The sequence below is a fragment of the Galbibacter sp. PAP.153 genome (genome assembly GCF_037029175.1).
Taxonomy (GTDB): domain Bacteria; phylum Bacteroidota; class Bacteroidia; order Flavobacteriales; family Flavobacteriaceae; genus Galbibacter; species Galbibacter pacificus.
This window is the reverse complement of record NZ_JAZEUN010000019.1, coordinates 1-94,660: the sequence shown is the minus strand read 5'-3', so window position 1 is coordinate 94,660 and position 94,660 is coordinate 1. Positions and strand designations below refer to the sequence as shown.

At 37.9% G+C, this 94,660-nt stretch carries 78 protein-coding genes, 1 tRNA gene and 1 pseudogene; 45 read left to right on the top strand and 35 right to left on the bottom strand.

What is annotated here, in order from left to right:
- The first annotated feature begins 154 nt into the window (after positions 1–154).
- On the top strand, positions 155–1,912 hold the full coding sequence (locus UXI14_RS13155; protein ID WP_335966528.1) for an aromatic amino acid hydroxylase: 1,758 nt from the start codon (positions 155–157) through the stop codon (positions 1,910–1,912).
- Positions 1,913–2,076: 164 nt separating this feature from the next.
- A complete protein-coding gene (locus UXI14_RS13150) occupies positions 2,077–3,759 on the top strand; it encodes a hypothetical protein (RefSeq protein WP_335966527.1) in 1,683 nt (560 codons plus the stop codon).
- 71 nt (positions 3,760–3,830) lie between these two features.
- Here the strand turns inward: UXI14_RS13150 and UXI14_RS13145 are convergent, their stop codons facing one another.
- Genes UXI14_RS13145 through alaS form a run of 3 tightly spaced genes read right to left on the bottom strand, consistent with a single transcriptional unit; the run spans position 3,831 to position 8,076 of the window.
- The gene (locus UXI14_RS13145; protein ID WP_277901339.1) at positions 3,831–4,448 is read right to left on the bottom strand and encodes a DUF4230 domain-containing protein; all 618 of its coding nucleotides are present in this window, start codon (positions 4,446–4,448) and stop codon (positions 3,831–3,833) included.
- 4 nt (positions 4,449–4,452) lie between these two features.
- On the bottom strand, positions 4,453–5,400 hold the full coding sequence (locus UXI14_RS13140) for a GSCFA domain-containing protein (RefSeq protein ID WP_335966526.1): 948 nt from the start codon (positions 5,398–5,400) through the stop codon (positions 4,453–4,455).
- Positions 5,401–5,460: 60 nt separating this feature from the next.
- Complete coding sequence (gene alaS / locus UXI14_RS13135) at positions 5,461–8,076, bottom strand: alanine--tRNA ligase (protein ID WP_335966529.1); 2,616 nt, start codon at positions 8,074–8,076, stop codon at positions 5,461–5,463.
- A 118-nt stretch (positions 8,077–8,194) separates the two neighbouring features.
- Between alaS and UXI14_RS13130 the strand changes: the two genes are divergently transcribed.
- From UXI14_RS13130 to UXI14_RS13110, 5 genes are all read left to right on the top strand, one after another.
- Complete coding sequence (locus tag UXI14_RS13130; protein ID WP_277901337.1) at positions 8,195–9,172, top strand: M23 family metallopeptidase; 978 nt, start codon at positions 8,195–8,197, stop codon at positions 9,170–9,172.
- Positions 9,172–9,501, top strand: coding sequence for a MerR family transcriptional regulator (locus tag UXI14_RS13125; protein ID WP_277901336.1), 330 nt, complete (start codon positions 9,172–9,174; stop codon positions 9,499–9,501). Before UXI14_RS13130 ends, UXI14_RS13125 begins: the two co-directional genes overlap by 1 nt.
- A gap of 105 nt (positions 9,502–9,606) precedes the next feature.
- A complete protein-coding gene (locus UXI14_RS13120; protein WP_277901335.1) occupies positions 9,607–10,215 on the top strand; it encodes a LemA family protein in 609 nt (202 codons plus the stop codon).
- 69 nt (positions 10,216–10,284) lie between these two features.
- Entirely contained in the window at positions 10,285–10,728 is a 444-nt protein-coding gene (locus UXI14_RS13115; protein WP_277901334.1) for a TPM domain-containing protein, read from the top strand.
- Entirely contained in the window at positions 10,685–11,527 is an 843-nt protein-coding gene (locus UXI14_RS13110) for a TPM domain-containing protein (RefSeq protein WP_335966525.1), read from the top strand. The genes UXI14_RS13115 and UXI14_RS13110 overlap by 44 nt, the downstream gene beginning before the upstream one ends.
- 84 nt (positions 11,528–11,611) lie before the next feature.
- Here UXI14_RS13110 and UXI14_RS13105 read toward each other — a convergent pair whose 3' ends face one another.
- The 5 genes from UXI14_RS13105 to UXI14_RS13085 form a co-directional block, all read right to left on the bottom strand.
- A complete protein-coding gene (locus UXI14_RS13105) occupies positions 11,612–14,371 on the bottom strand; it encodes an outer membrane beta-barrel protein (RefSeq protein WP_335966523.1) in 2,760 nt (919 codons plus the stop codon).
- 84 nt (positions 14,372–14,455) lie between these two features.
- Positions 14,456–15,760 carry a ribosome biogenesis GTPase Der gene (gene der, locus UXI14_RS13100; protein ID WP_335966522.1) on the bottom strand — a complete coding sequence of 435 codons (1,305 nt, stop codon included), beginning with the start codon at positions 15,758–15,760 and terminating at the stop codon, positions 14,456–14,458.
- A 186-nt stretch (positions 15,761–15,946) separates the two neighbouring features.
- Positions 15,947–17,470, bottom strand: coding sequence for a choice-of-anchor I family protein (locus UXI14_RS13095; RefSeq protein WP_335966521.1), 1,524 nt, complete (start codon positions 17,468–17,470; stop codon positions 15,947–15,949).
- Positions 17,471–17,573: 103 nt separating this feature from the next.
- Positions 17,574–18,461 (bottom strand): GTPase Era, encoded by an 888-nt coding sequence (gene era / locus UXI14_RS13090; protein ID WP_335966520.1) that lies wholly within the window; start codon positions 18,459–18,461, stop codon positions 17,574–17,576.
- Positions 18,448–19,815: an alanine/glycine:cation symporter family protein gene (locus UXI14_RS13085; RefSeq protein ID WP_335966519.1), complete on the bottom strand. Its 1,368-nt coding sequence runs from the start codon at positions 19,813–19,815 to the stop codon at positions 18,448–18,450. Before UXI14_RS13085 ends, era begins: the two co-directional genes overlap by 14 nt.
- 126 nt (positions 19,816–19,941) lie before the next feature.
- Here UXI14_RS13085 and UXI14_RS13080 point away from each other — a divergent pair.
- Positions 19,942–20,014, top strand: a tRNA-Met gene (locus UXI14_RS13080).
- 191 nt (positions 20,015–20,205) lie between these two features.
- Here the strand turns inward: UXI14_RS13080 and UXI14_RS13075 are convergent.
- Positions 20,206–21,072 (bottom strand): MerR family transcriptional regulator, encoded by an 867-nt coding sequence (locus UXI14_RS13075; protein ID WP_335966518.1) that lies wholly within the window; start codon positions 21,070–21,072, stop codon positions 20,206–20,208.
- A 167-nt stretch (positions 21,073–21,239) separates the two neighbouring features.
- Here UXI14_RS13075 and UXI14_RS13070 point away from each other — a divergent pair, with 167 nt between their 5' ends.
- From UXI14_RS13070 to UXI14_RS13060, 3 genes are all read left to right on the top strand, one after another.
- On the top strand, positions 21,240–22,736 hold the full coding sequence (locus UXI14_RS13070) for a fasciclin domain-containing protein (RefSeq protein WP_335966517.1): 1,497 nt from the start codon (positions 21,240–21,242) through the stop codon (positions 22,734–22,736).
- A gap of 237 nt (positions 22,737–22,973) precedes the next feature.
- Entirely contained in the window at positions 22,974–23,813 is an 840-nt protein-coding gene (locus UXI14_RS13065; protein WP_335966516.1) for a phytoene/squalene synthase family protein, read from the top strand.
- Between the two features lie 70 nt (positions 23,814–23,883).
- Positions 23,884–24,252, top strand: coding sequence for a hypothetical protein (locus tag UXI14_RS13060; RefSeq protein ID WP_335966515.1), 369 nt, complete (start codon positions 23,884–23,886; stop codon positions 24,250–24,252).
- Positions 24,253–24,732: 480 nt separating this feature from the next.
- Here UXI14_RS13060 and UXI14_RS13055 read toward each other — a convergent pair whose 3' ends face one another.
- From UXI14_RS13055 to UXI14_RS13035, 5 genes are all read right to left on the bottom strand, one after another.
- Positions 24,733–25,173: a DinB family protein gene (locus UXI14_RS13055; protein WP_335966514.1), complete on the bottom strand. Its 441-nt coding sequence runs from the start codon at positions 25,171–25,173 to the stop codon at positions 24,733–24,735.
- Between the two features lie 339 nt (positions 25,174–25,512).
- A complete protein-coding gene (locus UXI14_RS13050) occupies positions 25,513–26,724 on the bottom strand; it encodes a TCR/Tet family MFS transporter (protein WP_335966513.1) in 1,212 nt (403 codons plus the stop codon).
- Positions 26,725–26,744: 20 nt separating this feature from the next.
- On the bottom strand, positions 26,745–27,305 hold the full coding sequence (locus UXI14_RS13045) for a hypothetical protein (RefSeq protein WP_335966512.1): 561 nt from the start codon (positions 27,303–27,305) through the stop codon (positions 26,745–26,747).
- 31 nt (positions 27,306–27,336) lie between these two features.
- Complete coding sequence (locus UXI14_RS13040; RefSeq protein ID WP_335966511.1) at positions 27,337–27,840, bottom strand: transposase; 504 nt, start codon at positions 27,838–27,840, stop codon at positions 27,337–27,339.
- A 4-nt stretch (positions 27,841–27,844) separates the two neighbouring features.
- Positions 27,845–28,291 carry a MarR family transcriptional regulator gene (locus UXI14_RS13035; RefSeq protein WP_277901314.1) on the bottom strand — a complete coding sequence of 149 codons (447 nt, stop codon included), beginning with the start codon at positions 28,289–28,291 and terminating at the stop codon, positions 27,845–27,847.
- Positions 28,292–28,664: 373 nt separating this feature from the next.
- Between UXI14_RS13035 and UXI14_RS13030 the strand changes: the two genes are divergently transcribed.
- From UXI14_RS13030 to UXI14_RS13010, 5 genes are all read left to right on the top strand, one after another.
- Positions 28,665–29,231 (top strand): Crp/Fnr family transcriptional regulator, encoded by a 567-nt coding sequence (locus UXI14_RS13030; protein WP_335966510.1) that lies wholly within the window; start codon positions 28,665–28,667, stop codon positions 29,229–29,231.
- Between the two features lie 92 nt (positions 29,232–29,323).
- A complete protein-coding gene (locus tag UXI14_RS13025) occupies positions 29,324–30,322 on the top strand; it encodes an aldo/keto reductase (protein WP_335966509.1) in 999 nt (332 codons plus the stop codon).
- 178 nt (positions 30,323–30,500) lie between these two features.
- Complete coding sequence (locus tag UXI14_RS13020; protein ID WP_335966508.1) at positions 30,501–32,078, top strand: family 43 glycosylhydrolase; 1,578 nt, start codon at positions 30,501–30,503, stop codon at positions 32,076–32,078.
- Positions 32,079–32,177: 99 nt separating this feature from the next.
- Positions 32,178–32,642 carry an RNA methyltransferase gene (locus UXI14_RS13015; protein WP_335966507.1) on the top strand — a complete coding sequence of 155 codons (465 nt, stop codon included), beginning with the start codon at positions 32,178–32,180 and terminating at the stop codon, positions 32,640–32,642.
- 2 nt (positions 32,643–32,644) lie between these two features.
- Positions 32,645–32,893, top strand: coding sequence for a hypothetical protein (locus tag UXI14_RS13010; protein WP_277901309.1), 249 nt, complete (start codon positions 32,645–32,647; stop codon positions 32,891–32,893).
- Here UXI14_RS13010 and UXI14_RS13005 read toward each other — a convergent pair.
- Positions 32,890–33,489: a TetR family transcriptional regulator gene (locus tag UXI14_RS13005; RefSeq protein WP_335966506.1), complete on the bottom strand. Its 600-nt coding sequence runs from the start codon at positions 33,487–33,489 to the stop codon at positions 32,890–32,892. The genes UXI14_RS13010 and UXI14_RS13005 overlap by 4 nt on opposite strands.
- A 165-nt stretch (positions 33,490–33,654) precedes the next feature.
- Between UXI14_RS13005 and UXI14_RS13000 the strand changes: the two genes are divergently transcribed.
- The 5 genes from UXI14_RS13000 to UXI14_RS12980 all read left to right on the top strand — a co-directional run bounded on the left by UXI14_RS13000 (position 33,655) and on the right by UXI14_RS12980 (position 42,199).
- The gene (locus UXI14_RS13000) at positions 33,655–34,890 is read left to right on the top strand and encodes an alkaline phosphatase family protein (RefSeq protein WP_335966505.1); all 1,236 of its coding nucleotides are present in this window, start codon (positions 33,655–33,657) and stop codon (positions 34,888–34,890) included.
- A gap of 20 nt (positions 34,891–34,910) precedes the next feature.
- Positions 34,911–38,015, top strand: a complete 3,105-nt coding sequence (locus tag UXI14_RS12995; protein WP_335966504.1) for a SusC/RagA family TonB-linked outer membrane protein — start codon at positions 34,911–34,913, stop codon at positions 38,013–38,015.
- A 5-nt stretch (positions 38,016–38,020) separates the two neighbouring features.
- Positions 38,021–39,472: a SusD/RagB family nutrient-binding outer membrane lipoprotein gene (locus UXI14_RS12990; protein ID WP_335966503.1), complete on the top strand. Its 1,452-nt coding sequence runs from the start codon at positions 38,021–38,023 to the stop codon at positions 39,470–39,472.
- Positions 39,473–39,612: 140 nt separating this feature from the next.
- Positions 39,613–40,578 (top strand): helix-turn-helix domain-containing protein, encoded by a 966-nt coding sequence (locus UXI14_RS12985; protein WP_335966502.1) that lies wholly within the window; start codon positions 39,613–39,615, stop codon positions 40,576–40,578.
- A 271-nt stretch (positions 40,579–40,849) separates the two neighbouring features.
- Positions 40,850–42,199, top strand: a complete 1,350-nt coding sequence (locus UXI14_RS12980; RefSeq protein WP_335966501.1) for a Gfo/Idh/MocA family oxidoreductase — start codon at positions 40,850–40,852, stop codon at positions 42,197–42,199.
- On the opposite strand, the gene UXI14_RS12975 is transcribed toward UXI14_RS12980, so the two are convergent.
- Positions 42,200–42,898 carry a TIGR03915 family putative DNA repair protein gene (locus tag UXI14_RS12975; RefSeq protein WP_335966500.1) on the bottom strand — a complete coding sequence of 233 codons (699 nt, stop codon included), beginning with the start codon at positions 42,896–42,898 and terminating at the stop codon, positions 42,200–42,202.
- 226 nt (positions 42,899–43,124) lie between these two features.
- On the opposite strand from UXI14_RS12975, the gene UXI14_RS12970 reads away from it, so the two are divergent.
- A complete protein-coding gene (locus UXI14_RS12970; protein WP_335966499.1) occupies positions 43,125–43,892 on the top strand; it encodes a LexA family transcriptional regulator in 768 nt (255 codons plus the stop codon).
- Positions 43,893–44,021: 129 nt separating this feature from the next.
- Here the strand turns inward: UXI14_RS12970 and UXI14_RS12965 are convergent, their stop codons facing one another.
- Together UXI14_RS12965 and UXI14_RS12960 are read right to left on the bottom strand one after the other, a co-directional pair.
- Positions 44,022–44,201, bottom strand: coding sequence for a CPXCG motif-containing cysteine-rich protein (locus UXI14_RS12965; protein WP_335966498.1), 180 nt, complete (start codon positions 44,199–44,201; stop codon positions 44,022–44,024).
- 277 nt (positions 44,202–44,478) lie between these two features.
- Positions 44,479–46,392 carry an ABC-F family ATP-binding cassette domain-containing protein gene (locus UXI14_RS12960; protein WP_335966497.1) on the bottom strand — a complete coding sequence of 638 codons (1,914 nt, stop codon included), beginning with the start codon at positions 46,390–46,392 and terminating at the stop codon, positions 44,479–44,481.
- A 64-nt stretch (positions 46,393–46,456) separates the two neighbouring features.
- Here UXI14_RS12960 and UXI14_RS12955 point away from each other — a divergent pair, with 64 nt between their 5' ends.
- Entirely contained in the window at positions 46,457–46,858 is a 402-nt protein-coding gene (locus tag UXI14_RS12955) for a DUF983 domain-containing protein (RefSeq protein ID WP_335966496.1), read from the top strand.
- 51 nt (positions 46,859–46,909) lie between these two features.
- On the opposite strand, the gene UXI14_RS12950 is transcribed toward UXI14_RS12955, so the two are convergent.
- From UXI14_RS12950 to UXI14_RS12915, 8 genes are all read right to left on the bottom strand, one after another.
- Complete coding sequence (locus UXI14_RS12950) at positions 46,910–47,962, bottom strand: FAD-dependent oxidoreductase (RefSeq protein ID WP_335966495.1); 1,053 nt, start codon at positions 47,960–47,962, stop codon at positions 46,910–46,912.
- 91 nt (positions 47,963–48,053) lie between these two features.
- Positions 48,054–48,944: a gliding motility protein GldN gene (gene gldN / locus UXI14_RS12945; protein ID WP_335966494.1), complete on the bottom strand. Its 891-nt coding sequence runs from the start codon at positions 48,942–48,944 to the stop codon at positions 48,054–48,056.
- Positions 48,945–48,959: 15 nt separating this feature from the next.
- Positions 48,960–50,561 carry a gliding motility protein GldM gene (gene gldM, locus UXI14_RS12940; protein WP_277901295.1) on the bottom strand — a complete coding sequence of 534 codons (1,602 nt, stop codon included), beginning with the start codon at positions 50,559–50,561 and terminating at the stop codon, positions 48,960–48,962.
- A gap of 46 nt (positions 50,562–50,607) precedes the next feature.
- Entirely contained in the window at positions 50,608–51,264 is a 657-nt protein-coding gene (gene gldL / locus UXI14_RS12935; RefSeq protein WP_277901294.1) for a gliding motility protein GldL, read from the bottom strand.
- A 51-nt stretch (positions 51,265–51,315) separates the two neighbouring features.
- Positions 51,316–52,671, bottom strand: coding sequence for a gliding motility lipoprotein GldK (gene gldK, locus UXI14_RS12930; protein ID WP_277901293.1), 1,356 nt, complete (start codon positions 52,669–52,671; stop codon positions 51,316–51,318).
- Between the two features lie 147 nt (positions 52,672–52,818).
- Positions 52,819–53,976 carry a formimidoylglutamase gene (locus tag UXI14_RS12925; protein WP_277901292.1) on the bottom strand — a complete coding sequence of 386 codons (1,158 nt, stop codon included), beginning with the start codon at positions 53,974–53,976 and terminating at the stop codon, positions 52,819–52,821.
- Positions 53,977–53,981: 5 nt separating this feature from the next.
- Positions 53,982–56,471: a type I DNA topoisomerase gene (topA, locus tag UXI14_RS12920; RefSeq protein WP_335966493.1), complete on the bottom strand. Its 2,490-nt coding sequence runs from the start codon at positions 56,469–56,471 to the stop codon at positions 53,982–53,984.
- 172 nt (positions 56,472–56,643) lie between these two features.
- A complete protein-coding gene (locus UXI14_RS12915; protein ID WP_335966492.1) occupies positions 56,644–57,414 on the bottom strand; it encodes a hypothetical protein in 771 nt (256 codons plus the stop codon).
- A gap of 194 nt (positions 57,415–57,608) precedes the next feature.
- On the opposite strand from UXI14_RS12915, the gene miaB reads away from it, so the two are divergent.
- The 8 genes and pseudogenes from miaB to UXI14_RS12875 all read left to right on the top strand — a co-directional run bounded on the left by miaB (position 57,609) and on the right by UXI14_RS12875 (position 65,445).
- Entirely contained in the window at positions 57,609–59,054 is a 1,446-nt protein-coding gene (miaB, locus tag UXI14_RS12910) for a tRNA (N6-isopentenyl adenosine(37)-C2)-methylthiotransferase MiaB (protein ID WP_335966491.1), read from the top strand.
- Positions 59,055–59,084: 30 nt separating this feature from the next.
- The gene (locus tag UXI14_RS12905; protein ID WP_335966490.1) at positions 59,085–60,353 is read left to right on the top strand and encodes a sigma-54 dependent transcriptional regulator; all 1,269 of its coding nucleotides are present in this window, start codon (positions 59,085–59,087) and stop codon (positions 60,351–60,353) included.
- 75 nt (positions 60,354–60,428) lie between these two features.
- Positions 60,429–60,920 (top strand): LptE family protein, encoded by a 492-nt coding sequence (locus UXI14_RS12900; protein WP_277901287.1) that lies wholly within the window; start codon positions 60,429–60,431, stop codon positions 60,918–60,920.
- A 3-nt stretch (positions 60,921–60,923) separates the two neighbouring features.
- The gene (locus tag UXI14_RS12895; protein WP_335966489.1) at positions 60,924–61,808 is read left to right on the top strand and encodes a hypothetical protein; all 885 of its coding nucleotides are present in this window, start codon (positions 60,924–60,926) and stop codon (positions 61,806–61,808) included.
- Positions 61,809–61,815: 7 nt separating this feature from the next.
- On the top strand, positions 61,816–62,181 hold the full coding sequence (gene secG, locus UXI14_RS12890; protein ID WP_335966488.1) for a preprotein translocase subunit SecG: 366 nt from the start codon (positions 61,816–61,818) through the stop codon (positions 62,179–62,181).
- Positions 62,182–62,419: 238 nt separating this feature from the next.
- Positions 62,420–62,698 (top strand): co-chaperone GroES, encoded by a 279-nt coding sequence (locus UXI14_RS12885; protein WP_277901284.1) that lies wholly within the window; start codon positions 62,420–62,422, stop codon positions 62,696–62,698.
- 95 nt (positions 62,699–62,793) lie between these two features.
- Positions 62,794–64,425: a chaperonin GroEL gene (groL, locus tag UXI14_RS12880; RefSeq protein ID WP_335966487.1), complete on the top strand. Its 1,632-nt coding sequence runs from the start codon at positions 62,794–62,796 to the stop codon at positions 64,423–64,425.
- A 145-nt stretch (positions 64,426–64,570) separates the two neighbouring features.
- Positions 64,571–65,445: pseudogene (locus UXI14_RS12875) on the top strand (pirin family protein).
- A gap of 74 nt (positions 65,446–65,519) precedes the next feature.
- On the opposite strand, the gene UXI14_RS12870 reads toward UXI14_RS12875, so the two are convergent.
- A complete protein-coding gene (locus UXI14_RS12870) occupies positions 65,520–65,741 on the bottom strand; it encodes a hypothetical protein (RefSeq protein WP_335966486.1) in 222 nt (73 codons plus the stop codon).
- Positions 65,742–65,991: 250 nt separating this feature from the next.
- On the opposite strand from UXI14_RS12870, the gene UXI14_RS12865 reads away from it, so the two are divergent.
- From UXI14_RS12865 to rodA, 6 genes are all read left to right on the top strand, one after another.
- The gene (locus tag UXI14_RS12865; protein WP_335966485.1) at positions 65,992–66,447 is read left to right on the top strand and encodes a GAF domain-containing protein; all 456 of its coding nucleotides are present in this window, start codon (positions 65,992–65,994) and stop codon (positions 66,445–66,447) included.
- Positions 66,448–66,548: 101 nt separating this feature from the next.
- Positions 66,549–68,081 (top strand): bifunctional phosphoribosylaminoimidazolecarboxamide formyltransferase/IMP cyclohydrolase, encoded by a 1,533-nt coding sequence (gene purH / locus UXI14_RS12860; RefSeq protein ID WP_335966484.1) that lies wholly within the window; start codon positions 66,549–66,551, stop codon positions 68,079–68,081.
- 132 nt (positions 68,082–68,213) lie between these two features.
- Complete coding sequence (locus UXI14_RS12855) at positions 68,214–69,242, top strand: rod shape-determining protein (protein ID WP_277901279.1); 1,029 nt, start codon at positions 68,214–68,216, stop codon at positions 69,240–69,242.
- 9 nt (positions 69,243–69,251) lie between these two features.
- Positions 69,252–70,073: a rod shape-determining protein MreC gene (mreC, locus tag UXI14_RS12850; RefSeq protein WP_335966483.1), complete on the top strand. Its 822-nt coding sequence runs from the start codon at positions 69,252–69,254 to the stop codon at positions 70,071–70,073.
- A 498-nt stretch (positions 70,074–70,571) separates the two neighbouring features.
- Positions 70,572–72,506 carry a penicillin-binding protein 2 gene (gene mrdA, locus UXI14_RS12845; protein WP_335966482.1) on the top strand — a complete coding sequence of 645 codons (1,935 nt, stop codon included), beginning with the start codon at positions 70,572–70,574 and terminating at the stop codon, positions 72,504–72,506.
- The gene (gene rodA, locus UXI14_RS12840; protein ID WP_335966480.1) at positions 72,507–73,784 is read left to right on the top strand and encodes a rod shape-determining protein RodA; all 1,278 of its coding nucleotides are present in this window, start codon (positions 72,507–72,509) and stop codon (positions 73,782–73,784) included.
- A 66-nt stretch (positions 73,785–73,850) separates the two neighbouring features.
- Here rodA and UXI14_RS12835 read toward each other — a convergent pair whose 3' ends face one another.
- Positions 73,851–74,942 carry a DinB family protein gene (locus UXI14_RS12835; protein ID WP_335966479.1) on the bottom strand — a complete coding sequence of 364 codons (1,092 nt, stop codon included), beginning with the start codon at positions 74,940–74,942 and terminating at the stop codon, positions 73,851–73,853.
- Positions 74,943–75,176: 234 nt separating this feature from the next.
- Positions 75,177–77,375, bottom strand: coding sequence for a carboxy terminal-processing peptidase (locus tag UXI14_RS12830; RefSeq protein WP_335966478.1), 2,199 nt, complete (start codon positions 77,373–77,375; stop codon positions 75,177–75,179).
- 302 nt (positions 77,376–77,677) lie between these two features.
- Between UXI14_RS12830 and surE the strand changes: the two genes are divergently transcribed.
- The 5 genes from surE to UXI14_RS12805 are packed head-to-tail and all read left to right on the top strand — an operon-like array spanning position 77,678 to position 82,448.
- Positions 77,678–78,457, top strand: coding sequence for a 5'/3'-nucleotidase SurE (surE, locus tag UXI14_RS12825; protein WP_335966477.1), 780 nt, complete (start codon positions 77,678–77,680; stop codon positions 78,455–78,457).
- A complete protein-coding gene (locus UXI14_RS12820) occupies positions 78,450–78,731 on the top strand; it encodes a hypothetical protein (RefSeq protein WP_277901272.1) in 282 nt (93 codons plus the stop codon). The genes surE and UXI14_RS12820 overlap by 8 nt, the downstream gene beginning before the upstream one ends.
- Positions 78,732–78,749: 18 nt before the next feature.
- Positions 78,750–79,862, top strand: a complete 1,113-nt coding sequence (gene lpxB, locus UXI14_RS12815; protein ID WP_335966476.1) for a lipid-A-disaccharide synthase — start codon at positions 78,750–78,752, stop codon at positions 79,860–79,862.
- 24 nt (positions 79,863–79,886) lie between these two features.
- Entirely contained in the window at positions 79,887–80,405 is a 519-nt protein-coding gene (locus UXI14_RS12810; RefSeq protein ID WP_335966475.1) for a C40 family peptidase, read from the top strand.
- A gap of 33 nt (positions 80,406–80,438) precedes the next feature.
- Complete coding sequence (locus UXI14_RS12805; RefSeq protein ID WP_335966474.1) at positions 80,439–82,448, top strand: ComEC/Rec2 family competence protein; 2,010 nt, start codon at positions 80,439–80,441, stop codon at positions 82,446–82,448.
- Between the two features lie 20 nt (positions 82,449–82,468).
- Here UXI14_RS12805 and UXI14_RS12800 read toward each other — a convergent pair whose 3' ends face one another.
- The 3 genes from UXI14_RS12800 to UXI14_RS12790 all read right to left on the bottom strand — a co-directional run bounded on the left by UXI14_RS12800 (position 82,469) and on the right by UXI14_RS12790 (position 87,753).
- Positions 82,469–84,049, bottom strand: coding sequence for a peptide MFS transporter (locus tag UXI14_RS12800; protein WP_335966473.1), 1,581 nt, complete (start codon positions 84,047–84,049; stop codon positions 82,469–82,471).
- Positions 84,050–84,128: 79 nt separating this feature from the next.
- Positions 84,129–85,520, bottom strand: a complete 1,392-nt coding sequence (locus tag UXI14_RS12795; RefSeq protein ID WP_335966472.1) for a peptide MFS transporter — start codon at positions 85,518–85,520, stop codon at positions 84,129–84,131.
- A gap of 25 nt (positions 85,521–85,545) precedes the next feature.
- Positions 85,546–87,753 (bottom strand): S9 family peptidase, encoded by a 2,208-nt coding sequence (locus tag UXI14_RS12790; protein WP_335966471.1) that lies wholly within the window; start codon positions 87,751–87,753, stop codon positions 85,546–85,548.
- A gap of 216 nt (positions 87,754–87,969) precedes the next feature.
- Here UXI14_RS12790 and UXI14_RS12785 point away from each other — a divergent pair, with 216 nt between their 5' ends.
- Positions 87,970–89,310 (top strand): hydroxymethylglutaryl-CoA reductase, degradative, encoded by a 1,341-nt coding sequence (locus tag UXI14_RS12785; RefSeq protein ID WP_335966470.1) that lies wholly within the window; start codon positions 87,970–87,972, stop codon positions 89,308–89,310.
- Positions 89,288–90,226 carry a GYDIA family GHMP kinase gene (locus UXI14_RS12780; protein ID WP_335966469.1) on the top strand — a complete coding sequence of 313 codons (939 nt, stop codon included), beginning with the start codon at positions 89,288–89,290 and terminating at the stop codon, positions 90,224–90,226. The genes UXI14_RS12785 and UXI14_RS12780 overlap by 23 nt, the downstream gene beginning before the upstream one ends.
- 157 nt (positions 90,227–90,383) lie before the next feature.
- On the opposite strand, the gene UXI14_RS12775 is transcribed toward UXI14_RS12780, so the two are convergent.
- The 3 genes from UXI14_RS12775 to UXI14_RS12765 all read right to left on the bottom strand — a co-directional run bounded on the left by UXI14_RS12775 (position 90,384) and on the right by UXI14_RS12765 (position 94,140).
- Positions 90,384–92,489: a peptidylprolyl isomerase gene (locus UXI14_RS12775; protein WP_335966468.1), complete on the bottom strand. Its 2,106-nt coding sequence runs from the start codon at positions 92,487–92,489 to the stop codon at positions 90,384–90,386.
- A gap of 175 nt (positions 92,490–92,664) precedes the next feature.
- A complete protein-coding gene (locus UXI14_RS12770) occupies positions 92,665–93,939 on the bottom strand; it encodes a hemolysin family protein (RefSeq protein WP_335966467.1) in 1,275 nt (424 codons plus the stop codon).
- Positions 93,940–94,140 (bottom strand): hypothetical protein, encoded by a 201-nt coding sequence (locus UXI14_RS12765; RefSeq protein ID WP_277901260.1) that lies wholly within the window; start codon positions 94,138–94,140, stop codon positions 93,940–93,942.
- Between the two features lie 187 nt (positions 94,141–94,327).
- Here UXI14_RS12765 and UXI14_RS12760 point away from each other — a divergent pair, with 187 nt between their 5' ends.
- On the top strand, positions 94,328–94,570 hold the full coding sequence (locus UXI14_RS12760) for a hypothetical protein (RefSeq protein WP_335966466.1): 243 nt from the start codon (positions 94,328–94,330) through the stop codon (positions 94,568–94,570).
- Positions 94,571–94,660: the final 90 nt, after the last annotated feature.

Below are 94,660 nucleotides of genomic sequence, written 5' to 3'. Positions count from 1 at the left end.
GCTCCGCCATAATACAAGGATGGATACTTTTTAGAGATGTGTCCAGACGGTAGCATTTTTATGCGGCTTTTTTTATTGAAGCCCATTTTATAAGATTTTAAGAAAACGTTTTCGTTAGGTTTTGTAACTTTAATTCCTCAAAACACTAAAAAATATGGACACCGGATACAAAAGCAACCCATTACTGGACAGGCTTCCCAAACATTTAAAGCAATTTATAAAACCTCAAAACTACAATGATTATACCCCCATTAACCAAGCAGTATGGAGGTATGTCATGCGAAAAAATGTAGATTACCTGAGCAAGGTTGCACATACTTCATATACCGAAGGGCTTAAAAAAACCGGGATTTCCATCAACCATATCCCCAGTATGTACGGCATGAACCGGATTTTAAAAGATATTGGCTGGGCTGCTGTTGCCGTAGACGGCTTTATCCCGCCAAATGCCTTTATGGAATTTCAAGCATACAACGTTTTGGTAATTGCTTCGGATATACGCCAGCTGGAAAATATTGAATACACTCCGGCTCCCGATATAATTCATGAAGGCGCGGGCCATGCTCCCATTATTGCCAATCCCGAATATGCCGAATATTTAAGGCGTTTTGGCGAAATTGGCTGCAAGGCCATTTCCAGCGCCAAGGATTACGAAATGTATGAAGCCATCCGCCATTTATCAATCATCAAAGAAGCCGATGACACCCCGGAGGCCAAAATAAGGGCAGCCGAAAAGAAAGTTGACAATCTCCAACAAAACATGGGCACACCAAGCGAGATGTCCCTGATTAGAAACCTTCATTGGTGGACCGTTGAATACGGCCTTATTGGAACACCAGAAAACCCAAAAATATACGGAGCCGGCTTGTTATCTTCTATTGGAGAAAGCAAATGGTGCATGACTAATGAGGTAAAAAAAATACCGTATACGCTTGAGGCTGCTTATCAGGATTTCGACATTACAAAACCGCAACCACAATTATTTGTTACCCCCGATTTTGCACACCTCAGTTTAATTTTAGAAGAATTTGCCAATACAATGTCATTGCGCAAAGGAAGCTTGAAAGGACTTGAAAAGCTTATTGCTTCGCAAGCATTGGGAACCATTGAACTTAGTACCGGAATTCAAGTATCGGGCGTATTTACAGAAACCATCGAGAATGATGGAAAACCAATTTATTTTCAAACAAAAGGAAACACGGCGCTTTCGTACAGGGACAAAGAATTGGTTGGCCACAGCATAAAAGAGCACCGTGAAGGGTTTGGGAGCCCCATAGGCAAACTAAAAGGCATCAATCTAGCTATTGAGGATATGAGTCCCCGCGACTTAAAAGCCTACCATATTTACGAAGGCCACGAAGTTTTATTGGAATTTGAAGGCGATATAACCGTCAATGGAACCATTATTACCGGAACCCGGAATTTAATGGGCAAAATAATTTTAATCAGCATCGATCAATGTACCGTTAAGCACAAAGACACTATTTTGTTTCAACCAGAATGGGGAATTTATCATCTTGCCGTTGGCAAAGAAGTTATTTCGGCATACAGTGGCCCTGCCGATGTAAATAGCTTTGACCTTATTACCCATGTTCCAACCGAAAACACCATCAAATCTAAAAAAAGCGAACGCACCCAAAAGCTCGAACTTCTGTACAATCAGGTACGGGAATATAGGGAAGGAAAAAACAGGACCATTTCCAGACATAAAGTTTTTGAGGAAATACAAACCTATTATCCCGAAGACTGGCTACTTTCCGTTGAGTTATACGAACTTGCCAAGACCAATGGCGACAGTGATTTTGCCGAAGAAATTATAGCCCACCTTGAAACCGTAAAGCAGCATAAGCCCAAGGTTGGACACTTAATAGACGATGGAATTTCTTTAATAAATGAAGCATTGGTAAGTTAAACAAGACATCTTTACAATGAGCAAAATAGGCTTTGTTGGAGATTACTCCGTTTAAATCAACACTATAAAATAATTTTAAACATATAACAAACAGGGTTTCGCTTCGTTTTGGTATATACTAATGAAAGTTTTTATATTTTTATCCGAAATCAATTATAGTTACATTGAAAAAATATCTGCTTATCTTAGGTTTTATCGCTGCCATTTCTGCATGTAAAAATGATGATGCCAATTCTAAAAATGCATTATCCAAGGCCGACAGCTTAAAACTTCGGCAAAATGCCATTAAAAAAATATCAGACGAAGACCTTATAAAAAAACTGCTTCGCTCCAAAAACAATCAACTTACTACCGAAGACACCGTTTTCTATAAAGCCATGATTAAAAGGCCTAAAGATTCGGCTTTTATTGCAATGAATTTATATGGAAAAACCAAACGGAACGGTAGATTGCAAGAGTTTAAGCAAACAGCTATTATTAAAGACCAAGAAACAATAACTTCGCGTATTCAGGGAAGTGTTTTTAGAATTGACAAATTAAAAGACAATCAATACAAAATCTATACGCACGAACCCGAAATAGGCGATTTTAGTGCCTATGATGTAAATTTTAACGCAACCCCCGTTTCCATAAAAAAAACCACGCGCACCGCCAATTTTTATTTTGACCTACTGCCCCAAAAGCGTTTTGAATACAGCATAAAAAACCCAGCTAAATTCTTCAATATAAGAAAGGACAAAATTGTCAAGGGAGATTCCCTGCTCGACACCCTTGCACGGGGATCTAAAATATACCGTGGGAATGGCTTGCTCAACCTTAACGATGCCGCCGCCCTGAACACCTATTATTTTGTAAACGATTCTACTATTTTAGAGAAGCTCATCATTAAGGATACTTCCAGGATTATTACAAATATTACCTTGAGTGGTGTTCAAACACAGAAAAAAGCAAAAAAATATTATAGCAGCGCCTTTAAAAACGATTCTGTATATAGGCAAATCGAAACCTCCCTTGAATTATCAAAAAATTCCAGACATGTTGTTGCCTATACTACAGATTCTATTGTAAAAACATATAGGTATACCAAAGATTTCAGGTTCAACATACAGGCAATAGATTCTTTCAAGCTGGAAAAAACATATCCGCAGTATTATCCAGAATTGATAGACAGCACTTTTTTGGTACAAAGCAAACCGTTTTTAATCAACGGCCTCATGGCAGCTTGGCAATATTCGGTGCGCTATACCCGAAAAACCAATGCAAATCCTACCAATGTTGAAGTTTCTATATCCAAGAGGGAATTAATAAATACAAAAGATACAACCTTTGTTTTTGAAGCCCCCCTATCTCCTATTAAAAAAGCGGTAAATATTGGCAATGTATCCGAGCAGGATTTCGACCCCGGGGATTTCGACATTAATTTTGACGGATATACCGATTTGAGCTTCCCCGAAGGTTACGATTTAAACCGCAACGCTACGTATGATGTATACCTATACGACCCGCTCAAGAAAAGTTTTATAAAAAATCCCGCTTTTACAGGACCTTCAATGGCGCCACATATATTAATAGACAAAGACCATAAAGCCGCTATATACACTGCCCAAACAGGGAATAACAATTACAGCGTAAGGATTGTAACAATTGGAGAAAATGGGACCATTAAAATGAAAGAAACGTATTGGAGTAATAACACCAATGGCTCCTATACCATCCATTACCAAAAAACGCAAAACAACGCTGTTGTAGAGAAAAAAGAGAATGTTGCCAAAAACCAACAATGGAGCCAAAACAATTTTAAAAACGAATTTTTAAATTGGGTAAAAGACCAAATTGGCAAGGGCTAAAACCTTAATGCAATATATAATATAAGACCTTCCCTGCAAAAAAGAAAATAAGCATCAATATTACAATCTTTTTAATTAAAATTTAGGGTTTCCAATGTATTTCCATCAGTAATGGTCTGCTTATTGTATACAAGTTTCCATCCCAAGGAATTAGTAAGCACATAAAAGCGGGACAACTCGCTAATTAATCGGTTTTCGGCATTTTCCTTCAAACCGGATTCGTTTATTTTTTTTGAAACCGCCTGATTTACCTGCGCTTTTATCTTGTTAAAATCGTTGGCATTAAAAGGATTTAAATAATCGCTGGAAATGTCGTAATATTTCAGGTCGGGCGAAATTTTAATCTCAGGTTCGGGAATTCCTGTTATATACAGTGTTTTGTTGGCTTCATCAACATCAAAGGTTATTTTGCTTAAATCGTAAGCTATGGTTACATCGGCATTTACAACTACCAAGGCTTTTTTTTCGGTGGTCAATAAGTTGGCAAATATTTTTTCTGACTGCTTGTAATTAAAAACCTGCGAAAAATGCCCTTCGGTAACGACCAATTTCCTTACATTTTTTATTTCCTGCTGAATCAATGCCGTACTCTCCCTTAAATATTCCGAGCGCTCATCGTACCGTTTATACAGTTGATAAACCCATAGAATTAAAAGTGTGATGATAATGCCAAAAAGGACCTTTCGCATATTATTAAAATTGAATGTGAGGATATGTACTTGAAAGGTACACAATTTTCTGCTGAAGTTTTAATTGAAACTTCTTATATTCTTCACTTTCCCGGTTAAAAGGTCGGTGTCGCAACCCATTTTGCACTTTTTCCACCTCTTTCATTATAGGCAAACTTTCATGGTCAATCCAAACATCCTGAAACTTTTTCCAAATGTATTTTACGGCTGTTTCATTTGGATGAAGCATATCTTCTGCATAAAAACGGTAATCTCGGAGCTCGTCCATCATAATTTCATAGGTAGGGAAATAATGCAACCTTTTTTCACCAGTTATTATTTGGTGTACGGCTGCTATTAAATGTGCTTTGCTCAACTGGTTCTCTACAAATCCATCTTTAATGTGGCGTACCGGCGATACCGTGAAAATGATTTCAATCTCCGGGTTTAACGATAGCAAAAGTGATGTTGTCCGTTTTAATGAGAGACTAAGCGCATTTACTTCCATTAACTCCTTCTGAAAACATTTTTGAGGAACTTTATGGCAATTGGCAACAATTTTTCCTTGCTCCATATGGCGATAGCCCCAGGCCGTCCCCAAGGTGATTACAACATGCGATGCTTTCTGCAAGAAAGCCTTCAAAGCTTCCAAAGAAGTGTTCAAGCTATCTAGAAAGGCTTCTTTTGAGCTATTTCCCATCTCGGAATGTACCTCAAAGCATTGCCAACGTTCATTTAAATAAAAAATGTCATCAACGGTAAAAAATCTCTCCTTTACCACACGGTCCAGCAAGTGCTCCATAGCCACTGGATGAAATATAATCCCAAAAGGATTTACAAGGTTTTGAAACTTAAAATATTGAAGTTTTTCCCCTATATTCTCCACAAAACACGAACCCATTAAAAATACTTTAGAATTGTAATCTATGGTATTTTCTGCTACTTTTAAGGGTATTTGTGTTTGTAGTTTCATCTATCTTCCTTCAAATTAAAACATTTAATAAACCGGCCTGAAACTTTTCAAAAAGTATTCTTATAAAATATAATCTTTAGCCTTTTTTAATGCTTCGGGAATACCTTCTGGATTTCTCCCACCTGCTGTAGCAAAAAATGGCTGTCCGCCGCCGCCGCCTTGAATTAGTTTGCCCAATTCCCTTACAATTTGACCCGCATTTAGGTTTTTTTCTTTCACCATTTCTTTGGAAACGTAACAGGTAAGCATGACTTTACCATCGTTTTCAGAAGCAAAAAGCAAGTACAGATTATTATATTCATTGCCCATTTCAAAGGCAAGGTCTTTTATGCTTCCTTGATCTAATGCAACTTTTGTGGCCAAGAACTTAACCCCGTTAACATCTTCAAGCGTTGCTTTCAATTCGGTCTTAAGTCCTTTTGCTTTATCCTTTAAAAGCTGTTCCACTTGTTTTTTCAAGGCTATATTTTCGTCCTGAAGTGCCGTTATGGCATTTACGGGATCTCTAGCATTGCTTTTAAGCACTGCCTTTACTTGATTATAGGCATCTGTTTGGTTGGCAAAATACTCTTTGGCAGCATCAAAAGTAATGGCTTCTATACGCCTTACCCCTGCGGCAACGGCACTTTCTCCAGTAATGATAAAATGCCATATGTCTCCTGTATTTTTTACATGTGTTCCCCCGCACAGTTCTATGCTTTCACCAAATTTAACGGTACGCACCAAATCGCCGTATTTTTCACCAAACAACGCCATCGCTCCTTGGTTGACCGCCTCTTGAAATGGTGTCGCCCTATTTTCCTGTAATGGCAATTGTTCCCGGATACGGGCATTTACAAAATCTTCAACCTGTGTTAATTCTTCTGCGGTAACCTTACTGAAATGAGAGAAGTCAAAACGCAAATACCCGCTGTGCACCATACTCCCTTTTTGCTCAACATGGGAACCTAAAACACTACGCAATGCCTGATGCAATAAATGCGTTGCCGTATGGTTTGCTGCGGTACGGTTGCGCTGTTTGGTATCTACAACCGCCTTAAAAGTATCGTTTAGGTTTTTGGGAAGATTTTTGGATAAATGGATTATCAGGTTGTTCTCCTTTTTGGTGTCTATAATGTAAACAACATCTCCGTTGGGAGATTCTAAATAGCCTTTATCTCCAACCTGTCCACCGCCTTCGGCATAAAAAGGGGTGATGTTGAATACCAATTGATACATTTCCCCTTCTTTTTTACTAGCTACTTTACGGTAACGTGTTAAGCGTACTTGGGTTTCCAAAGTATCGTACCCCACAAATTCTTCAATTGGATCGTCTATCAAGACTTCCCAGTCTCCGGTTTCGACTTTTGTAGCGGCCCTGGAACGGTTTTTCTGTTTTTCTAATTCTTCCAAAAACCCTTCTTCGTCCAGCCCATACCCTTTTTCCTCAAGGATCAATGCCGTTAAGTCTATCGGGAAACCATAGGTATCGTACAACTCAAAAGCTTTGGCCCCCGAAATAATTTTTCCGTCATTTGTGCTTATAATATTGTCAAGCAGCACCAAGCCTTGGGCCAAGGTCCTTAAAAAAGAGTTTTCTTCTTCTTTTATAACGTTGACGATAATATTTTTTTCTTTTTTCAATTCGGGGAAAAATTCGTGCATTTGCTTGATAAGCGTATCGACCAATTTATAGATAAAAGGTTCTTTTTGGTTTAAGAACGTAAATCCGTAGCGGATTGCGCGTCGCAAAATCCTTCGGATTACGTACCCAGCCCCGGTATTGCTGGGCAATTGCCCGTCGGCAATGGCAAAAGATACCGCCCTAACATGATCGGCTATTACCCGAATGGCAATATTTATTTCTTCCTCTTTATTGTATTTAGCATTGGTAATGGTTTCTATTTCCCTGATAAGCGGTGTAAAAACATCTGTGTCGTAATTACTTTTTTTATCCTGAAGCACCATGCACAAGCGTTCAAACCCCATTCCCGTATCAACATGCTGGGCCGGTAATTTTTCAAGCGAACCATCTGCTTTGCGGTTAAACTCCATAAAAACCAGGTTCCATATTTCTACAACCTGCGGATGGTCTTGATTTACCAAATCTTTTCCAGGGGTTTTGGCTTTTTCTTCTTCCGACCGGATGTCTACATGAATTTCAGACGAAGGTCCGCATGGGCCTTGATCGCCCATTTCCCAAAAATTATCATTTTTGTTTCCAAGGATAATACGGTCTTCCGGTACAATGGCCTTCCAAAGATCGTAAGCTTCCTGATCTACGGGAAGCCCTTCGGCATCGGCACCTTCAAAAACAGTTACGTAAAGAATGTCTTTATCTATTTTATATATTTTGGTCAATAATTCCCAAGCCCAGGCAATAGCGTCTTTTTTAAAGTAATCGCCAAAACTCCAGTTTCCGAGCATCTCGAACATGGTATGGTGATAGGTGTCCTTGCCCACTTCTTCCAAATCGTTATGCTTGCCGCTTACGCGCAAACATTTTTGAGTATCGGTAACACGGTTGTTTTTTGGGGTTTTATTGCCAAGGAAGAATTCTTTAAACTGATTCATCCCCGCATTGGTAAACATTAGTGTGGGATCGTCTTTTATTACCATTGGTGCAGATGGCACAATGGCATGTCCTTTATCATTAAAAAAATCTAAAAACTGCTTCCTTATCTCTCTGGATTTCATCATAAAATCTTAACTTTTTCTAAAAATCACACTCACTGAAAAAACAATTTATATATTTGCTCGTTACGCAGTTTAGAGTGTATAACATTCTACTGGCAAAAATAGAACTTTTAAACTAATGGCGAAGGTAAAATATTATTACGATTCTGAAACATTATCCTATAGGAGGATTGAACCAAAAAAGGGTAAAAGGGTCATTAATATTAGCTTATTTGTATTAGCTGCTTTTTTATTCGGAGGAATTTGTTTGTTGATCCTCTTGAACACCAATTTAATCAATACCCCAAAAGAACTTTCGCAGGCCCGGGAATTAAAAAATTATGAATTTCAATTTGAGTTGTTGAATAAAAAAATGACACAAATGGAAGATGTCCTGGCAAATATAGAAGACCGCGACAATAATATTTACCGTCTTTATTTTGAAGCCAGCCCGATTCCCAAAGAACAACGTACTGCTGGGTTTGGCGGTGTAAACCGTTACAAGAGCCTGGAAGGGTTTAACAACTCCGAACTTATTGTAGATGTTACAAAGAAACTCGAGATACTTCAAAAACGGTTGGTAATCCAATCTAAATCTTTAGATGAAATTACAGAACTGGCAAAGGAGAAAGAAAAATTACTGGCCGCAATCCCGGCCATCCAGCCCGTAAGCAATGAAGACCTTACCAGAATGGCCTCTGGTTACGGGTGGCGCTCCGACCCATTTACAAAAGTGCGAAAAATGCATTATGGAATGGATTTTACCGCCCCTCGGGGAACCCCAATATACGCAACCGGAGACGGCGTGGTAATCCGTGCCGACAACAAGTCGTCCGGATTTGGGGAGCACATCAGGATCGATCATGGTTTTGGGTACATGAGCCTCTATGCCCACCTGAGCAAATACAATGTTAGAAAAGGACAAAAAGTAAAACGTGGGGACCTCATTGGATTTGTGGGCAGTACCGGAAGGTCGCAAGCACCACATTGCCATTATGAAGTATGGAAGGACGGCAACAGAATAAATCCTATTAATTTCTATTACGGATCGTTATCTGCTGAAGAATACGAAGCGTTGCTACATGCTGCATCACAAGAAAACCAATCACTTGACTAATGCATATAAACCTTCCCGAAAAATTATATTACAGCATTGGCGAGGTTGCCAAGGCCTTTGACGTAAACACCTCCCTGATTCGTTTTTGGGACAAAGAATTTGACGTTCTAAAACCCAAGAAAAATGCAAAGGGAAATAGAAAGTTTACCCAAGAAGATGTAAAAAACCTCGGACTTATTTATCATCTTGTAAAAGAACGCGGCTTTACGTTAGACGGTGCAAAACTTCACTTAAAAGAACAAAAACAAAAAACCCTCTCCAATTATGAGATAATTCGTAAATTGGAAGGAGTCAAGGCAGAACTCGCAAAAATTAAAGATCAGTTATAAATTTATTTCTATATCTCATTTTTATTGCTGAATTTTGACTCAAAATTTTAAAAGGGTCAACAAGCCTTTCAACTTAAAAATTAACTAATTAAAAAATTACAACAAATGAAAAAATGGATTATTGGTTTAATTGTGCTGGCCATTATTGCCTTTGGAATATACAATTGGGCCGTTGGTTTTAATAACGAAGCTATACGACTTAATGAGAACGTTTCTGAAGCATGGGGAAATGTTCAAACATCTTACCAGCGTAGAAACGACCTTATTGGCAATTTGGTAAACACCGTAAAAGGTGCCGCCGATTTTGAAAGAAATACACTTACCGATGTTATCGAGGCCCGTGCCAAAGCTACTTCGGTAAACATCAACCCAGAAAATATAACGCCCGAACAATTGGAGCAGTTCAATCAAGTTCAAGGTGGGTTGAGCAGTGCCTTGAGCCGTTTATTGGTAACAGTAGAACGCTATCCAGAGCTAAAGGCAAACCAGAACTTTTTAAAATTACAAGACGAGCTTACAAGTACGGAAAACTCAATCCAAACGGCAAGGGTCCGCTATAACGAAGCCATAAAACCATACAACAACCATGTAAAAACATTTCCGAATTCTATCCTGGCCGGTTGGTTCGGGTTTGAAGGAAAACCATATTTCGATGCCGAAGCAGGCGCCGAAAAACCAGTGGACGTTCAATTTGACTTTAACGACGAAAAATAAAAAACACAAAAGGTGCTTGCATATATCAAGCACCTTTTTAATTTACAGATACAACCTAAAATTACTGGCATGGCACCATCTAAAATAGAAGCCTTTTTAACCGCCGATGAAGAGCAGGAAATAGTAGAAGCTATTCGCCAAGCTGAAAAAGAAACCTCCGGTGAAATCCGGGTGCATATAGAAAAATCCAGTAACACAGCGCCCCTTAAACGGGCCGCGGAAGTTTTTCATTTGCTTAAAATGGACAATACCAAAGACGAAAACGGAGTCTTGATTTACGTTGCCATTAAAGACAAAAATTTTGCCATTTATGGCGACAAAGGAATTGACAAGGCAGTCCCCGACGATTTCTGGAACAGTACCAAAGACATTATTCAAGGGCACTTTAAGAACAAACGGTTTAAAGAGGGACTTGTAGAAGGCATTCTAAAAGCCGGAAAAGAACTGCAAGAACACTTTCCTTGGCAACATGACGACATTAACGAACTTCCAGACCAAATTTCCAAAAGCTAATATGTTGATATTAAAAAAAACTTTTACCCTATTTTTATTTTTCTTCGGATGTATTTTTACCTCATCGGTATATGCACAATTCGATATTCCGGAAAAACCAGCCGAAGAAACGAGTGTTTATGATTATGCAAATATTTTAGCTGCTTCGCAAAAAACAGCTTTAGAACAAAAGCTGATTAATTATGCAGACACTACCAGTACGCAAATTGTAATTGCAACCGTTCCCACCATTAATGGCGAAAACATTGGCATGCTTGCACCAAAATGGGCGCACAAATGGGGCGTTGGCCAGGCTAAAGAAGACAACGGTGTATTTATACTTTTAGCCGAACAAGAACGTAAAATATGGATTTCGCCGGGTTATGGGCTGGAACAAAAGCTTACGGCCGGTATAAACGGGGAAATTATACGAAATATAATTATTCCAGAATTTAAAAAAGGTGATTATTATGCCGGTCTGGACAAAGGTACCGATGCCATAATAGACCTGTTTAACGGGACTTATAAAGGTACGCCGCAAAAGCGAAAGGGGAACTCTTCTAATGGTGGTGGTAAGCTTTTCTTAATATTTATTGTTTTTATCATTATTGCTATTATCCTTTCCCGAGGCCGTGGTGGTCGCGGTGGTGGAAATCGCGGAAGACGCGGCGGGGGAATAGATTTATTGGACATGATTATTCTAAGCAATCTTGGCCGTGGTGGCGGAGGTTCATCTGGCGGCGGTTTCGGTGGTGGTGGCTTTGGCGGTGGTTTCGGTGGCGGAGGCTTTAGTGGCGGAGGCGCCGGTGGTAGTTGGTAGTTGGTAGTTGATAATTGATAATTGATAATTTAAAAAATAAGAAACATAGCCCGGAAACAATAACTCCGGGCTTTTCTATTTTATTTACATTCTATAAAAACGTCTGTTACCTTGTGGTTTTTTACCCCCAAACTTGTCGAACTTAAAGCTAAAACTCAACATAAAGTACTGTGTTAACACTGTACTTTGATAATCCTGGATATAATCGGCTCCGGTAGACCTACTTGTATTGTTGTTTTGGTTCAACAGGTCGTATGCCAATACTTTAACGGTTGCTTTCTTCTTTAGCAATTGGACCCCCAAACTCATGTTCCAAAAGAGAACGTCCTTATTAAAATCAGAAGACACATTTCCATTATATGTATAACTTATATCATTTCCCCATACAATATTTTCGGGCCAATAAGTAGTGGTTCGTAACGAAGCTCTATGCGACACAAACTTCACATCTTCAAAAGCATTGGTATTGTACTGCGTATTATTAAATGTAATACTATAGCCGGGCTCTATCTCGAACATCTCCCTAAAATTTAAGGTCGTGCTAATTCTTGGCGTAACGCTAAAACGCTTGGAAATAAGTTTCGTCCCATTGTTAAAACTAACATCGTTGTTGTAATTAAGGTTGGGGTGAAAATTTATTTTAGCATTGAACGTACTGTCTTTTTTAATCTGTTTTGAATATCCAAAGCCCAAATAGGCATTATAATTACCGCTTATATTGGTAAAAGTTGTTGTCCGCAAAAGGTTTTCATCGGTAGTGGTAACGCTTACCACCTTATCGTCTTCTATTTCCCCGCCCCCGTATACAAAAAGGCCCGTATGCTCTCTAAAATTATAATTGTTGTAATTTAAATTAAGTGAATGTGTGGTAGCTAGGTTTAGGTCTGGATTTCCTTGAATAATATTTAACGGATTGTTTATATTGGGAACCGGTTGCAATTGCCCAACCGAAGGCACCCGTAAGTTGGACCGGTAATTAACCCTTAAGCGCTTGTTCTGACTGAATTTATAACTAGAAGAAGCATTAAACATCAAGTTTTTGTAATCTTTGGTAAACGAGCCTTCTTGCAAATAATCCTGATTTTCCAAATTGGTAAAAACATATTCGCCATTTACCCTCCAGCGCCATTTTTCACCGTCCCGGCGAATGCCAAAAGAAGGCTGTTGTTGGATCTCGTTAAATTTATAATCGGTACTCAATACGTCGTTGAAGCTATCGTAATCTGCGGTTGCTTCATTAAAATCGTATACCGAACTTTCATTTTCATAATTATTGTTGTTCAGTTGATACTCAAAGTCCAGAAAGAACTTATTTCCCAACGGTTGTCTGTATGCGGCTTCAAATTCGTATGTATCAGTTTTATTGTCTGTAAATGTCATTTGGTTTACCGATTCTTCTGAAGGGTCGTCACCAAATATTTCCCGATTCGATTGAAAATTAGTCTCGGCATCGTTTTTAAAATTATAGTTTGAAAACGAGAGCCTAAAAAATTTCCCAACGGTATCAAGTTTTTTATAAACATCGATACGGTTGGTAAAACTGCGCTGCAAACCATCGTCTATGGTTTGTTTGGTATTGGAGTTGGTAAGTTCCCCTTCGTTATTGGTAGATGTAGTTTCACTGGTATCCAATGAATTGGTCCTGTTTACGTTTAAAATGGGTTCAATGGAAATCCTTAAGGTTTCATCTATATCAAATTCCAGGCTTGCAGCTCCCCTGTTTGAATTGGTTGAACCTTCAAAACGGGATTCGCTATTGGTAAAAAAACTTCCTTCGGGCAAAATATTTTCCCTAGCGGTTTTTTGGTCGTTGTAGGAATCGCTATATGCAAAAAAGTAATTGGCACTTAATTCGTAGGCATCTTTCTCGGCATTTGCATAACTTGCACCAACGGTAGAAGATGTAGTAATTCCGCGACCGTAATTATTAATAAGGCCATTATCGTTTGCAAAAGAATATCCTCCACGGGTATTACCTACCATATCGTAAATCTCATCAAAAGAGAACCCTGCATTATTAATGTTGTTTGAGCTCGCAATAAAGCTCACCCTTTCCTTGTCGTTAAAATAATTTAAAAGGCCGTTTACCTGATATCGCTCATCCGTGCCATATCCAGCCGCCAATCTCCCCAGATACCCCTTGTTTTTATCTTTTTTTATGGTGAGGTTAATAGTTTTGGTCTCTCCATCGCCATCATCTCCGGTAAATTCTTGTGTTTTTGTTTTAGAATCGGATATTTGAATTTTATCGATTATCTCTTTAGGAAGACTTTTTGTAGCCACTTTTGGATCTGAACTGAAAAACACTTGACCGTTTACCAAAACCTTGTTTACTTCTTTACCGTTAACGGTAATTTTACCATCGGTATCTATCTCCACACCGGGAAGCTTTTTTAACACGTCTTCCACATTGGCATCGGGGCGGGTTTTAAAAGAATCTGCATTGAACTCCAAAGTATCTTTTTTAACAGTTATGGGAACACGTTCTCCCACAACGCTTACCCCTTCCAGTTCTTCTGCCAATAAATTTAATGGAATCTCGCCCAATGCGATATGTTGCTTATCAAGCTGAATTATTTTTTTTACCGGTTGATAACCATTATAGGTAATAAAAAGGTTTACTGCTTTATCTGATGATTTTAGGTCCAAGACAAAAATACCTTTCTGGTCGGAAATTGTATACGAGACCATGGTGCTATCTTTAATGCTTTCGGCATATACGGTAGAAGCCTCCATGGGTTCTTTGGTAGTTGCATCAATTACCCTTCCGGTTATTTGAAATTCCTGCGAAAAGCAAATTCCGCTAAACATTAAAGTTAAAACGAGTAGTAGTTTTGGTCTCATTGGTAATAGTTTGCCCGAAAATAGGGCAAAACATTTTACGAATAAGAGTATTTATTACGTTTTAATATTATTTTAACAGCCAGCTTACTTTTTTCTAAAATATATCTGAATGGGAACCCCGTTAAAATTAAAATTGCTTCGCAATTTGTTCTCTATAAACCTTCTGTAAGGATCTTTTACATATTGCGGAAGGTTTGCAAAGAAGGCAAATTGTGGGGTCGGGGTTGGCAATTGGGTACAAAATTTAATTTTAATATATTTTCCCTTAACAGCTGGTGGCGGTGTATGCTCTATTATAGGAAGCATAACATCGTTTAGTTTTGAAGTACTGATGCGTTTTGTTTTATTGGCATACACATCTACAGCGGTTTCTATGGCTTTAAAAATCCGTTGCTTTGTCAATGCTGAAATAAAAATAACGGGAACATCTGTAAAAGGTTCAATTTGCTTTTTTATGTATGCTTCAAACTGTTTTACGGTATTGGTTTCTTTTTCGACCAGGTCCCATTTATTCACCAAAATTACAATCCCTTTTTTGTTACGTTCGGCCAACCAAAAGATATTTAAATCCTGGCCTTCAAATCCACGTGTGGCATCGAGGACCAACAAACATACATCGCTGTGCTCTATGGCCCGTACAGAACGCATTACTGTATAAAACTCAAGATCCTCTTTAACTTTTGCTTTTCTCCTGATTCCAGCGGTATCCACAAGGTTAAATTCAAATCCAAATCGGTTGTATTTCGTGTCTACACTATCGCGAGTAGTTCCGGCTATGTCGGTAACAATGTAGCGTTCTTCGCCTAAAAGCGCATTTATAAACGACGATTTTCCGGCGTTTGGCCTTCCTACTACTGCAAATCTTGGCAATTCTGTATCTTCCTGCTCAACTTCCTCAGGAAGGCTTTCCACCACGGCATCCAACAATTCGCCTGTTCCGCTTCCGTTTATACTGGAAATTGTGTAATAATCTCCGAGCCCTAAAGAATAGAACTCCACCGCATCGGCTTCACGCAATGCATTATCAACCTTATTTACGGTTAAAAAAATGGGCTTTTCTACTTGGCGTAGCAATTGTGCCACTTCCTCGTCCATACCGGTTACTCCAGTTGCAACATCGACCACAAAAATAATGGCATCGGCTTCATCAATGGCCAATTCTACCTGTTTGTCTATTTCTTTTTCAAAAATATCGTCGCTACCAACAACATATCCTCCCGTGTCTATAAGTGAAAATTCACGGCCATTCCAATCGGATTTTCCATAATGGCGGTCACGTGTAACACCACTTGTTTCGTCTACAATGGCATCCCTTCTTTTAATCATACGGTTAAAAAGAGTTGACTTCCCAACATTTGGCCGTCCAACAATGGCAACAATTGCACTCATACTTAATTTTTTATGGCGCAAAGGTAATTCTATTTTTTAGTTTTTATGCAATGTTAAAAATGTCTTTAAACTATATTTTTTAAGCCAACTTATTTTTGGTAGCTGTATTTATCCATTTTACTGAAATAAAAAAAGGCTGCCTAAATAAAATCAGAACAGCCTTTTTACGGAATTAAAACTAAACTTTTATTTATTTTCGTAGATGCTAATTGTACCACTATCTTCATGAGTAACTATTAACAGCTCCTTTTCTGTGGGGCTATCGCTGGCGGCTATGGCGAGTACGCCTTCGGGGGCCATATCTCCTGCCCGTTCGAGTATTTGTATAAACGCTGGGGCGGTTGGATTGGTAATATCGTAAACCATTACCTGGCTGTTTCTTTCCAAGCCCACAAACAGGACCGCCCTTTCTCCAACTTTTAATATCTCAACAGCTTCGGGCTCTGCCCCTTTATCGTCGCTCCTTCCATCTACTTCGCCTTCATCTGCATTAAAACTTCCCGGCGTAAATTCCAGCACTTTTTGAGATATGTCGCTACCACTATCGTACACAAGACTACCGTTTTCTGACCAAATTGAAAAGGACCGGGCACCATAAGCATATAATTTATCATAATCGCCATCCATGTCTGTGTCTCCCATTGTGCTCGTTATTTTTAGGCGTCCCAGGTTTTCTTTGGCCTGAAGCACTTCGGCATCGGGAAAAGCGGTCGGGTCTAATGTAATGTCCTCTACCCTTTCCTCTTCAGAAAAAGCATCATAATCTCTGGCATCGCCTTCGTTGGCGGTGATTATATACGAAACACCATCCACATTTATATATTCAATGGCATCTGGATGGTAAATTCCAAGCACCGGCCAGTTTCTCAGTTCGGTCATGTCGTCTTTATCGCTTGCATCCAGCATGTTTTCTGCCAAAGAATGGTCTTTAAAACCTAATGGATATATGGCTTCAATTTCTTTTGAAGCAAGGTTTACTTTTGCAATCCCGTTATTTTCCTGAAGCGTTACCCATGCTGTTTTGGAATCATCTGAAATGGCCACATATTCTGGCTCCACATCTTGTGCCAAGCTTGCATTTGGACCAAAAACCCTGAATCCGTTTTCTTTTAAAGTAGTTTCCTGAGCTTCAAAAGCATCGAAAGTTAATGTGGAAACCGCTCCAGATGCAACTTCTATAATGCTTATACTCCCTTTGGGATCGTTTAAATAATCACTGCTCGGCTCGCCTTCATTGGCAGTTACCATATATTTTCCGTCAGGGGAAAAGATAACCATATCCGGAAGCGCACCTACGGTATAATTGTTTTGAAGCGCCTGAGATGCTGCATTGTATACCATAACGCTTCCGTTGGACTGCTTATTGGAGGCTTCAACGGCAACGGCAAGCAGACCATTTTTTACCGAAACACTATTGGGTGTTCCCACGGCACTAACATCTATAGTACCCAATTGTGATGGTGTTGACGGGTTTGACAGATCGAATACCATAACCTCGTTATTATCTGGGTTTACGGTAAACAATTTATTGGTTTCTGCATCAAAAGCTGAAATTTCAGTGGTCCCGCCTGCATTAATTGTTGTTACATAGGCAAAATTTACATCTGTGGATGGCGGAATCTCCTCTCCTCCATTATTGTCGTCGTCTGATGTACACGCGGCAAATACAATAGCCATTGAGACAAAAGCAACCCTGTTTTTTAGTTTCATTTGGTTAGTTTTATGTTTTCCCAAAGAAACCGTTCTCTTTTAAAGTGAGTGTTATTATAGGTGCAAGATTATGTTATCAATACGTTGTGAAGTAAATAAATTGTTATTTCTGGTTATATCCGAAACGCCGTAGCTGATTTTGATCGGAACGCCAGTTTTTATTTACCTTTACATAAATTTCGATATGAACTTGTTTACCGAAGAATTTTTCCAGGTCGGCCCTTGACTGGATGCCTACCCTTTTTAATGCACCTCCTTTATGGCCAATGATGATGCCTTTTTGTGTATCCCGCTCTACCATGATTACCGAACGGATACGGATAATTTTTTCGTCTTCCAGAAACTCTTCGGTTTCAACTTCGACTGCATAGGGAATCTCTTTTTTATAGTTCAGCAAAATTTTCTCACGAATGGTCTCGTTTACAAAAAATCTTTCCGGCTTGTCGGTTAACTGATCCTTTGGATAAAAAGGCTGAGATTCTGGCAGCAGCTCCAATATACGGTTAAAAACGGTACCTATATTAAAGTTTTGCAAGGCAGAAATAGGATAGATCTCGGCATTTGGAACTTTTTCTTTCCATTGCTTCACCTGTTCTTCCAATATCTCCTGGGAAGATATATCTATTTTGTTTAGCAGAAGCAACACGGGGATTTTAGCATGGGTTATTTTTTTAAAGAAAGCTTCATCTTTTAGGTCCTTTTCTCCTATTTCGACCATATAAACAAGTACATCTGCATCTTCAAAAGCCGATTTTACAAAATCCATCATGGATTGTTGCAGTTCATAAGCGGGTTTAATAATCCCGGGGGTATCCGAAAAAACAATTTGAAAATCATCACCATTAACTATTCCGAAGATACGGTGTCTGGTAGTTTGTGCTTTGGAGGTAATTATGGAAAGTTTTTCACCTACAAAGGCATTCATCAATGTTGATTTTCCAACGTTTGGATTACCAATAATATTTACAAAACCTGCTTTATGACCCTTCATTTTTTAACTTTTTTACATAGCCTTTTAACGATGCGTTTACCTTGGGGGACAGATAAATAACGGCAATCATGTTTGGAATACACATTAAAGCATAGGCCAAATCGATTAAATTAATAACAACCCCAACAGAAGTAATTGCTGCAAAGGTAATGGTAGCTATGTAATAAACGTTAAAAAACTTTCCAATTTTTACATTGGTCAAAAAAGTCAAGCACTTTGTACCATAATAAGAATATGTAAATAAAGTGGACATTGCAAAGGCGGCCACGATAAGCATTAACAGAATATCTCCATATCCATACAAGGATTTTTCAAAGGCCAACAAGGTCATAGCTATACCATTGTTTTCTACTTCCAGGTAAGCACCGCTAATAATTATAGTCAAGGCTGTTAAGGTACAAACTACTATGGTATCTATAAAAGGCCCCAACATGGCAACCAGCCCTTCCTGAACGGGCTCGTTTGTTTTGGATTCCCCATGGTACATAGGTGCACTCCCCAAACCGGATTCATTAGAAAAAACGGCCCTTCTCACCCCAAGAATAACCAACCCCCAAAAACCTCCTTTTATTGCTGTTTCAAAATTAAACGCTTCTTGAAAAATTAATTTAAACGAAGGAAATATGGCACCGGCATTAGTAGCCATTATAAATATAACCGCGATAAAATAAAGGGCGACCATAAAGGGTACAATGGCGGTTGCAACGCGGGCAATTTTTTTTAAGCCGCCAAAAATAACCAATGATGTGAGTAAAGAAAGTGTAAGCCCCAGAATAAGCTTCCAGTTAAAATCGCCTAATGGAGCAATGTTAATATCGGGATTTACCACACTCATAAAAGTTTGCGTAAACTGGTTTACCGTAAACACCCCTAAAAACCCAATAAGCCCTGCAATAGAGAAGAAAACAGCCAATGATTTACCGGTTTTACCAATTCCTTTGGTCATATAATGCATGGGCCCCGACTCAATAGCGCCTTTATTGTCTATGGTTCTATACATAACTGCCAAACTACATGAATAAAATTTGATTACCATCCCCACAATAGCGGTGAGCCACATCCAAAAAACAACTCCCGGACCACCTTGATAAATAGCTATTGCCACTCCCGATATATTACCAAGCCCTACCGTGGCGGCTACGGCCGACGATAATGCCTGTAAATGACTTATTTGCCCGGGATCTTCTGGGTCGTCGTGTTTTCCCCTCACCACTTGAATGGCATGGCCAAACATTCTATAAGGTTTAAATCGGGAGTAAAGCAATAAAAATATACCGCCTCCAATCACAAAAATAAGCATTGCCCATTCGGCATACGGAATAAGGGATTTGATAACATCATTAATTTTGTCCATAAAAACTAAAGTAAATAAATCATTGGATTGGCGAAAGAAAAAAAGGAAAAAGAAAATTATTTTAAATAAAATAGGTATAACCCTTGCAGATGTATAAAAGTGTTGTATATTTGCACTCGCAAACATCGCGGGATAGAGCAGTAGGTAGCTCGTCGGGCTCATAACCCGAAGGTCACTGGTTCGAGTCCAGTTCCCGCTACTAGAGAAGAGAAGTCGGCATTATCGCCGACTTTTTCTTTTTCAACCTTCTTCGAATCCCTTTTCCATTGTTGAGATAGACTCAAATAATTTATGGATTATGGATTCCCAATAAGTCTTTGGGATTCATACCAACCCTCTCCATAAAGCTATTTATAATTAAATAAAAATGGTGTTTTAGTTTATACTTTCTCAAGAAAAATTCATTAAAAAATCAATGAATTCTTTTGGGCTGGTTAAATAGGTGGCCCTGCCTTGTATATTTTCAATCCCCGGTATTATCCCGGCCAACAATAATGGTTTTTGATGCCCTTTCAGTAATTCATCAATTTTAGAATTAATAACTTCTTGGTTAATTGAAACAAACATTGTGAAGTATAGATCGGCATTGGTAATTTTATCAATTTTTTTAATATTCTCCGTAGGAACACTTTGTCCTAAATAATAAGTTTTCCAACCTAATTTCCGTGCTATAAAATTAGACAAAAGTAATCCTATCTCATGGTTTTCACCCTCAGGTAAGAATAAAACAATACTTAACGAATTTTCTTTTGGAGGAGGCAGGTAATCTGTTGCAGAAAAAATTTTTTGTCTAATTAAATTTGACATAAAATGCTCTTGTGCAGGCATAGCCCTGTTATTGCCCCATAGAACACCTACCTGCTGCAAAAAGGGATAAAGCAAATCCGTGATTGTTGTCAAAATCCCTTTTCTTAGTATTTCTTTATCAATAATTGCGTGGAAAGAGGCCTCATCCATGCTGAGCATAGTCAGGGTCAACGAATTCACTTCATCTTCATAAGATGCATCAATCAATATGCTTTTTATGGTATCGTGTATTTCATTATCAGACATTTTATCTATCTGTGAAATCCTATAACCATTTCGGGAAAGGATACTTATATTCAAAAGTTTTTTTAACTGACTATCAGAGTAATAACGAATATTAGTATTTGTTCTTTCAGGTTTAATAAAATGATATCGAGCCTCCCACTTGCGTAGTGTATGTGCCTTTATTCCTGTTAACGAAACAATCTGTGCTATTGTGTATTTCCCCATACTTAACGTATTAGACCTCAAAGCTAATTAAAAAATGATTTATAATCCATCCATCTTCACCACAAACACTACATTTTACATATGTCTATATTTTTATTAAAAATATTAGACTAATATATATATTTTATTATATTTGTCTAACATTAAACCAAAAAAATATAGACATTATGAAAAACTTGGCTAAGTATACCTTGATTTTATTCGGGGTTGTTGCATTTATGTATTCCTGCAGCGATGACGATGATTCTACCACACCTCCTACGGAAGAAGACCTTAACATTGTTGAAACTGCCCAATCAACTTCTAGTCTAAGTAGCTTGGTTGCCGCATTGACCAAAGCTGATGAGAATGAAGATTCCGATTTAATAGGCACCTTGAGCAGTGAAGGAAGCTTTACGGTTTTTGCTCCGACCAATGAGGCCTTTCAAAATCTTTTAGATGGGCTGGACGGTTATAATACCTTAGATGATTTTAATACTCAAGAAAAAAGAGTATTACTAAAATTAATTTTACAATACCATGTAATTGCGGGAACCAAAGCCATGTCGGGCGATCTTTTGGATGGGCAAGAATTGGAAACCGTTCAAGGTGAAGGTTTAACGGTTTCGATAGATGGCGGCGTGCATTTGAAGGACGCAACCGATACCGAGGCCATGGTCGTTCAAGCAGATGTTATGGCTAGTAATGGTATCGTTCATGTAATCGACAAAGTTTTGCTGCCACAAGTGGTCATTGATGCCATTAATAAGCAAAACTTAGTTGAAATTGTTGCTCAAACAGAAGACTTGTCCATATTAGAAGCCGCAGTAATTAAAGCAAATTTGGGAGATGTGCTTTCAGGAGAAGGTCCGTTTACCGTTTTCGCCCCGACCAATGATGCCTTTGCCGATTTGCTGGACATGATGGGTGAAGACTACAATAGTTTGGATGATTTTGATACCGAAGAGGAAATAGCTCTTTTAAAAAATATCCTTCTCTATCATGTAATTACGGCAGAGGTGATGGCCTCCGATTTATCTGAGGGCATGGTAGAGACCGCTTTAACCGATAATTCAATTGACCTTATAGCCTCTGAAAACACGTTTGTCTTAGGAGATGCCACTGGTATAAATGCAAATATTACAGCTGTAGATATTGATGCTTCTAATGGAGTTGCCCATATAATAGATAAAGTACTATTGCCACAAGAGGCTACGGATTTTTTAGCAGGAAATAATGCGATGAACATTGTTGAACTAGCTCAAGAGACCTCCAGCTTAAGCATGTTGGTAAATGCTCTTGTTCAAGCAGACGCAGGATTTGTGGAGTTACTTCAAGGCGAAGGCCCTTTTACGGTTTTTGCCCCAACTAACGATGCCTTTCAAGCATTGCTTAATAGTCTTGGCGATGAATACAATAGTATAGACGACTTTGATACCGCAGAAGAAAAAGAACTTTTGGCAGATATTTTAAAATATCACGTCGTAATAGGTACAGCAGCAAACTCTTCAAGTTTGAGCGACGGACAAACAATTGAAACAGCCCAAGGTGGAAATGTTACTGTAATAATCGACGGCAACGTATCCATAAAAGATGCTCAAAATAATTTAGCCCTGGTTTCTACGGCAGATGTTGAGGGAAGTAACGGAATTGTACATATTATCGATAAGGTTTTAATGAAATAAAGTTGTGGTTTTTATTAATTGATGCTTGGAAAAAACTGACATAAACCTTAATGTATAATTATGTCAGTTTTTTAGTTCAAAAAAAATAAACGCAGCGGATATACCCAATTTTCAACCCTTATTTTTTATACTTCATGCAACCAATTCACGCACAAAGACTAATCTATGCCAAACTTAGCCGAATTATTATCTATCATATCTAAAAATAAGCATTCTCATTAAAATGCATGCCATGTTATGAAAATTTTGTTCGACCAGTCCAGTTTAAAGTGCAGTAAAGTAATAACAAGTTGCTATAGCACCTCTTTTTCTTTGGGAATACGACTATTCGCTACATCCATAAGACCCGCTATTTATTCTATATATGGATTTGTTAGATATGCAGATGAAATTGTAGATTCATTTCATAATTATAATCAGGAAGAACTTTTTTATGAATTTGTAGAGGATTATGAAAAATCAATAAATAGAAAAATTAGTCTAAATCCTATCCTTAATTCTTTTCAAAGAGTTGTACATCAATATAAATTACATCCATATGTAAAAGATTTTATAAAAAGCATGGAAAGGGACTTGTATATAACAGATTACAAAACCAAAGAGGCATATCAAGAATATATATATGGTTCTGCAGATGTAGTAGGCCTGATGTGCTTGCGTGTTTTTGTAAAAAACAATGAACAAAAATTCAATAGATTACAAATCTCTGCCAGGCATTTAGGCGCAGCTTTTCAAAAAATTAATTTTTTAAGGGATTTTAAACAGGACACCGAAGAGTTGGGCAGGATATATTTTCCTGAATTATACAATGGCAAGGATTTTAACTGTAGAATAAAAAGCGAGATTATAAAAGACATCGAAAAAGACTTTGACATTGCTCTTGATGGAATTAAGCGACTACCCATAGAAAGTAAATTTGGCGTATACATAGCTTATAAATATTACTTTAACCTCTTAGCAAAGCTAAAACGAACCAGTTCAGATAAAATCAAAAACAAAAGGATACGGATTTCCAATCCTGAAAAGTTATTTATTTTAACCAAATCCTATATAAAGTATAAGCTATATGTTATCTAAGATTTGGATCATATTTATATTCTGTGGCCTGCCATTAATCAATAACTGTACGTGCAAGGACATGTATATCGTGAGGAAACTATTCCATGAGATTACTAGCGAAGACCATTTGAATACTTATTTTACCCATACTGAGAAAATCAAATGTATCCATAAAACACCATATACGGCAGCAGCCACGATGATGAAAGCCAAATATTTTTTTTGGCCTTTTAAAAAGCTTTCTTACTTCAATAAAGGAAAAAAATCATTAGAGGATTATATCAATAAATATCCAAATGATATAGAGGCTCGATATGTAAGATATCTAATACAGAAGAATGTTCCGGCGTTCTTAAAATATGATAATAAAATGGTTGACAGCCTATTTATTATTAAGAATGTTGATATAATGCAAATAGAAGAATCCTACAAAAAAATTATTTTACAAAATTTATAATTCATTGGCATGGCATCAAAACAAATTATTTAAAAAGCAGAATATAAAAAATTTGATTAATACTTTGATTTCCATTTATTGATATAAAGCAATCAATAAGGCGTTGAATGATAATATTATCCAGTAATCTATCTTAAGCTATCTCACGGAGTGACATACGGGGCAACTTTGAACTTATAAAATTATTGACATCCTACAGAGCAATTTCTTCAATTTAAAAAAGGTCATACAACAGCAAAAGTCTTTTTAATCATAGATTTTACAATGTTTTTGACTTGTATGGGCTTGGCCCTTAATAAACCCAGAAATAGAATTTTAAAGCATCTATATTGAAGTTTTAAGGCGTTTAGCAAAAGTCATGATGAAGAATGTCGTATAAATTTGTGAGTCATTTCTCGCTGTTTTAAATAATATTTAAAAGCATTCCCTACATTTTTATAGATATCATCTAACATAGATATATTATATGCTGTCTGTTTATCACTTATAAAGAATGTAGTCTGTAACCAATGGCTCAATTCCGTGCAGCTTAAACTCTGTAGCAATTTGTCCTCTGTGATAGGTCGAATGGTTAATAACGTGAAAACAAATGTTCTGAATACTGTTGTTGAACACTTGACCTTTTGTGTTTGTGTAACTTAAATTGTCATTCAAATCAAATTTGTCAAGTATTTGCATGGTTTGTTCGTAGTTTATCTTGTCTATGTTCTTCAAATCTTTCGTGTCATGAAGTTCCCAAACACCAAAGGTCGGTTGTTCAGGATTAATTCTATTGTTCCAAATTTGATGAGCATTCAAAAGATGATTAAACAGCTTCACTGCTTTTTCAGATGTTTTATCTGGCTTATCTATAAAAATATCTGACAACCCTTGGTTGAAATGATGACTATATTCAAATAACTCCTTAAAAAACTGTTTCATTATGTATGTCTTTTGTTCATTATGTATGGTGTGTATCTAACAAGTGGAGTAACACCTTAAGAAGCTATTTGTATAACCTTTGCTTTATTAAAAGCTTCTTTCAAAATTAAACTAGCATTATCCTTAGCTTCTTTTTCCGGTCTTTGGTTAAATCGGTAAAATACTCATGATTGCTTACGAATTGTAGGGTTTGAGCATTAAAGGTGTTGTGGAAACAATTAGAACATATAATCAATTTATATCCTTTATATAACCTGAATTCTTGGTATGAAGGTATCGATTTATTCATAGTTTTAAAAATTCCTACTTCCGTTTTGACCAAACATTATTTCTTTTATTTTATATAGATCTATACTTTTTTATCATTATTAAAAGACTTATTACCGTTAGTCCGACAGCAATCAAATAGGGAGCTCCTGGAAAATAAAGTCCTGAACTTTTATCTTTGGTAAAGAAAGTAAAAGCCATTGTTAATAAAGGCGGTGCAATAATTGTTGATAAACCGAGAAGGCTACTTAAACTCCCCTGTAATTCACCTTGTTCGTTTTTAGCTACATTTGATGTAATAATACTTTGAAAGCCTGTTCTTTGAACGCTACCGATTACATAAATCATCATAGCTGGAAATAGTAACCACTCTACTGCGGAAAAAGCAATTAGTAAAAGTCCACAAATAGAAGATAGCAGTCCAAAGATTGTCATTTTGGCATCTCCAAACTTTTTGGCCAATAACCTTACCAGCCAAGATTGAACAACAATTGAAAGCACTCCTAAAAACGCTAATGAATAACCAATTAATCGTGTGTCCCAATCAAATTTTTCAATAGTAAAATACGCCCATACACTCGGCATACTATGTCCTGAAATTGCAACAAAGAACATTGCAACAATCAATGTTATGACCGCTGGGAATTTACTCAAGTGCTTGAATGCCCCATATGGGTTGGCTCTTTTAACTTCAAATTTTCTTCGGTCCTTTTTCTCCAATGTTTCTGGAAACATAAAATAACCGAAAATAAAATTTCCAAAACTTAAAGTAGCAGCTGCGATAAATGGGATATGCGTTCCAAATTGACCAAGAAGCCCCCCGATTACGGGACCAATTATCAACCCTGAACTATATGCAGCATTGATATAGCCAAAATTTTCGGTTCTATTTTCATCATCGCTAATATCGGCAATGCAAGCAGAAGCTACAGAATAACTAGCCCCTGCTATTCCAGCTATAAACCTACCAATAAAAAGCCAAATAATATGCTGAGCAAATGCAAGGAACAAACAATCAATAGCGAAGCCCAATAAAGAAATTAGTAATACAATCCGCCTTCCATGCCGATCACTCAAATTGCCTAAAACCGGTGCAAAAACAAACTGCATCAACGCATAGGCAAACGTTAGCCATCCTCCATAGGTGGCTGCACTGCTAACATCTGTATTTATTAAATCTTGTATGAGTTGTGGTAAAACCGGATAGATAATCCCTAATCCTGCGGTGTCCATTGCTGTTACAATTAAAACAAATAGTATGGTTGATTTGTGCGATCGTGACATTTTAACTATGCGGCTTTTTTCTAATTGTGTTGAGGAGAAATTTTTTTGTAGTTCCTATATACCCTAATTGCAAAAATCAAAAAGACCAAAAAGGTAAATAGGGGTATATAATAGATTTTGCCGACAGGAACAGTTAGTGCCATTATTACCGCTCCTACAGATATTAAGATGGCAGAAACAAAATAGCCCATTTCGTCATAGAACCATGCATATGGAAAAAGATTAGCCCCAATCATTACCGCATAAGCCATTATGAAATATTGTGGGCTTTTCAATAAGATAAAGATCAGAATTGGAAAATAGATCATTTGGGCAAAGTGCAACCAAGGCCCCAAAGATTGCAAAGGATTTTTCTTTACGTTCCATTTCGTTTTCAATATTTTTGATATCCCAATGGCTAACGGTGTAAGTGCGGCACCCCATATAAATGAATAGATACCCTTTTGAAAGGCCTTAAAATCCAAAGACCATATGATGAAAAATCCGAACCATATAATACCTGCCGATATGATAAAGTCAATTCCATTTTTATTGGCAAGTTGATATTCCCTTTTCAGTTTTTTAAATTGAGTCTTTTCCATATTTTCAAGCATTAAACAAGGAGCAATTTTTTCAATTGTTTTTTATGTTTAATAATTTTAAGAACAAGGGAATCATTCCTATTGATAAGGCTACAAAAATAGCCACACGGATGTAGTTTAAACTTTGCCACATATTGGCCCGTTTTACCATGTCTGCTGTTGGACTTAGGCCTTCGGCCACTTTTTGAAACTCAATAATATTAGTTGCAAAGTAAGAAAGTGTCCAAGCCCTTACAGCAAAATGTATGGCAAAAAGTATCAACAACCCATTTCTAATTGGAATTAATTTCCAGCAAAAAACAATAGCCAGTATAAAAGTGAGCTCGTGCAAGGAATGAAGAATTATCCAAAAAACCTTTAAACTTGCGCCATTTTTATTGGTCAACAGAGCAAATGTATCTGGTGGGTCGGCCGTCCATTTAGGTACTAAAACTGCTGTTTCAAAAATTTGAGCCCCGTTCATTAAAAAATAGAACAATGTAGTAATGAGCATCCAAAGCTCAGCTCTTGACAAGTAACTTTCAGTAATATTCATTATTTCACTTTTTTAAATCCATGGTTACGGTTTTCATTATTTCAGTTGCCGATAGAAAGTATCTTATTATGGCATTAATTTCTTCATCAGAAAATGTATCGATCAATTCTTGGGTTCTTCTTTGTAAATCTGAAAAAATGGGCTGAAGAAGTCCCATTATTTTAGTGACGTTCGGAACAATTAAAACTTTTCTACGATCATTTTTATCCGCTTTCCGTCGTACAAGTTTCTTTTTCTCAAGCCTGTCTATGAGTCCCGTTACCGAACCTGTTGTCAATCCTGTTATTTCGGCTATCTTTCCAGCAGTCATCTCTTCATATTCAATTATTAGTCCGAGATATTTATGGTCTGTTCCAGAAAGGCCCACTTTTCGTGCAATGGCCTCATGCATTAATATTGAAGTGTCGGAATAGGCACGACTAATTTGGCTGAAGTTCTTAGTTGTCTCCATATTTTTTTAGTTTGATAACAAAATATCTTATTATCTAAATATCTTTGTAACAAAGATAAATAAAAATAGACTTTTAGACCAAATAATTTTAAATAGAGGTTCGAATTTGATAAAAGTTACTTTTTTTGTTGATTAATCTCGAAAAACCTCATTATAAAATGAATATGAAAAATCATTATTCATAAAAGAATATCTGCTGGTCAATTTTTTCAAATCATACATAAAATGATTGTTTTAAACATTTTATCAAGGATACAAAAGCAAAAACCTCTCTATTTAGAAAGTTTTTTTTGTTTACATGGGTCATAAAAATTCTTCACGCAAAAGCCATTAAATATAGGCCTGTGTTTCAAAAATCATTTATATTTAGTAAATGAAGCAGCAACTTAAACAACATATAGAAAAAACGATTGCATTATCTGATAGAGAATTTGACTTTGTCTTTTCGCATTTTGACCAAAAATCTTTTTTGAAACATCAATTTATTATTCAAGAAGGCAATTATGCACATAATGACTATTTCATTTTAAAAGGACTGGTAAAGTCCTCGCACATTGGCGAAGAAGGAAAAGAACATATTTTACAATTTGGAACAGAAAGCTCATGGGTCTCAGATCCCCAAGCCTACCATACCCATGCCAAGGCAACGCTTAATATACAGTGCCTGGAAGATACCCAAACATACTTCATCAGCTTTCAGGAGAAAGAAAAATTATGTGCCGATTTAACCAAAATGGAAAAATTCTTCAGCAAAAAAACAAGTCTTGAACAAATTACCTTGCAGAGAAGGATCTTATGCTTAATAAGTAATAATGCACAAAATCGCTATGAGGATTTTTTAAGGCAATATCCAAATTTGATACAACGTATCCCCAAAACCATGATTGCATCATACTTGGGCGTTTCCAGAGAGACATTAAGCAGGCTATCCCATGCATAATGTGATAATTATCACATTTTATTTGTGACATTTGTCCTTTAATCAATCCATGCTTTGTCGGAATTTTGATTAAACAAAAAAAGACAAAGAAAATGGAATACAGAAATTTAGGGAAATCGGGGTTAAAAGTCCCCATACTCAGTTTAGGAACAGGAACATTTGGTGGCACCAATGAGTTCTTTCAACGGTGGGGAGAAACCGATGTCAAGGAAGCAACAAGGCTAATCGATATTTCACTTGAAAGGGGTGTTAATTTTTTTGACACCGCTAATGTTTATTCCCTTGGCGATTCCGAAACCATATTAGGAGAAGCCATTAAAGGAAAAAGGGACCAGGTTTTAATAGCTACAAAAAGTTCTTTTCAAATGGGGGAAGGCCCTAACGAAAAGGGTTCGTCGCGTTACCATATCATTAAAGCACTGGACGACAGTTTAAAAAGATTGAACACAGATTATATAGATGTCTATTTTATGCATGGCTTTGATTCGTCCACACCCATTGAAGAAACACTATATACCTTGGACAAAATGGTTTCCAGTGGCAAGGTGAGGTATATAGGTGCTTCAAATTTTGCTGCATGGCAGTTAATGAAGTCGCTCTCGGTATCAGAAAAAAACAACCTGGAAAAATATGTAATCTATCAGGGATATTATTCATTGATAGGCCGTGATTACGAACAGGAAATAATGCCCCTTATAAAAGATCAAGGACTGGGAACAATGGTCTGGAGCCCATTGGGCTGGGGAAGGTTAACCGGAAAAATAAAAAGGAACAGCCCACTTCCAGAAGGAAGAGTAAAATCGGGTGGTTTGGTAGGCGCCCCACCTGTATTAAACGAGCATCTCTACAATGTCCTTGACGTGCTCGAAGAGATTGCTTCGGAAACCGAAAAAAGCATCCCTCAAGTTGCAATTAATTGGTTGCTTCAAAATCCCACGGTCAATAATGTAATTATAGGTGCGAGAAATGAAAAACAATTAATCTCAAACCTAGATTCGGTTGGCTGGAACTTAAATAAAAACCAAATGGAAAGGTTAAATAATGTTAGCTTTCAAGAACCTATTTATCCGCATTGGGTTGGAGAAAGGTAACTATTTATACATACTGCCCTCCCTGATTTGGAATAGCCGGAGATTACAACCTTCATAAAAAAACCTTTCGTTTTGAAAGGTTTTTTTATATGAAACTTAAAGAATACTACAATGAAAAATAAAAGTAAAAAAGACATTAATTATTTGTTATATTTAGGCCGTAAAACATTGACCAAGCATGAAGAAAACAGCTTTTTTAGTAACACTGCTTATTGTATCGACCTTTATGGGTTGTAAGCAAAAAAGTAGGTCACAAACCGAAATTCCCGCAAAAAACATATCTTTATATGCCAATCCGGTAATCCCTGGGGATTTTGCAGACCCGTCTGTAATTAGGGTCGCCAATACATATTATGCAATCGGGACATCCTCAGAATGGGCTCCACATTTTCCAATATTTACGTCCAAAGACCTTGTAAACTGGACGCAAACAACCTATGCTTTCGAGAAAACGCCCAAATGGGCTTCGTCTTCATTTTGGGCGCCAGAATTATTCTATTATAACAATACATTTTATTTGTATTATGTTGCCAGAAGAAAAAGCGATGGCGTTTCTTACATTGGTGTGGCTACTACAAAAAACATTGAAAATGGCTTTAAAGACCATGGCGTTTTAATTGAATACGGCAGCGAAGCCATCGATCCGTTTGTAATGGAAGACAACGGCAATTTATATATAAGCTGGAAAGCATATGGGCTCGATGAACGACCAATAGAATTATTAGCCGCCAAGCTTTCCAATGACGGACTAAAACTGGTTGGCGACCCATTCACTATATTAAAGGACGGTAATTTACGGGGAATAGAAGGTCAATATATGGTTAAAAAAGATGGTTTTTACTATTTATTTTATTCTGAAGGAGCTTGTTGTGGCAGCAAATGCGATTACGATGTGCGGATAGCAAGGTCGAAAACACTTCAGGGCCCATATGAAAAATATACCAAAAACCCCATTTTAACCGCCAACAATACATGGAAGTGCCCCGGCCATGGAACCATGGTTAAAACTACAGAAGGAAAATGGGTATATATGTACCATGCCTATAGCCAGAAAAGTGACATCTATACCGGAAGGCAAGGCTTGATAGACGAAATTGTTTGGGACGAAAAAACCGGGTGGCCCATACCAAAAAGTAATGTAGCCCCTTCTAAACAAAATGAATCGCCATACAATTCCGTTCAAAATATTGCTTCAGGATTTCACGACGATTTTAATAATAATGAACTGAATAAGTCTTGGCAATGGGATTTTAGAAACGCTGTGCCTAATGTTACCATAGACAATGGCAAACTTTTGCTATCTGGACAGACCAAAGAAACAAATCTTGCAGGAACCGCACTGACCGTTCGCCCTTTTTATGGAAATTACACCATTGAAGCCGGTATCTCCAATAAAAACGAAAGCCTAAAAGGACTAACCGTGTATGGCGATGCCAACCAATGTCTTGGTCTTGGCGTTGTTGATAACAATATTATTGCTTGGCAGGTAAAAAACAATGAACGGAAAGTCTTATCAACCGTTTCTATTGAAGGTTACAAAATGCTTCAACTTAAAATTTCCATGAAAAATAATGAATGTCACTTTTATTGGAAGGATGAAGGCAACTGGAAACCCATAAAACTTGAAGGTGAATCAACCATAAACGGAGCCTTTCTTCCACAATGGGACAGGAGCCCCCGCCCTGGACTCATTCAATACGGAAAGTCCGAAAAACCTGCCATGTTTGATTATTTCAAGATAGCTTACAATCCATAGCATTTTACCAAAATGGAAAAGTGCAAATTTCTTTTTTTTGAGTATCATTGTTAAAACGCCTAATTTTATGCCCATCTGAAAAAATGTTAATCTATCTTCATGGTTGTAGACAACTTAGAACAAGGCTATTTTGGTATTGGAATCCTAAATGGAAAAACACCTGCAAATCTAGGCGTATTGTGGAGGTCTGCACAAAATATGGGTGCAAGTTTTATCTTTACAATTGGCAACCGTTATCATAAACAAGCAAGCGACACCCACAAAGCAGTAGGCGCCATGCCTTATTTTCATTACGACACTTTTGAAGATTTTTATAGGCACTTGCCAAAGAGTGCATTATTAATTGGAGTTGAACTTAACGAAAATGCCAAACCACTCGAAACCTTTCAACATCCCCGGAGGGCTGTCTATTTATTAGGAGCGGAAGATCATGGCTTGAGCAATGAAGCAATTGAAAAATCGCATATTTTAGTTCAATTCAAGTCTACCTATAGCTTGAACGTGGCAGTTGCAGGTAGTATTGTTATGTATGACCGCTCAATGAAAGGAACCGTTATTTATTAAAAATGAACATTGAACTTTACACTATTATAGGCTGGGTAGGCGCCATTATATTCATTATTGCATACTTGTTATTGGTCATGAAAAAAATATCGGCCAGAAAAAAAACGTATCATATCTTAAATGCCATTGGAGCCATTTGCCTGATAGCAAATGCCTATTATTTATCAGATTTTCCCAATGTTTTAGTGAATGTAGTCTGGGCAGCAATTGCAATCTACGCATCAACAAAAAGCCTGTCATCTAAAGGCTAGCCTGTTTTTAATAATTGCATGGCATACGATACATATAACTGTACTTGCTTTTTATATGCGGTTTCTTCTTCTTTAAATAATCCCAAATAATAATATCCTCCGTCAATTAAGGCAAAAATAATTTCGGTAGCTTCCTCGATATCGGTATTTGCTATGACATTATTTTCACGTGCTTCGTATAATTTCGATCTTAAAACCTCATGCAATGATTCTAAGTACCGCTTAAAACTTATTTTAAAATCGCTTTTTCTATAAACCAAAGCATAGCAACTGTAAAAAACCCCATCGTCAAAATACCGATTCCATTTTCTTGAAAAGAGACTTTCAATAAAGCTAATCAACCGTTCTTCTGAATTGATTTCCCCAAACTCTTTGGAGCTAACAATATTCAAATGCCGTTCTAGTATATATTCATTCAACCCTATTAATAAATCGTCTCGCGTTTTAAAATAGTGCATGACCAAACCATTGCTTATACCCATTTCATCGGCAACCTTGGCAATTGAAGCATTTTCCAAACCTATTTTTTTGGCCACCTTATAAAAAGATTTGATAATCTCCTTACGTCTTTTATCTGTCAAATTTTTTCTTCCCACTCGCACTGTTTTAAACAAATATAACACTTTGATTTGTTTATAGATAACAGAATACGTTTAACAATAATTAAACATTATCATAATATTTTTTTAAATTGAACATTCATTCAATTTATTTTTTAATAAAATACATTTAACCCAATTAAAAACTTAAACCAAGTCAAGATGAAAATCAAACAATTACCACTCTCGGTTCTCACCTTTTTAGTATTAATCAATACTGTTCTTGCTCAAGAAAAAAAGGTTGTTTTTATTATTGTAGACGGCATTGCCTTCAACATGCTACAAAAGGCTAATACCCCCAATCTGGACAATATCTCTAATCAAGGCAGTTTTACTGAAGCATATGTTGGCGGCCTTGAGGGCACCTATTCCGAAACGCCAACCATTTCGGCTGTAGGGTACAACAGCTTACTTACCGGTACTTGGGTAAATAAGCATAATGTATATGGAAATGGCATAAAAAACCCAAATTATAACTATCCAACTATTTTTAGACTGTTTGAAAATCAATTTCCAGATAAACAAACTGCTATATTTTCAACTTGGTTGGACAACAGAACCAAACTTATTGGCGACAGCCTTCCGCAAACAAATTACATAAAACTGGATTATGCCTATGACGGATTTGAATTAGACACCATTGCTTATCCACATGACGATGCACGGAAATATATTAAGGATATCGATAAAAAAGTAGCTCATGAAGCCGCAAGGTATATTAAAGAGAAAGGGCCCGACCTATCGTGGGTTTATTTGGAATTTTCAGATGATATGGGTCATAAATATGGAGACAGCCCTCAATTGTACAATGCCATTGAATTTGAAGACAAACTTATTGGTTCCATCTGGAACTCGATTAAAGAACGCGAGGCCAGCCATGATGAAGAATGGATGTTACTTGTTACAACCGACCACGGAAGAACCGCCAAAGACGGTAAGCACCATGGAGGGCAAACAGACAGGGAAAGAAGCACATGGATTGTTACCAACATAAAAAACACCAATCAATATTTTAATAATGAAACGCCCGGGATAGTCGACATTCTCCCTACCATAATCGACTTTCTAGATATAAATGTTGATAAAGACATTCAATATGAAATCGATGGGGTTTCATTAATCAATCCTGTTAATGCTATTAATCTAAAGGCAAACATACATGATGGGAAACTTGAGGTAAGTTGGAAAAATATTAATCAGAACAATTCAGAAGGAAAATTATATATCGCTGAAACCAACAATTTTAATACTGGCGGAAAAGATCAATACCGGCTATTGGGCACTGTAGATCTAAGCAAAGAACATTACTCCAAAAAGTTAGGGGAAAACGACTCTAGATTCTACAAAATAGTTTTAGAAACCAACAACAACAGCATCAATACATGGATAATCAAATAACTACTAATCTAAAAAAACTAATGAAAAAAAGAATTATTCTTTCAATCCTGTTACTAATTACAGCTATTGGGTTTTCGCAAAGCACAATTTCGGGTACTATAACAGACCAAAACAACATCCCTTTGGGCGGTGTGAACATAAGCATTCAGAATTCCGTTGGAGGAACTGTCTCAGATTTTGACGGAAATTACAGTATTCAAGCTAAAGACGACGATTCTATTATTTTTTCGTACATCGGGTTTAAAACGCAGATTATTGCCTTGAATGGAGAAAACACCATAAATATAGTTATGCAAGAGGACTCCGAACAACTAAGTGAAGTTGTAGTTACTGCATTAGGCATAAAAAAGGAAAAGAAAGCATTAGGATATGCCGTACAAGAAGTTGATGGCGAAAGTTTGGAAAAAGCAAAAGAAGCTAATTTTGTAAACTCCCTTTCGGGCCGGGTGGCTGGCTTAACTGTAAAAAACTCGACAGATTTATTCCAAAATCCAGAAATCAATTTGCGGGGCGCTAGCCCTTTGCTGGTGATTGATGGAATTCCAGACAGGACAACCGATATTTGGAAAGTAAATACCGACGATATCGAAAACGTAAGTGTGTTAAAAGGTGCCACCGCATCTGCATTATATGGTTCGGCAGGAAGAAATGGCGCCATTATGATTACTACAAAAAAAGGAAAAAAAGGAAAAATGTCTGTTTCCTTTAACAATTCAACCATGTTTCAACCTTCCTTTATTAAGGTGCCCGATGTACAGACTACCTACGGAAACGGTAATCAAGGGGTATATGCTTATGTGGACGGAAGTGGCTCGGGTACCGAAGGCGGTGGCTGGATTTGGGGGCCAAAACTAGACCAATTAGACCCCTCCACCCCTAGCGGCTATGTTGAAACAACACAATACAATAGCCCTATAGACCCTCAAACTGGTGAGCTGATCCCAATTCCATATATAAGTAGAGGCAAAAATAATATTGACGATTTTTTTAGAACCGGCCTTATTCAATCCAATAACATAAGTGTAGATTGGGGAAGCGAAAAGGCCAGTTATAGGATGTCGCTTTCCAATATATACCAAAAAGGAATTGTTCCCAATACCGATTTAAAAAACACATCTTTTAGCGTTGGTGGATCCATAAACCCATCAGATAATTTTAAGGTAAACTCCACCTTAACCTATAATAAACAATACACCAACAATTTTCCCGAAGTAGGATATGGGCCAACAAACTATCTTTATAATTTAATTCTTTGGACGGGAGTAGATGTAGATGTAAACGATTTAAAGAATTATTGGAGAGAGGGTCAAGAAGGCTATCAGCAAAGACATTTCAACGTTTCTTATTACAATAACCCTTACTTTCAGGCTTACGAATATTTAAGAGGATATAATAAAGATAATGTTTTTGGAAATATTAATTTTGAATATAATATTAGCCCAGAGTTTAGCTTAAAAGGACGTAGCGGGGCAAATATTTACAGCTTATACAGAACTTATAAAGAACCTAAGAGTTATATTGGGTATGGAGATAAATCCAGAGGCAACTTTACCGTTGAAGACTCTAATTATTTCGACATTACAAGTGAGCTTGGCATAAAATATGAAAACGACCTTACTGAAGACATTTCTATAAATGGCGAGTTTGCTTATGCAAATTATTATAGAAACTCAACGTATCATTCTACTGCAACCGACGGGTTAAACATACCGGGCTTTTATAATCTTGACAACAATTCGGGAGCTACGCTATTTGGGGAAAATGACATAACCAAAGAAACCATTCATAGTTTTTACGGCTTTGTAGATCTTGAGTTTTACAATGCTTTTTATCTTACTTTTACGGGAAGGAACGACAAAGTATCCAGTCTTCCCGAAGGAAATAATTCTTTCTTTTACCCGTCAATTTCAGGTTCTGTGGTGCTCTCAAGCATATTCGACCTTCCAAGTTGGGCTTCTTTTGCTAAGTTAAGGGGCTCTTGGTCCCGGGTATCCGAAGGAAAAATAGACAAACAATCCAACAATCCATATAGCCATATTCAAGCCTATGAAAAAGGTACGAGTTGGGATGGAACACCTTCGGCTTATTTTGGAAGCGCGCTATTGTCTCCTAATTTAAAACCAGAAACCTCAGACACTTGGGAAATAGGTTCCTATATTAGGTTTTTTCAAAACCGATTAGGTTTGGATGTTGCTTATTATCAAGCAAGGGACTATAACAATCTTATTTACAGCCCGCTTTCCGAAACATCGGGATATACAAGTTTGTTATTAAACGGCGATGTATTCAAACGAAAAGGAATTGAATTTACACTAGATGCTTCCCCTATTAAAAATGAAAATTTTCAATGGAACGCTCAAATTAACTTGAGTCAGTACAGGCGTTATCAAGAAGAAATATATGGCAACAAAGAACAAACAGAAGGTTTTATCCGTGTAGGCGACCGTACCGACAGAATTTATGCAAATGTTTATCAAACCAATGAAAACGGAGAACTCATTTTAGAGAATGGTTTCCCGGTATCCGATCCATATCAACGCTATATAGGCTATAATGAACCCGATTGGACTTATGGGATTACTAACAACATTTCCTATAAAAATTTTAATTTATCATTTCTTTTCGACGGCCGCATCAATGGCCTTATGTATTCTACCACCAACCAAAAAATGTGGTGGGGAGGTACAGCCCCGGGCACTGTAAACCAGTTTAGGGACGATGCTAATAATGGAGAAAGTACATTTATTGCCCCAGGCGTAAAGGTTATTGGTGGCTCGGTTGAATATGACGTAAATGGAAACATTGTAAACGACACACGCGAATATGCACCAAATGATGTTGCTGTAAACTATATCAACTACATGCAAACAACCAGCAATAATCAAAATAAAAATTATCATTACTACAAAGAGACCTTTATTAAGCTCAGGGAAGTTACCCTTACTTATACTTTTGGAAAAGCTATTATTGATAAAATGCCTCTTTCCAGCTTAAGCCTTTCATTTGTTGGAAGAAACCTATGGCTTTCTTCAGACATTCCAAATGTAGACCCAGATTCTGGAAAAGATAATTTACAAGCACCTTCCACTCGCAGTATTGGATTTAATATTAATGCCAAATTTTAATTAAAATGAAAAAAATAACAATATCCTTTATATGCTTTCTCGTTTTCTTAATCATAAACAGTTGTAGCAAAACAGAAGATTTACAAGACGACCCCAACAGGGCCACAGAAGTAAGCCCGGAACTACTTCTAACAAATATTGAAATTCAGGCTTTTAACAATATAAGTTTATCTGCCGCTCTGGCAAGTCGCTATTTAACATATACCAATGGGGTAAATTCAAACCAGTATTACAACTGGCAACGTGCCGGGTACGATGATTATGACAACCTTAAACAGGTATCCAAAATGATGGAAGAAGCTCAAAGAACCGAATCGGGGGTTTATCAAATCTTGGGCAAATTTTTCAATTCATACTTTATTATATCGCTTACCGAGGTGTTTGGTGATGTCCCATATTCTGATGCCATTCAAGCAACCGAAAACAATTATACTCCAGTATATGATACACAGAAATCAATTTATCTTAAGGTTTTAAATGACTTAAAGGATGCAAACAACGAACTGGCCACTAATGAAGAAACCATACTAGGCGATATTATATACAATGGCGATAAGTTAAAATGGAGAAAGCTCATTAATTCATATTATTTAAGGATTTTAATGAATCTTTCCATAAAAGAAGGGAATGATGAATTAAACATAGTCGCCCGATTTAACGAAGTATATACCAACCCTGGTAAATACCCTATTTTTGAATCGAATGAAGATAATGCCGCATTAAATTATTACAACATACAGGATAACAGATACCCATTGCAAAATAACAACGACTTACAAACAGCCTATTACATGGAAGAAAGTTTTGTTGAGCGCCTCCAAAATTTTGAAGACCCCCGCTTGTTCGCATTTGCAGAAAAGAAACCGAATGCCGCCGATTTACCAAATACCGATTTTTCTGCATATGGTGGACTTTATGGAAGTGGAGATCTTAATGATAACACAAGCAAGGCTGTTGCCGGTGAAGCTTCCAGGGTTCATCCCCGATATTTTACAGATCCGGAGAACGAACCAAGCTTATTAATAAGCTATTCGGAATTAGAATTTATTTTAGCTGAAGCAGTTGCCAGAAATTGGATATCGGCCGATATTGATATTCATTATAAAAATGGCATTTCTGCATCTATGGAGTTTTATAATATTTCTAATTTTAACGACTATTTAAACAATCCTGACATTCAACTTTCACCAGGAAATGAAATAGAAACAATTTTAACCCAAAAACACATTTCAATGTTTTTAAATACAGGGTGGCAAATATTTTATGAGCAAAGAAGAACCGGATTTCCAGAATTTAACACCGATGGAGAAGGAATTTTAAACAACGCTAAAATTCCAAAACGATGGATGTATCCAGCAGATGAAGCCGTTAATAATGGAAATAACTTAACCGATGCCATTCAACGCCAATATCCAAACGGGGATAATACAAATGCCGAAATGTGGTTATTACAATAATTTTTTTGATTTATTCCAAACAAAAGGAGGGGTTGATTAATAAAAACACCCTCCTTTTTTTATGGTCATTCTAACCATAATTGGCACTAACGACATTTTAAGGGGTTGATTATGCCATTGTTTATCAATACCTTAGCAACATGAAAAAAGTTGGTGTACTCGTTCCACATTATAGCATTATTGCAGCCATAGGCAATACCCGGTATATGTTTAAAATGGTAAATACATTTTTAAAAGAAATTGGCAAGCCGCCTTCTTTTGATGTCAGGCTAATTGCAGAGACACCAGAAATAAGTCTAAACGACAATCTTTATACCATTCAGGCAGATCATACATTTGAGGAAAAAGAACTATTCGACTTGATAATAATCCCGCCCACCAGCGGAAAAATGGAAGCGTCCATAAATGTAAACGCAAAAACCATTAAATGGGTAAAGCATCAATATAAAAACGGTGCCGATATTGCAAGCCTTTGTGTGGGTGCCTTTCTTTTGGCCGAAACCGGGCTCTTAAATGGCAAGGAATGCTCCACCCACTGGAAAACAGTAAATCAATTTAGAGAGCGCTATCCGCTAGTAAAACTAAAGCACCATAAAACGGTTACAGACACGCAGGGAATCTACACAAGCGGTGGCGCCAATACTTATTGGAATTTATTGATTTATTTAGTAAAAAAATTTACCTGTCCAGAAGTGGCCCTGCATACGGCAAAATATTTTGAGGTGGAACCAAACCTAAACGACCAATCGCAATTCTTTATTTTTAATGGCAACAAAAGCCATAAAGACGATAAGGTGCTGGAAGCTCAAGAATATATTGAAAAAAATTACACTCAAGGGATTACACTAGACCAAATATGTATGCTAACAAAATTACCCCGTCGTACTTTTCAAAGGCGGTTTAAAAGGATAACTCATTTTACGGTTATTGAATATCACCAACGTGTAAAAGTAGAGGCCGCAAAAAAGTTATTAGAGATAAATCAAAAAAATATAAGTGAAATTATGTTCAGCGTAGGTTATTCGGACCCTAAATCTTTTAGGGCCATTTTTAAAAAATATACCGGACTTACTCCTATTCAGTATAAAAACCGTTATTCATCATAAATCATCAAATCAAAAGGGTTTATTCATCATCAAAAAAAATCAAATCATGCTTCATCTCATAAAATACTTAGTAGACTTATTTACCTTTTTGCTTGTTTACTTGCTGTAAATATAGTACAGCCCTTTTACAACAATATTACAAAAACAACCAGCTACTATAAAACTCTTTTTATTTTATATAAGTATATTTTACTTATATTTAAACCTATAAGCTCGTGCCATCTTTGGTTATCGGGGTTATATATAGTAAAGCCAACCAAAACATTGTAATATGACAAAGCATACCAGCAGAAGAAAATTTATCAAAAATTCTTCCTTAGCCCTTACCGGACTTGGCATGGCCAATTACCTCTCTGCACACACATTAACCGCGCTACAACAAAAAGTGGGCCCTAACGACCAGATAAACTTTGGCGTAATTGGCTGTAACGGGATGGGCTGGAGCGACATGAAGGCCCATTTAAACATACCAGAGGTAAACTGCATCGCGCTGGCCGACATCGACCAAAATGTACTCGATAAAAGGGCCGCCAATGTAAAGGAGTTACGCAATACAACTCCAAAACTATATACCGATTACCGTAAAATGCTTGAAAACAAAGATATTGATGCTGTTATTATAGGAACTCCAGATCATTGGCATTGTTTAAATATGGTGGATGCTTGCAAAGCAGGAAAGCATGTGTACCAAGAAAAACCAATAGCCAATAGCATCGAGGAATGCAATGTAATGGTGAAGGCCGCAAAAAAATACGGCCGTATAGTACAAGTTGGTCAATGGCAACGAAGCGGCTCTCAATATGATGAAGCCATAAAATATGTGCAATCGGGCAAACTGGGAAATATAAGGCTTGTAAAATGCTGGTCGTATCAAGGTTGGATGAAACCAGTTCCTGTAGTTTCCGATTCTGCACCACCAAAGGGAGTAGATTATAAAATGTGGCTTGGGCCCGCACCAGAAAGGCCTTTTAACAAAAACCGGTTTCATTTTAACTTTAGGTGGTTCTGGGATTATGCAGGTGGTTTAATGACAGATTGGGGCGTACATGAAATAGATATTGCCCTGTTTGCCATGAACGTAAAAGCCCCTAAATCTATTCTTGCATCCGGTGGAAAATTTGCCTATCCAAACGATGCCTCTGAAACCCCCGACACTTTACAGACCGTATACGAATTTGAAAATTTCAACTTACTTTGGGAACATGCCACAGGAATCGACGGTGGCAACTACGGTAAATCCGAAGGGATTGCCTTTATTGGCAATAACGGGACGCTGGTAGTAAACAGGCAAGGTTGGGAAGTAATTCCAGAAACTCAGGACCAAGACGGCAAAAGAGTGCCAAGAACAGAAAAAGTAGATTTTATTCCAGGAAAAAACAATGCCCTTGACGTCCATGCCCAAAACTTCGTTAATGCCATTAAAGGAGAAACCAATAATTTAAATTGTGGTATAGAGACCGGAAGTATTGCTGCCATTAATGCACATATGGGCAATATTGCCTATAAAACCGGCGAAAAAATATATTGGGACGCCACAAAGGGGCAGTTTAAAGACAATGCCCGCGCCAACCAACTTACAAAGGCCAATTACCACAATGGGTGGGAATTGCCCAACGTATAATCAACAATTTATCTCGGCTTTATTGTTGCTTTTGGCAAGCCCATAAAATGGCTTATTTTGTAAATTAACATAGAACATTGCATTGTTTTCCTCAAAGACTTTCAATTGGTCGTCTATGGACAAGTGCACGCGGTCAATCTCTTTGGTATTAAAATACAGGCCGTAGTTTCTGCGCTGGTCGTAAATAAGCCATTTTTTATTGGGGTATTTTCTTTTAAAATAATTCCCGATAAGCGGTAACATATTAAAATTAGAATTTATGGTAGCCACTTCCATACCGGTTCTTGTTGTTTTAAAAACCAAAAAATTTTTAATATGCCCCAATTCCCTGTCTACCATTCTGGCAACTTGGGAGACCCGAAGTGTATTGGCATCGGGCATATCGGTATAACTAAAAGATTCTGTAGCATATACATGCACAATATATTTCAACAAAGCATCTTCTGTACCCTTAATTTCGCTTAAAAAAGCTTTATACAATTCATTCGCCCCATGTTTTGTTAGCTTCACCTCCAAAGATTTCCAGACCCGCTTGGAATATATTTCAGAAGAAGATACGTTTACGGTTTCCGAAAACATATCGGGAACATAATGCTTGGGTTTCACTATGGAAACTTCTTTTATGTTTTCATCAAAAACTTTGTAAACGGCCGACAAAAACCCAATAAAACTGCCATCGTAAATTAAAATTGTATTCATAGTTGTTTTTCTTTTAGTTCTTTTAAAAAACTTGGTAAAAATTGACGCTCCTGTTTTTGGAAATATTCCAATATTTAATAATGCATTCTTCATATCTTTCTTTAAATTAGCCAATGTTATTACCAATAACCGATTCAAATATATGGAATTATTCCAATAAAAAGGAATTTTTCCTAAATTTTTTATATATTTACATTGCATATTGTATTTAATTCATCATACAAACATGAAATCTAAACTTCCTATAGAAGTAACACGCTTTAAAGAAATAAGGGAAAAATATAATTTTACCCAGCAAACCTTTGCAGAAACCCTCGGCATTAAAAGTTCTACGGCCGATATCGAAAGGGGCAAATCAAAAATCTCCGGCAGCATTGTAGTCGAGCTCATGGAACAGTTTAAGGTAAACCCCTTGTGGCTCTATGGAAAAAGCAACCAAAAAGAATTAAGTACAACGGTCAATACCGCGCCAAAAATACTTACCGTCACCCCCGAAAACAACGATGGTATTGTCTTGGTAAATGTAAAAGCCGCCGCGGGTTATCCGCACAACATTCAGGATCTGGACTGGTACGAAGAGCTCCCCGCTTTCACCCTTCCCCTCCCCGAGTACAGAAATGCTACCTATAGGGGCTTTCAGGTAGAAGGCGACAGTATGTTGCCCGGTTTGCACCCCAAAGAATGGGTTTTGGGAAAATCGGTAGAAAATGTAAACATGCTCAACAATCACGCTATATGCGTAGTGGTCCTGCACGACAGCGTACTCGTGAAAAAAGTACAAAAGCACGACAACAACGAGCAGTTATCCTTAATTTCATTAAACCCCGAATACCCGCCAATTACCATCAACACTTTTGACATTCAGGAATTATGGGAAGTAAAAAGTAAAATAAGCATGGAACTGGACGGGGATGCAGGCAATATTGCACTTTCGCAAATACAACAATCCATTACAGAGCTTAAAAACGAAATTCAATATTTAAAAAATAAGTAGGGGCCCATAGGTCTGAGTTTGTAGCCAAGGCATTTGCCCGCTTTCACCCATACATGCCCCGTTCCTCCCGGACGGGGCAGGGTAATTGGCTCAATCGGGGTTAGAAGCCCATATTTGGGCATAAGTTAATTACTGTTCAATGCTTTCTGCACTAAACACTATTAATTTCCCTTCCTCAAATTTTGCCGTAATTTCTATTGGGTTGCAACATACCTCGCAATCTTCCACATATGTTTGGTTTACCGAGGAATCCAAGAGCATGGAAATTTCTTCCCAACAATACGGACATTGAAAAAAATGTTCAAACATACCGTTCAAGACTTAATTAATTATTACAAAACACTGCAAATCATGCCTAACAACTTGCTATTTTAATTAAAATCGAAAGCAACGAACAAAAAAAAGAGTGTTAGTAACCAACTAACACTCTGTAAATCAATCAAACAAACTAACTAAAATATGGAACAATTGTAAGTGGAACATTCAAAAAAAATGTATAGTACACTTAGTTGATCTATGCCACGAATATACATACAAGTTAGCTAAATTATCTGTTAAATGCATATTTTTTCGACGAAATGCACCTTTAGGATAAACTTTGTAGTTCTTCGGTTAATAAATACCATTCTTCGGTTTGGGTTTCCAATTGTTTTTTCTTGGCATTGTATGCTTCAAAAAAACCTGGCTCGGCTACCATTTCATCATAGTTTGTAAGCAATTTTTTGTCGATAACCGCTATTTCTTTTTCAAGATCTGCAATATTGGTTTCGAGCTTGCTAATTTTGTTACTCAATGTTTTTAAGGCTTTCTGCTCTTCAAAAGATAGCTTTTTTTCTTTTTTCTCGACCTTTTCGGCTACAACTTTTGTTTTTTTCTCTACTTCCCTAAAATCTTCTACCTTTCTTTGTTCCAAGTAATAGTTAATATCGCCCAGGAACTGCTTTATTTTTTTGTCCCTAAACTCATAAACACTATCTGTTAAACCCTGCAAGAAATCACGGTCGTGCGAAACCAAAATTAAAGTCCCTTCAAAATTCTTCAGGGCCTCCTTTAAAACATTTTTAGATTTAATGTCCAAATGGTTTGTAGGTTCGTCCATAACCAACACATTAAACGGATGCAAGAGCATTTTACAAAGTGCCAGCCTGTTCCTTTCCCCACCCGACAATACTTTTACCTTTTTATCAACATCATCTCCCCTAAACAAAAAAGAGCCCAGCATATCGCGCACTTTAGACCGGTTATCGTCTCGGGCTTCATCCAACATGGTATCTAGAATGGTCTTTTCCCCATCCAGATATTCGGCCTGGTTTTGGGCAAAATACCCCAATTGCACATTATGGCCCAGCTTTAATTTTCCGGTATGCTTTATCTCGTCTACAATAATTTTTGCCAACGTTGTTTTTCCCTGCCCGTTTTGGCCTACAAATGCTGTTTTGGAATTTCTTTCTATAAGCATGTCAACGCCTTTTAAGACTTCCTTGTTGCCATAATTCTTCCCCACATCTTCGGCCTCAACCACAACTTTTCCCGGCTGAATAGATACCGGGAAGCGTACCTTCATTACTGCGGTGTCTTCTTCATCTACCTCAATCCGTTCTACCTTGTCCAGTTTTTTAATTAACGATTGTGCCATGGAGGCCTTTGAGGCTTTTGCACGGAATTTTTCAATGAGCTTTTCGGTTTGCTGAATTTGCTTTTCTTGATTTTTTTGTGCATTTAGCTGTAATTCCCGCATTTCAGAGCGGAGTTCTAAATATTCGGAATAAGCTTTGTTGTAATCGTAAGCCTTTCCTAAAGAAATTTCAATCGTCCGGTTTGTAACATTGTCCAAAAACATTTTATCGTGGGAAACTATCACAACAACACCGCCGTAGGACCTTAAAAACTGTTCCAGCCAAATAATGGATTCTATGTCCAAATGGTTTGTGGGCTCATCCAGCAAAAGCACATCATTGTCTTGAAGCAATAACTTAGCAAGCTCGATACGCATACGCCACCCACCCGAAAAAGTATCTGTAAGCTTATTGAAATCTTCGCGTTTAAAACCCAGCCCCAATAATACACGCTCTGTTTTTCCTTGGTAATTATAGCCGCCCATTATTTCGTAGCGGTGTGTTAGGTCGCTTAAATCGATCATGAGCTGGTTGTAAGACTCGCTTTCGTAATCGGTTCTTTCGGCAAGTTGGTTATTAATTTTATCCAGCTGAAGCTCCATGGCTTTTATTTCTTCAAAGGCCTGATACGATTCTTCTAAAACGGTATTCCCCAATTCAAAATCGATATCCTGTTTTAAAAAGCCAATTTTAACATCTTTATCAGTAGAAATCACGCCGCTGTCGGGTTCCATTTCTTTTGATAGCAACTTGAGCATTGTGGATTTTCCGGCACCATTTTTCCCAATTAACCCAACCCGGTCTCCTGCGTTTAGCCTAAAAGCAATTTCTTCAAATAAATATTCTCCCCCAAAAGAGATAGAAAGGTTGTGGACGTTCAACATTTTTGCAATAATTGTTACATGAAACAATACTAGAAAATAGTATTTTTACATAAAATTTCTGCAAATGTTAAAAAAAGGAAGCAAATTATACAGTATTTTAACAGGAAGTTGTCCTAAATGCCAAGAAGAAAGCATGTATGTAAGCAAAAACATGTACAATCCCAGCGAGACCATCCATATGAACGAGCATTGCTCTCACTGCGGTACGAAATATAAAATAGAACCTTCCTTTTTTTACGGGGCCATGTATGTAAGTTATGGTGTTGGTACCGCATTTGCGGTAGCTGCTTTTGTAATTTCTTATCTTTTTATTGGTACCAGCGTAAAAACTGCTTTTTATGCCATTATAGGCACCTTGGTTGTTTTTATGCCCATAATTATGCGTTTGTCCAGAAATATATGGATTAATTTTTTCTTTAAATACGATCCCAAAGCAGTAGAAAAACATCAAGCTTCGCAAGCATAAAAGATTGGTTTTACGGAAATAGAGATTGTTATGCGCAAAGCATTAACCAAATTACCCTTTCCATTTTTTTTGAAAACGCGCAATGTCAATCTCGGTATCCAGTAATGTTCCGCGCTCGATATAATCGAATAATTTTTGAGCTACATACGGGGCAATCATAACTCCACGGCTCCCCAGACCATTCAGCACATAATTATTTTTGTACTTTGGATGCTTGCCTATTAATGGCTTCCTGTCTGTTACCGTTGGGCGTATTCCGGCCACATGGTTTACCACTTTATAATTGCATTTAAAAAAGGTTCTAAGCTTTTCTTCCAATTCCTTCCTGGATTCTTCTGTAGGCGTATTAGACTTATCCTTCCATTTGTATGTGGCGCCAATTTTATACAGGTCGTTTTTTAGCGGAATAATAAATACGGAAGATTTTAGCACAAAATCCAACTTTAGCCCGGGCGCTTCTATTTCCAACAGCTCACCTTTGGTCCCGTTTAACGGTAAATAATTAAAGTACGGATTGCCTTTCAGTCCAAATCCTTCACAAAAAACAATATGTCTCGCCATTATGTCTTTGTATCCCAAAAAGCCGTCATTGGCTTTTAAAAGGCTATACTCAAACCGCTCTTTACGAAGTTTCTCCCCATTGTTTAAATATTCGGTATAAGACTGCTGTAATAAATCGGTATCTACCCTTCCGGTATGCAGCACTTCTCCATAACCAAGAGGGGCATCTATGCAATTATTGTTGTTTTTAACAAGTTGGGTAGAAATAAAAGGCTGTAACGAGGGCTTGTCGGAAGCTTCAAACCACATGTTCTGTTCTTCAACAGATACAAACCTTCTTAAAACCGGAATTTTATAATTTATTTTTTCTGAAATCTTTTCTTCAATAGTTTTGTAAAAGTGGTCCAACAGCTCCAATTGTTCCTTAGCTTTCCAAACTTCTGTAAAACGCTTTAAAATAACAGGGTTATACATCCCTCCGGCTACATTGGAAGATTGCTGGGAATTATCATCAAAAACTATAAACGACTTATTGTTTTTTTCCAATTGCTCGCAAAAGGCAATGCCCCCAAGCCCAATTCCAACAATTATATAATCTACCATGTTACAAAAATAGCATTTGTTAAAAAGAAAAAACCACGCAATGCGTGGTTTTTAATGTTATTTTGTTTTGAATTGGAATCAAAATATAAATTTAGTAACTCCACATATCCTGTTCCTTGTCCCTTATTTTCTCTTCTAATCGTTGCGACTCCAAGAGCTGGAACATGGCATTATCTGGAATGTAATCTTTAACAGACCTATCGCCTTGTACGTTTTCTTCTTTGTAGATTACCGCGTTAAAACGTCTGGCATTCAACAATTGATCGAACGAAATAGGCCTGGCCGAATTTTGGTTGTTAAAAGCTTTTGCTTCGTGTAGGATCTCTCTGGCACTAGGAAACCATACCCAAAACAGCTCAACAAGGTCAGAATCTTCACTGTCTATAAAGTTAACATCCGGTGCTACCGGAGCCAACCCCAACAAACGGTATTTAAGTTCTCCTTGACGCTTATCAAAATACCAAACACCTTTTATACGCCATTCCTGAATATCGGCAGCGGTAAGGTTTCTTCTGTTGATGTATTCAGCAGAAACTTGCTCCCCGGCATTTAATTGTTCGTATCCAAGATCGGTTGTATCTACTTTTTGTAAGGTAGCACTTAAATCGCCGAATTTACGCTTTTCGGTAAAATAAGAATCTACATATACATCTTGTAAGTTTCCGTTTTTAATATTTTTGATAAGAACATCGTACAAAGACCTACGGTCGCTCCCGATATCTATGGTATCTATAGGATAATAGAACGGGAAATTAATACGTTCGTCCAAGTCGATTGTTTCCCATACGGTTTTAGACCAGAGAATGTCCCTGTCGTCTACGTATCCATATGGTAGAGGCTCATCGTTATCGGCCTCGATTTGGTCTTCTGTTTTCACTCCTACTTCGTCCGGCGTTTTTGCATTAAGCAAATTTGCTTGGCCAAAACTTAAAGCAGAAACTAAAACTGTTATTATAGTTAATAAAATGCGCTTCCAATTCATAACATTTATCTTTTATTAATTTGTTAGCTCCACAACAACAGGAGAAACTTTTTTAAGTTTATACGACCTGTTATTGGTAATGTAAGCTTCAATATCAAAAATCTGTACGGCTTCGCCCCTTCCGGCTCTTTTTAGTGCAGACTTGGCACGGCCATCCAGTTTATTACCTCTTACCTGAACGGTTGGCTGTCCTGGAACTTTAAATTTGAATCCGCTGATGGCCAAGTTTAAGTCGAAGTCGAAATCTTCCAGCATAGCTCCAACGGTTGATATTTCAAGGTTGTTTCTAGGCATTTTTATTTCGCCGTACTCCCCTCTTACCGTTCCTGAAGGACGTGGAATATCTTTAATCCTAAATTCTGACGATGAAGACACACGTTGTCCATCTGGCAAGGTTCCGCTAGCAGAAATGGTTACCGTTCTTCCGGTTCCCGGGTTCATTGCATATTTGCTGCCTGAAACTTTCTTCAATCCAGAAGCGGAAGCACTTACTTTATTATCGGGAATACCAGGAATTGATATGGTAATCGGGTTGGAAACCCCACGGTATACCACGTTCATTTTATCTGCCGATATTACTGCCGCATTTGGCTTTGTAATGGTTGCAAATTTTTGCGAAACGGGCACCTCGATTTCTTCACCTTCTTGCTTAAATATCAAATTACCTTCAATAGTATGGTCTCCGGCACTTCCGGCATTTACCGTAAGTTTAACGCGACCGTCTTCTATTACGTAATCTTCATTTTCCTTTAGGTCCCTTCCGTCCAACTTCAACTTAACTTCGTTTGGACGTGTGGTAGCGTCTTTTCTTCCAAGAACGATGGACCCGTCAAATTTTTCACCTTGATAGTAAGCAGATTTTGGTTGCTCCAACAAGGTGGTGTAATTGGTCATTGAAAGGTCGGAAGTCATTTGCCCCTGCAACATTGCCTTTAAGATTTCGTCTTGCGTCGTCTTAATGTCAGATTGCAACAAAGTAACTTTGGTTAAAGATGCTACTAAAGGAAACCCTTCGTAATGATAATTTAACCATTCCACAGGACGTCCGTCTCTGTTTTCGACCTTTCCATTCTCATCGCCGGTAAAAAAGCGGGTTTCTATAGACCCCACCAAACTGGCTTTTTGAGAAGGTTTCATTAAAGAATCAGGTATTTTATTGATGGTTTCAATAGTACTGGTTCTAAAATTATCGATATAGTTTACAAATTTCTGTCCTTCTGCGGAATAACGATCTCCTTGAAAAAATGCCTGATCCAAAAAGTCGGATTTGTCCATTACTTCATAATCGCTTCGGTCTTCGGGGGCTATATTGGCTACCATTTGAGATTTTAAGCTGTCCAGGTAACTGTTGAAACTCCCCGATGTCTGTTTGATCTTTTCCACTTCACCAAATAATGCTTCGTATTTTTCGGGTTGCTCTGTAGATTTCAATTTTAAATCTGCAAAAGCAGCTGCATTACGTTCAGTGGCTTTATTATTAAAGTTTGTAAGCTTCTCGTTTAAAAGTCCGAAAGCCGACAAAACCTCTTTACTCATATTCAACGCCAACATTGCAATGAAAACCAAATACATAAGGTTAATCATCTTTTGACGTGGTGATAAATTTCCTGCTGCCATATCTTAATCGGTTTTAATGTTTAGTTATAATTTCAATAAAACTCAATTAATTGGCCGGTCTGTTCATAGCAGAAAGCATTCCGCCATATACACCATTTAACGAAGACAAGTTTGTTGTTAAAGACTCCATTTGATCTTTTAGCTTTCCAGCATTTGCAGCTACTTCTTCCTGAATAGCGGCCTGCCTGTTTGCACTGTCCAATTGAACTTTATACAAGCTGTTTAACGATTCCATTTGCGCAGCGGCCAATGAAAGCTCTTCGCTATATCTTTTTGTTGAAGTCAATGCTTCTGCGGTAGGGGAAATATTTTTTGCGGCACCTTCGAAATTTCTGATGCTGTCCCCAAGGCTCGACATTAATGCCGAATCTATTTTGGCTTCTTTAAGCATATCGTCTAATTTCTTAGAAAGTTGCCCTTCGGCTTCTTTAATCTCCAATGCATCTTTTTTTCTGGCAATACCAGATCCACCTGCCAATTCTGGATAAACCAATGTCCAGTCCAAATCGTCGTCTACAGGTTCGAAAGCAGAGATAGCAAATATCAATGCTTCGGTAATAAGGCCGATAGCCAGTAACAATCCTCCGTTAATGGGACCAAACTCCCAGTGTAAAATTTTAAATAACGCACCAATAATCACCACTGATGCTCCAAGCCCGTAGGCCATGTTAAATAATTTCTTAGTTGATTTTGATTGTGCCATAGTAATAAAAATTTTTAGTTAAGTTATTAATAAGTAGTATTTGGATTAGGTTTAGTTTTGGGTAGCTTCTGTACCCATATAATCTTGAACTGTTCTAAAGCCAATATAGCTCCTAGCAGAATCCTGATATTCATAATCTCTTGTACTTACCTGTAAAAAGTAAGCCACATCTTTCCACGATCCACCTCTAATAACCTTACGTTTGTTTTCGCCATCATAAGTATTAGGGTTCATTGTAGAAACATACTCGTACGAATTGGGGTCGTATGAAGAGTTTGTCCATTCAGAAACGTTACCGGCCATGTTATATAAGTTATAATCGTTGGGGTCGTATGAGTCGGCTTCGACCGTATAAAGCGATTGATCTGCTGCGTAATCGCCCCTTAACGGCTTGAAGTTGGCCATGAAGCACCCTCTATTATTTAAAATATAAGGCCCACCCCAAGGATATGTTCCAGATTCAATTCCTCCTCTGGCGGCATATTCCCATTCGGCTTCTGTTGGTAACCTAAACTGATTTACAAATTGGTCTCCTTTTTCTTTTTGATAATCGTTTTTATATTTTGTCCTCCATGCACAAAATGCTTTTGCTTGTTTCCAAGAAACACCAACTACCGGGTAATCGCTGTATGCTTCACTCCAAAAATAGTCGTTGTGCATCGGTTCGTTGTATGAATAGCTAAAATCTTTTATCCATGCAGTCGTATCTGGATATACCAATACTTCTTCGTGCTTGATAAAGTCTTTACGTTTCCCGCCGCCTTTTGCCCTGGCAGCCGCCTGAATATCCATCCAGTCGTATTGAAACTTTAATTTTGTAACGTCTATAGTGCGTTGCCCGTTGTACGATTCTTCCACAGGAATGTACATTGTATCCATAACCTCTGTATAGTACTCATCGGGATATTCCGAAACGTCCCAAATAAGGTCTACATCCTTATTCAAGCGTCTTCCTTCGTATCCTGTCTCTCCCATTCCGGAATAGTTGAAAAGCATGTATTTTTCGTATTCGGAAAGGTCGGTTGTGTCTGCATCTTTAAATGCATACTCGCCTATTCCACCATTTCCGGGGATTTCCCCGAGTTCATCGGACAAAATGGCCAATTTGGTACGAACAATAGAATCTTTTACCCACTCTACAAACTGGCGGTATTCGCTATTTGTAATCTCGGTCTCGTCCATATAGAATGAACGTACGGTTACGGTTTTGGTTGGAGCATTGAGAACATCGGCCATGTCTTCTTCAGACCTACCCATTATGAAGGCACCTCCTGGGACAAGTGACATTCCGTAGGGCTTCTCGGGATGCCATTTTTTTCCGCTAACGCCAACTAATTCTCCTCTGTCATTAGAACCACAGCTGGTTAATATTAATGTAACAGATGCTAATAGAAATAGCTTTTTCATATACATAATTGAGGTTAAATTACATTCTTAGATTTAAGATGGTAAACCTATTTAATAAATTTCAAAAAAACAATAAACTCTTAATTTTTGTTGTCAAATGCCCATAAAACACAGTCAATTTAAAATATCGTGTTATTTCTATGGTCATTACACTAACATTTTTTTATATGCTTTCCACCATCTTTCGGGCACTACCCCATTGCTGGCTTCGAGATATTCTTTATGTGTGCAAGGTAATAACGTATGTCTTTTTAATTTATTATTCAAATTTTCTATTTGCGGCACTTCTATCCACCATCTACCTGAAATATTGCTCTTAAAAAAGCATATGTCCATATCGTCTAAAGGCACGATATACTTGACATAATTGGCAATTGACGTAAAAGGGTAATCTTTTTTTCTAAAATTGTATCCTTCAATAAAATACCAAAGAATTTGTGAGGTTAATTGTGCGCACTGCACGGTATTTTTATAGTTAAACACCCCGAAGGCCGTTACTTTGTCGCTTATACCCGCATATCTGGCTATGGCACATATCTCTCTCCCGTCAAAACCGTTCGGGTGGGTACTGGGCGCATGCCCCAGCTCTGCCGCCTTTATGGCCGTTACATCTAGGCTTACCAAATCGGCATCCCTAAATACGGGCTCTACTATGGTAATATCGTTTACAACTTCGCCCAAGCGGTAGGCATCAAAGAACAGCTTTTCCATGAGGTCTATCTCTTCTTGGGCATTAAAATATGTTTGATAGCCTACCGTGGAAAAATTGAACAAATTATTGGGTTGCTCCATTATAATCTTGCTCATATAGGCACTTTCGGTTATCAACTCATCGGAGGCACTGAAATCGAACTTACTATCTATGGAAACCAAGTTTACCATTTGCTCCATTTTATCATATGCGCGGTATGCGGCATATGTTAGGTCCTGACTTCCGCCAATAATTATCGGGATAATATTTTTTTTAAGAAGATCGGCTACAATAGAACTTACTGCGTAATACGTATCGGTCAATGTGTTGCCCGGTTGGATATCGCCGAGGTCTGCAATTTTACCATGCCAGTTACCGGCAAAGAGCTTGTAAAATTCCAACCGTACAGAGGCAAGGTCGACTTCTTCCTTGTTTTCTATATGTTCGCTTCGGGATTCGTTAATGCCAATAATGGCTATCTGTATATTTTCGAGCCCTGGAAACCCCTCTTTTTCGGTATGAATGCTTATTGTTCTTCCAAGAGCCTGTTTTGGCAATAATTCGTTATGCGCCAAAACCATGCTCTTTACCGGCGACAAAAATTCAACATTCATCTATTTTATTTTTTTGTTTTAGCTTTCTTTTTTGTTGCCGTTTTTTTCTTCGGGGCTTTCTTCTCGATTATTTCCTTGACCTGATCCAGACTTAAGCTTGCTACGTCGGTATCTTTGGTAAGTTCTATTTTGGTTTTTCCTTTAATAAGGTTAAAACGCCCCCAACGGGCTTTTTCTATCCTTATCCCTTCTTCTTCCCAGTTCTGAATTACTTTTTCACGCTCTTTTTTAAGCTTGTCTTCAATAAGCTCCTCGATATCCTGCTGGGAAAGGTTGTCAAAGTCATACTTTTTATTAACGTTTACAAACATTCCATCCCATTTTATAAACGGTCCAAAACGCCCTTTGCCTTTGGTTACTTCTTTTCCTTTATAGCTTGCAATTGGCGCATCGGCTTTTTTCTTTTGGGAGATAAGCTCCTTGGCACGCTCCATATCGACATCAAAAACGTCTTCTCCTTTTTCGAGCGAAACAAAATTCTTTCCAAAGCGTACATACGGACCAAAACGCCCTACGTTTACTTCAACCTCATCGCCTTCGTAAACCCCTAACTTGCGCGGAAGTTTAAACAGGTCCAACGCTTCTTCATAAGAAATGGTATCTATGGACTGATCTGGTAATAAACTTGCAAACTTTGGCTTTTCTTCTTCATCGGCGGTCCCTATTTGAGCCATTGGCCCAAAACGCCCTAAACGCACGCTCAACTGGCGACCGGTACTTGGGTCTTTCCCCAAAATGCGCTCTCCGCTTTCCCTTTCGGCATTTTCTTCCACATCTATTACATTGGGGTGAAAATCTTTATAAAACGATTCAATCATTTGTGTCCAGTCTTCTTCCCCGGAAGCAATATCATCGAAACTTTGTTCGACCTTTGCCGTAAAGTTGTAATCAAGAATTCCCGCAAAATGGTTTACCAAGAAGTCATTTACAATCATTCCAATATCCGTTGGCACCAATTTCCCTTTATCCGAGCCCACATTTTCGGTAAGCGTTTCTTCTTTGACTTTACTATTTTCTAATGTATACTGAAGATACTTGCGTTCTTCTCCATCGATTGTACCTCTGTCTACATATCCACGATTTTGAATGGTAGAAATGGTTGGCGCATATGTAGATGGACGCCCAATACCCAATTCTTCTAATTTTTTCACCAATGATGCTTCTGTATACCTGTATGGGGGCCTTGTAAAACGTTCGGTTGCGGTTATGAAATTTTCGTATACATTTTCACCAACTTTTAGGGCTGGTAACATTCCTGCTTGTTCTTCATCTTCTTCATCGGTACCTTCCAGATAAACTTTTAGGAAACCTTCAAACTTTAAAACCTCCCCGTTGGCAGTAAAAAGTTCGCCATGCTTATCTGCCTCTATTTTTACATTGGTACGTTCCAATTTGGCATCGCTCATTTGGGAAGCCAGTGTGCGTTTCCATATCAACTCATACAAACGTGCTTGGTCGCGCTCTATTTGAACCCTGTGGCGTGACATGTCTGTTGGGCGTATTGCTTCGTGAGCCTCTTGCGCCCCTTTGGATTTATTGGAATAATTTCTTGGTTTACTAAATTCTTCCCCGTATGATTTTACAATTTCGTTTTTAGCCGCTTCAATAGCTTCGCCGGAAAGGTTTACACTATCTGTCCTCATATAAGTTATAAGTCCAGCTTCATACAAACGCTGGGCCATGTTCATGGTCTTGGCTACCGAAAAATAAAGTTTCCTTGATGCTTCCTGCTGAAGCGTTGATGTTGTAAACGGTGCCGCCGGACTTTTCTTTGCCGGTTTTGTATCCAGATCGGCAATTTTAAAGCGGGCACTTATATTATTGTCTAAAAAAGCTTTGGCTTCTTCCTTTGTCTTAAATGTTTTGCCAAGTCTTGCCTTAAACGTTTTTCCTTCTTCATTTTTAAACTCGGCGACAATCCTAAAGGATGCCTCGGGGGTAAATTCTTTTATTTCGCGTTCCCTTTCTACTATAAGGCGTACGGAAACCGATTGTACGCGTCCTGCCGAAAGCCCCGTTTTAATTTTTTTCCAGAGAACGGGAGACAGCTCGTAACCCACCAGCCTATCCAAGACCCTTCTTGCCTGCTGGGCATTTACAAGATTGTAATCTATGGAGCGAGGGTTTTCAATAGCTTTCTGGATAGCGTTTTTGGTAATGGAGTTGAAAACAATACGTTTGGTTTTGTCTTTATCCAATTTAAGTTCTTCTGCCAAATGCCATGCAATAGCCTCTCCTTCCCGGTCTTCATCACTTGCCAGCCAAACTGTTTCGGCACTTTTAACAAGGTCTTTCAATTTTTTTACAACCGATTTCTTATCAGAAGAAACAATGTATTTAGGCTTAAAATCCTTTTCTACATCTACTCCTAATTCTTTTGAAGGAAGGTCTGCTATATGCCCAAAACTCGAAGCTACCTTATAATCTTTTCCAAGAAATTTCTCGATAGTTTTCGCTTTAGCAGGAGACTCAACGATAACCAAATTCTTTGCCATAAGCCATTTTTTAAGAGTACAAAAGTATACAGAATTTTTAATTTGCAATACAAAGCACACTTTAAAGGACATAAAAACATCTTTAAAAAGAGATCAATAGCACCTTATGTATTATGATGTCGCTTTTTATTTACAATAAATCAAGCTGTACAAATAAGCATGCAAAAGAGGGTTAAACCTCAGAGGTTCCTATTTGCCCAATTTCGTCTTCGTCTTCAAAACCTACAGTTTCTTTGTAGACCTGATAAACCGGCAAATATGCAAACGATGCCGTAAAGAAGATGCCTATTCCGCATAGGAGCATCCCGACCAGCTGAGCCAAAAAGCCACTTATAAATATCAACCCAAAAGAAATCAACCATTTTTTATTGCCCAGTTTAAAGCAAAGCTTAATAATTTCCTTTGGTGATAATTCCGGATTAAAAGCAAATACTACCGAAACAAATGCCAATGGCACCGATACGTATATAACGGGGAAATAACACAATAAAGCGGCCAACAAAGCTATGCCAATACTAAAAAAAGAAAGTGTGAACAATTTTTTTAAATATATACCTTTAAGAAATACAAACATATCGCCCGTAGACGTTTCCATATCCATATCCCTTTTGTGCACCATTTTATAATAACCCGCCATTAAGCCAAGCATTACGGTTTGCATAACCAACATAACCGGGATTAGCAATAAAAAGAAGGGGAGCATGGTCCAGGGAGAAACATTTCCTGCTTGCATCTCTGGGTTGTTCGAGCCCACAACGGCCGCCCCTATAATAGGGATATACAGAATAATCATAGCTGGGATCATTAAAATAATGGTTGCTACAACCAAAAGCACCCCTTGACCCCAAGTTTTTTTAAAGAGGTCTATTGATTTGCTGAATATATTTCCAAAATCTAGCGGATTGTTACGCTCTATCCTTGATAGTACGGAAGAAAAGTTCATTAATGTTTGTTTTTTTTGATGGTTTATTGCCCAAAAATAGGTTTTTTCATCATATAACTAAGAAAACAAAGATAAAAATGACCGTTTCTTTAAATTGAATTCATTGAAAAGTTGCGTTAAAATTACGCTGACAATTTGTCACTAGAATAATTTTAATCATATCTTTGCACACAAATTGATTTTTTAAGGATACAATGGAGAAGATCATTGACGAAAAACAACAGGGGAACAGTTTGGTCCTAGAACAAAACAAGGCAAACAACCGCAAGCTTTATATAGAGAGTTACGGCTGCCAGATGAATTTTTCCGATAGCGAAATTGTAGCTTCCATTCTTGCCAAAGAAGGGTTTAATACAACCCAGCAAATGGAAGAAGCCGATTTGGTTTTGGTAAACACATGTTCCATTCGGGACAAGGCCGAACAAACCGTCCGCAAGCGCTTGGAGAAATTTAATGCCGTAAAGCGCATTAACCCAAAAATGAAAGTTGGCGTGTTGGGCTGTATGGCAGAACGGCTAAAAAGCAAGTTTCTCGAAGAAGAAAAAATTGTAGATATGGTCGTGGGGCCCGATGCCTACAAAGACCTCCCCAATTTAGTACAGGAAATAGACGAAGGAAGAAATGCCGTAAACGTTATCCTTTCTAAAGAAGAAACCTATGGCGACGTTGCCCCGGTGCGTTTAAACAGCAACGGCGTAAGTGCCTTTGTTTCCATTACACGCGGTTGCGACAATATGTGTACGTTTTGTGTTGTGCCTTTTACCAGAGGAAGAGAACGAAGCCGCGACCCGCAATCAATTTTAGACGAAGTAAACGATCTTTGGGACAGGGGCTTTAAAGAAATAACACTTTTAGGGCAAAACGTAGACAGCTATTTATGGTATGGGGGCGGCCTTAAAAAAGATTACGACAAGGCTACCGATATGCAAAAAGCCACGGCCGTAAATTTTTCCGGTCTATTGGCATTGGTTGCCGAAGCACAACCTAAAATGCGCATCCGTTTTTCAACTTCCAATCCACAGGACATGACTTTGGATGTTATTGAAACCATGGCGAAACACAACAATATCTGTAAATACATTCACCTTCCGGTGCAAAGCGGCAGCAACCGGATTTTAAAGGAAATGAACAGGCTTCATACCCGCGAAGAATATTTTGAACTGATCGACAACATCCGTAACATTATCCCCGATTGTGCCATTTCTCAGGATATGATTGCCGGATTCCCTACCGAGACAGAAGAAGACCATCAAGACACCTTATCGCTGATGGAATATGTAAAATACGATTTCGGCTTTATGTTTGCCTATTCGGAACGCCCGGGAACTTTAGCCGAAAGAAAAATGGAAGATGACGTTCCAGAGGAAGTTAAAAAACGACGATTGACAGAAATTATCAATCTTCAGCAAAAACACGCGCTGTACCGCACACAACAGCATGTAGGCAAAACAGAAGAAGTTCTTATTGAAGGGACTTCAAAAAAATCTAATGCACACTGGATGGGCAGAAATACGCAAAATACTGTAGTTGTTTTCCCAAAAGAAAGCTATAAAATAGGAGAATTTGTCAACGTTAAGATAAACGAATGTACCGCGGCAACGCTAATTGGCGAAGCCGTTGGATATTCTGAAAACAATTAACAGGAAATCCTCAACAAAACAAAATAAAACATGGAAAGCGTCCAGGCTATCAAACAACGTTTTGGCATTATTGGCAACGACATCAAACTAAATCGTGCCATCGAAAAGGCCATTCAGGTGGCTCCAACAGACATTTCGGTGCTCATCACCGGGGAAAGTGGGGTTGGAAAAGAGGCTTTGCCCAAAATAATCCATTCCCTATCGCACAGAAAACACGGGAAATTTATTGCCGTAAACTGTGGCGCCATTCCCGAAGGAACTATAGATTCTGAATTATTCGGGCACGAAAAAGGGGCGTTTACAGGAGCCACACAAACACGGAGCGGTTATTTTGAAGAAGCCGATGGCGGTACTATTTTTTTAGACGAAGTGGGCGAGCTTCCGTTAACCACCCAAGTACGTTTGCTCAGGGTTTTGGAAAATGGGGAATTCCTAAAAGTAGGTTCTTCAAAAGTTCAAAAAACAGATGTCAGGATTGTAGCCGCAACCAACATCAACATGTTTGAAGCCATTGAGAAAGAAAAGTTTCGCGAAGACCTATATTACCGTTTAAGCACCGTTGAAATACACTTGCCACCGCTTCGCGAGCGCAAAGACGACATTCATTTATTATTCAGGAAATTCGCTTCGGATTTTGCACAGAAATACAAAATGCCCACAATCCGCTTGGAAGACGATGCCATTAAACTGCTAAACAAATACAGATGGTCCGGAAATGTGCGCCAGCTACGCAATATTGCCGAGCAAATTTCCGTTTTGGAACAAAACAGGAGTATTACGTATGAAACGCTCCGCAGTTACCTTCCCGATGCAGGGAGCAACCTGCCCGCTGTTATAAAAAACCAGAAATCGGAAAGCGACTTTAGCAGTGAAAGGGAAATTTTGTACAAAATTCTTTTTGATATGAAAGGCGACCTCAACGACCTAAAAAAACTCACCCTGGAATTAATGAAAGACGGCAATAACGGAGAGAAGGTGCAACAGGAAAACAAAACGCTCATCAATAAAATCTACGGAAACGAAAGCGAAATAGATTACGAGCAGGCCGACGAGGAAGATGCCATGGAAATCCTTCAAATAGAACACCAAAAAAGCAATCCGCAACCACCCGTTGTTGAAGACAAATACCATTTTGCCGAAGAAATCGAAGAGGAAGAAACCCTTTCCCTGCACGATAAAGAATTAGAATTAATAAAAAAGGCTTTGGAGCGCAATAAAGGGAAAAGAAAAGCGGCAGCTACCGAACTGGGAATTTCCGAACGCACACTTTACCGGAAAATCAAACAATATGATTTATAACAATTAATCCCGAAGGGCAAACCCAATTAAATTTATCAATTGAAACTAAAAAATTAAACACCCTGCTTCAGTAACATGAAAAAAATTTTTGTACTTTTTATAGCAATAATAACAATGCAAGGTTGCGGCCCATACTCTTTTACAGGGGTAAACACCACCGCAGAAACCTTTCAGGTAAACTTTTTTAGAAACGAAGCCCCCATTGTGGAGCCGGGACTGGATTACGATTTTACCAACGCCTTACAGGACTTGATTGTAAACCAGACCAATTTGCAATTGGTAAACCGAAACGCCGATTTGATTTATGAAGGCGAAATTACAGATTACCGCGTCTCCCCCATGTCGGCCACGGCCGACCAGACCGCTGCGCAGAATAGGCTTACAATTGGTGTGAACGTTCGCTTTTTTAATGCAGACAACCCGGAAGAAGACTTTGAAAGGAAATTCTCCTTCTTTTACGATTATCCGGCAGCGACACAATTGGTAACGGTAAAACAAACGGCGCACGAAGAAATATTTGAAAGAATTACGCAAGACATTTTTAACGAAACCCTGGCAAACTGGTAATGCATGAACGTATCTGATTTTTCTCATCTATTACAAAAACCTGAAAATATTTCACAGGAACATGTCGATTCCCTTAAAAAGATTATCGAGGAGTACCCTTATTTTCAGGCGGTACGCGCCATTTACTTAAAAGCGCTAAAAGACGGGGAAAGTTTTAAATACAATGCAGCGCTAAAATCTACCGCCGCATATACCACCGACCGTTCCATACTTTTTGAATATATCACGTCAAAGGAATTTAACCAGCATGCCATTGCAAAAAAAATAACCCTGCAAACGGCCAATGAAGAATTGTATGCCATAAACGTAGATGCCGAAGAACTCATTATAAGGAACAATAAAACATCTTTTGACTTTAATGAGGTAAATGCCCATGCCGTAATGGATCCCGAATTGTTTCAGCCAAAAAAAGAAGACGGGCAAATTGATGATGAAGAAGAGCCGGAGAAGAACCACAATAACCTACAACTGGGCAAACCTTTGGAATTTGACCGCTCCGAAACACATTCATTCACAGAATGGATGCAGCTTTCCTCTACAGCCAAACCCGTAAATAGAAACGAACAGGCCCAAGAGAAAACGCTGGAAACAAAAAAAGAAAAAAAATCTTCCATTGAAGGAAAATTAAAACTTATTGATAAATTTATAGAAAACAACCCAAAAATACCCCCGGTTAGCGATAAAATAAGCAAAGTAAACCTAGCCAAAGAGAACATGGTTGAAAAAAGCGAGCTTATGACCGAAACTTTGGCCCGGGTATACTTGGAACAAAAGAAGTATAAAAAAGCAATTCAGGCATATAAAATTTTAAGTTTGAAATATCCGGAAAAAAGTGGTTTCTTTGCAGACCAAATTAATGCAATAAAGAAATTAAAAGAAAGTAATTGATATAGAAATGAGTACATTTTCAATTTTTTTGGTGCTAATTATAATAGTAGCCTTTTTGTTAGTTTTAGTGATTATGGTGCAAAACCCTAAAGGAGGCGGGCTGTCTTCTTCTTTTGGAGGTGGCGGTAGCCAAATAGTTGGCGGTGTTAAAAAAACAGGAGACTTCTTGGACAAAAGCACCTGGACTTTGGCAACTGTTTTGGTAGCTTTAATCTTGCTGTCAAACATTACATTAATGTCAAACAACAATACGTCCGACTCAAAATTGCTGGAAAACAGCGATGTTGAAAATACGGCACCAAGCACATCCTTGCCTGCTGCTGAGCAACAAGCACCAGCCAATACCACTACAGACACTACAGAAGCACAATAAAAATATAATCCCATATAAAAAATGCCAGCTTGTCACTAAGCTGGCATTTTTTATTGCCCAAAATAACTGTCACCAGTCATAAAAGCCCTAAAAACGGCTCCCTTCCCTACCGTATACGACAAAATATGCAACCATATACACTTAAGTGAGTAAAATTGTCAGTTTCCTTTCAATGGCATAATTTCTGCCTCTTACTTGAAAGTAAATTTTAAAATTAATTAATCAAATATTAAAAAATATGTCGAAGTTAAACATTAAACCACTTGCAGACAGAGTTCTTATAGAGCCCTTAGCAGCTGAAACTAAAACGGCTTCAGGAATTATTATCCCAGACAACGCCAAAGAAAAACCTCAGAAGGGAACCGTGGTAGCAGTAGGCCCAGGTACTAAAGACGAAAAAGTAACTGTAAAAGTTGGCGATACTGTTTTATACGGGAAATACGCAGGTACCGAACTAAAGCTTGAAGGTACAGACTACCTAATTATGCGTGAAAGCGATATTCTTGCAATTGTTTAAGCTTGCAATTCGCTACAAAAACTTAAAACAAAAATCTAATAACAAGTTAAACAAGCTTAAAGCACAACAACTTTAGGCATAAAGCAAATAAAATCATGGCAAAAGATATAAAATTTGACATTCAGGCACGCGACGGACTAAAGCGCGGTGTTGACGCTTTGGCAAATGCAGTAAAAGTAACCTTAGGCCCTAAAGGACGTAATGTAATTATAAACAAATCCTTTGGTGCCCCACAAGTAACAAAAGACGGTGTTTCTGTTGCAAAGGAAATCGAATTGGAAGATGCGCTTGAAAACATGGGAGCGCAAATGGTAAAAGAAGTAGCCTCTAAAACCAACGACCTTGCCGGAGATGGTACAACAACTGCAACCGTACTTGCCCAGGCAATCGTAAAAGAGGGCCTTAAAAACGTTACTGCGGGTGCTAACCCAATGGACCTTAAAAGAGGTATCGACAAAGCTGTTGACGCTATTGTAGCCGACCTTAAAAAACAAGCACAGGAAGTTGGGGATTCTTCAGAAAAAATAAAACAAGTTGCCGCCATTTCTGCCAATAACGACGACACCATTGGAGAATTAATAGCCCAGGCATTTGGCAAAGTCGGCAAAGAAGGCGTTATAACCGTAGAAGAAGCCAAAGGGACAGACACTTATGTAGATGTTGTTGAAGGTATGCAGTTTGATAGAGGATACCTTTCTCCCTACTTTGTGACCGATACCGATAAAATGATTGCCGACCTAGATAATCCGTACATCCTTTTATTCGACAAGAAAATATCGAACCTTCAGGAAATCCTTCCAATCCTTGAGCCTGTTGCCCAATCTGGAAGACCTCTTTTAATTATTGCTGAAGATGTAGACGGTCAAGCATTGGCTACATTGGTGGTAAACAAATTAAGAGGCGGGTTAAAAATTGCTGCCGTTAAGGCTCCTGGTTTTGGAGACAGACGTAAAGCAATGCTTGAAGATATTGCAATTTTAACCGGAGGTACCGTAATTTCTGAAGAAAGAGGATTTTCTCTTGAAAATGCTTCTTTAGATATGCTTGGTACTGCCGAAACCGTAACCATCGATAAAGACAACTCAACAATTGTAAACGGTGGCGGAGATGCAGAAACCATTAAAGCAAGAGTAAACCAGATTAAGGCACAAATAGACACAACTACATCTGATTATGATAAAGAAAAACTTCAAGAGCGTTTGGCCAAATTGGCCGGCGGAGTTGCCGTTCTTTATGTAGGTGCAGCCTCTGAAGTTGAAATGAAAGAGAAAAAAGACCGTGTTGACGATGCACTACATGCTACAAGAGCAGCCGTAGAAGAAGGTATTGTTGCCGGTGGCGGTGTGGCCTTGTTACGCGCCAAATCGGTGCTTAACAAAGTTAAAGCCGATAACGATGACGAAGAAACAGGTATCCAAATTGTAACACGCGCCATTGAAGCACCACTAAGAACTATTGTGGAGAATGCAGGTAAAGAAGGCTCTGTAGTTGTTGCCAAGGTATACGACGGGAAAGGCGACTTTGGTTACAATGCCAAAACAGACGAATACGTGAAAATGCTAAAAGCAGGTATTATAGACCCTACCAAAGTAACAAGAATTGCACTGGAGAATGCTGCATCTGTTTCTGGTATGATCTTAACTACCGAGTGTTCACTTACAGATATCAAGGAAGATGCTCCGGCAATGCCTCCAATGGGCGGCGGCGGAATGCCAGGAATGATGTAAAAATCATACTTTCCGTAAAACTTTTTAAAACCGCACTGAAAATTCAGTGCGGTTTTTTGTTGTGCCCAGGTTTATTTTTTTCGATTGAAGCAAAAAAGCTTAAACGGGTCGTTAAGTATAACTATCTTTATAAAAAACTCATTCCATGTCCAACAAAGGTTTAATTATAGAAGAACGTGCCCGCGATATTGGCGACTTTCTCGTTGGAAGATTACTCCCTTTCAGAAAAAAAAAGAATGGTGGGCCCGTTTATTTTTATCGCTCATATGGGGCCAGCAACCATTAAAAAAAAACAGTTATGTAGATATTGGTCAGCACCCGCATATTGGGCTCTCTACTTTAACATACCTATTTGAAGGCGAAATAAGGCACCGCGATAGTTTAGGGAGCGACCAAGTAATTACGGCTGGAGCTGTAAACTGGATGACTGCCGGAAACGGTGTAACGCACACCGAACGTACACCTGAACATTTGCGGGACAACGGCGAACACTCCATGCACGGTTTTCAAATTTGGGCTGCCCTATCCAAAGAGCTGGAACAAATGGAACCCGAATTTCATCATATTGAAAAAGAACAACTTCCTAAGTGGAAAGAAAACGGTGCGGACTTCACTTTAATTGCCGGCGAGGGTTACGGAAGAAAATCGCCCGTGCCCGTACATTCTCCTTTATTTATGATTGAGGTAAAAACCAGTAACGAAACTCCGTTGCAAATCATAGATCAGGTAAAAGGCGAAATTGGCATTTGTGTTGTAAAAGGAAATATCATGGCCTGCGGTGAAAAAATTGAAGGAGGCAATATGAATGTTTCAAAAACTGAAGATGCCTGCAAGGTAACGATTGCCCCAAACAGCCATTTATTATTGTTTGGCGGCGAGGCCTTTCCCGCGGAACGCTTTATTTTTTGGAATTTTGTAGCTTCATCTCAAGAAACTATTGAAAAGGCAAAACTACGATGGAAAAACAAAGAATTTCCAAAAGTGGCCAACGACGATTCTTATATAAAAATGCCCGGTTAAACAACTGCAAAACATTTAAAAAACAAGCCCGTTAAATTTGCTTTAACGGGCTTGACCAACATATTTGTTTGCAATTATTCATCACCTATTTTGTCGATGGTTTCATCTACTTCTTCGTCCACCTCTTCATCTACCTCTTTTCCAACACGTTCAAGAACACCTTCTTCCTCCACATCTTCTGTGGTTGTGGATTCTTCTTTAATTATCACTTCTTTTTCTTTTGTTTTCTCTTTACAGGAAACTAATGTGCCACCGAAAAATAACAACATGGCACAACTTAATACAATCTTTTTCATAATTGTGTGTTTTTATAAGTTTATGAATCAACAATATAAGTTTTTTTCTAGAAGTAAAAAAATTCCTGTTAAAAGTAACCAAGCCATAACAGTATATAAACCCATTTCTGCATGTATTAAGATAACGGATAGCGCCTTCATTAAAAAAATATGCCTTGTCATGCAGGATGTCTTTTATAACAGAAAACTTTTGCGGCACAAACTTCATCAGCAATAAACTTTATCCTAATTTTGCCAAAATTAAATTCTTATGACATTTGAAGCCCTAAAACCCATGGTTTCCTCGATAATTAATGACAAAGTACTGATTACTGAAGAAAAGCTTTCCAAAATATGCGAACTTTTAAAAGAAAATATAGAATACTACAATTGGGTAGGTTTTTATTTTAAGAATGGAGACAAAGATGAGTTAAAGCTCCACGCGTTTGCAGGAGAGCCAACAGACCACACCATTATACCGTTTGGAAAGGGGATTTGTGGGCAAGTAGCGTTTTCCAATAGGAATTTTGTAGTTCCCGATGTAAAAGCACAAAACAATTATATAGCTTGTAGTATTTTTGTAAAAGCAGAAATAGTTATACCATTGTTTGTAAATGGTGAAAATGTGGGTCAGATCGATATCGATTCGCATACGGCAGACCCTTTTACCAATAAAGACGAAGATTTTTTGGAATTTGTAAACGGCGAGGTTGCAAAAATTTTGTAAATCAGCTGGAGTTTAGCAATAAAACCAAGATTTTCCATAGATACAACACAACATTTTAAAGCAAAAAAACTACTTTTGCACTCCAAAACAACTCAATAACAATGAACAATTTAAAACAAGCTAAATCAGCTTTAATTTCCGTATTCAGCAAAGACGGCCTGGAACCCATTGTAAAAAAATTAGACGAACTGGGTGTAACTATTTATTCTACAGGAGGAACCGAGAAATTTATCAAAGACCTTGGCATAGAAGTAGTTCCCGTAGAAGATGTTACCAGTTATCCTTCCATTTTGGGAGGAAGGGTTAAAACACTTCACCCTAAAGTTTTTGGCGGAATCTTGAACCGTCAAGACCATGAAGGCGATGCTGCCGAGCTTGAAAAATACGAAATTCCCCAATTGGACATTGTTATTGTAGACTTATATCCTTTTGAAAAAACAGTGGCCAGTGGAGCCAGCGAACAAGATATAATTGAAAAAATTGACATCGGCGGAATTTCTTTAATAAGGGCCGCTGCCAAAAACTACAAAGATGTGCTTTGTGTTTCCTCCATGGAAGATTACGACGAAACTTTAAGCATTCTAGTAAACCAAAACGGTCAAACTTCTTTAGAAGACAGAAGACGCTTTGCGGCCAAAGCTTTTAATATCTCCTCTCATTACGACAGCGCTATCTTTAATTACTTCAACCAGACCGAAAAGCTGGAAGCATTTAAAGTAAGCGAGCACAAAGGACAAACATTGAGATATGGAGAAAATCCGCACCAAAAAGGATATTTCTACGGAAACCTCGACCAAATGTTCGACAAACTTCACGGAAAAGAACTTTCTTACAATAATTTACTGGATGTTGATGCGGCCGTTAATTTAATTGGAGAATTTAAAAATGATGAACCTACATTTGCCATTTTAAAACACAACAATGCATGTGGAGTTGCAACCAGAAAAACTATCCATCAGGCATATGTAGATGCCTTGGCTGGCGATCCTGTTTCGGCTTTTGGTGGGATTTTAATTGCAAATACTGAAATTGACAAAGCAACGGCAGCAGAAATTCATAATTTATTCTGCGAAGTGGTTATCGCCCCTTCGTATACCAATGAAGCGCTGGAAGTTTTAAAAGGAAAGAAAAACCGGATTATATTGGTTCAAAAAGACATCAACCTTCCTAACTCGTCGGTACGCTCATGCTTAAACGGGGTTTTGGTTCAGGAAAAAGACTTAAAAACCGACACAAAAGAAGACCTTTCTTACGAAACCAACAATAAACCATCCGAAAAAGAGTTAGATGATTTGTTATTTGCTTCCAAAATATGCAAGCACACCAAATCCAACACCATTGTCCTTGCCAAAAACCAGCAATTATGTGCCAGCGGCACAGGACAGACCAGTAGAGTTGATGCATTGAGGCAGGCAATAGAGAAAGCAGCATCTTTTAAATTCGACCTTCACGGGGCAGCCATGGCAAGCGATGCATTTTTCCCTTTTCCAGACTGTGTTGAGATTGCTCACAAAGCCGGGATTTCAACCGTTATCCAACCAGGGGGCTCAATAAAAGATCAATTAAGCATAGATTATTGTAATGAAAATAATGTTGCAATGGTATTTACCGGAACGCGCCATTTTAAACATTAATTTTATTACATTTGAAAGATTATAAATAAAAATCCCTTATAGGTTTTCTGTAAGGGATTCAATAAAATATAAACAGCCGGTTTTAATGCCGGAAAATTAAAAGGAATAACCAGATTAACACCAGAATAATTCATGGGATTTTTTGACTTCTTAACCGAAGAAATTGCAATAGACCTCGGAACAGCCAACACGCTGATTATACACAACGACAAAGTTGTTGTGGACAGCCCGTCTATTGTAGCCAGAGACCGAATGACCGGCAAAATTATAGCAGTTGGAAAAGAAGCCAGCATGATGCAGGGGAAAACCCATGAAAACATAAAAACCATACGGCCGCTTAAAGATGGTGTAATAGCCGATTTTGATGCTTCTGAAAAAATGATAAACATGTTCATTAAGGGGATTCCGGCATTAAAAAAGCGCTTTTTTCAGCCTACCTTAAAAATGGTTATCTGTATCCCTTCCGGGATTACGGAAGTAGAAATGCGGGCGGTAAAAGAATCGGCCGAACGTGTAAACGGAAAAGAAGTTTACCTAATACACGAACCCATGGCCGCCGCTATTGGTATTGGTCTGGACATTATGCAACCAAAAGGGAACATGATTGTGGACATAGGTGGCGGTACCACCGAAATTGCAGTAATTGCATTAGGCGGTATTGTATGCGATAAATCGGTTAAAATTGCCGGTGATGTTTTTACAAACGATATTATTTATTACATGCGTACCCAGCATAACCTATATGTTGGGGAAACAACTGCCGAAAATATAAAAATTGCCATTGGTGCCGCAACTGAAGATTTAGAAATTCCACCGGAAGAAATGAGTGTTCAAGGACGCGATTTACTTACCGGAAAACCCAAACAGGTACAAATTTCGTTCAGGGAAATAGCCAAGGCTTTGGATAAGTCCATTTTACGGATTGAAGATGCCGTTATGGAAACATTATCGCAGACTCCGCCAGAATTGGCTGCCGACATATATAATACCGGTATTTATTTAGCCGGCGGTGGATCGATGCTCCGCGGGTTGGACAAACGTATTTCGCAAAAAACCGACCTTCCTGTTTATATTGCAGAAGACCCCTTGCGGGCCGTTGTGCGTGGAACGGGAATTGCTTTAAAGAATTTAGAAAAGTATAAACCAATCTTGATAAAATAGAATTAGTGAATGCAACAGATTGTCAATTTTTTAATAAGGAATAAGACCTTTATTACCTTTCTATTGCTTTTTAGTTTCTCACTTTTTCTTATTGTACAATCGCATTCATATCAAAAAACAAAACTCCTTAACTCTGCAAATTGGGTTTCAGGAGGTATTTACAATAGTACCAACAATATTTCAGACTATTTTCACTTAAAAGATTACAACAAACAGTTAGTTGAAGAAAACCTTCGGTTAAGAAAGTTATTGTTAAAGGAAGGATTAAATGTCAACGATTCAATATCGTATACCGATTCGCTGTCTTCAAATTACAGGTTGCACCAAGCTGCTGTTATTAAAAACAGTTACAATTTACAACGCAATTACCTGGTTATAAACAAAGGTTCCAACGACAGTATACGCCAAGACATGGGAGTAATTACTTCCAACGGTATAGTTGGGATTGTAGAGAATACATCGAGCAACTACGCCAATGTACAATCTGTTTTAAACTCGCTTTCAGAAATAAACGCTTCCATTAAGAATACCAACAACTTTGGTTCCTTAAAATGGAACGGCAAAGACTTTAATACAGTACAGTTGGTAGATATTTTAAGGGCTGCCCCCATTAAAAAAGGAGATACCATTATTACCGGCGGTATGTCCAGCATTTTTCCTAAAGGGATTTTAATAGGGACCATAAAAGATTTTTCATTAGACATTTCAGAAAATTACTACCTTATTGATGTTGAGCTTTTTAATGACATGACCACCGTTGATCATGTATATGTTATTGAAAATCTGGACAGGAATGAAATAATGAACCTGGAAAATAGTATCGATGAATAAAACAACTTTTATAAATACGGTCCGCTTTATATTGTTGATACTTTTACAGGTAATAATTTTTAACAACATTAATTTTTTGGGGTATATAAACCCATATATCTACATACTGTTTATTATATTTTTTCCATTTGATAAGGACAATAGGATATTGTTCCTCTTTTTTTCTTTTCTATTGGGACTCAGTATCGATATTTTTTGCGACAGTGGCGGCGTCCATGCTGCCGCCTGTGTTTGTACTGCTTATTGTAGGCCACTCATGATGCGCTCGGTATTTGGGTTAAGTTACGACTACCACACCATAAAAATAGAGAAAACACATTTTGGGCAACGGGTTAACTACTTAACTATCTTAATTTTAACACACCATTTCATACTTTTCAGTTTAGAGATTTTTAGCTTTGCACATATTTTGCTAATTCTAAAAAAAACCATATTTTCTGCAATATTCACACTAATTTTGTGTTTAATTTTTATCTCGTTGTTTAGTAGGAAGAGTTCATGAGGAAATTACTTTTATCGTCCATTATCGTTATTGTTGCTATTGTTTACATAGGAAGGCTTTCTTATTTGCAGTTATTGGATAATACCAATAAAAATCCTCTAGACGATACAGCAATAAAAGCGGTTTACGACTATCCCGAACGTGGCTATATTTACGATAGAAATGGGGAATTGCTAGTTGCAAACCAACCTTCATATGATGTCATGGTAATCCCAAGGGATGTAAAGCCTTTGGATACGGTAGAATTTTGCACACTTCTGAACATCAGCAAAGAAGACTTCAGCAGAAAATTTGAAAAAGCATATACCTATTCCCCAAGGCTTCCGTCGGTATTTGTTCCTCAATTATCCAAAAAAGAATATGCCATCCTTCAAGAGAAAATGAGGAAATACGAAGGGTTTTACATTCAAAAGAGATCCTTAAGGCATTACATGACCAGCGTCGGGGCAAATATATTGGGCTACATTAGTGAAGTAAACGACTGGGACTTAAAAGAGTATTCTTATTACCAATCGGGGGAGCTTATAGGAAGACAAGGAGTTGAAAAACAATATGAAGAAGTATTAAGAGGGAGAAAAGGAGTGAAATTTATTCAAAAAGATCGCTTTAACAGGGTTATTGGGCCCTATAAAGAAGGAATTTACGATACGCTTCCCGTTCCCGGAAAAGATATTGAACTAACAATAGACAATAAATTACAGGCTTATGGAGAAAAATTAATGATCCATAAGCGGGGTGGCATTGTTGCCCTCGACCCCAAAACAGGCCAGATATTGGCTTTGGTTACCGCCCCAAATTACGATCCGGATTTGTTGGTTGGCAGAAAACGCTCTAAAAATTATACCGAACTTTATTACGACTCTATTGCAAAGCCACTGTACGATAGGGCACTCAATGCTACGTACCCTCCCGGATCTCCTTTTAAAACGGTAAATGCTTTAATAGGACTTCAAGAGGGTGTTATAGACGAACAAACTACCTTTACCTGTTATCATGGCTACCGATACGGAAGAAATTCTTTTATGGGCTGCCATTGTCCCTATGGGAGCGTAAACAACCTTGACAGGGGAATTTATATGTCCTGTAATGCCTATTTTGCAAATACATACAGGCGTATTATTGAAAAATACCCATCGGCTGCCGAAGGAATGGATGCATGGCAAAAACATGTGGAGAGTTTTGGTCTGGGAAATTATTTAGGATACGACCTTCCAACCGGGCAATCTGGAAAAGTACCTGATGAAGATTATTACAATTTGATATACGGTCCAAAAAGATGGTTTGCAACCAATACCCTCTCTAACGCTATAGGGCAAGGGGAAGTTTTAACAACGCCCATTCAATTGGCAAATTTAACGGCCACCATAGCCAATAGGGGATATTATTTTACCCCGCATATTATTAAAAAAATAGAAAACGATACCATAGCCCATAAATTTGTAGAAAAACATCAAACAACGGTAGATCCACAGTATTTTGAACCCGTTGTAGAGGGCATGCGAGACGTGTATGAAAAAGGAACGGCCCAATGGATAAAAATCCCCGATATATCCATGGCGGGAAAAACAGGTACCGCAGAAAACTTTACCAAAATAAACGACAAAAGGGTACAGCTTACAGACCATTCCATATTTGTGGCCTTTGCTCCTGTGGAAGACCCTAAAATAGCCATCGCAGTATTTGTTGAAAATGGTTATTGGGGAAGCAGATGGGCCGGTAGAATTGCAGGCCTGATGATTGAAAAATACATAAAAGGTGAAATTACAAGAACAGATATGGAAGAATATGTGTTAAACGGTAGCCTTGAAGAAGAATACGCCAAACCATTGAGTGGAAAATCCTTTACAATTAATGATGGAAAATTTATAAAATGGCCCGTTAAGGATACCGTAAACATTAAAGTCCCAAATAATGATAAACCTATACCATAAATGAGCAATTTTTTAAAAAAAATAGATTGGTTAAGTATTCTCATCTATTTCTTCTTGGTTTTTATTGGTTGGTTAAATATCTATTCTGCTTCTTACAGTGGCGAAACTTCGTCTATTTTTAACACGGATGCCTTTTACGGAAAACAACTTTTCTTTATAGGGGCAAGTCTTGTATTGATTATTCTTGTACTTTCTGTCGAAGCAAAATTTTACGAGCGCTTTTCGGGCGTAATATACCTTATTTCCCTACTTTCGCTCGCCGGGTTATTTTTATTTGGAAAAAATGTAAACGGGGCCACCTCGTGGTATGCCATGGGGGGCATGACCCTCCAGCCATCAGAATTTGCAAAGGCAGCCACGGCTTTGGCGTTAGCCAAGTTTTTAAGCGACATTCAAACAGACATCCACAATATAAAAGATTTATTTAGGGCTTTTGTAATAATTAGCATACCGGCACTTTTAATTATACCGCAACCAGACCCCGGAAGTGCTTTGGTATATGCTGCTTTCTTTTTTGTTCTTTACCGCGAAGGGCTTCCTGCCAGTTATTTACTTATTGGCGTTTTTGCAGTTATACTATTTGTCTCTACATTAATTTACGGCACGATATGGGTTTTTATTGGAGCTGCTATTTTATTGGCAATCACTTATTTTATTTCTAAAAAAAGAAAGAAAAAAGTATCGGTTTTTAAGCTAATCCTCATCCTTATTACTACTTGCCTATTCTCTTATTCGGTAGATTTTATCTACAACAATGTTTTCCAGCAAAGGCACAGGGACCGTTTTGGTTTATGGTTGCGGCTAGAAAAAGACCCTGTTAAGCTAGAGCAAATACGTAAAACCATTGGTTATAACACTTATCAATCCGAATCGGCCATTGGTTCTGGTGGTTTTATTGGAAAAGGTTTTTTAGAGGGGACCCGCACCAAAGGAAATTTTGTACCCGAACAACATACAGATTATATTTTTAGTACTGTTGGCGAAGAATGGGGTTTTATTGGCAGTGCTTTGGTCGTGGTATTGTTTACCTTATTAATTTTACGCCTCATAATTGTAGCCGAAAGGCAAAAGTCGGCTTTCAGCAGGATTTACGGTTATTCGGTAGCCTCGATTATATTTTTTAATTTTGCCATTAATATCGGGATGGTTATTGGCTTGTTGCCAACAGTTGGAATTCCGCTCCCTTTCTTTAGTTATGGAGGTTCCGGTTTATTGGGTTTTACCCTTTTGCTATTTATTTTTATAAAACTCGATGCCAACAGAATTAATGAATGGTAAAAAAATAATGCCTCCAAAACAATTTTATCAGAAGCATTATTTTTTAATTTTCTATTTCAGTTAACATTAACCCTTCGGAAAATTAGGATTGGCCATTATCTCCTCTATCTGTTTGGTATGCCTTGCACAATGTGCGGCAATAAACAATAGGTTTTGATAACCGTCGGACTTTCCGGTTGGATAATCACTTATGTGGTTTCGCATGTTTTCAACATCTGTATTCTCTATATATTCCAAGACAGGTTTCCTGGCAGCCAAAAAATCGTTTATGGCCACTTGCGGATCTTTGTATTCCCCGGTGCCCTGCAATTCTTTCGGGGCCTGGAACTTCTTGCTCCTGTCTGTCATCATGCTTATCAATGCCGTATCCGATGTTTTAACCTGATCTTTAAGTTCGGGCTGGGCAGGCTTTTCCATTTCCTTTTTGGCCATATCAAAAAGCATTTTTTCTGAAGCAACAATATGTTCGAGGCATTGACTTACCGACCAACTATCTGGTGCAGGCTTGAAGGTTAATTGTGCTTCGGTTAGAGTACTTACATCGGCAATAAGGCTGTCGGTGGTTTGGTTAAAGTACTGCAACAAAAATGCCTTAGTCCCTACTTTTGCTTCTATAGGTTGAGATTCCAGTATTTCTTTTAGTTTGTCCAGGCCTACTTGCAGGTCATTACCAATAAGCGATTCAAAATCCATAAAAAGCATCATCAGGTTCATGGGGTATTTCATGTGCCCATTGAATCCCCAAGTAACTTTTGTCTGGTTATCGGCTATTTCTTCGGTACTCATAAATCCTGGCGAGGTTGATTCTATAGGTTTTTTAAATCGGAATTCGTATTCTATCCTTTTTCCTTCATCAATTTTGGTAATTTCCTGCTCTCCTGTTCCTACCTCATTATTATCGCTTTCCCACATCGAAACAAAGCCAACGGTACCATCCGTCCCTTCAAAGGTTTGCTTCATGTTTGAGTCTATATTTGCCCATTTACCGTAATTATTTTGATTTTTTAGGTACTTTACATAATCAAAGACCATCTCTTTTGGCCGCTCGATAATTACATCCCGCGTTACTTTATAATCCTTTTTAACAAATAAGGCAGCAATCAATGGAATTGCTATAATTACAATGATAACAATCAATAAATTTTTAAGAAGTTTCATATACGTTATTTTTAGTTAATTGATTAGTTTTTATGAGTTTCAAGGCATTCGTGTTTTATTATTTCAATATCAAAATTTTTTAAATTTATTTATTATTTTCTGATTTACAACATCTTATACATAAAAATAAGCACGTAAAATAACAACAATAGAGGAACGATACTTTTACATATATGCAAAAAACCCGTGCCACAGATAAGTGACACGGGTTTTTATCCTCTATTAATTTCTTTATTAATCCTTGATATTGGCTACCTTATTGTTCTTGATATTGTTCATTTTTAAATCTTCCAAAACATTTAAGGCTTCTTCCATATAAACATCCTTGGAAAGATTGGCATGCCAACGTTCTCTTTTTTGTCTAAGTACACTATCTTTTGCCATCAGTTCCACTTCATAAGGAAGTGATTCGTAGGTAAGGTTGGTTTTATAATCGGATATTTTCCTGAATTCTTTTAAAACCTGCTCGTCCTTTTCTGTTTCTGCAAGATATTGGTCTATGTTAAGCGGGTATTCTTTGTCTTCCTGTTGTTTCTTCACCCATTTGGCATTTTCGTCTATAAGTGTTAATTGGCTATTTTTGGCCATTCTTTCTTTACTTTTCTCAATGGTTTCATCATAATCAATATAACCGGCCCAATCGTTGTACTGCACGGCATCTATTTTATCCCACGGAAGAGGGTTTTCCTGATCTTTCTCGCCAATATCCCTGTAACTATACCTATCTGGAACCACCACATCGCTCTTAACGCCTTCCAATTGTGTCGAGCCACCATTAATCCTGTAAAATTTCTGGGTGGTAACTTTTAATGCCCCGACATCTCCATATTCGTTATCGCCCCTTAAGAATTGGTTTAGGTCAATTACGTTTTGAACCGTTCCTTTTCCATAGGTTTGCTTGCTTCCTAAAATAATGGCCCTTTTGTAGTCTTGCATTGCGGCCGCCAATATTTCTGAGGCAGAAGCCGACAACTCGTTTACAAGGATAACCAAAGGTCCGTCCCACTGAATATTTTTATCGGTATCGGCAAGCACTTCTTTGCGCTTTCCGGTAGATTTTACCTGCACAATAGGGCCATCTTTGATGAAAAGCCCGGCCATGTCTACCACTGTCTTTAAAGATCCGCCGCCATTGTCCCTAAGATCCAGAACAAGCCCTTCGGCTCCTGCCTTTTTAAGTTCGGTGATTTCCTTGGCCACATCAGAAGCGGCATTTCTATTGTTATAATCGTCAAAATCTATGTAAAACTTAGGAAGGTTGATAACTCCAAAAGTCCTGTTGTCCTTTTTTACAATAGATGACTTGGCATAGGTTTCTTCCAGTTCCACAATGTCTCTTACAATAGGCACTTCGGCAATGGTTCCGTCTACGCGTTTTATGGTAAGTATTACTTTGGTTCCTTTAGGCCCCTTAATAAGCTTAACGGCGTCTTCAAGTCGCATTCCCACTATACTCACTGGAGTTTCGTTTTCTTGGCCTACCTTCATTATTTCGTCCCCCACTTCTACTTTATCGCCTCTCCAAGCCGGCCCGCCCGAGATAACTTCTACAATTTTAATATGGTCGTTTTTCTTTTGAAGCCTAGCTCCTATCCCTTCAAATTTACCGGAAATTCCCACGTCAAAACGTTCTTTTTCATCGGGTGCAAAATAAAACGTATGCGGATCGAATTCTTCAACAATAGAATTTAGATAAACCACAAACCAATCTTTGCGCTCCAAATCGTTCATAAAGTCAAAATATTCCCCGATTGTTTTTTGGGTATCTTCCCTGGTTTTCTTTTCCAAGGCAATAGGGTCATCGGGCAAATCGTCGTCATTTTCCAAACCGGGCGCAATTGGATCTTCTTCAATAACGTCTTCTATGCCTTGCTTGGTCATTTTCTTTTGGGGCTCTTTTTTCTTTTCTATGCCTTCTATTCCATAGGCATAACGCTCCAAAGTTGAAAACTTCAATTGCTTTCTCCAACGTTCCCAAAGTTCTTCTTTGGTCTTTGCATATGGCAAATTATCGTAATCTACATCTATATTTTCTTCTTTTGAATAGTCAAAAGGTTTCTCCAAAACATCTTTGTACATTACAGATGCCTCGTCCATACGTTGCATTAGCCTGTCGTAGGTAAGGTTGAAGAATGTTAGATCTGATGTTTTTATTTGATCGTCGATTGCCGATCTGTATTTTTTAAACTCGTCAATATCGCTTTGCAAGAAATATCTTTTAAGCGGGTCTAACGCTTCAATATAATCATCATAAACATGTTCTGAGAAATCGTCATCGATTGTCCTCGGATTGTAATGACCATTTTCCAGCACATACGATATCAAATCGAGTAAAAGTTTGTCTTTATCAGGGTTGTCAAACTTGCTAGTAAAACTACACGATGCCGCAGAAACCAGTAAGGCCGCGAGCAAATACACTAAATTCCTTTTCATTTACAACTATTTTTTTTGAGGCAAAAAAATCCCTCTGCATTATTCTTTTTAAAAATTTCATACAGTTTTACCATCTAACAGAACTGTATGTTTCGAAATATAAGAAATTTCTGCTTATAATATTTGACATCAATCATATATAAACAAAATTATATTTCTTTCCTTATTATTTTTAAACGACTAAATTAACGAAAAAATCGTGCCATGGTATGCTCTTCCGCCTAATATTTTGTTAAACGTTTCTATAAATTATTTTAATATTTAAATTGATTATTTTAGCACTGTAAATACCAAAACCCAAAATGAAAAATAAACCTTTAATACTTGTAACCAACGACGATGGGATTACGGCGCCCGGAATTAGAGCGCTTATTAGTGTTATGAACGAAATTGGCGAAGTAATCGTGGTGGCCCCAGACAGCCCACAAAGTGGTATGGGGCATGCAATTACGGTAAATTCAACGCTTTATTGTAGCCCGATTACCATTAATGAAGAAGACGTACAACTTGAATACAGTTGCAGCGGCACCCCGGCAGATTGTGTAAAGTTGGCGGTTAATGAAATTTTAAACAAAAAGCCGGACATATGTGTTAGCGGCATCAATCATGGGTCCAACTCGTCCATCAATGTTATTTATTCCGGGACCATGAGCGCAGCAGTCGAAGCAGGCATCGAAGGAATTCCAGCCATTGGTTTTTCCCTTTGCGATTATTCTTGGGAAGCAAATTTTGACGCTGTTAAAGAATACGCCAAGACCATTACCAAAAGTGCCTTAAAAAATGGCATCCCCAAAGGGGTGGTCCTCAATGTAAATTTTCCCAAATTAAAAGATGATAAAATCAAGGGCATCAAGATTTGCAGACAAGCCCGTGCCCGATGGGTAGAAGAATTTGACAAGCGTACGAACCCCATGGGAAGGGATTATTATTGGCTGACCGGAAAATTTGAAAATCAGGACAAAGGCGAAGACACCGACGAGTGGGCTTTGGCAAATGGCTATGTTTCGGTGGTTCCCGTTCAATTCGACCTAACCGCACATCACGCTATTCAAGATCTAAATACCTGGAGTTTGAATGACTAGAAAAGAAGTTTTAATAGGATTTTTTGTCGGTATCATTGCAAATGTGCTTGGAACTTTGCTATACATTCTTATCTTCTCTGATCTAAGTATTGAAGACAGTATAAAAGTAGCTCGCGAACAAGGACATTTGGGAAGTTTATTGGCTTTGGGAGCATTGCTAAACCTAGTGGCCTTTTTTGGGTTTATAAAGCTGAAAAGGGATTTAAGGGCCAAAGGTGTCCTTATTGCCACTTTTTTAACTGCTTTTATTATATTAATGATAAAAATTTTTTAATATAAAAATCGTGCATACGTGAAATATTATATAATAGCTGGAGAAGCATCGGGAGATTTACATGCCTCCAACCTTATAAAAGCACTTTCTACAAAAGACAAAGAAGCTACTTTTCGCGGGTGGGGCGGAGACCTTATGCAACAAGCCGGCATGGAGCTGGTAAAACACTACAAGGAACAATCCTTTATGGGTTTTTTTGAAGTTATTATGAATTTGCGCACTATTTTTTCAAACATAAAATATTGCAAGCAGGATATTGAAAACTTCAATCCGGATGTCATTATTTTTATTGATTATTCGGGCTTCAACCTAAAAATTGCCAAATGGGCAAAACAGCATAACTACAGAACATTTTATTATGTCTCCCCACAAATATGGGCCTCTAGGGAAGGCCGGATAGAAGCCATAAAGAGGGATATAGACGAAATGTTTGTAATTCTTCCCTTTGAAAAAGATTTTTACGAAACAAAACACCAATACCGGGTCAATTTTGTTGGTCACCCGTTGTTAGATGCCATTTCCAGCAGGAAACAGGTACTCCCGGAAACATTTAGAGAAGAAAACGGACTCGACAAAAGGGAAATTATCGCGTTGCTGCCAGGAAGCAGAAAACAAGAAATTACCAATATGCTATCAACCATGTTAAGTGTGGTAGACGACTTTACCGATTACCAGTTTGTTATTGCCGGGGCCCCAAGTCAGGAATATCAATTCTACGAACAGTTTATTGGCAAGGCCAATGTTAATTTTGTAACGGGAAAAACCTATGACCTATTGAGCGTATCCAAAGCCGCCCTTGTTACCAGCGGCACCGCTACCCTGGAAACCGCCCTTTTTAAAGTCCCCGAAGTTGTTTGTTACAAAGGCAATTGGATAAGCTACCAAATTGCCAAGCGCATCATCACGTTAAAGTATATTTCGTTGGTCAATTTAATTATGGACAAGGAAGTAGTGAAAGAATTGATCCAAAACGACCTCACCACTAAAAATCTTAAAGCCGAGCTCCATAAAATTCTCACCCCCGAAATCAGGGAACGTATTTTTCTTGATTATTTTGAGCTAGAAAAAAAATTGGGAGGAAAAGGCGCAAGTATGAAAGCTGCTCAACTTATTTATGATAAAATTTCTTAATTTGCAACAAACCCTAATGAATACATGAAAAAAATACTTTGGCTGCTTTTTATATCATTCATCATAATAAGTTGTGGTTCATCAAAAAAAAAGGTATCGGTAAAAGGAGAACGGCCGGTTACTGAAGATACATCAACTAAAAAAAGAAAAAAAACAAACAAAGAAGCCGATGCCATTATAAAAACGGCCTTGTCTTTTAACGGCACTCCATACAAATACGGCGGGACTACCAAACGCGGAATGGATTGTTCGGGCTTGATATATACTTCTTTCCTGGAAAATGATATTTCCCTGCAACGCACTTCGTACATGATGGCTACACAGGGGGAAAAAATTAAAATCAAAGATGTGGAAGAAGGCGATCTGTTATTTTTTACCACAAGCAAAAACAAACGAAAAATAAATCATGTGGGGCTTGTGGTTCAGGTAAAAGGCAACGACATCCGCTTTATCCATTCTACTACTTCAAGGGGTGTACTGGTTTCTTCCTTAAGCGAAGGTTACTGGAATTACGCATTTAACCAAGCCCGAAGAATATTGTAGATTATTTTCTTTTTATTTTAGTATATTGGTAATGTGAAAATATTGAACTATCCCATTACCAAATTAACCGTTCCATTAATCGGAGGGATTTATTGTGGTTTTACATTTCCTGTTAGTTTATGGAACACTTTTATTATTCTTGCTGCATGCCTTGCATTGCTCATTGTTTTCCGGTTAAAATCGAAAATAGCAACCAGTCATTATTTCGGAATATTTATTTTGTTTATTTTCTTCGTCCTTGGATGCATAAATGCAAAAATCCATACCCTGGAAAATCCTAAACATTACAGTTATCATTATAAAAATGGGGACACCATAAGTTTTAGGATATATAAAAAACTTAAATCAACTAATTATAGTTACAGATACCAAGCACACTTATTAAAAATTAACGAAGCACCCTGTATGGGGAAAGTACTGCTTAACATATATAAAGACAGCAGTAATACCGGGTTTAAGCCTCCAAAGATTGATTATCTATACCAGACAACCAATAGCCTAACAGAAATTACCCCGCCTTTAAATCCGCATCAATTTAATTACAAAGCCTATTTGGCCCATCAAGGGATATACAGCCAATTAAAACTTGGTATTGAAGACATTTCCTTGAAATCTACATCCATAAAAACAGTACAGGGAATAGCCGGAAAACTACGGGACAACATCAATAAAGTGCTTAAGACATATCCATACAAAACAGAAACAGCCATTTTAAACGCCTTATTACTTGGACAACGAGACGAAATAAATAGCCAAACCTACCAAGATTATGCATCGGCAGGTGCAATCCAATTACTGGCAATTTCAGGACTGCATATTGGTATTATTTTATTGATTTTACAGTTTCTGCTTGCACCGCTAAAACATACAAAGTACGGAAGGGTAGCAAGCCTTGTCTTGATATTGGCCTGTTTATGGTCTTTTGCAGTACTTACCGGTTTAAGTGCATCGGTTGTACGGGCTGTTACCATGTTTTCGTTTATTTCTTACGCCCTTCAACTAAAAAAGGGCAGCAATATTTATCATGCCATTATAAGTTCTATGTTTATATTGTTGTTATTTTGGCCTGCCTTTATTTTTGATGTAGGTTTCCAGCTTAGTTATATCGCGGTTTTTGGAATTGTGTGGATACAGCCTCTCATGGAAAAATATTGGAGCCCAAAGCATAGAATTACAAATTATTTTTGGAAACTTATTACGGTTTCCTTTGCCGCTCAATTAAGTGTACTTCCGCTTTCGCTGTATTATTTTCATCAGTTTCCGGGTCTTTTCTTCCTTAGCAACATTGTTTTAATTCCCTTTATGGGAACCATTTTAGGACTGGGAATTATTGTAATTATTTTGGCCGGGGCTAACTCATTACCGTATTTTTTAGGTAAGATATTTTTTGAGCTGATTGGCTTGATGAACAGTTTTGTTGGGTGGGTTGCCGGCCACGAAGCATTTGTATTTAAGGAAATACCGTTTAATTTCTACAAAATGGCAGCATCATATATATTGATAATTGCTTTTGTTTCTTGGTTAAAGAAGAGAAAACAGCATATTTTTCTGGTTACAATAGGCAGTAGTTTGTTATTAATAGTTGCTTTTTTATATGAAGGTCATCAAACTTTAAAAAAAGAACGCTTGGTTATTTTTCATAAATCCAGAAACTCATTATGGGGTACACAACATGGAAATAGATTATTGATAAATGACACGCTTTATAAAACAAATTCGACTATAAAAGATTTTTGCATCGGAGAAAATATAAATGATATTGCATATGTACCTTTCAAAAAGAATTTTTCGTTTAAAAATTACGATATTCTTATAATAGATAGCACCGAAGTTAATTATAAAAACCTACACCCCGACATTGTATTGCTTGCTAATTCACCTAAAATAAACCTGGAACGCTTTATTAAAAAAGCTAAACCAAAAAGAATTATTGCAGACGGAAGCAATTATAAATTCCTGATTGCATTATGGAAAGCCAGCTGTAAAAAAGAAAAGCTCCCGTTTCACTACACCGGTGAAATGGGAGCTTGTATTATAGAATAGTTATTTAACTTTTAATTAATTTAATGTATCCCATGCATCCATTTTCTAAGCAACGGAATTAACAGAAACAATATTAATGCGGCCCCGGCAACTACACCAATACCCCATATTAAGTACGTATTGGCATATACACCTAAAGTTTCCATTGGCTGCGCGCCTTCGTCTATACTTTCTGAAGCAGTCAAAGTGCCAATCCATCCGGCCATTTTATTCCCGATGGACATGGACAAAAACCAAGCACCCATTACAAAGCCAACCACTTTTCCGGGCGACAGTTTAGTAACCATAGAGAGGCCAACGGGCGATAAAGAAAGTTCTCCCATGGTATGGAACAAATACATAAATGCTATAAATGCCACCGAAACCAAGCCTTCGCTATTTGCAAAGTACTTCGCGCCAATTACAATTATTGCAAAACCCAAAGCTAATTGTGCCAGCCCCAATACAAATTTCATGGGTGTGCTAGGTTCTTTCCCTGCCTTGTTTAAACGCAACCACATGTAAGAAAATAAAGGCGCTAAAAGTATAATGAACAATGGGTTGAAACTTTGAAATATGGAAGCGGGCAATTCTGTACCCATTATAAATCTGTCTACATTTTTTTCTGTGAACAAGGTTATGGAACCCCCGGCCTGTTCAAACAATGCCCAAAATACCGCATGGAAAAAGAACAGGACAATCACCACCAATAACCTTTGCCCGGTAGCCTTGTCTTTTGCCGTTAAGGCATGATAAAGCAAATATCCAACTATTAACAATGAAATAACCAGTAATATGGTCGACATTACTTCATTTAGGTTAAGCATTAATGCACATATTGGAATTGCCGCAAGGGATAAAACTATTACCGGAAGGTCCGGTTTTATACCAAACAACTTCACTTTGCCTTCCTGTACCTCTTTTGGTTGCAATCCCTTTTCGCCAAAACCCCTGGAGAATATCCAAAAAACCGTTAGACCAATCAACATACCAATTCCTGCCAAACCAAATCCATAATGCCAGTTTATATTTTGACCGACATAACCACAAGTTAGCATTGATAAAAAAGACCCAATATTCACGCCCATATAAAAAATGGAGAAGGCACCGTCTTTACGGGGGTCGTCCGTTTCGTAGAATTTTCCAAGGAACGAACTTACATTTGGTTTAAAAAATCCATTTCCAACAATAATCAGAGCCAAAGCGCCAAAAAACAATGGCATGTTACCTTCTAAATCACCAATACCCTGAATTCCAAGCGTAAAATGACCCAAAACCATTAAAAACCCGCCCCAAATAATCGTTCTCCTAAAGCCTAAATATTTATCGGCTACCAAGCCGCCCAATACCGGAAGAAGGTATACCATGGCCGTATAAGATCCATATATGGCATACGATTTAATTTCAGCAGCACTTTGTGCCAAGTCAACAAATAAAACCTTGGTCATGTACAATACCAAAAGGGCACGCATACCGTAATAGGAAAAACGTTCCCACATTTCAGCAAAAAAAAGTACAAATAATGCCTTTGGATGCGTTTTTCTATTTGTATAAATAATGAAAGGAACCCATAGTAATACAAATATCCAACCTACCGTTAAAATCCACAATGTTAAATTCATGCTTTTAATTATTAATTACTAAATCTATTTTTTAATATGAATGGTTTATAAGTAATTAAAAGGTTGGTTATGTAATTGTCTATGATGTTGAAGTTTCCAATTCGTTTGCTATTTCGTCTTGAATTTTACCTTCATTATCTTCTGCACCATGAGTAAGGCGCTTTAGGGGTTTCATTAAAAGTATAACAACAAGGCCGATTAAAGACCAGATAACTGTAATTCCGGTAAAAATCTCAAATTCACCCAAATGCTGGGCACTTTGGCCAATATATCCTGCCAATTTATTACCTAAACCTGTAGCTGCCCAATAAAGGCCCATAATAATTGAAGCATATTTTAGAGGTGCCAATTTGGTAATAAAAGATAAAGATACCGGTGAAGCACACAATTCCCCAATAGAATGAAAAAGATATGCCAAGATTAACCAATACATTGCCGATGAACCTGTTGCTTCAGTTTCTACGGCAGCGGCGCTCATAAAACCAAAGCCCAAAGCCATTATTATTATCCCAATGGCTATTTTAAACAAAGATGATGCTTCATGGCCTTTTTTACGCCATTTTAACCAAAATGCTCCTACAGCCGTAGCCAAGGTAATGATAAAAAAGGAGTTAACAGATTGAAAAACAGATGCCGGAACAGTAAAAAGTCCGAAGAAATTCCTGTCTGTATTTTGCTTTGCATAGAGGTTCATTAACCCGCCTGCTTGCTCAAATGCCGCCCAGAACAAAATAATCAATAAAAACGAAAGCAACAATACCACTACTCTATCCTTTTCTATTTTAGTAAGTGGTTTGTTTAAAATTTCCCGGTCGGCTTCATTTTTATTAGAAATAAGGTTTCCTACATTTTTAAGGTATTTTTGCCCCCATATATACACTATCTGCCCTATCAACATACCAATTGCCGCCAACCCGAAGCCATAATGCCAATTTATTTTTTCGCCTATATATCCACAGATAATCGGGGCAATAAAACCGCCAATATTAATTCCCATATAAAAAATATAGAACCCCAGGTCTCTTCTTTCATCTTTTGGTTTGTACAGCCCACCAACCATTGAAGAAATATTGGGCTTAAGGCCTCCTACGCCTAAAATAATAAAAAGGCAACCCACATAAAACGAAGTCTCGGAGTTTAAAGCCAAAACAGCATGCCCAATACAGAGCAACAGCCCGCCGAGCATTACTGTTTTCTTTTGCCCCAGAAATCTGTCGGCAATCCAGCCTCCCGGAATGGACGACATATATACCAGCATGGTATACCACCCATAAAGAGCCAATGCTTCATTATTGGTCCAGCCAAACCCCGGATTATTTGACGTGGTTTCGGCTACTAAAAATAAGGTAAAAAGGGCGCGCATGCCATAATAAGAAAAGCGCTCCCATAATTCTGTAAAAAAGAGGATATACAGCCCTTTAGGGTGCCCAAATAATTCACTTTTGCTAGGGTCTTGAGTTACTGTTGGCATTAGTTAAGGTTTTAAAGATTAAAAATTATTTTTTGATCTTTTCAGATCCCTGAACATCTCCAGCTTTATCTCCCAAGTGTTCGTCTATAAAATTAGTCATTTTGGTATACAACTGTAGTCTGGTATTCCCACCATATATTCCATGATTATTGTCTGGATAAATAGCCCAGTCGAATTGCTTATTGGCCTGTATCAATGCTTCGGCCATTCTCATGGTATTTTGCACATGTACATTATCATCGCCAGAGCCATGAATTAATAAATAATCGCCTTTTAACAGTTCGGGGTAACTTAGCGGGGAATTCTCATCGTAACCGCTTGCATTTTCCTGTGGTGTTTGCATGTACCTTTCCGTATAAACCGTATCGTAAAATCTCCAGCTGGTAACAGGAGCCACGGCTATTGCCATACTAAACACATCGTTTCCTTTTAAAATTGAGTTTGTGCTCATAAAGCCACCATAACTCCATCCCCAAATACCAATTCTATTTGCATCGATATAAGGCAATTCTCCCAATTTCTTTGCGGCGGCTATTTGGTCTTCAACTTCGTATTTTCCAAGTTCTTTATAGGTTACTTTCTTAAAATCGGCTCCTTTAAACCCTGTCCCCCTACCATCTACACAGGCAATTACGTAACCTTTTTCTGCTAGCATTTGGTACCAATAATCATTAGCGCCCATCCAACGGTTTGACACTTGTTGGGAACCCGGCCCCGAATATTGATACATAAACAATGGATACTCTTTGTTTGGGTCGAAATCCTTGGGTTTTATCATCCACATATTCAATTCATTCCCATTAATATTAATGGTCGTAAACTCTTTGGGCGATATTTCATAGCTAGAGACTTTCTTTAACAATGCATCATTATTAACAATCTCCTTTATTTCCTTTCCGTTTTTGCTGTCGTTCAACGTATACCGGTTTGGCATGGACGCACTAGAAAACGAATTTATGTAGTAACTAAAGTCTGCACTAAAAGTAGCGTTATTGGTTCCTTCTTCGCTAGACAACCTTTCTTTATCTTTTCCGTTAAGCTTGACAGCATATACGTCCCTGTTAATAGAACCGTTTTCTACAGACTGATAAAATACGCGGTTGGTTTTCTCATCGTACCCGTAATAATTGGTTACTTCCCAAGGCCCTTTGGTTACTTGGTTAAGAAGTTTTCCTTCTTTGCTGTAATGATAAATATGATTAAACCCATCTTTCTCGCTTGTCCATATAAAGCTATTGTCGTTTAAAAAAGTTAGGTTATCGGTAATATCTATATAAGCTTTATCGGTTTCGTGCAACACCACATTTGTCCCTTTTTTAAGATCGTGGAAATACAGTTTTATATCGTTTTGATGACGGTTCATTACCTGTACGCTCAATACGTCTTCGTTATTGGTCCACTGAATTCTAGGAATGTAATAAGCCTCTCCAAGATCGACTTTTTGGGTCTTTTTCGAACCCAACTCGTAGGTAAACAAGCTAACTTCTGAATTATCCTCGCCAGCTTTTGGGTACTTAAAAACTTGCTCTGTAGGATATAAGGTCTCGCCATATATATCCATGGAAAATTCCGGCACCTTACTTTCGTCAAAGCGGATAAATGCCAAATGCGTTCCGGTTTTATTCCAGTCGAAAGCCCTTACCAGGGAAAATTCCTCCTCATAAACCCAATCGGTTACGCCATTTATGATTTTATTTTTTTCGCCATCGGTGGTTACCTGTACTGTTGTATTGTTTTTTAGGTCTTTTATGTAGATATTGTTTTTAAAAACATAAGCCACTTTAGAAGCATCGGGAGAAAAAGTAGGTTCCTGGATTTTATCTTCAGAAATAAGTTTTAATTCTTTCGAGGCAATATCATACACATAATATTTCCCCAGCCTCGACCTCCTAAAGATAGGTTCTACATTTGTAGCGAGGATTAATTTGGACTCGTCCTTACTAAATGTATAGGATGAAAAATTGTCGATTCCATCCAAGTTTGAAGAAGAAACAATTGTCTCTACTTTTTCCAACGTTTGGTAATTATATTTATCTATGGAAGAACTTTTGGCGGTTCGATCGAAGTTTAAAACCGTGTACTGCTTCCCGTTTTTCATGGAATGCAGCACGTCCATGCCTTCAGTGCGAAATGCACCTCCCCATATTTCTTCTAATGTAATTTTCTGATTTTGAGCGGTTGTGAGGGATATCAAACCAACAAAAAGTAGGATAAACGTATAATGTATCTTCATTAACTGTTATGTATTGATTAAAAAACCGTCAAGTTTACTAAAAATTTCACAAATTCCGCAACTTTTAGCGTTAAACATTGCCCTGTGGCTTAAATTGAAAACTTTTAAAGGTAAAAGCACTTCGCTTCCTCATCAATTCCCCATTCTTTATTGTGGACGGTAAAACAAGCCTTTGTTCTTAATCCTTATATTTGCGGTAAATTAGCAAACAACAAAATGACATTACCCGTAAACGGATTTTCTAAACTTTCTAAAGAAGAAAAGATTACCTGGTTGGCCAACCAACACTTTTTAAACAAAGAAGAAGGCATAAAAACCATTAAACAATATTGGAACACCAACGAGCAATTACAGGTGCTTCACGATGAGTTTATAGAAAATACCATTACTAATTTTTACCTTCCGTTGGGCATTGCCCCCAACTTTTTAATTAATGGCCAATACCATACCATACCCATGGCAATTGAAGAAAGTTCGGTAGTAGCGGCGGCAGGAAAAGCAGCTAAATATTGGCAAAAAAGAGGCGGTTTTAAAGCTAATGTTTTGGGCACCGAAAAAATTGGACAAGTACATTTTATGTATTCCGGGGCTTTTGCCAAACTGAATGATTTCTTCAACAGCATACAGCCCAAGCTTTTTAAAGCCACCAATAGCATTACGGAGAACATGCAAAAGCGCGGTGGCGGGATAACCTCTATAGAGCTTCGGGACAAGACCAACGAGCTCGATAATTATTACCAGTTGCATTGCACTTTTGAAACGCTTGACGCTATGGGGGCTAATTTTATCAACTCCTGTCTGGAAACAATTGCCAAAACTTTTAAAGAAGAAGCTCAAAATTTTAACGGTTTTACTTCGGAAGAAAAAGACATCCAGATAGTAATGAGCATCTTGTCTAATTACGTGCCAAATTGCACGGTACGGGCAGAAGCAAGCTGTAAAATTGAAAATCTAAATGAAGACAAGGACATGCCACCTAAACAATTTGCCGAAAAATTTGTCCGTGCCATTGCTATTGCCAATGCAGACCCGCATCGGGCAGTTACGCACAATAAAGGCATCATGAACGGCATTGATGCCGTTGTTTTGGCAACCGGAAACGATTTTAGGGCGATTGAGGCAGGCGTGCATGCCTATGCAAGTAAAAATGGCTCCTACCAAAGCTTGACTAGTGCCCGTGTTGACGGGGACACTTTTTATTTTTCGATTGAAATACCCTTGGCGTTGGGCACCGTTGGCGGGCTCACAAATTTGCATCCGCTCGTAAAGCTATCCCTGGAAATACTGGATAACCCCTCTGCCAAGGAATTAATGAAAATCGTGGCCGTTGCTGGGCTCGCACAAAACTTTGCCGCAGTTCGTTCGCTCATTACCGAAGGCATACAAAAAGGACACATGAAAATGCATCTTTTGAACATTCTTAATCAATTAGGCGCTTCAGAAGAAGAAAAAAAATATTTCATTAAATTTTACAAAGACAAAACCATTACTCATAGCAATGTGATTAATGAATTTAATTCTTTAAGAAGCAAGAATGACTCATCAATACCGAAGTAACGGGAAATTATTAATAACAGGCGAATATGTGGTACTGGACGGGGCATTAAGCTTGGCTTTACCGTGCAGGTCCGGGCAAACATTAACCGTCGTGGAAACCAACCACGGCCTACTGTCCTGGAAAGCTCTTGACCATAAAGACAATGTTTGGTTTTCGGCTAAAATAGATTTTTTTAAGTTGAAGGGGTTCTCTGTAAACTGCATTGTTGAAACCAACGACCCCCAAAAAGCAAAAACCCTGATTGCCATCCTTACCGAAGCCATAAAGCTCAACCCCGGCTTTTTAAAAAATGCCGAAGGGATCGAAGCCGTTACAAAACTTGAATTTCCACAAAATTGGGGTTTGGGATCCTCTTCTACATTGATCAACAATATTGCATCTTGGGCACAAGTTGATGCCTTTGCATTGTTGTGGAACAGTTTTTCGGGCAGTGGTTACGATATAGCATGCGCACAAAACAACACTGCCATTAATTACAAAGTTGCCAACAAACACCCCCAAATAATCCCGGTTGAATTTACCCCCCTTTTTAAGGAGCAACTTTTTTTTGTTCATCTAAACAAAAAGCAAAACAGCCGGGAAGGAATTGAACACTATAAAAAGGTCACTAAAGCCGGCAAAAAAAGTGCTTCGGTAAAAGCTATTTCTGAGCTCACCAAAAAAATACAGCAAGCACAAACGCTTTCCCTTTTTGAAGAATTACTTAAAGAACACGAAAATATAATTGGCGACCTCATTAATTTACCGCCCATAAAACAACGTTTATTTAAAGATTATAAGGGCACCATAAAAAGTTTAGGCGCTTGGGGAGGGGATTTTATGTTGGTTACCGGCAATAAAGAAAATGTTCATCCTTACTTTAAGGATAAAGGGTATAATATCATATTTACTTATCAGGAAATGATATTGAGTTAACGTGCGTTTCGATACAGCAACGCATGTTAACTTAAATTTGCAACCTAAACTTACAATCTACTTTTTTTTTGCAAAAAAAAGCTCCCCGATAAGGGAGCCCTCTCTACTTAATTTATTTGAGTTAGCTTAAGTATGTTCTATTAACCTGAGTCGATTATTAATAAATATCGGCTCTTTCGTCTTCAATATCTGCGGCATCTTTTAAAGCATTGTATGCTGCAAAACTTGCCCTATTTCTATTTAATGTTTTCTGGGAATTGGCATACGTTGCATAGTTATCCAAAGAAGGTGCAATTTCTTTTTTAGTAACCGACACCATAAACACTCCGTTTTCTCCCTCGATAAGCGATGAGTTTTCGCCTTCAGACAATCCCATGGCTACCCCAACAACCTTTGGCTCCCTTCCGGCTCCAGAAATGGTTGGCGTTTTCATGGTAAGCCCCGTGGCTCCAGAAACATTAACATTATTGCTTTTGGCAAGTTCGTCTATGGATTTACCTGCATTTTGTTCCATTATCATGGCCGCCTTCTTTTGCTTTCTTAATATTGGCAATACCCTTGCCGAAGCATCTTTTGCTGTGGCCAAGCCTTCTTTTCTTTTTCCGGTAAGTTGTATTACAGCGTACCCGTTTGGTGTGTTAAAGCGTTTAACATCGCCTACTTCGGTGTCGGCATTGAAAGCCCATTGCACAATGCCTCGTTGGTTACCAATTCCAGGAATATTCTCATCGAGCGCCTTTACTTGGTTTACCGGACGAACCGTATAATTTGAAGATTTTGCCTCTTCTTGAAAATCTCCGGAAACAGCCGCCATTTGAAACTTGGTGGTTGCGGTAAACAAATCGTTTATTGTATTCTCTGAAGGTTCAATTTCCCTAGCTATGGTAGCTATTTGAACTACATCGTATTTGTCGTCTATTTTAATAACGTGGTATCCAAATTGGGTTTCAACTACACCAATAGAGCCTATAGGATTATCAAAAATATAATCGTTGAAAGCCGGAACCATTTGCCCTGCTGGAATATTATCGTATGTTCCACCTTTGGAAGCTGAGCCTGGATCTTCAGAATTATCCCTGGCCAGTGCGGCAAAATCATCTGGGTTGGCCTTTACTTTAGCCAAAATCTCATCGGCTTTTGCTTTTGCCTCTTCTTTTGTTCTAGATTCTTTTGGCTGGGCACCTGCCCCATCGTATGAAATTAAAATATGACTGGCTTTTACGGACCCACCTTCTTTTTTATGGACCATTCTGCTAAGTTTATAGAAATTGCCATCTTTATACGGGCCAAAAACCCCACCTACCGGAAGGTTATAAAGGGTATCTGCAAATGCTGCCGGAAGCTGTGCTTTGGTAACATATGTAGTGTCGAATTTAATGTCGGAATTTCTATTTACAAAATCCCTTAAATCTGTTGTTGTTTTAAACCCGGCTACTGTATCGTCTGCCTTTGTTGCTTCATTATAAACAATAGAATTCTTTAAAAGCTTGGAAAGGTCGTTTTCTATTTCCTTAACGTCATCATCAGATGCTTTTTCTTCAAAATACACATAACGAACGTCTCTTGAAGATTCCTGCTTGAACTCATTTTCATGTTTTTTGACATACGATTCTATTTCACTGTCAGAAACATTTACGGTACTGTCCGGAATGGACGTGTAAGGTATTTTTACATATTTTACATCTACCTTATCGGTTTCCAGGTGATAGGCAAGTTCTCCTTCTTTTAAAGTAGAACCTACTCCCGCTTTGATAAGGTTAAAGTAAGATTGTTCTTTTGATGCATTGATAAGGGCGTCTTCCTGCATTTTCCATTGTTGATACCCTGCTGGATTGTTTGCCTTTAGGTTGGCTATAAACTCTATGAATTTACCTTCGTCGAAAACCCCGGCTTCGTTTTGAAACGTTGGGTCTGAAGCAAAAGCTGGATTTGCTTTTACTACTTCCAATATTTGGTCTTTTTCAATATTTATCCCAAGATCTTCGTATTGTTGCCCAAGCACAATTCCTCTCACTTCCTGGTTCCAAACCTGATTTACCACTTGAACCGTAGTAGCATTTGCGCCATATCTTCTCGACATGTTCTCCACCTTGTACGCAAAATCCTGGCGTAAAATAGGTTCTCCATTTACCTCTCCAACAGTTGATTTTCCGGTACCGGAATTTTTACTAAAAACACCGGAAATAACAAATGCAAATAAAGCCAATCCAATTACAAGGATAAGAAATAAAGACCGACTTCTAATTTTTTCTAGAATTGCCATTTATCAATACTATTTTATAAAATTAATGTGGGCGAAAATACCACTTTTTTGGAATAATAAAAACCTGAAGGTGCAATTATTGCGCTTTTTGTTTGATATATCGGAAAATTATGTTTCATCAATAATCCAAAATGCCTTGATTGGCTTTTCCCATTTTAATTCACCCTGATGATTTTTATTCTTCTTCCAACATTTTGAGGTGCAACAAATCTATTTTGGTGCTGCCAACTTCCAGCACGGTAAATTGGTAATTATCAATCGTTACCACTTCTCCTTTTGCCGGGATTTCCCCGATCCTGTTAACGATAAGTCCGCCCAGTGTTTCGTAATTTTCTTCTTCGGGAAGGTCAAGTTTGTATTCTTCGTTTAAATAATCTACTTCCAGCCTTGCCGAAAACTTAAATTCGGTTTCGCTTATTTGTTCTTCCTGCAAGACAATGCTATCGTGTTCGTCTTCAATTTCACCAAAAAGCTCTTCCACAATATCCTCGACCGTCATAATCCCGGATGTTCCACCATATTCGTCTAAAACTACCGCTATGCTTTTTCGTTTTTTTGTTAGCACTTCGAGCACATCACTTATCAGCATTGTTTCGGGCACATATTCAACAGGCATCATTACGTTTTTGATCCCCTGTGGTTTTTTAAACAAATCGAAGGAATGCACATACCCTATAATATCGTCTACGGTATCTTTATACACCAATATTTTTGAATAGCCGGTTTCGGTAAAAAGTTTGCCGAGCCCTTTGGGCGATTCGTGCAGTTCTACTGCTGTTATTTCTGTTCGGGGGACCATTACTTCCCTTGCTTTTACTTCTGAAAACTCCAGAGCGTTTTGAAAAAGCTGAATTTCGGAATCTACATCGTCTTCTTCGTCTACGGATTCCATTTGTTCTGAAATATAATCGCCTAATTCTACTTTGCTAAAAGCCAGTTGCACATCGTCTCCTTTCGATTTAAAAAATACTTTAAGGACAATGTCTGAAATCCAGATAACAAACGACGATATAAATGAGAAAATTATGTAAAAAAAGTATGCCGGCACCGCAAAGAATTTAAGCAGGCTGTTTGCATAAATCTGAAAGAAAACTTTTGGCAAAAACTCGGCGGTAATTAATATAATGAGTGTTGAAATAACCGTTTGGACCAATATTACATCGAAGGGGAGGCTTTCTGCGCCAACATACGACGGGTAAATATAATCAATCAACAGGTCCCCCATGTAGATACCGTAAACCACTAAAGCGATATTATTGCCCACCAACATGGTCGCAATAAATTTTGAAGGCTTTTTAGTAAGTTTTGCAAGGACTTTTGCCAAGAGGCCATCTTGCTTTTTCTCTATTTCTATATGAATTTTATTGGATGAAACATAGGCTATTTCCATCCCCGAAAAGAAAGCAGAGAGTAAGAGCGAGACGATTATGATTAAAATGGCCATTTCCATTTATTCTTTATTTTGCCTATCGCTGAATTTTTTGCGGTAATACCTTCTAAAGAAAAACATCCCCAGGGAAACTATTGCAAAAAACAGAAAAAGGTATGCCCTGTTTCGGTTTGTTCCCCAAACCTGGACAACTTCAACAATAGAAATAACGGCAACGATAAGATAAGCAATCTCAAAAATCTTAAAATACTTGGTATTCATAACTGTAAATAATAGAAAATAGAATTTCTTTGTTCAAAAATAAAGAAAAGTTGGATATATATGTGTGATTCTGTGGAATTCCTTGCGGTCATTCCTCAGAATCGGTCCGGGGCTTCTTGCCTCGGACCGTTGGGCTTCATTTAAAAAAATCGTGTATCATTAAAATTTTAGGTTAAAATCGTTATTTTTGAAAATAAATAAAATAGTGATGGATATTCAAGCGGAAAAAATAGAATTGGTAAAAATGCTTTTGGATACCGAAAATCCGAAAATTATTGAATCAATTAAAAAAATCTTCAAAAAATCAAAAACTGCTGACTTTTGGGATGATTTATCTATTGAACAACGTAACGAAATTGAAAAAGCTTCTCTTGAAATAGAAAACGGAGAAATTACTGATTACAAATCCTTTATGAAAAAACACAGATAAATTGAGCAGAAAAGTTGTCATTTCAAAAACAGCTGAAAGGAAATTAGACAAACTTTTCGAGTACTTAATCAACGAGTGGTCTGTTAAAGT

Bases quoted from the DNA above. Each gene is read 5' to 3' on its own strand.
- UXI14_RS13140 (WP_335966526.1), bottom strand. From the start codon at position 5,400: ATGAAACTACAAACACAAATACCCTTAAAAGTAGCAGAAAATACCATA.
- UXI14_RS13145 (WP_277901339.1), bottom strand. From the start codon at position 4,448: ATGCGAAAGGTCCTTTTTGGCATTATCATCACACTTTTAATTCTATGG.
- UXI14_RS12985 (WP_335966502.1), top strand. From the start codon at position 39,613: ATGAAAAAAGTTGGTGTACTCGTTCCACATTATAGCATTATTGCAGCC.
- UXI14_RS13125 (WP_277901336.1), top strand. From the start codon at position 9,172: ATGCATATAAACCTTCCCGAAAAATTATATTACAGCATTGGCGAGGTT.
- UXI14_RS12830 (WP_335966478.1), bottom strand. From the start codon at position 77,375: ATGAAAAGGAATTTAGTGTATTTGCTCGCGGCCTTACTGGTTTCTGCG.
- UXI14_RS13020 (WP_335966508.1), top strand. From the start codon at position 30,501: ATGAAGAAAACAGCTTTTTTAGTAACACTGCTTATTGTATCGACCTTT.
- UXI14_RS12980 (WP_335966501.1), top strand. From the start codon at position 40,850: ATGACAAAGCATACCAGCAGAAGAAAATTTATCAAAAATTCTTCCTTA.
- UXI14_RS12800 (WP_335966473.1), bottom strand. From the start codon at position 84,049: ATGAATTTAACATTGTGGATTTTAACGGTAGGTTGGATATTTGTATTA.
- gldN (WP_335966494.1), bottom strand. From the start codon at position 48,944: ATGAATTGGAAGCGCATTTTATTAACTATAATAACAGTTTTAGTTTCT.
- UXI14_RS13050 (WP_335966513.1), bottom strand. From the start codon at position 26,724: ATGTCACGATCGCACAAATCAACCATACTATTTGTTTTAATTGTAACA.
- UXI14_RS12955 (WP_335966496.1), top strand. From the start codon at position 46,457: ATGTTAAAAAAAGGAAGCAAATTATACAGTATTTTAACAGGAAGTTGT.
- groL (WP_335966487.1), top strand. From the start codon at position 62,794: ATGGCAAAAGATATAAAATTTGACATTCAGGCACGCGACGGACTAAAG.
- alaS (WP_335966529.1), bottom strand. From the start codon at position 8,076: ATGAAATCCAGAGAGATAAGGAAGCAGTTTTTAGATTTTTTTAATGAT.
- secG (WP_335966488.1), top strand. From the start codon at position 61,816: ATGAGTACATTTTCAATTTTTTTGGTGCTAATTATAATAGTAGCCTTT.
- miaB (WP_335966491.1), top strand. From the start codon at position 57,609: ATGGAGAAGATCATTGACGAAAAACAACAGGGGAACAGTTTGGTCCTA.
- UXI14_RS12865 (WP_335966485.1), top strand. From the start codon at position 65,992: ATGACATTTGAAGCCCTAAAACCCATGGTTTCCTCGATAATTAATGAC.
- UXI14_RS13000 (WP_335966505.1), top strand. From the start codon at position 33,655: ATGAAAATCAAACAATTACCACTCTCGGTTCTCACCTTTTTAGTATTA.
- UXI14_RS12855 (WP_277901279.1), top strand. From the start codon at position 68,214: ATGGGATTTTTTGACTTCTTAACCGAAGAAATTGCAATAGACCTCGGA.
- UXI14_RS12785 (WP_335966470.1), top strand. From the start codon at position 87,970: ATGACATTACCCGTAAACGGATTTTCTAAACTTTCTAAAGAAGAAAAG.
- gldM (WP_277901295.1), bottom strand. From the start codon at position 50,561: ATGGCAGCAGGAAATTTATCACCACGTCAAAAGATGATTAACCTTATG.
- der (WP_335966522.1), bottom strand. From the start codon at position 15,760: ATGAGTGCAATTGTTGCCATTGTTGGACGGCCAAATGTTGGGAAGTCA.
- UXI14_RS12780 (WP_335966469.1), top strand. From the start codon at position 89,288: ATGACTCATCAATACCGAAGTAACGGGAAATTATTAATAACAGGCGAA.
- UXI14_RS12990 (WP_335966503.1), top strand. From the start codon at position 38,021: ATGAAAAAAATAACAATATCCTTTATATGCTTTCTCGTTTTCTTAATC.
- UXI14_RS12975 (WP_335966500.1), bottom strand. From the start codon at position 42,898: ATGAATACAATTTTAATTTACGATGGCAGTTTTATTGGGTTTTTGTCG.
- UXI14_RS12835 (WP_335966479.1), bottom strand. From the start codon at position 74,942: ATGAAACTTCTTAAAAATTTATTGATTGTTATCATTGTAATTATAGCA.
- UXI14_RS12900 (WP_277901287.1), top strand. From the start codon at position 60,429: ATGAAAAAAATTTTTGTACTTTTTATAGCAATAATAACAATGCAAGGT.
- UXI14_RS13010 (WP_277901309.1), top strand. From the start codon at position 32,645: ATGAACATTGAACTTTACACTATTATAGGCTGGGTAGGCGCCATTATA.
- UXI14_RS13130 (WP_277901337.1), top strand. From the start codon at position 8,195: ATGGCGAAGGTAAAATATTATTACGATTCTGAAACATTATCCTATAGG.
- UXI14_RS12995 (WP_335966504.1), top strand. From the start codon at position 34,911: ATGAAAAAAAGAATTATTCTTTCAATCCTGTTACTAATTACAGCTATT.
- UXI14_RS12795 (WP_335966472.1), bottom strand. From the start codon at position 85,520: ATGCCAACAGTAACTCAAGACCCTAGCAAAAGTGAATTATTTGGGCAC.
- UXI14_RS13040 (WP_335966511.1), bottom strand. From the start codon at position 27,840: ATGAATATTACTGAAAGTTACTTGTCAAGAGCTGAGCTTTGGATGCTC.
- UXI14_RS13120 (WP_277901335.1), top strand. From the start codon at position 9,607: ATGAAAAAATGGATTATTGGTTTAATTGTGCTGGCCATTATTGCCTTT.
- UXI14_RS12870 (WP_335966486.1), bottom strand. From the start codon at position 65,741: ATGAAAAAGATTGTATTAAGTTGTGCCATGTTGTTATTTTTCGGTGGC.
- UXI14_RS12775 (WP_335966468.1), bottom strand. From the start codon at position 92,489: ATGGCAATTCTAGAAAAAATTAGAAGTCGGTCTTTATTTCTTATCCTT.
- UXI14_RS13115 (WP_277901334.1), top strand. From the start codon at position 10,285: ATGGCACCATCTAAAATAGAAGCCTTTTTAACCGCCGATGAAGAGCAG.
- UXI14_RS12970 (WP_335966499.1), top strand. From the start codon at position 43,125: ATGAAATCTAAACTTCCTATAGAAGTAACACGCTTTAAAGAAATAAGG.
- UXI14_RS13065 (WP_335966516.1), top strand. From the start codon at position 22,974: ATGAAAATTTTGTTCGACCAGTCCAGTTTAAAGTGCAGTAAAGTAATA.
- mrdA (WP_335966482.1), top strand. From the start codon at position 70,572: ATGAGGAAATTACTTTTATCGTCCATTATCGTTATTGTTGCTATTGTT.
- UXI14_RS12885 (WP_277901284.1), top strand. From the start codon at position 62,420: ATGTCGAAGTTAAACATTAAACCACTTGCAGACAGAGTTCTTATAGAG.
- UXI14_RS13155 (WP_335966528.1), top strand. From the start codon at position 155: ATGGACACCGGATACAAAAGCAACCCATTACTGGACAGGCTTCCCAAA.
- UXI14_RS12960 (WP_335966497.1), bottom strand. From the start codon at position 46,392: ATGTTGAACGTCCACAACCTTTCTATCTCTTTTGGGGGAGAATATTTA.
- gldK (WP_277901293.1), bottom strand. From the start codon at position 52,671: ATGAAAAAGCTATTTCTATTAGCATCTGTTACATTAATATTAACCAGC.
- UXI14_RS13075 (WP_335966518.1), bottom strand. From the start codon at position 21,072: ATGGGGAAATACACAATAGCACAGATTGTTTCGTTAACAGGAATAAAG.
- UXI14_RS12905 (WP_335966490.1), top strand. From the start codon at position 59,085: ATGGAAAGCGTCCAGGCTATCAAACAACGTTTTGGCATTATTGGCAAC.
- topA (WP_335966493.1), bottom strand. From the start codon at position 56,471: ATGGCAAAGAATTTGGTTATCGTTGAGTCTCCTGCTAAAGCGAAAACT.
- UXI14_RS12765 (WP_277901260.1), bottom strand. From the start codon at position 94,140: ATGAATACCAAGTATTTTAAGATTTTTGAGATTGCTTATCTTATCGTT.
- UXI14_RS13025 (WP_335966509.1), top strand. From the start codon at position 29,324: ATGGAATACAGAAATTTAGGGAAATCGGGGTTAAAAGTCCCCATACTC.
- UXI14_RS12790 (WP_335966471.1), bottom strand. From the start codon at position 87,753: ATGAAGATACATTATACGTTTATCCTACTTTTTGTTGGTTTGATATCC.
- era (WP_335966520.1), bottom strand. From the start codon at position 18,461: ATGAAGGGTCATAAAGCAGGTTTTGTAAATATTATTGGTAATCCAAAC.
- UXI14_RS13055 (WP_335966514.1), bottom strand. From the start codon at position 25,173: ATGAAACAGTTTTTTAAGGAGTTATTTGAATATAGTCATCATTTCAAC.
- UXI14_RS13105 (WP_335966523.1), bottom strand. From the start codon at position 14,371: ATGAGACCAAAACTACTACTCGTTTTAACTTTAATGTTTAGCGGAATT.
- mreC (WP_335966483.1), top strand. From the start codon at position 69,252: ATGCAACAGATTGTCAATTTTTTAATAAGGAATAAGACCTTTATTACC.
- UXI14_RS13085 (WP_335966519.1), bottom strand. From the start codon at position 19,815: ATGGACAAAATTAATGATGTTATCAAATCCCTTATTCCGTATGCCGAA.
- UXI14_RS13035 (WP_277901314.1), bottom strand. From the start codon at position 28,291: ATGGAGACAACTAAGAACTTCAGCCAAATTAGTCGTGCCTATTCCGAC.
- UXI14_RS12820 (WP_277901272.1), top strand. From the start codon at position 78,450: ATGACTAGAAAAGAAGTTTTAATAGGATTTTTTGTCGGTATCATTGCA.
- UXI14_RS13045 (WP_335966512.1), bottom strand. From the start codon at position 27,305: ATGGAAAAGACTCAATTTAAAAAACTGAAAAGGGAATATCAACTTGCC.
- UXI14_RS12965 (WP_335966498.1), bottom strand. From the start codon at position 44,201: ATGTTTGAACATTTTTTTCAATGTCCGTATTGTTGGGAAGAAATTTCC.
- UXI14_RS12950 (WP_335966495.1), bottom strand. From the start codon at position 47,962: ATGGTAGATTATATAATTGTTGGAATTGGGCTTGGGGGCATTGCCTTT.
- surE (WP_335966477.1), top strand. From the start codon at position 77,678: ATGAAAAATAAACCTTTAATACTTGTAACCAACGACGATGGGATTACG.
- UXI14_RS13015 (WP_335966507.1), top strand. From the start codon at position 32,178: ATGGTTGTAGACAACTTAGAACAAGGCTATTTTGGTATTGGAATCCTA.
- rodA (WP_335966480.1), top strand. From the start codon at position 72,507: ATGAGCAATTTTTTAAAAAAAATAGATTGGTTAAGTATTCTCATCTAT.
- UXI14_RS12810 (WP_335966475.1), top strand. From the start codon at position 79,887: ATGAAAAAAATACTTTGGCTGCTTTTTATATCATTCATCATAATAAGT.
- UXI14_RS12915 (WP_335966492.1), bottom strand. From the start codon at position 57,414: ATGAACTTTTCTTCCGTACTATCAAGGATAGAGCGTAACAATCCGCTA.
- UXI14_RS12925 (WP_277901292.1), bottom strand. From the start codon at position 53,976: ATGAATGTTGAATTTTTGTCGCCGGTAAAGAGCATGGTTTTGGCGCAT.
- gldL (WP_277901294.1), bottom strand. From the start codon at position 51,264: ATGGCACAATCAAAATCAACTAAGAAATTATTTAACATGGCCTACGGG.
- UXI14_RS13095 (WP_335966521.1), bottom strand. From the start codon at position 17,470: ATGAAACTAAAAAACAGGGTTGCTTTTGTCTCAATGGCTATTGTATTT.
- UXI14_RS12770 (WP_335966467.1), bottom strand. From the start codon at position 93,939: ATGGAAATGGCCATTTTAATCATAATCGTCTCGCTCTTACTCTCTGCT.
- UXI14_RS13110 (WP_335966525.1), top strand. From the start codon at position 10,685: ATGACGACATTAACGAACTTCCAGACCAAATTTCCAAAAGCTAATATG.
- UXI14_RS12895 (WP_335966489.1), top strand. From the start codon at position 60,924: ATGAACGTATCTGATTTTTCTCATCTATTACAAAAACCTGAAAATATT.
- UXI14_RS13030 (WP_335966510.1), top strand. From the start codon at position 28,665: ATGAAGCAGCAACTTAAACAACATATAGAAAAAACGATTGCATTATCT.
- UXI14_RS13070 (WP_335966517.1), top strand. From the start codon at position 21,240: ATGAAAAACTTGGCTAAGTATACCTTGATTTTATTCGGGGTTGTTGCA.
- purH (WP_335966484.1), top strand. From the start codon at position 66,549: ATGAACAATTTAAAACAAGCTAAATCAGCTTTAATTTCCGTATTCAGC.